The organism is Streptomyces sp. NPDC002619 (assembly GCF_042889305.1).
Lineage (GTDB): Bacteria > Actinomycetota > Actinomycetes > Streptomycetales > Streptomycetaceae > Streptomyces.
Map to the genome: position 1 here is coordinate 1 of NZ_JBIAQV010000026.1, position 107,379 is coordinate 107,379.

The 107,379-nt window shown below is 70.9% G+C and carries 96 protein-coding genes and 3 pseudogenes; 47 read left to right on the forward strand and 52 right to left on the reverse strand.

Annotated features, from left to right (window positions below; all coding sequences use genetic code 11):
* From ACFYXB_RS30815 to ACFYXB_RS30835, 5 genes and pseudogenes are all read left to right on the forward strand, one after another.
* A partial coding sequence (locus ACFYXB_RS30815; protein WP_389587870.1) for a sensor histidine kinase occupies positions 1-213 on the forward strand: 213 nt, incomplete at its 5' end.
* A gap of 924 nt (positions 214-1,137) precedes the next feature.
* On the forward strand, positions 1,138-2,031 hold the full coding sequence (locus ACFYXB_RS30820; protein ID WP_389587872.1) for a hypothetical protein: 894 nt from the start codon (positions 1,138-1,140) through the stop codon (positions 2,029-2,031).
* 710 nt (positions 2,032-2,741) lie between these two features.
* Complete coding sequence (locus tag ACFYXB_RS30825; protein WP_389587874.1) at positions 2,742-2,993, forward strand: hypothetical protein; 252 nt, start codon at positions 2,742-2,744, stop codon at positions 2,991-2,993.
* Positions 2,994-3,004: 11 nt separating this feature from the next.
* The gene (locus tag ACFYXB_RS30830) at positions 3,005-4,189 is read left to right on the forward strand and encodes an SPFH domain-containing protein (RefSeq protein WP_351345440.1); all 1,185 of its coding nucleotides are present in this window, start codon (positions 3,005-3,007) and stop codon (positions 4,187-4,189) included.
* 8 nt (positions 4,190-4,197) lie between these two features.
* A pseudogene (locus ACFYXB_RS30835) lies at positions 4,198-4,392 on the forward strand (HoxN/HupN/NixA family nickel/cobalt transporter); the annotation flags it as partial.
* A 4-nt stretch (positions 4,393-4,396) separates the two neighbouring features.
* Here ACFYXB_RS30835 and ACFYXB_RS30840 read toward each other — a convergent pair.
* A pseudogene (locus tag ACFYXB_RS30840) lies at positions 4,397-4,510 on the reverse strand (DUF1775 domain-containing protein); the annotation flags it as partial.
* A gap of 455 nt (positions 4,511-4,965) precedes the next feature.
* On the opposite strand from ACFYXB_RS30840, the gene ACFYXB_RS30845 reads away from it, so the two are divergent.
* Positions 4,966-6,621, forward strand: a complete 1,656-nt coding sequence (locus tag ACFYXB_RS30845; protein ID WP_389587876.1) for a substrate-binding domain-containing protein — start codon at positions 4,966-4,968, stop codon at positions 6,619-6,621.
* A 79-nt stretch (positions 6,622-6,700) separates the two neighbouring features.
* Positions 6,701-7,357: a fatty acid desaturase family protein gene (locus ACFYXB_RS30850; RefSeq protein ID WP_389588031.1), complete on the forward strand. Its 657-nt coding sequence runs from the start codon at positions 6,701-6,703 to the stop codon at positions 7,355-7,357.
* Between the two features lie 7 nt (positions 7,358-7,364).
* Here ACFYXB_RS30850 and ACFYXB_RS30855 read toward each other — a convergent pair whose 3' ends face one another.
* Entirely contained in the window at positions 7,365-8,096 is a 732-nt protein-coding gene (locus ACFYXB_RS30855) for a ferritin-like domain-containing protein (RefSeq protein WP_389587878.1), read from the reverse strand.
* Positions 8,097-8,256: 160 nt separating this feature from the next.
* On the opposite strand from ACFYXB_RS30855, the gene ACFYXB_RS30860 reads away from it, so the two are divergent.
* Complete coding sequence (locus tag ACFYXB_RS30860; protein ID WP_389587880.1) at positions 8,257-8,688, forward strand: SRPBCC family protein; 432 nt, start codon at positions 8,257-8,259, stop codon at positions 8,686-8,688.
* A gap of 232 nt (positions 8,689-8,920) precedes the next feature.
* Positions 8,921-10,633 (forward strand): TROVE domain-containing protein, encoded by a 1,713-nt coding sequence (locus tag ACFYXB_RS30865; protein WP_389587882.1) that lies wholly within the window; start codon positions 8,921-8,923, stop codon positions 10,631-10,633.
* A 16-nt stretch (positions 10,634-10,649) separates the two neighbouring features.
* Here ACFYXB_RS30865 and ACFYXB_RS30870 read toward each other — a convergent pair whose 3' ends face one another.
* The gene (locus ACFYXB_RS30870) at positions 10,650-11,189 is read right to left on the reverse strand and encodes a GNAT family N-acetyltransferase (protein ID WP_389587884.1); all 540 of its coding nucleotides are present in this window, start codon (positions 11,187-11,189) and stop codon (positions 10,650-10,652) included.
* A gap of 174 nt (positions 11,190-11,363) precedes the next feature.
* Here ACFYXB_RS30870 and ACFYXB_RS30875 point away from each other — a divergent pair, with 174 nt between their 5' ends.
* On the forward strand, positions 11,364-12,215 hold the full coding sequence (locus ACFYXB_RS30875; RefSeq protein ID WP_389587886.1) for a slipin family protein: 852 nt from the start codon (positions 11,364-11,366) through the stop codon (positions 12,213-12,215).
* Here ACFYXB_RS30875 and ACFYXB_RS30880 read toward each other — a convergent pair.
* Positions 12,163-13,377, reverse strand: coding sequence for an MFS transporter (locus tag ACFYXB_RS30880; protein WP_389587888.1), 1,215 nt, complete (start codon positions 13,375-13,377; stop codon positions 12,163-12,165). The genes ACFYXB_RS30875 and ACFYXB_RS30880 overlap by 53 nt on opposite strands.
* Before the next feature lie 101 nt (positions 13,378-13,478).
* Here ACFYXB_RS30880 and ACFYXB_RS30885 point away from each other — a divergent pair, with 101 nt between their 5' ends.
* Both ACFYXB_RS30885 and ACFYXB_RS30890 read left to right on the forward strand, forming a co-directional pair.
* Positions 13,479-14,486 carry an ArsR family transcriptional regulator gene (locus ACFYXB_RS30885; RefSeq protein WP_389587890.1) on the forward strand — a complete coding sequence of 336 codons (1,008 nt, stop codon included), beginning with the start codon at positions 13,479-13,481 and terminating at the stop codon, positions 14,484-14,486.
* Positions 14,473-14,979: a glutathione peroxidase gene (locus tag ACFYXB_RS30890; RefSeq protein WP_351345470.1), complete on the forward strand. Its 507-nt coding sequence runs from the start codon at positions 14,473-14,475 to the stop codon at positions 14,977-14,979. The genes ACFYXB_RS30885 and ACFYXB_RS30890 overlap by 14 nt, the downstream gene beginning before the upstream one ends.
* 397 nt (positions 14,980-15,376) lie before the next feature.
* Here ACFYXB_RS30890 and ACFYXB_RS30895 read toward each other — a convergent pair whose 3' ends face one another.
* The 3 genes from ACFYXB_RS30895 to ACFYXB_RS30905 all read right to left on the reverse strand — a co-directional run bounded on the left by ACFYXB_RS30895 (position 15,377) and on the right by ACFYXB_RS30905 (position 17,710).
* A complete protein-coding gene (locus tag ACFYXB_RS30895) occupies positions 15,377-15,568 on the reverse strand; it encodes a DUF397 domain-containing protein (protein WP_351345473.1) in 192 nt (63 codons plus the stop codon).
* 201 nt (positions 15,569-15,769) lie between these two features.
* A complete protein-coding gene (locus tag ACFYXB_RS30900) occupies positions 15,770-16,627 on the reverse strand; it encodes a helix-turn-helix transcriptional regulator (RefSeq protein ID WP_351345476.1) in 858 nt (285 codons plus the stop codon).
* A 327-nt stretch (positions 16,628-16,954) separates the two neighbouring features.
* Positions 16,955-17,710 (reverse strand): GPP34 family phosphoprotein, encoded by a 756-nt coding sequence (locus tag ACFYXB_RS30905; RefSeq protein ID WP_389587893.1) that lies wholly within the window; start codon positions 17,708-17,710, stop codon positions 16,955-16,957.
* Between the two features lie 245 nt (positions 17,711-17,955).
* Between ACFYXB_RS30905 and ACFYXB_RS30910 the strand changes: the two genes are divergently transcribed.
* Positions 17,956-20,856 carry a D-alanyl-D-alanine carboxypeptidase gene (locus tag ACFYXB_RS30910; RefSeq protein WP_389587895.1) on the forward strand — a complete coding sequence of 967 codons (2,901 nt, stop codon included), beginning with the start codon at positions 17,956-17,958 and terminating at the stop codon, positions 20,854-20,856.
* Between the two features lie 196 nt (positions 20,857-21,052).
* Positions 21,053-22,936: an MFS transporter gene (locus ACFYXB_RS30915; protein ID WP_389587897.1), complete on the forward strand. Its 1,884-nt coding sequence runs from the start codon at positions 21,053-21,055 to the stop codon at positions 22,934-22,936.
* Positions 22,937-22,948: 12 nt separating this feature from the next.
* Here ACFYXB_RS30915 and ACFYXB_RS30920 read toward each other — a convergent pair whose 3' ends face one another.
* Complete coding sequence (locus ACFYXB_RS30920) at positions 22,949-23,788, reverse strand: hypothetical protein (RefSeq protein WP_389587898.1); 840 nt, start codon at positions 23,786-23,788, stop codon at positions 22,949-22,951.
* Between the two features lie 80 nt (positions 23,789-23,868).
* On the opposite strand from ACFYXB_RS30920, the gene ACFYXB_RS30925 reads away from it, so the two are divergent.
* Both ACFYXB_RS30925 and ACFYXB_RS30930 read left to right on the forward strand, forming a co-directional pair.
* Positions 23,869-24,657 carry an SDR family oxidoreductase gene (locus ACFYXB_RS30925; RefSeq protein ID WP_389587899.1) on the forward strand — a complete coding sequence of 263 codons (789 nt, stop codon included), beginning with the start codon at positions 23,869-23,871 and terminating at the stop codon, positions 24,655-24,657.
* 170 nt (positions 24,658-24,827) lie between these two features.
* Entirely contained in the window at positions 24,828-26,384 is a 1,557-nt protein-coding gene (locus ACFYXB_RS30930) for a sodium:solute symporter family protein (protein WP_389587901.1), read from the forward strand.
* 13 nt (positions 26,385-26,397) lie between these two features.
* On the opposite strand, the gene ACFYXB_RS30935 is transcribed toward ACFYXB_RS30930, so the two are convergent.
* The 4 genes and pseudogenes from ACFYXB_RS30935 to ACFYXB_RS30950 all read right to left on the reverse strand — a co-directional run bounded on the left by ACFYXB_RS30935 (position 26,398) and on the right by ACFYXB_RS30950 (position 29,147).
* Entirely contained in the window at positions 26,398-27,513 is a 1,116-nt protein-coding gene (locus tag ACFYXB_RS30935) for an ADP-ribosylglycohydrolase family protein (RefSeq protein ID WP_389587903.1), read from the reverse strand.
* Between the two features lie 126 nt (positions 27,514-27,639).
* Positions 27,640-27,900, reverse strand: a complete 261-nt coding sequence (locus ACFYXB_RS30940) for a hypothetical protein (protein ID WP_389587905.1) — start codon at positions 27,898-27,900, stop codon at positions 27,640-27,642.
* Positions 27,897-28,244, reverse strand: coding sequence for a hypothetical protein (locus tag ACFYXB_RS30945; RefSeq protein WP_389587907.1), 348 nt, complete (start codon positions 28,242-28,244; stop codon positions 27,897-27,899). The genes ACFYXB_RS30940 and ACFYXB_RS30945 overlap by 4 nt, the downstream gene beginning before the upstream one ends.
* Before the next feature lie 101 nt (positions 28,245-28,345).
* Positions 28,346-29,147 (reverse strand): annotated as a pseudogene (locus tag ACFYXB_RS30950) (helix-turn-helix domain-containing protein).
* A gap of 420 nt (positions 29,148-29,567) precedes the next feature.
* Between ACFYXB_RS30950 and ACFYXB_RS30955 the strand changes: the two are divergent.
* Entirely contained in the window at positions 29,568-29,765 is a 198-nt protein-coding gene (locus ACFYXB_RS30955; RefSeq protein ID WP_389587909.1) for a hypothetical protein, read from the forward strand.
* Positions 29,766-29,829: 64 nt separating this feature from the next.
* Here the strand turns inward: ACFYXB_RS30955 and ACFYXB_RS30960 are convergent, their stop codons facing one another.
* Positions 29,830-32,361 (reverse strand): tetratricopeptide repeat protein, encoded by a 2,532-nt coding sequence (locus ACFYXB_RS30960; protein ID WP_389587911.1) that lies wholly within the window; start codon positions 32,359-32,361, stop codon positions 29,830-29,832.
* A gap of 51 nt (positions 32,362-32,412) precedes the next feature.
* Between ACFYXB_RS30960 and ACFYXB_RS30965 the strand changes: the two genes are divergently transcribed.
* Entirely contained in the window at positions 32,413-32,946 is a 534-nt protein-coding gene (locus ACFYXB_RS30965; protein WP_389587913.1) for a DUF2165 domain-containing protein, read from the forward strand.
* Here ACFYXB_RS30965 and ACFYXB_RS30970 read toward each other — a convergent pair.
* The 3 genes from ACFYXB_RS30970 to ACFYXB_RS30980 all read right to left on the reverse strand — a co-directional run bounded on the left by ACFYXB_RS30970 (position 32,939) and on the right by ACFYXB_RS30980 (position 37,193).
* On the reverse strand, positions 32,939-33,505 hold the full coding sequence (locus ACFYXB_RS30970; protein ID WP_389587915.1) for a hypothetical protein: 567 nt from the start codon (positions 33,503-33,505) through the stop codon (positions 32,939-32,941). The genes ACFYXB_RS30965 and ACFYXB_RS30970 overlap by 8 nt on opposite strands.
* Before the next feature lie 85 nt (positions 33,506-33,590).
* The gene (locus ACFYXB_RS30975; protein WP_389587917.1) at positions 33,591-36,203 is read right to left on the reverse strand and encodes a bifunctional FO biosynthesis protein CofGH; all 2,613 of its coding nucleotides are present in this window, start codon (positions 36,201-36,203) and stop codon (positions 33,591-33,593) included.
* Positions 36,204-36,347: 144 nt separating this feature from the next.
* Complete coding sequence (locus ACFYXB_RS30980; protein WP_389587919.1) at positions 36,348-37,193, reverse strand: LLM class F420-dependent oxidoreductase; 846 nt, start codon at positions 37,191-37,193, stop codon at positions 36,348-36,350.
* A gap of 153 nt (positions 37,194-37,346) precedes the next feature.
* Here ACFYXB_RS30980 and ACFYXB_RS30985 point away from each other — a divergent pair, with 153 nt between their 5' ends.
* Positions 37,347-38,852 (forward strand): CehA/McbA family metallohydrolase, encoded by a 1,506-nt coding sequence (locus ACFYXB_RS30985; RefSeq protein WP_389587920.1) that lies wholly within the window; start codon positions 37,347-37,349, stop codon positions 38,850-38,852.
* On the opposite strand, the gene ACFYXB_RS30990 is transcribed toward ACFYXB_RS30985, so the two are convergent.
* On the reverse strand, positions 38,821-39,354 hold the full coding sequence (locus ACFYXB_RS30990; RefSeq protein ID WP_389587922.1) for a GNAT family N-acetyltransferase: 534 nt from the start codon (positions 39,352-39,354) through the stop codon (positions 38,821-38,823). The two genes, ACFYXB_RS30985 and ACFYXB_RS30990, sit on opposite strands and share 32 nt — an antisense overlap.
* A gap of 47 nt (positions 39,355-39,401) precedes the next feature.
* On the opposite strand from ACFYXB_RS30990, the gene ACFYXB_RS30995 reads away from it, so the two are divergent.
* Positions 39,402-39,797: a nitroreductase/quinone reductase family protein gene (locus ACFYXB_RS30995; RefSeq protein WP_351345518.1), complete on the forward strand. Its 396-nt coding sequence runs from the start codon at positions 39,402-39,404 to the stop codon at positions 39,795-39,797.
* A gap of 9 nt (positions 39,798-39,806) precedes the next feature.
* On the opposite strand, the gene ACFYXB_RS31000 is transcribed toward ACFYXB_RS30995, so the two are convergent.
* The 7 genes from ACFYXB_RS31000 to ACFYXB_RS31030 all read right to left on the reverse strand — a co-directional run bounded on the left by ACFYXB_RS31000 (position 39,807) and on the right by ACFYXB_RS31030 (position 48,350).
* Positions 39,807-41,261, reverse strand: a complete 1,455-nt coding sequence (locus ACFYXB_RS31000) for an aldehyde dehydrogenase family protein (RefSeq protein WP_389587924.1) — start codon at positions 41,259-41,261, stop codon at positions 39,807-39,809.
* A complete protein-coding gene (locus ACFYXB_RS31005) occupies positions 41,258-42,988 on the reverse strand; it encodes an amidohydrolase family protein (RefSeq protein WP_389587927.1) in 1,731 nt (576 codons plus the stop codon). Before ACFYXB_RS31005 ends, ACFYXB_RS31000 begins: the two co-directional genes overlap by 4 nt.
* Positions 42,989-43,003: 15 nt before the next feature.
* Positions 43,004-44,122, reverse strand: coding sequence for an LLM class flavin-dependent oxidoreductase (locus tag ACFYXB_RS31010; protein ID WP_389587929.1), 1,119 nt, complete (start codon positions 44,120-44,122; stop codon positions 43,004-43,006).
* Between the two features lie 104 nt (positions 44,123-44,226).
* Positions 44,227-44,997, reverse strand: coding sequence for an SDR family NAD(P)-dependent oxidoreductase (locus ACFYXB_RS31015; protein ID WP_389587931.1), 771 nt, complete (start codon positions 44,995-44,997; stop codon positions 44,227-44,229).
* Positions 44,998-45,005: 8 nt separating this feature from the next.
* Complete coding sequence (locus tag ACFYXB_RS31020; protein WP_389587934.1) at positions 45,006-45,947, reverse strand: LLM class F420-dependent oxidoreductase; 942 nt, start codon at positions 45,945-45,947, stop codon at positions 45,006-45,008.
* Positions 45,948-46,019: 72 nt separating this feature from the next.
* Complete coding sequence (locus ACFYXB_RS31025) at positions 46,020-46,973, reverse strand: hypothetical protein (RefSeq protein WP_389587936.1); 954 nt, start codon at positions 46,971-46,973, stop codon at positions 46,020-46,022.
* A 123-nt stretch (positions 46,974-47,096) separates the two neighbouring features.
* Positions 47,097-48,350 (reverse strand): amidohydrolase family protein, encoded by a 1,254-nt coding sequence (locus ACFYXB_RS31030; protein WP_389587938.1) that lies wholly within the window; start codon positions 48,348-48,350, stop codon positions 47,097-47,099.
* A 189-nt stretch (positions 48,351-48,539) separates the two neighbouring features.
* On the opposite strand from ACFYXB_RS31030, the gene ACFYXB_RS31035 reads away from it, so the two are divergent.
* The 3 genes from ACFYXB_RS31035 (at position 48,540) to ACFYXB_RS31045 (ending at position 52,221) form a co-directional block, all read left to right on the forward strand.
* On the forward strand, positions 48,540-51,488 hold the full coding sequence (locus ACFYXB_RS31035) for a BTAD domain-containing putative transcriptional regulator (RefSeq protein ID WP_389587940.1): 2,949 nt from the start codon (positions 48,540-48,542) through the stop codon (positions 51,486-51,488).
* 214 nt (positions 51,489-51,702) lie between these two features.
* Positions 51,703-51,891 carry a hypothetical protein gene (locus ACFYXB_RS31040; protein ID WP_389587943.1) on the forward strand — a complete coding sequence of 63 codons (189 nt, stop codon included), beginning with the start codon at positions 51,703-51,705 and terminating at the stop codon, positions 51,889-51,891.
* Positions 51,892-52,074: 183 nt separating this feature from the next.
* A complete protein-coding gene (locus ACFYXB_RS31045) occupies positions 52,075-52,221 on the forward strand; it encodes a hypothetical protein (RefSeq protein WP_389587945.1) in 147 nt (48 codons plus the stop codon).
* Positions 52,222-52,282: 61 nt separating this feature from the next.
* Here the strand turns inward: ACFYXB_RS31045 and ACFYXB_RS31050 are convergent, their stop codons facing one another.
* The 3 genes from ACFYXB_RS31050 to ACFYXB_RS31060 are packed head-to-tail and all read right to left on the reverse strand — an operon-like array spanning position 52,283 to position 54,627.
* Positions 52,283-52,678 (reverse strand): PIN domain-containing protein, encoded by a 396-nt coding sequence (locus tag ACFYXB_RS31050; protein WP_389587947.1) that lies wholly within the window; start codon positions 52,676-52,678, stop codon positions 52,283-52,285.
* The gene (locus ACFYXB_RS31055) at positions 52,678-52,968 is read right to left on the reverse strand and encodes a hypothetical protein (protein WP_389587949.1); all 291 of its coding nucleotides are present in this window, start codon (positions 52,966-52,968) and stop codon (positions 52,678-52,680) included. The genes ACFYXB_RS31050 and ACFYXB_RS31055 overlap by 1 nt, the downstream gene beginning before the upstream one ends.
* A 51-nt stretch (positions 52,969-53,019) precedes the next feature.
* The gene (locus tag ACFYXB_RS31060) at positions 53,020-54,627 is read right to left on the reverse strand and encodes a FadD3 family acyl-CoA ligase (RefSeq protein WP_389587951.1); all 1,608 of its coding nucleotides are present in this window, start codon (positions 54,625-54,627) and stop codon (positions 53,020-53,022) included.
* A gap of 96 nt (positions 54,628-54,723) precedes the next feature.
* Here ACFYXB_RS31060 and ACFYXB_RS31065 point away from each other — a divergent pair, with 96 nt between their 5' ends.
* From ACFYXB_RS31065 to ACFYXB_RS31075, 3 genes are read left to right on the forward strand one after another with little or no spacing between them, the layout of a single operon-like run.
* On the forward strand, positions 54,724-55,869 hold the full coding sequence (locus tag ACFYXB_RS31065) for a lipid-transfer protein (protein ID WP_389587953.1): 1,146 nt from the start codon (positions 54,724-54,726) through the stop codon (positions 55,867-55,869).
* A gap of 6 nt (positions 55,870-55,875) precedes the next feature.
* Entirely contained in the window at positions 55,876-56,295 is a 420-nt protein-coding gene (locus tag ACFYXB_RS31070) for a Zn-ribbon domain-containing OB-fold protein (RefSeq protein WP_389587955.1), read from the forward strand.
* A complete protein-coding gene (locus tag ACFYXB_RS31075) occupies positions 56,292-57,068 on the forward strand; it encodes an enoyl-CoA hydratase/isomerase family protein (protein ID WP_389587957.1) in 777 nt (258 codons plus the stop codon). The genes ACFYXB_RS31070 and ACFYXB_RS31075 overlap by 4 nt, the downstream gene beginning before the upstream one ends.
* 194 nt (positions 57,069-57,262) lie before the next feature.
* Here ACFYXB_RS31075 and ACFYXB_RS31080 read toward each other — a convergent pair whose 3' ends face one another.
* The gene (locus tag ACFYXB_RS31080) at positions 57,263-59,632 is read right to left on the reverse strand and encodes a PQQ-binding-like beta-propeller repeat protein (RefSeq protein ID WP_389587959.1); all 2,370 of its coding nucleotides are present in this window, start codon (positions 59,630-59,632) and stop codon (positions 57,263-57,265) included.
* A 169-nt stretch (positions 59,633-59,801) separates the two neighbouring features.
* Positions 59,802-60,560, reverse strand: coding sequence for a VOC family protein (locus ACFYXB_RS31085; protein WP_389587961.1), 759 nt, complete (start codon positions 60,558-60,560; stop codon positions 59,802-59,804).
* Positions 60,561-60,682: 122 nt separating this feature from the next.
* On the opposite strand from ACFYXB_RS31085, the gene ACFYXB_RS31090 reads away from it, so the two are divergent.
* Positions 60,683-61,330 (forward strand): TetR family transcriptional regulator, encoded by a 648-nt coding sequence (locus ACFYXB_RS31090; protein ID WP_351345570.1) that lies wholly within the window; start codon positions 60,683-60,685, stop codon positions 61,328-61,330.
* Positions 61,331-61,432: 102 nt separating this feature from the next.
* Here the strand turns inward: ACFYXB_RS31090 and ACFYXB_RS31095 are convergent, their stop codons facing one another.
* Positions 61,433-62,617, reverse strand: a complete 1,185-nt coding sequence (locus ACFYXB_RS31095) for an acyl-CoA dehydrogenase family protein (RefSeq protein WP_389587963.1) — start codon at positions 62,615-62,617, stop codon at positions 61,433-61,435.
* A gap of 36 nt (positions 62,618-62,653) precedes the next feature.
* Here ACFYXB_RS31095 and ACFYXB_RS31100 point away from each other — a divergent pair, with 36 nt between their 5' ends.
* Positions 62,654-63,829, forward strand: a complete 1,176-nt coding sequence (locus tag ACFYXB_RS31100; RefSeq protein ID WP_389587965.1) for an acetyl-CoA acetyltransferase — start codon at positions 62,654-62,656, stop codon at positions 63,827-63,829.
* Positions 63,830-63,871: 42 nt separating this feature from the next.
* On the opposite strand, the gene ACFYXB_RS31105 is transcribed toward ACFYXB_RS31100, so the two are convergent.
* Positions 63,872-64,519 (reverse strand): hypothetical protein, encoded by a 648-nt coding sequence (locus ACFYXB_RS31105; protein ID WP_389587966.1) that lies wholly within the window; start codon positions 64,517-64,519, stop codon positions 63,872-63,874.
* A gap of 93 nt (positions 64,520-64,612) precedes the next feature.
* Between ACFYXB_RS31105 and ACFYXB_RS31110 the strand changes: the two genes are divergently transcribed.
* Positions 64,613-65,281: a pyridoxal 5'-phosphate synthase gene (locus tag ACFYXB_RS31110; protein ID WP_389587968.1), complete on the forward strand. Its 669-nt coding sequence runs from the start codon at positions 64,613-64,615 to the stop codon at positions 65,279-65,281.
* Between the two features lie 34 nt (positions 65,282-65,315).
* On the opposite strand, the gene ACFYXB_RS31115 is transcribed toward ACFYXB_RS31110, so the two are convergent.
* The 3 genes from ACFYXB_RS31115 to ACFYXB_RS31125 are packed head-to-tail and all read right to left on the reverse strand — an operon-like array spanning position 65,316 to position 67,059.
* Positions 65,316-66,194 carry a GNAT family N-acetyltransferase gene (locus tag ACFYXB_RS31115; protein WP_389587970.1) on the reverse strand — a complete coding sequence of 293 codons (879 nt, stop codon included), beginning with the start codon at positions 66,192-66,194 and terminating at the stop codon, positions 65,316-65,318.
* A 14-nt stretch (positions 66,195-66,208) separates the two neighbouring features.
* Positions 66,209-66,610, reverse strand: coding sequence for a Zn-ribbon domain-containing OB-fold protein (locus tag ACFYXB_RS31120; RefSeq protein ID WP_389587972.1), 402 nt, complete (start codon positions 66,608-66,610; stop codon positions 66,209-66,211).
* Positions 66,607-67,059, reverse strand: a complete 453-nt coding sequence (locus ACFYXB_RS31125) for a DoxX family protein (protein ID WP_389587974.1) — start codon at positions 67,057-67,059, stop codon at positions 66,607-66,609. Before ACFYXB_RS31125 ends, ACFYXB_RS31120 begins: the two co-directional genes overlap by 4 nt.
* Before the next feature lie 200 nt (positions 67,060-67,259).
* Between ACFYXB_RS31125 and ACFYXB_RS31130 the strand changes: the two genes are divergently transcribed.
* The 4 genes from ACFYXB_RS31130 (at position 67,260) to ACFYXB_RS31145 (ending at position 72,247) form a co-directional block, all read left to right on the forward strand.
* Positions 67,260-68,450: a flavin-containing monooxygenase gene (locus ACFYXB_RS31130; protein ID WP_389587976.1), complete on the forward strand. Its 1,191-nt coding sequence runs from the start codon at positions 67,260-67,262 to the stop codon at positions 68,448-68,450.
* Between the two features lie 128 nt (positions 68,451-68,578).
* Positions 68,579-70,798, forward strand: coding sequence for an acetate--CoA ligase family protein (locus tag ACFYXB_RS31135; protein WP_389587978.1), 2,220 nt, complete (start codon positions 68,579-68,581; stop codon positions 70,796-70,798).
* A complete protein-coding gene (locus tag ACFYXB_RS31140) occupies positions 70,795-71,592 on the forward strand; it encodes an enoyl-CoA hydratase/isomerase family protein (RefSeq protein ID WP_389587980.1) in 798 nt (265 codons plus the stop codon). Before ACFYXB_RS31135 ends, ACFYXB_RS31140 begins: the two co-directional genes overlap by 4 nt.
* A gap of 58 nt (positions 71,593-71,650) precedes the next feature.
* A complete protein-coding gene (locus ACFYXB_RS31145; RefSeq protein ID WP_389588033.1) occupies positions 71,651-72,247 on the forward strand; it encodes a flavin reductase family protein in 597 nt (198 codons plus the stop codon).
* Here the strand turns inward: ACFYXB_RS31145 and ACFYXB_RS31150 are convergent.
* Complete coding sequence (locus ACFYXB_RS31150; protein ID WP_389587982.1) at positions 72,244-73,563, reverse strand: MFS transporter; 1,320 nt, start codon at positions 73,561-73,563, stop codon at positions 72,244-72,246. The genes ACFYXB_RS31145 and ACFYXB_RS31150 overlap by 4 nt on opposite strands.
* A 71-nt stretch (positions 73,564-73,634) precedes the next feature.
* On the opposite strand from ACFYXB_RS31150, the gene ACFYXB_RS31155 reads away from it, so the two are divergent.
* Positions 73,635-74,672, forward strand: a complete 1,038-nt coding sequence (locus ACFYXB_RS31155) for a GlxA family transcriptional regulator (protein ID WP_389587984.1) — start codon at positions 73,635-73,637, stop codon at positions 74,670-74,672.
* On the opposite strand, the gene ACFYXB_RS31160 is transcribed toward ACFYXB_RS31155, so the two are convergent.
* The 4 genes from ACFYXB_RS31160 to ACFYXB_RS31175 form a co-directional block, all read right to left on the reverse strand.
* The gene (locus ACFYXB_RS31160; protein ID WP_389587986.1) at positions 74,562-75,830 is read right to left on the reverse strand and encodes an MFS transporter; all 1,269 of its coding nucleotides are present in this window, start codon (positions 75,828-75,830) and stop codon (positions 74,562-74,564) included. The genes ACFYXB_RS31155 and ACFYXB_RS31160 overlap by 111 nt on opposite strands.
* A gap of 88 nt (positions 75,831-75,918) precedes the next feature.
* The gene (locus ACFYXB_RS31165) at positions 75,919-76,968 is read right to left on the reverse strand and encodes a Zn-dependent alcohol dehydrogenase (protein WP_389587988.1); all 1,050 of its coding nucleotides are present in this window, start codon (positions 76,966-76,968) and stop codon (positions 75,919-75,921) included.
* Positions 76,968-78,116: an acyl-CoA dehydrogenase family protein gene (locus ACFYXB_RS31170; RefSeq protein WP_389587989.1), complete on the reverse strand. Its 1,149-nt coding sequence runs from the start codon at positions 78,114-78,116 to the stop codon at positions 76,968-76,970. The genes ACFYXB_RS31165 and ACFYXB_RS31170 overlap by 1 nt, the downstream gene beginning before the upstream one ends.
* Before the next feature lie 111 nt (positions 78,117-78,227).
* Positions 78,228-79,142, reverse strand: a complete 915-nt coding sequence (locus ACFYXB_RS31175; protein ID WP_388498224.1) for an SDR family oxidoreductase — start codon at positions 79,140-79,142, stop codon at positions 78,228-78,230.
* Positions 79,143-79,226: 84 nt separating this feature from the next.
* Here ACFYXB_RS31175 and ACFYXB_RS31180 point away from each other — a divergent pair, with 84 nt between their 5' ends.
* Positions 79,227-80,153, forward strand: a complete 927-nt coding sequence (locus ACFYXB_RS31180) for a cyclase family protein (RefSeq protein WP_389587991.1) — start codon at positions 79,227-79,229, stop codon at positions 80,151-80,153.
* 331 nt (positions 80,154-80,484) lie between these two features.
* Here the strand turns inward: ACFYXB_RS31180 and ACFYXB_RS31185 are convergent, their stop codons facing one another.
* The 4 genes from ACFYXB_RS31185 to ACFYXB_RS31200 form a co-directional block, all read right to left on the reverse strand.
* Complete coding sequence (locus tag ACFYXB_RS31185) at positions 80,485-80,949, reverse strand: ATP-binding protein (protein WP_389588035.1); 465 nt, start codon at positions 80,947-80,949, stop codon at positions 80,485-80,487.
* Between the two features lie 553 nt (positions 80,950-81,502).
* A complete protein-coding gene (locus ACFYXB_RS31190; RefSeq protein ID WP_389587993.1) occupies positions 81,503-82,366 on the reverse strand; it encodes an acyl-CoA dehydrogenase family protein in 864 nt (287 codons plus the stop codon).
* 1 nt (position 82,367) lies between these two features.
* Positions 82,368-83,501: an acyl-CoA dehydrogenase family protein gene (locus ACFYXB_RS31195; protein ID WP_389587995.1), complete on the reverse strand. Its 1,134-nt coding sequence runs from the start codon at positions 83,499-83,501 to the stop codon at positions 82,368-82,370.
* The gene (locus ACFYXB_RS31200; RefSeq protein ID WP_389587997.1) at positions 83,501-84,694 is read right to left on the reverse strand and encodes an amidohydrolase family protein; all 1,194 of its coding nucleotides are present in this window, start codon (positions 84,692-84,694) and stop codon (positions 83,501-83,503) included. The genes ACFYXB_RS31195 and ACFYXB_RS31200 overlap by 1 nt, the downstream gene beginning before the upstream one ends.
* A gap of 185 nt (positions 84,695-84,879) precedes the next feature.
* Between ACFYXB_RS31200 and ACFYXB_RS31205 the strand changes: the two genes are divergently transcribed.
* The gene (locus ACFYXB_RS31205; RefSeq protein WP_389587999.1) at positions 84,880-86,388 is read left to right on the forward strand and encodes a class I adenylate-forming enzyme family protein; all 1,509 of its coding nucleotides are present in this window, start codon (positions 84,880-84,882) and stop codon (positions 86,386-86,388) included.
* Here ACFYXB_RS31205 and ACFYXB_RS31210 read toward each other — a convergent pair.
* Entirely contained in the window at positions 86,367-86,879 is a 513-nt protein-coding gene (locus ACFYXB_RS31210) for an EF-hand domain-containing protein (protein ID WP_389588001.1), read from the reverse strand. The two genes, ACFYXB_RS31205 and ACFYXB_RS31210, sit on opposite strands and share 22 nt — an antisense overlap.
* Positions 86,880-87,004: 125 nt before the next feature.
* Positions 87,005-87,385: an STAS domain-containing protein gene (locus ACFYXB_RS31215; protein ID WP_351345638.1), complete on the reverse strand. Its 381-nt coding sequence runs from the start codon at positions 87,383-87,385 to the stop codon at positions 87,005-87,007.
* 354 nt (positions 87,386-87,739) lie between these two features.
* On the opposite strand from ACFYXB_RS31215, the gene ACFYXB_RS31220 reads away from it, so the two are divergent.
* Positions 87,740-88,324, forward strand: a complete 585-nt coding sequence (locus tag ACFYXB_RS31220; RefSeq protein WP_389588003.1) for a sigma-70 family RNA polymerase sigma factor — start codon at positions 87,740-87,742, stop codon at positions 88,322-88,324.
* Positions 88,321-89,733: a zf-HC2 domain-containing protein gene (locus ACFYXB_RS31225; protein ID WP_389588005.1), complete on the forward strand. Its 1,413-nt coding sequence runs from the start codon at positions 88,321-88,323 to the stop codon at positions 89,731-89,733. Before ACFYXB_RS31220 ends, ACFYXB_RS31225 begins: the two co-directional genes overlap by 4 nt.
* A 164-nt stretch (positions 89,734-89,897) precedes the next feature.
* Here the strand turns inward: ACFYXB_RS31225 and purU are convergent, their stop codons facing one another.
* A complete protein-coding gene (purU, locus tag ACFYXB_RS31230; protein ID WP_389588007.1) occupies positions 89,898-90,779 on the reverse strand; it encodes a formyltetrahydrofolate deformylase in 882 nt (293 codons plus the stop codon).
* A 46-nt stretch (positions 90,780-90,825) separates the two neighbouring features.
* A complete protein-coding gene (locus ACFYXB_RS31235; RefSeq protein WP_351345647.1) occupies positions 90,826-91,326 on the reverse strand; it encodes a hypothetical protein in 501 nt (166 codons plus the stop codon).
* A 117-nt stretch (positions 91,327-91,443) separates the two neighbouring features.
* Between ACFYXB_RS31235 and ACFYXB_RS31240 the strand changes: the two genes are divergently transcribed.
* Positions 91,444-92,748: an ABC transporter substrate-binding protein gene (locus tag ACFYXB_RS31240; RefSeq protein WP_389588009.1), complete on the forward strand. Its 1,305-nt coding sequence runs from the start codon at positions 91,444-91,446 to the stop codon at positions 92,746-92,748.
* Between the two features lie 26 nt (positions 92,749-92,774).
* Here the strand turns inward: ACFYXB_RS31240 and ACFYXB_RS31245 are convergent, their stop codons facing one another.
* On the reverse strand, positions 92,775-94,523 hold the full coding sequence (locus ACFYXB_RS31245; protein ID WP_389588011.1) for a hypothetical protein: 1,749 nt from the start codon (positions 94,521-94,523) through the stop codon (positions 92,775-92,777).
* 201 nt (positions 94,524-94,724) lie between these two features.
* Positions 94,725-96,110, reverse strand: a complete 1,386-nt coding sequence (locus ACFYXB_RS31250) for a transcriptional regulator (RefSeq protein ID WP_389588013.1) — start codon at positions 96,108-96,110, stop codon at positions 94,725-94,727.
* A 274-nt stretch (positions 96,111-96,384) separates the two neighbouring features.
* On the opposite strand from ACFYXB_RS31250, the gene ACFYXB_RS31255 reads away from it, so the two are divergent.
* From ACFYXB_RS31255 to ACFYXB_RS31265, 3 genes are read left to right on the forward strand one after another with little or no spacing between them, the layout of a single operon-like run.
* On the forward strand, positions 96,385-97,038 hold the full coding sequence (locus ACFYXB_RS31255) for a bifunctional DNA primase/polymerase (RefSeq protein ID WP_389588015.1): 654 nt from the start codon (positions 96,385-96,387) through the stop codon (positions 97,036-97,038).
* Between the two features lie 37 nt (positions 97,039-97,075).
* Positions 97,076-97,867: an ABC transporter ATP-binding protein gene (locus ACFYXB_RS31260; protein ID WP_389588017.1), complete on the forward strand. Its 792-nt coding sequence runs from the start codon at positions 97,076-97,078 to the stop codon at positions 97,865-97,867.
* 20 nt (positions 97,868-97,887) lie between these two features.
* On the forward strand, positions 97,888-99,474 hold the full coding sequence (locus ACFYXB_RS31265) for a transporter (protein ID WP_389588019.1): 1,587 nt from the start codon (positions 97,888-97,890) through the stop codon (positions 99,472-99,474).
* 132 nt (positions 99,475-99,606) lie between these two features.
* Here ACFYXB_RS31265 and ACFYXB_RS31270 read toward each other — a convergent pair whose 3' ends face one another.
* Positions 99,607-100,707: a citrate synthase 2 gene (locus tag ACFYXB_RS31270; protein WP_389588021.1), complete on the reverse strand. Its 1,101-nt coding sequence runs from the start codon at positions 100,705-100,707 to the stop codon at positions 99,607-99,609.
* 288 nt (positions 100,708-100,995) lie between these two features.
* Here ACFYXB_RS31270 and pdxH point away from each other — a divergent pair, with 288 nt between their 5' ends.
* From pdxH to ACFYXB_RS31285, 3 genes are all read left to right on the forward strand, one after another.
* On the forward strand, positions 100,996-101,631 hold the full coding sequence (gene pdxH / locus ACFYXB_RS31275) for a pyridoxamine 5'-phosphate oxidase (RefSeq protein ID WP_388498380.1): 636 nt from the start codon (positions 100,996-100,998) through the stop codon (positions 101,629-101,631).
* 300 nt (positions 101,632-101,931) lie between these two features.
* A complete protein-coding gene (locus ACFYXB_RS31280) occupies positions 101,932-102,381 on the forward strand; it encodes a GNAT family N-acetyltransferase (RefSeq protein WP_389588023.1) in 450 nt (149 codons plus the stop codon).
* Positions 102,382-102,516: 135 nt separating this feature from the next.
* Entirely contained in the window at positions 102,517-103,986 is a 1,470-nt protein-coding gene (locus ACFYXB_RS31285; protein ID WP_389588025.1) for a PAS domain-containing protein, read from the forward strand.
* A 62-nt stretch (positions 103,987-104,048) separates the two neighbouring features.
* On the opposite strand, the gene ACFYXB_RS31290 is transcribed toward ACFYXB_RS31285, so the two are convergent.
* Together ACFYXB_RS31290 and ACFYXB_RS31295 are read right to left on the reverse strand one after the other, a co-directional pair.
* Positions 104,049-104,804, reverse strand: coding sequence for an SIS domain-containing protein (locus ACFYXB_RS31290; RefSeq protein ID WP_389588027.1), 756 nt, complete (start codon positions 104,802-104,804; stop codon positions 104,049-104,051).
* Positions 104,805-104,908: 104 nt separating this feature from the next.
* On the reverse strand, positions 104,909-105,079 hold the full coding sequence (locus ACFYXB_RS31295) for a hypothetical protein (RefSeq protein WP_388498254.1): 171 nt from the start codon (positions 105,077-105,079) through the stop codon (positions 104,909-104,911).
* Positions 105,080-105,254: 175 nt separating this feature from the next.
* Between ACFYXB_RS31295 and ACFYXB_RS31300 the strand changes: the two genes are divergently transcribed.
* Both ACFYXB_RS31300 and ACFYXB_RS31305 read left to right on the forward strand, forming a co-directional pair.
* A complete protein-coding gene (locus ACFYXB_RS31300) occupies positions 105,255-105,947 on the forward strand; it encodes a metal-dependent transcriptional regulator (protein ID WP_351345686.1) in 693 nt (230 codons plus the stop codon).
* A 474-nt stretch (positions 105,948-106,421) separates the two neighbouring features.
* Positions 106,422-107,288, forward strand: coding sequence for an alpha/beta fold hydrolase (locus ACFYXB_RS31305; protein ID WP_389588029.1), 867 nt, complete (start codon positions 106,422-106,424; stop codon positions 107,286-107,288).
* Positions 107,289-107,379 lie beyond the last annotated feature (91 nt).

Consider the following 107,379-nt stretch of genomic DNA (forward strand, 5'->3'; position numbering starts at 1 on the left):
TTCGTCTTCGACCGCTTCTACCGTTCACCGGCCGCGCGATCCCTGCCGGGTTCCGGGCTCGGACTTGCGATCGTCCGGCAGATCGCCGAGACGCACGGCGGCGGCGTGGCCGCCGAACCGCTGCCGCAGGGCGTACGACTGCGGCTGTGGCTGCCACCGGTGAGCCTGGCGGCGGAGCAGCTGGACGGGCCGACAGCCCCGCAGGCAGGTTGACAGCGCGTACACGATCCGTACCTCAGCGTTCGCATTTTCTTCACCCGGCCCACCGCAGGTCAGCCCCTGGCTCACACAGCTTGTCGGCATGCCCTCCGGAGCCGTGTGCGCAGGTTCGAATCCTGCCGGGGGCACCCTCTCTGAGGTGCCTAAAGACCCCGTCACCAGCGGAAACGCTGAGGCCGGGGTCTTCGTATATGCAGCCGTACGCAGCGCTGGGCGGCCCTATGCCGGGGTCTGTGGAGTATCCCCTTCAAGGCCCTTCGCCTCTCACCTCCCTATGACAGTGGGCGGCACTTTCTTCGTCGCCGTTGCCGGCGCCGGGGGGTTGCGTCGTAGACGACGGGAGCAGGACCGATGCGATGGAGCCGATTGCTGTACAGCAGCGAAGTACAGCAACCGGTACGACCGCAGCCGACCATCACGGCACGTACGCGGCTGACTGGCCGGCCCAGCAAGCCTCAGCGAGCGCCGCGCCCGTAGTTCGCATCGAGGGGCTCCGTGCCCGCTGCGTGCCCGTTCCGAGGGGACGAAGCGGGGAACGACGGGCCAGCCTGCGCTCTGTCCCAGGTCGGAGTCTCGGCAGGTCGGCCAAGACCCGCATACGGCGTCTTCCGAACTGGGGCTCTAGCGGTCGCCTGTCGGCATCCTTGCCGCGGTTCGGGTACGGCGAGCCCCACCGCCGCGCGAGCGGCCTGACACGCCGCCACAGTCGCCGAGAGTACCGGCCGACACCCGCGCCCAGCCAGCACGTGCTTCACCTGTCGGGCGCCCCTCAACCATCGCCCTCTCGGGTGGATCAGCACGGTCAAGCGGGAGCGAGCGCCCTTGGTGGGGACCTATGGCCTCGCGGGCGAGGTCTGCGGTCCGCCACAAGGGAGTCGACGGACCGGTGCCTGATGAGGGGCGAGGATGGCAGCTTCAGTGAGCAAGGTTGCCGTGAGCAAGTTGCCGCTGGTCGGCGCAATGTTCTGGGCGACCAAGATCGTGGCCACAACGCTGGGCGAGTCGGCATCGAACTTCGTCACGATGGCGCCATTGAATCTCGGCTACGCCGTCGGCGCGATCATCTTTCTGGTGGCCTTCGTGCTCACCCTGGTGATGCAGCTCAAGGCCGACCGCTTCCGCCCGATGGTGTTCTGGTCGGTCATTCTGACCACGAGCATCGTGGGCACCTCGATGTCCGACTACATCAACCGCACCGCTGGGCTCGGTTACGCCGGCGGCTCGATTCTGCTGACCAGCCTGCTGGCGATCGTGCTGATCGGGTGGCGGATGACCGGACAGACCATGGATGTGGAGCGGATCGCCACGACGGAGGGCGAGGTCTTGTACTGGACCGCGACACTGGTGTCCAACACGCTGGGCACCTCCAGTGGTGACTTCCTTTCCGGCGGTCTGGGTCTCGGCTTCCGCGACAGCTCTCTGTTGCTGTCCGGGGCCATGCTCGTGATCCTCGCCGCGCACTATCTGACCCCGATCTCGGGCACGGTGCTGTTCTGGGTGGCCTACGTGTTGACCCGCCCTCTGGGTGCGGTGGCGGAGAACGCGGTGGAAAAGCCCGTCGCGCAGGGCGGACTCGGAGTAGGAACCACGATCACCTCATCCGCTCTGCTCGCCGTCCTGGCAATTCTGGTGGGCTGGCAGATGCTCACCGATCGCCAACAAACCCACACGGCGGATACCGTCCTCGCATCCGATAGCCACTATCACCAGCCCGCTGGTCAATCAACAGAAACTTCTGCGGATGACGACGCGGGCAAACCCGCCGACACGCCACGCGCACCAGAAGGAAGGCGACCGGGCCGATCATTCTGAGCTGAGTGGGGGCTGAGGCTGTCAACAGGAGGACTTCAGTCGAGGCGTTGTTCCTCGCCGTCGGGGCCACTAGGCCCAAAGCCCCATCCGAGTCGGTTGCGGTGGCTGTGCAGCAGCGGAGTACAGCAACCACCGCAACCACAGGTGGCCACCAACGGCTGTCGATGACCGCACGACCAGTGCCCTGGACCGGATTGGCGTTCAGGTCGTGCGCGTGGTCGTAGTCCTGGACTCGCACAGCGGTCTACGGGCCGTACCACTCTGATCTCGTTCGGCGTCCCGCCAGGCGGGCGCGAGCATCGGATCCGCCGGGCTCATCAGGCGGCGCTGGAGCGGCGTGAGGGCAATGCGCGGCAGGTCGCAGCGGGTCGTTGGACCGACGTGAAAGTCTTGTATTAAGCCCAAGGGCTGGCTGGGGAGGTGTCTTCTGGATCAGATCGGCTGACAGGAACGGTGCCCGATCAGCCGCCCCCGGCGAGGGCGATGGGGGTGCCCCCGAGCGAGCGCGCTCGCGCGGGGGGAGTCGACGGGTGACGACAATGCGCAGATGCGCGTGCCAGCCCAACGACGCCGGCATTGTCCATAAAACACCCCTATCCAGCGCCCGTCCGTCCCGGCGGCGCGGGCCGAGTTCTCCTGCCCGTTGGGTCTCCGGCCTGACTGGGTCTATCGTCGGAATTCCGGGGCCAGGACGAGGAGGACGGCCGGTGATGCCGCAGGACGAGGCCGTGATCGGCTGCACGGGGAAGGTACTCATCGGAACTCGCGGATCCGCGGGCCCCGGCGAGGTCCTGGTGCGAGTCAGAGGCGGCTCCGAGACCTTCCTCGCCTGGTCGGAGGATCCCCTGCCCACAGGCGCGACGGTGCTCGTGATCGAATCGCGTGGATGCCGCGAGGTCGGCGTCATCGAGTGGGTGGATCCATTGGACGCGCTCGGCGGCTATCCCGCCGGCGCCGGCTGAGGAGTACAAGCATGTTCGGATACCGCGTTCCCGCTCCCGACGAGGCGATGCTGATCTCAGGGGGCCGGCGGGGACTGGGGGGCGCGCCGTTCCGAGTGGTGACGGGGCACGGCAAGTTCGTGGTCCCGATCTTCCGTAAGACCCGTTTCCTCACGCTGTCGATGTGCGAGGCCGAGGTCACCGAGACCTGTGTGACCAGGCAGGGCATCGCCCTGCACGTCCGCGCCGTCATCGCCTTCAAGGTCGGCAACGACCACGAGAGCATAATCAACGCGGGCCAGCGGTTCCTCTCCGACCAGGACCAGATGTCGGTGCTGACCGGCCGGATCTTCGCCGGCCACCTGCGGGCCATCATCGGCTCGATGACGGTCGAGGAGATCGTCACCGAGCGGCAGAAGCTTGCCGCGGAGGTCCTGGACACCTCCAAGACCGAGATGGCGAAGATCGGCCTGATCGTGGACTCGCTGCAGATCCAGTCGATCGACGACGGCGACACCGGCTACATCGACGCGATGTCCGCGCCGCACAAGGCTGCCATCCAGCGGCAGGCCCAGATCGCCCAGGCGCAGGCCACCCAGGCCGCGGTCGAGGCGGAGCAGGCGGCGGCCCGCAAGCAGGCCGAGTACGCCCGGCAGACCGCGGTGGTCAAGGCCGAGTACTCGGCCGAGGTGGACCGCGCCCAGGCCCAGGCCGCCCAGGCCGGACCGCTGGCGCAGGCGCACGCCCAGCAGGAGGTGCTCGACGCCCAGACGGAGCTGGCCCAGCGCCAGGCGAAGCTGCGCCAGCAGCAGTTGGTGGCCGAGGTCGTGAAGCCCGCCGAGGCCGAGGCCGAGCGGGTCAGGATCCTCGCCGCCGCCGAGGCGCAGCGAATGAAGATCCAGGCGGAGGCGGCGGCCTCGTACGACCGGGTCGCGCTCGACCGGATGCTGATCGACCAGCTCCCGCAGATCGTGAAGGAGGCCGCCGGCGGCCTCGCCGGCGCCAATGTCAACGTCCTCAACGGCGCGGACGGTCTCGGCGAGATCGCCGCCGGCCTGGTGTCCCAGGGCCTGACGATCCTCGACTCGGTCCGGCAGAACCTGAACGGCCAGGAGTCCGACGGCCGCCGCCCCGAGGAGAGCAAGGGCAACGACCTGCTCCAGTTGCACTCGAGCAAGGAGAGGAACTCGAACGACGGTCCGGTGGACGTTGACTAAGGCTGTCCGAACCGGTCGGCGTCCTGCACGACAAGCTCGACCTGAGCGATGACGTCACCGGCTGGATCGCGGGCCTGAACCTGGACAGCGTCGGTTACGTCATCGTCTGCCTGTTCGTGGTCGTCTGGGCCGTGGCCGTCGCCTACCGGCGCCTGGCCAAGGTCGAGGAGCGCTGGAACGCCCGCACCGCAGACACCGGCTGATCGGCTCCTCGATCCAGCGGACGGTCTTGCCGTCGGAGTAGGTCTGCAGCGCCTTGAGGGTCAGCTGGTCGGTGTCGTCGGGCAGCTGACCGAAGGCGACGTTGAAGTCCCCGTAGTGGTCGGCACGAGCACGGGCAGCGAGAGCAACGCGGTGACGACCAGCCGGTCCCGGCCCTCGTACGAGGCGGTCTCCCCCGGTCGTTCGGGTTGGGACTCGCGTTCGGGCCGCGGCGGCTCGGGCAGTTCCGCCGTGTACCCGGCGCGCTCGACGGCCGCGACGACGGCGACACGCCACGCCATCGGACATGACCGCGGGGTGGGTGGGGGCTGTGTGTCGCTGTCGGCCCGGTGTTGGTGCGTTCGCTGTTCGTCCTTCACCTTTCCGTCGTTCCCGGTTGCAGCGAGACGCGGATCCTTGCGCGATGCGGTCGAGGCCCAGGGGGTGGGTCCTCGATCGCGGTGCGGGCACGGGCACCGTGCTTCATGACGAGGGGGCTCACGATGGCGCGATTGCACGGGCCAGCAGTACGGCATCGGCGCTGGTCCAGGGGCGCCGTTGCCACGGCAACCGCGGTGTTTCTCGTCGCTCTCAACGGTGCGTCACCCGCCCACGCAGCCGCCGGCACGCCGATTGCGGGAGCCGGTTCGACGTGGGCGCAGAACCCGATCGAGCTGTGGAGAGCCGGTGCCCAGGTGTTCGGCTACGGCGTGGTCAACTACAACGGGACGGGCTCGATCGACGGGCGGAACCAGTTCCGGGGCGGCACGGTGGACTTCGCGGTCTCGGAGCTGCCGTACGGCCTGACCGAAGGCGGGGTCACCGACCCGCCGCCCACCCGACCCTTCGCCTATGTCCCGGTCGTAGCAGGTGGTATCGCCTTCCACTACAACCTGCGGGCCAATGGCAAGCGCATCACGAACCTGAGGCTGTCGAGCGCGACCGTGGCCGGGATCTTCACCAGGACCATCACCCGGTGGGACGATCCGGCGATCAGGGCGGACAACCCGGGGACCCAGCTGCCGAACCTCGCGATCACTCCGGTCGTCCGTTCCGACGTCAGCGCCACCACGGACGGGCTGACCCGCTGGCTGTCCACCGAGCAGCCGACGGTGTGGAGCGCCTACTGCTCGGCGGCCGGGCGCGGCACCGGATGTGGGGCGACCACGCTCTTCCCCACGGTCCCGGGGGACGTGGTCCTGGCGGGCTCGAACGGCGTGACCGGCTACGTCGCGCAGGCCGGGAACAACGGCGCGATCACCTACGCCGAGTCGAGCTATGCGCTCACAAGGAACACCTCGACGGCCAAACTGCTGAACCGCGCGGGATACTACACAGCTCCCACCGCCGGCGCCGTGGCGATCGGGCTCTCCACGGCCCCGTCCGACCCGTCCGGCATCGCCGGTCTGGGCGCCGCCTACACCAATCCGGATCCGCGGACCTACCCACTTCCGATCGTCAGCCATCTGATCGTCCCGACAACGACGGACAGCAGATTCACCACGACGAAGGGACAGACGCTCAGCTCATTCGCCTCCTATGCGCTGTGCCACCAGGATTCGGCATCGGGCCTGGGAAACGCACCACTGCCACCCAATCTGGTCCAGAGCGGCCTCGACACGAAGTCCCGCATTCCTGGTTCCTCGCTCAGTGAGGTCGACACGTCGGCCTGCGTCGCCTCGTCCGCCACTGCGCTCCAGCACGTTCCGCAGCCCCAGGCGTGCGACCGGGTGGGCAGCCAGTCGTGCGACAGCGACGCCCCGGGCGGCCGGACAGAGTCGATCACGACAACCCTCGAGCCCGGGGCGCTGGCGATCTCCATTGCGGACAGCCCGCAGGTTGTGCTGCCCAGTCCGGTGCTCGACTCTTCGGGCACGTATCTCCACACCTCGGGTCAGATGACTCCCATCACCGTCACCGACACCCGCCCCGGGAATATCGCATGGTCGGCCTCCGGCCAGATCGGCGACTTCACGGGCCCAGCCGGCAGCACCATCGACGCAAGCAGTCTGACCTGGACCCCTGCCGTCGTCGATCACGGCAACGTCCAGACCGTCACGGCCGGTTCCCCGGTCGTCCCCGGCGACGGCAGTGGGTTGAAGGACCCCCGGACACTGGCCACCGGGATCGGCCCCGGCAGCGCGGTTGTCGGGGCCGGGCTCGACCTCGACGCCCCGACCTCCACGACGCCCGGTACCTATACCGCGGTCCTGACGCTGACCGTCATCTGACGGGAATCGTCACACCGCCGTCGGACGAACGCCTGAAGCGGGTGTCGCAGAATCCTGCCGGGGGCACAGCGCGTTACCGCTGACCCCAGTTTGGCGGTCCCGCCCGTGGTGTCGGACGAGGCTCGGCCGCGCGGTGGCACGCCATCAGGGGACGCTGTTCTTCGTCATGCTGCCGCTGAGCACGCTGAAGCTGCACGTGGACGCGATCACGGCGGTGTTCGGCAGGACAACGCCCTTACTGCGCCGGGCTGTTGAGGCGCCGTTGCTCGCCCTGCGGCTCGCGGGGTTCGCGGGAGGGGCCTTCGTGGTGCTGCCGCCGCAGAAGGCACTGCCGTACCTCGCGGTCGAACTGGCCGTCTCCGGCTTCTACCTCAGGGCCTGCTTCGCGCCGAACCACATCGGGATGCCGATGGCCGGCGCCGACACGTCGCTCGACTTTCTGCGCCGGCAGGTGCTGATGTCCCGCAACGTCCGCGGGGGGCGGTGGACGGACCTCGCCATGGGCGGACTCGGCCTCCAGATCGAACACCACCTCTTCCCCGCCATGCCCGGCCCCAGCCTCCGTCTCGCGGCACCCCTGGTCCGTGACTTCTGCGACCGCCACGGGGTGCCGTACGCCCAGACGGGACTCCTCTCGGCGTACGGCAGCGTGGTACGTCACCTCAACCACGTCGGTTTCCGGGGCAGCCCTCGCTTCGTCTGCCCCGTCGTGACCGCCCTGCGTCCCGGGTGGTGAAGTCTGGTCAGGCCGGGCGCGTCCAGGCGTCCGGGCTGGGCTTCAGGATCGCGGCGACGGCCGTGCGGGACGAGGTCATGACGTCGGCCACGAAGCGCAGGCGCCCCACGCCGAGCCCGCGCAGTGCCCGCCCGTGGTCCGCCGTGACAACCAACGAGACCGTGAGCAGAAGGAGTTGCCAGCCGACCAGTACCGGGCGGCGTGTGAGGCGGGGCAGTTCGGCCAGGGAGGCGTGCAGGCGCTCGCAGTGGAAGGGGACGTGGCGCTGCTCGTCGAGCAGGATCCGGCCCGCCACGTCCGAGGTGAGCGCGTCGTCGGTGCCGTCGCGCAGGGCGCGGTAGTAACGCAGCGCCACCACTTCCGCGATCATCAGCACGAGCAGTTCCAGGCGCAGTCCCATGAGGCGCCGTAGCCGTACGAAGACCGTGTCGCTCCAGTGGCCGGACAGTGTCGGCATACCGCCGGCGGCCAGCAGAAGGGCGAGCAGACGGGCGTGGTTCTGTTCCTCGGCGACGAAGAGCCGGACCGCCTGCGCGTAGTCGGCGTCGCCGGCCTCGTCCGCCTTGCCGATCAGATTGGCACCGTCACCGTCCTCGCCGACCTGGAAGCGCTGCACACTGGCCCACACCGCCGGATGCAGCACCGCTCCCCGCCCCCAGTCCGGGTCACCCTGAGCCTGTCTGCGCTCGCGCTCGTCCTCGAACCGCCGTGTCCACTTGGCGAATCCAGTCGTATGCACCCGGTTCCCCTCTCCCCGGCACGGCCGTCGTGCCCTGGTGGGGAACGACGCCTGCGGGCACCGAAGCGTTCCCTCCACCGCCGTCCGGCGCGGGAGCGGCACTGCGGGCGCACACTGGAAGCAGTAGGGCTGTGTCATGTGCCGCGCGTGGAGGTGAGCCATGAGCACTCTCGAAGAGCATGTCGATGTCGGTGTTCCGATCGACCGGGCCTGGGAGGGCCTGCATCAGGTGGAGGACTGTCCGCGGTTCGTGGAGGGGGTGCGTGGCGCCCGTACGGACGCCGGAGGGCGGGCGCGGATCGATGTCGAGGCCGGGGGTCGGGCCAGGGAGTTCGAGGCCGAGGTGGCCGACCGTGGTGGGGAGCGGGTGATGGAGTGGCGCACCAAGGGCGCCCCCGAGCTGTCCGGCTCCTTCTCGCTGCTGCCGATCGACACCGGCCACACCCGGGTCCAGGCACGCCTCGAGTACGACCCCGACTCGGTCCGGGAGACCTTCGGCGGGCCCAAGGGGTTCGCCCAGGCCGGCGCGATCGAGCGGCTCGTCCGCAGCGATCTGCAGCACTTCAAGGAGTATGTGGAAGAGAAGGGGTGAACCGGCGCGCGATAAATCGGGTGCGGGTGTGCGGCGGGGCGGGTAGTTTCTCCTGCGCGCCTTCCGATGCGCCGCGCCCCGGTTACTTCCTTTCGACCACACACCGGTGCCCACTTCGATCTCGGAAGGCGTTCGTCTCCGTTCCGTGTGCGCCAAGTTGCGCTGCTCGCGCGCGTCGCCATGACGACCCGCGCGCCCTCTCCCGTCCGCCACCCGCCAGGGGGACCTCTGCATGACCCAGTTCAACCGTCAGCGGGCCAAGGCCGAAGCCAGGACCGAGATCCAGGCCGAGATACCGGGCTTGACCGCAGGCGGAGCGACTTCCTCGCTCTCCATCCACGGACAGTGGACCGTCCGGACCAGCTTCCGCACGGTCACCTCGCGGGCCCAGGGATCGGTGTCCCACCGCCTCAACCACGAGGGCGGTGCCGGGTACGTCCGGGAGCCGAAGTCCGAGCTGTTCCTGCTGGCCGTCGCCAACATGGTGGGACAGCACAGCTTCTACGAAGGCGCCGGGTCCCGCGACGCACGGTACGCGGACCTGGTGCGCCAACTCGCCGTCAGCGAACCGGAGTGGACGCTCGGCCTGCTGCGCTGGCTGCGTGCCGAGGCCCATATGCGCACGGCGTCGGTGGTGGGCGCGGCCGAGTTCGTCCGGGGGCGGCGGGATGCCGGTCTCGTCGGCTTCTCCCGGCAGGCCGTGGACGCCGTGCTCCAACGGCCCGACGAACCGGGTGAGTTGCTCGCCTATTGGACCGCACGGTACGGACGCGCCCTGCCGCAGCCACTCAAGCGCGGGATCTCCGACGCGGTACGGCGGCTCTACACCAACCGCGCGCTGCTCAAGTACGACACAGCGTCGCGGGGCTTCCGGTTCGGTGACGTACTCGAACTCACCCATCCCGCCCCCGCTCCCGAACGGCCCTGGCAGGGCGAGCTGTTCCGGTACGCGCTGAACCGGCGCCGGCGACCCGAGCGTGCCGTACCGCCCGCCTCCGATGCGCTGCTCACCGCGCACCACGCGCTCATGGCCGTGCCGGTCGAGGAGCGGTACGCGCTGGTCACCGGGGCGGACGGGGCCGAGCGGCTGGCCGCGGCCGGGATGACGTGGGAGGCGCTGGCGGGATGGCTGCAGGGGCCGCTGGACGCCGCGGTGTGGGAGGCCGTGATCCCCTCGATGGGGCCGATGGCACTGGTGCGTAACCTGCGCAACTTCGACCTCGCCGGGGTCGGCGACGAGGCGGCCGCCGACGTCGCGCGGCGGATCTCCGACCCCGTGGAGGTGCGCCGCTCGCGGCAGTTCCCCTTCCGGTATCTCGCCGCGCACCGCAACGCGCCGTCGCCGCGCTGGGAGGAGGCCCTCGAAGCGGCCCTCGGGCACTCCCTGGCCAACGTGCCCGCGCTGCCCGGCAGGACGCTGATCCTGGTGGACCGGTCGGGTTCGATGTTCGACCTGCCCAGCGCGCGGACTCGGCTCAACCGGGCAGACTCCGCAGCCATCTTCGGCACCGCGCTGGCGCTGCGGGGCGAGCGGGCCGACCTCGTCGAGTTCGGCAGCACCAGCCGGACGATCGCGCCGGAGCCGGGCGAGTCCGTGCTGCGGACGCTGCGCCGGTTCCACGACCTCGGGGGTACGGACACGGCGGGTGCGGTGACCCGGCGCTACGACGGGCACGACCGGGTGGTCGTCGTCACCGACGAGCAGGCGTTCCGGACACCGCGGGTGGACCCGCTCGCCGCCGTGCCCGAGCACGTGCCGGTCTACACGTGGAACCTGGCCGGTTACGCGCTGGGCCACACCGCGCCCGGGCCGCTCCGGTACACCTTCGGAGGGCTCAGCGATGCCGCGTTCCGGCTGATCCCGCTGGTGGAGTCGGGGCGTACGGCGGGGTGGCCGTGGGAGACGGAGACCCACGGCTCCGCCTTCCCCGCCGATGACCGCTGAGCACTCCCGGCGCCGCTCAGCTCACCTGCCCGGCCCATTCGTCCGCGAGCAGACCCAGCACCACCACGTCCATGAAGCTGCCGTACACCCACGCCGTGCGTCGCAGCGTGCCCTCGGCCGTGAAGCCCGTCTTCCTCGCCGCCGCGATCATGGGGGCGTTGTCGGCGAGGGTTTCCACCTGGAGGCGTTGCAGGCCGCGTACCGCGAAGCCGTACTCGCACAGGACGCGGACGACGTCCGCGCCGAGGCCGCGGCCGCGGAACGCGGAGAGCAGGGAGATGCCGAGGTGGGCCGACCTGTTGTGGGTGTCGACGCCCCACAGCAGGGCCGCGCCGGCCAGTGCCTGGGTTTCGAGTTCCACCACCGAGAAGGGCGCCACCTGCTCCGACGGCTCGGTCACCGCGAAGGGCGAGTGCGGTGAGCCGGCGGAAATCGGCTGCCAGGGGCGGGAGTCGGTGCGGGTACGGCCCGCCACGTCGTCGTGGAACGCGGCGTGCAGCGCCGGGACGTCCACCTCGTGCCGGGCCCGCAGCCCGATCTTCTCGCCACGTATCACCCGCCATGGCTATCGCACCGCGTCGCGGCGGGCAACCGGATTCCGCGCGGCCCCCTGCCCACGCCGTACGCGACCGGCCTTTCTTTACGCACTCCTGACGTCGCACCCCGCATCCGCGAGCCGCCGCCCGGTGTCATCACCGGTGTCACTGGTCCCGTCGGAGAATGGAGTGCCATGGAGGGCACCGTCGTCGCAGTCGTACTCGTGGCCGTGCTGGCCCTGATCGTGCTGCGCAGTGGGATGAAGGTGGTCAACCAGGTCGAGCGCGGAGTCGTGTTCCGCTGGGGCAAGGCGCTGCCGGCGTACCGGCACCCGGGCATCACCTTCCTGATCCCGTTCGCCGACCGGATGCGGAAGGTGAACGTGCAGGTGGTGACCATGCCGGTGCCGACCCAGGAGGGCATCACCAGGGACAACGTCTCCGTCAAGGTCGACGCCGTCGTCTACTTCCGGGTGACCGACCCGGTGCGGGCCGCCATCGAGGTCCAGGACTACGTCTTCGCCGTAGGGCAGGTCGCCCAGTCCTCCCTGCGGTCCATCATCGGCAAGAGCGACCTCGACGACCTGCTCACGGACCGGGAGCGGCTGCACGAGGGGCTGGCGCTGATGATCGACAGCCCGGCCACCGAGTGGGGCATCCACATCGACCGCGTCGAGATCAAGGACGTACAGCTGCCGGAGTCCCTGAAGCGGTCCATGTCGCGTCAGGCCGAGGCGGAGCGGGAGCGACGGGCGCGGGTCATCACCGCGGACGGCGAGTTCCAGGCCGCGCAGCAGCTGGCCAACGCCTCACGGATCATGTCCGACACCCCGGAGGCCATGCAGCTGCGTCTGCTGCAGACCGTCGTGGAGGTCGCCGCCGAAAAGAACTCCACGCTCGTGATGCCCTTCCCGGTGGAGCTGCTGCGCTACTTCGACCGGGCGGCCAAGAAGATCGACGCGGGCCCGGCGGCGACCGACGGGAAGGGCTCCCTCAGGGTGCCGGCACCGACAGAGGCTCCGGAGTCGGGCGACGACCGGCCGTAGCCAGGGCCAGCGTCACCGCGAGGGACGCGACCGCCATCACCGTCATCGCCGTGGCGGGTGAGGTGAGCTGGGCCACCGAACCCGCCAGCGCGGCGCTCACGCCCTGCATCGTCAGCATGCCGGCCGAGTGCAACCCGAGGGCGTGACCGCTGAGTTCGTCCGGGATCAGGGACATCAGCCGTTCCTGCTGGACCAGGCTCGCGCCGAAGCCGACCGAGGCGAGGGTCGCGCAGACCGCGGCGACCGGGACCGCCGGGTGCAGGGCGAAGAGCAGATACGGCGCGGCCAGCAGCACCAGCAGCGGAGTCGCCAGCCGCCCCCGCACCTCGCCCGGCACCAGCCGGCCGACGGTCAGGTCCCCGGCCAGCATGCCGAACGCCCCGCAGGCGAACAGCGTGCCCGCGTCGTGGGGGGCGTACGACACGTAGAGGGACTCGCAGCCGACGACCAGCCCGTTGGGGATCCACAGGCCCAGGTAGGTGAGGCGGCGCGGGCGCGCGGACCACAGGACGGCGTTGGTGCGCCAGGTCGCCGCGACCGAGGGACGCCCGGCGGCCCTCGGCGGGCGGACGCTGAGGCCGAGGCGCGCGACGAGGGCCGCCGCGAGATACAGCACGGTCGCCAGGAGCAGCGCGGTACGCGGGGACAGCACGGCCACCAGGACGCCGCCCACCGCGAAGCCGATGACCTGCATGACCCCGGAGAGCATGTTGAACACCGAACGCCCCAGCAGATAGCCGTCCTTGGCGAGAATCTCGGTCAGCAGGCCCCAGCGAACCCCGCCGCCGAGGGACGCGACCAGACCGAGGACGAGGACGACGGCGAAGATCCCGGCGACCGGCAGTCCGGGCAGCGCCAGGACTGCCGTACCGGCCGCGAAGGCCAGGGAGATCCCGGCCAGCGTGGACCTCGGGGGCAGCCGGTCGGCGCCCGACATGAAGAACGTCGCGCCCAGCATCTGGGCGAGCGACGGGCCGAACATGCTCACCGCGGACAGCAGCGGCGACTCGGTCGCCCGGTACACGAGCGTGCCGAGGGCCAGTGCACTCACGGTCCCGGCGGCGGTCTGGGCGGCGGAGGCGAGGAAGAGCGGGGTGAATTCGGGGGTGCGGAAGAGGGCTTGATAGCTGCTGTTTCGGGGTCTGCTCGGGTCGCTGGCCATGCGTGGAGTCTCGAGCGGGTCCGGTGGCGGTGGTTATTGTTTCGCCAGGACGCGAAACGTCGTACGCGACGGGACCACAAGGGGACGACGGGGAGGAACCCTTGGGCTGGTGGCAGGTCAATGCCGACACGCTCGCCCGCAGCCGGTTCGTGCTCTCGCCGCTCGCCGAGACGTTCGCGAGCCTGAAGCTGCTGCACGCGGGCGTGGGCGCGCATCCCGGGGAGACGGCCTGGCTGCACGCCCACCTGCCCGCCTACCGCGCCCGTCTGGCGGCCGACCCGGTCACGGCCCTCCTGGTGCGCTCCGGGCTCGGCAGGGCGTGGATAGCCGACTTCCTCACGCCCACGCCCCGGGACGGGGAGACCTTCGCCGAGGGCGTGGCCCGGATCCGGTCGGCACACCCCGCCGCCGCGCGCGACCATCTGCGCCTGTCCCTCGAGGGCCCGCTCCCCGTCGACCTCGACCGCGACGACCTGCCCGCCCGCGCCGCCGCGCTCCTGGAGTACGTGTGGCACGAGACCGTACGGCCGTACTGGCCCCGGCGCCGCCGCGTCCTGGAGGCGGACGTGGTCGCGCGGACCGCGCAGGTGAGCCGGGGCGGCTGGGCGGCCGCGCTCGACGCGCTCGCGCCGGGACGCACCCGCTGGCTGGGGGAGAACCGGCTCCAGGTGAACCGGCACGAGTACCCGCCCCGAGAGATCTCCGGCGCCGAGCTGGTGTTCGTGCCGGTGACACCGCAGTGCGGGTGGGTGTCCTGGGAGGAACCGGACCGGTACGCCGTCATCTACGCCTGCGCCGGGGCGCTGACCGGCGCCCGCGACAGGGCGGTGCCGGCGAGCCTGGGGGCGCTGCTCGGGGACGCGCGGGCCGGGGTGCTCGTGCTCCTCGGCTCCCCCATGAGCACGAGCCAGGTGACCGCGGTGACCGGGCAGGGGCTGGGATCGGTCGGCCGGCATCTGAAGGTGCTGCGGGAGGCGGGGCTGGTGGAGCGGCACCGCGCGGGCCGTTCGGTGCTGTACTCGCGCACGGCGGCGGGTGAGGTCCTGGTGAAGGCCGGGGAGCCGCCCCGACACCCGCTGGAGCTAGCATCCGCTCATGACGACTACTGACCACAACGGTTCTGTCCTCGACGTCGAGATCGGTGCCCTGCAGGGCGGCCCCGCGGATCTGCCGCAGTACGCGGGCAAGGCCGTGCTCATCGTGAACGTGGCCTCCAAGTGCGGCCTCACCCCGCAGTACACGGGCCTCGAGCGCCTGCACGAGCAGTACGCGGCCCAGGGCTTCACGGTCCTCGGAGTGCCCTGCAACCAGTTCATGGGGCAGGAGCCCGGCAGCGCCGAGGAGATCGCCGAGTTCTGCTCCGCGACGTACGGCGTGACCTTCCCGCTGACCGAGAAGGTCGAGGTGAACGGGGAGGACCGGCACGCGCTGTACGAGCGCCTGGTCGGCTTCGCCGACGCCGAGGGGCACACCGGCGACATCCGCTGGAACTTCGAGAAGTTCCTGATCGGCCGCGACGGCACGGTCCTCGCCCGCTTCTCGCCGCGCACGGAGCCGGACGCGGCGGAGGTCGTGTCGGCGGTGGAGAGCGCCCTCGCCTGACCCTGCCGTTCCCTGCCGTCTGACTTTGCCCCTGGGGCAGGGGTGAGCGTTCTCGTCACCGGGCGGCAGGCGCCCGGTAAGGGCCCACCAAGGTCCACTGTCCCCACGCGTCGGCCGCGAGTGAGCCGTAGGGGCGCGCCGGCGTCGAGGGGGCTGGGGGTCCCCCCGGCTCGAGCGAGCCGAGAGCCAGGGGGAGCGCGGAGGCCCGAAGGGTCGAGCACGATCGCCGTCTCGACACCGGCTGAAAGCGCCCCGAAGGCGAACGAGCCAAAAAAATGGGAGGCGGAAACCCGGGCCCCCTCGGCAAGGACGGCGAGCTGGTCGAGAGGGCTCCGGGGTGGTGCTGTTGAGTTGTGTCGCGGGAGGTCGGTGTGGGCGAGGGTCAGGGATGCCCCCCTTACGCCTTGACCGATGCCACGAAGGTGTTCCACGCGGCTGCGGGGAACGCCAGGATCGGACCCTCGGGGACCTTGGAGTCGCGTACGGCGAGGTCCGCGGTCGCGGGCGACCTGACCTCCACGCACGCCCCGTTCCCGGCGGAATAGGAGGACTTCGTCCACGTCTCCGTGGCGCCCTGAAGCAGTGCCATGTCCACTCCTGTTGCGAGTTGCTGTAGTGCGATTCACGCCAACCCTGTTGACCGATTGGCGTGATCGACGCTACTCGGCAACATCCCCTTCCGGAGCGGTCGTTCACTCTTGTGGATGGCATATTCCAGAGGAGACTTACGCCGCGACGATACGACGGTGTACGATCCGGCGCCGCGCCCGGCGAAGGTCTTACCGGGCTCTCAGCGGGCGTACTCCTTTGCCACGTCTGCGATGAATTGCCGGGATTGCTCCACGTTCAGGGACTGCGCCCGCAGGTGCTCGTACATCACCGCGTACTTCTGGACGTCGTGCGCCTTCTCCAGGTACAGGTCGCTGGTGACGCCCTCGAGGTAGACCACGCTCGAGTCGGCCGCGTCCGCGAACTCCAGGATCGCGTACTGCCCGTTGAGCCCCGGATGCGCGCCCACCTCGAACGGCAGCACCTGCACGGTGACATGGGGCAGCTGCGACATCTCGATCAGATGCTCCAGCTGCTCTCGCATCACCAGCTTGCTGCCCACGACGCGACGCAGCGCCGCCTCGTCCAGCACCACCCACAGCCGAACCGGGTTGTGGTCCGCGGTGATACGTTCCTGTCGGCGCAGGCGCACCTGGACGCGCTTGTCGATGTCGCCCGTCGAGGTCTCCGGCAACGCCCCCTGCACCAGGGCCTCCGCGTACGCCCGGGTCTGCAACAGCCCGGTGACGAGCTGGGGTTCGTACACGCGCAGCGACTCGGCGTCCGTCTCCAGGCCGATGTACACGCTGTACGGGATGTCGCCGAAGGCATGCCACCAGCCCTGCTGCCGCGAGTCCCGGGCCATCTCCATCAGCGACTCGACGACCCGCTGGTCCTCGACCTCGTACACCCCGCACAGGTCGCGCACATCGCGCTGACTGATGCTCCTGCGGCCGTTCTCCAGACGGCTGATCTTCGACTGCGACACGAGCAGCCGTTCCGCCACCTCTTCGGCCGTCATGCCCTTGAGTTCGCGGAGCCGGCGCAGCTCCTGGCCCAGCCGGCGCCGCCGGACGGTGGGATTGACATTGGACACCACGGGACGTGCACCTCCGGCTGCCTGCCTGGTCTAAACACTTTGCGTATCTGCTGTTGAGCAGACTGCCACCAAGGTCCTTACTACCGCTGAGGAATGGTGGATATGCGGCGCGTACGCGTCAGTTCGGGCACATACGGCCGAGCGGGGTGGTGAGACGTGGTCTCACCACCCCGCTCGAACCAGCGGCTCCCGTACCGGGTCTTGGGGACTGACGGTGCGGCGGTGCGGTTGTGCGGTGTTGCCCGGTGCGAAGGTGCCCGGAGCGGTTGCTGCGGTTACTGCGCTTGCTGTGTCGGATCGCTGCGCGCGGCGCCGTGGGACTGCGGCTCAGTGGGCCACGGCGCGCGCCATCGGTCCGTGACGCGACTGCATCGGTACGCCGCGGGCGGGTTCCGCCGTCTGCCGGACGCCCGGTCCGGCCGGGCGGCCGGCCGAGGCCGGACCGCGGCGCGGCTGTGCCGCCACGCCGTTCTGGACGTCCATCACGGCGTGCGCGACGAGACCGCCCATCGGGTCATGCCTGATCAGATCCCGCAGCCGGGACCGGGACGAGCGTCCCTCGTTCCCGGGATACAGGTGCTTGCCGAGGCCGACCGCGTGCGCCAGGGCGGCGAGCGCCGCGGTCCGCGGGTCCGGCGGTACGCCGGTGCGGATCGCGGAATCCAGTCGGGCTCGGATCTCCCGGCTGATCGCGTTGTCCGTCGCCTGATAGCGAGTGGTCGGCAGCACCCCGCACATCTGACCGGCCACGGCATGCACCATGCCGCACCGCTCCAGATGCGTGAGGTAGGTCTGGCGCAGCCCCAGCCGGGGCCCGCCGATCCAGTGGACGGCACGCACGGGAGCGCCACGCCTTCGCAGCAACTCCAACGCGCAGTCCAATGTCGGATCTCCAGTCGGCCGTGGGGCTACCACGGCGATACGATCCCCGTCTGGGGCTATCCGTCCGGCCAGCGCCAGCTCCACTAGCTGTGCTCCGGCCAGACCGAGGTCGAGCGACTGCGGCTGCGCAGTGGTACCCGTGGCCGGGTCCAATGCCAGCAGCAGAAGCTCCTCCGGAAGTGTTCTGCGGCTCCTGCCCATCCATGCCTCCCCGCGTGGATGAATGACAGGGTGACCCCTCTCACAATGGTCTGTCGAGGGTGCGTGACCGCTTCGAGAGGGAACCGGTAGGTATGTCGTTCTCGTCTACCGCATGGGGCAAGCCCGCACACAGGACACTGGTGCATGGTTCGGACAGCGTCGGGGAGGCGTTGTGCGGGCGGCGTTGAGGGTTGGCGGTCAGTTCGGCAGCCGCGCGGAGGACGTGCGGCACATAGGAGGCATCGGTGGCGGGCGAGTCCCCCGACAGGTCGAAGCAGCGCGAGTCGTCGGCAGAACCGACGCCGGGGGGTGGGAACCCGGTTCCCGAGGCGCGCGACCCGCGCCTCGCGGTGGCCCGAGCCGACGTGGACACCACGACGAAGGTCCTCTCGACCCGGGCCCTGCCCCCGGAGGAACTTCCGACCCCGGATGACGCCCGCTTGCGCGCGGCGGTGGCGGCGTGGGTCAGGTCGGGCTCCGGGGAGCCCAGGCCGACGGCGGAGGAGCCGGGGGTGGCGGTTCGGAAGGCGTCGGCGGCCGAGGACACCGCGGAGGCCGAGACCGCCGCCGAGACCGAGGGTGCGGCGGACGCCGACGGCATCGCGGAGACCGAGGGTGCCGCAAGGACCGAGGGTGCCGCTGAGATCGACGGCGAGCCCGAAGACGTGACGGGAGACGACTCGGAGGCCGAGGGCACGGCTGACGCCGAGTCCGAGGCCGAGGGCACGTCGGGAGACGACTCCGAGCGCGAGGGCACGGCTGACGCCGAGTCCGAGGCCGAGGGCACGGCCGGTGACGACTCCGAGCGCGAGAACACGGCCGGTGACGACTCCGAGCGCGAGAACACGGCCGACACCGAGCCCAAGGCCGAAGACACGTCGGGAGACGACTCCGAGCGCGAGGGCACGGCTGACGCCGAGTCCGAGGCCGAGGGCACGGCCGGTGACGACTCGGACGGCGAGAACACGGCTGACGCCGAGTCCAGGGCCGAGGGCACGTCGGGAGACGACTCCGAGCGCGAGAACACGGCCGACACCGAGTCCAGGGCCGAGGGTGCGGCTGGTGACGACTCGGACGGCGAGAACACGGCTGACGCCGAGTCCGAGGCCGAGGGCACGGCCGGTGCGGCGGCCGACGAGACGGGCGACGCCCCTGGGACGGACGACGACCCGGACGAGCCTGCGGCGACTTCCGCCGAGGCCGAGATGGCCGGTGACGCCGAGGCGGACAAGGCACCGGAGGCGTCTTCCGACGAGCAGCCCGAGCCGGAGCAGGAGGCAACGCCCAAGGCGGACACGGCCCCCGGCGCGGACAAGCCAACAGAGCCGAAGTCCGGCGCCAAGTCCGTCCCGGCCACGGACACTGACCCCGCGTCGGACACCGAGACCGACGCGGACACGGACACCGAAGCAGCGGCAGCCGCTGCCCCGAAGGCGGACGAGAGGCCGAAGGCCGACGCGGACCGGAAGACCGACGCAGGCGCGAAGACCGACGCCCGCCCGGATGCCCACACGCCCGCGGACGCCGACGGCGAGGACGCCCCTCAGTGGCCACCCGCAGTCGACGACGAGAGCCGCACGGGTGGTGCGGGTGGGAGCGAGTCGTCCGAAGGCGAAGCCGAGGACGCCGCCGACGACGACCCGCAGGGCCCCGTCGATCACCCCACCGCCGTTTTCAAGGCCCCCCGGCCGCAGGTCGACCAGCCGACGACCACCCTGAAAATCGGCGGCGGCGCAAAACCCGCCAACACCGCCAACGCGCCGCAGGCAGACCGCACAAGCAAGTTCGTAGCCCTCAAGCCCCTCGACGCCACCACCACCTTCCCCCAGGTCGGCCCCGAGCGCACCACCCAGCAACCGCTCCCCCCGAAGCCCCCATTGGACCTCCTGGCGGAGCTGACGAACACGCCCCCGCCTCCGCAGACGCCCATCCGTACGCTCGTCCGTCGGGTCAAGATCTGGACCCCGCTGGTCGCCCTACTGGCGATCATCTTTGCGGTCGTACAGACTGTCCGCCCGGTCCCCCAGCCCGCCCTCGACCTCACCGCGCAGGACAGCTACACCTTCGACGGCGGCAAGGTCGACATCCCGTGGCCGTCGCAGGGCCAGGCCGCGCTCGACGTGCAGGGCATCGGTTCCTTCGGCTCGAACGGCGACCAGAAGCCCGTGCCGATCGCGAGTGTCGCGAAGGTCATGACGGCGTACATCATCCTGCGCGACCACCCGCTCAAGAGTGGCGCGGACGGCCCGAAGATCAAGATCGACCAGGTCGCCCAGGACCAGTCCCGCGCCGGCCAGGAGTCCACCGTCGACGTCACCGCCGGTGACTCGATCACCCAGCGCGAGGCATTGGAGAGCATCCTCATCGCCTCCGCCAACAACGTGGCCCGGCTGCTCGCCCGCTGGGACGCGGGATCCGAGAAGGCGTTCGTGGCGAAGATGAACGCCACCGCCAAGGACCTCGGGATGACGAACACGACGTACACCGACCCCTCCGGGCTGACGAACTCCACCGTCAGCACGGCCGTGGACCAGGTGAAACTGGCCAAGGCCGCGATGGAGAAGCCCGCCTTCCGTGAGGTCGCGGCGATGATGTCGTACGACGACTACAAGGGCGTCAACCACTCCAACTGGAACCAGCTGGTCGGCCACAACGACGTCGTCGGCATCAAGACCGGCACCACCACCTCGGCCCTCGGCAACCTCGTCTTCGCGGCGAAGAAGGAGGTCGGCGGCGAGACCCGCACCATCGTCGGCGCCGTCCTGCGCCAGACCGCGGGCGGCCCGGAGAACACCATCCTCAGCGCGGCCCTGTACGGCGGGGACCAGCTGATCCGCGCCGCGCAGGGCGCCCTGCGCTCGGCGACGATCATCAAGAAGGGCGCCGTCGTCGGCTATGTGGACGACGGTCTCGGCGGCCGTACCCCGGTCGTGGCCGCCAAGGACGTCACCGCGGCCGGCTGGGCGGGCCTGAAGGTGAAGCTGTCCTTCACCTCCGACGCCGTACCGCACACCGCGAAGGCCGGCACCAAGGTGGGCACGCTCACCGTGGGTGATGGTTCGGGCGGCGCGGTGGCGGTTCCCGTGGCCCTGCAGAAGGACCTCGTGGAACCGGGCTTCACGGACAAGTTGACCCGTCTCGGCTGACCCACAGCACACGATCCGTCCCCGCACCCCGCCGACGGAGCCCCACCCGGGAGCTCTGCGGCGGGGTGCGTGCTAGCGTCACGAAACGGGGCAGGTCGCCGGTCGCAGGACACGGCCGCCAACTGGACGGGAAGCGGCCGGGAACACCGAGGAAAGCGGCCGAGAACAGCAGACGGGACACGGGGAGTGCCTTCAGGTGGCCACAGCGGAGCCGACACGCGCCGACGACGCCGATCCGGGCCCGGGAACCGGCCCGCGAATACGCATGCCCGCGCCCGACACGGACAGTCACGACACCCCGCCCGACCGCGCCGCTGAAAACACCGCGGCCGGCGTACGGTCCCGGCTGCTCGCCGCCGCCGAACCCCTACGCCGGCGGCTGCTGACGCATCCCGCCCTGTTCATGGCCGCGCTCGCCGGTGTGCTGCACGTCATCTGGTTCTTCACGTTCGCGAACAGTGGCGGAGACCTCGCGGCACAGGACGCCTGGGCCGAGTTCGTCGGCCGCCACCCGGACTCGGCGTACAACCTCGCCTGGTACGGCGGTATGCACCCGGTGTCGTACAGCGTGGTCTCGCCGTATCTGATGTCGGTCCTCGGTGTCCGTACGACGATGATGGTCGCCGGCACCGTGTCGGCGGGCCTGCTGACGCTGATCCTGGTCCGCAGCCGGTCGGTCCGGAACCCGCTGTGGGCCGCGCTCGCCGGCGTCTTCGCGCTGGTCTGCAACGCGCTGTCGGGCCGGGTGACCTTCGGTCTGGGCACGATGTTCGCGCTCGGCTCGGTGGCGGCGGTGTTCTGCTGGCCGTACCGCTGGCGGTTCAAACGGTGGGCGAAGGCGCTGGTCGCCGCGCCGCTCGCCGCGCTCGCCACGATGGCGTCGCCGGTCGCGGGCCTGTTCGTGGGCCTGGTCGCCGTGGCGCTGTTCCTGCAGAAGCGCCGGCCGGGCGCCTGGGCGCTGGGCCTCGCGCCGACGGCGGTCGTCGCGGTGGCGGCCTGGCTGTTCCCGTTCTCCGGCACCCAGCCGATGACGATCGGCTCGGTGATCCTGCCGCTGCTGTACGGCCTGTTCTGTCTCTTCCTCGTCCCCAAGGAGTGGGCGACGGTCCGGCTGACGGCCGGGGTCTACAGTCTCGCGGTCGTCCTGGTGTGGCTCGTCAGCTCGCAGATCGGGTCGAACATCTCGCGGTTGCCCATGCTGTTCGCGGGGGTCGCGCTGATCGCGGCGCTGCCGTTCGCGGTGCCGCGCTCGCGCAAGTGGTACGCGATCGTGGTGGCGTTCCTCGGATTCGCCGGCTGGATCGGCTTCAAGTCGGTCGACGACATCGTGCACACGACCCCGGCCGCGTCCTGGGCGCGCGAACTCGCGCCGCTCGTGAACCAGTTGCAGCAGGTCGGCGCCGAGAAGGGCCGCGTCGAGGTGGTCCCGGCCCGCTCCCACCGCGAGGCCTCCGCGCTCGCGCCGTACGTCAACCTGGCCCGCGGCTGGAACCGCCAGGCCGACATGGAGCGCAACCCGCTCTTCTACGACGACACCCTCAACTCGGCGAACTACCACGAGTGGCTCCAGCGCTGGGCCATCCACTTCGTCGTCCTGCCCAAGGACGAGCCGGACGGCGACGGCGGCGAGCGGGAGCGGACACTCCTCCAGCGCGGGATGCCGTATCTGAAACAGATCTGGGGCGACGCGAACTGGCAGCTGTTCCGGGTGACGGACGCGGTGCCGCTCGCCGAGCCGGACGCGGTGGTGGACCGTGCGGAGCAGGGCGAGCTGACGATCGAGGTCCACAAGGCGGGCCGGATCCTGATCCGCATCCCGTACTCGCCGTGGCTGAGCATCGTCGACGCGGAGGGCAAGAGCCTGAAGCCGCCGCAGGAGACGCAGGCCTCCAAGCACCGTCCCGAGGGCATGCCGAAGACGTACGCCAACGTCAACGGCTGTCTGATGGAGACGGAGGAGGACGCGAAGGGCGACAAGTGGACCATGCTGGTCGCGCCGAAGGCGGGCACCTACCGGTTGGCGTCGCCGTATCAGCTGCCTCGCGGAACACCCTGCCCGGATGCGCTCAAGGCCCCCTGACGCCCCTGATCCTCAGCGGAGCCGGTCCACATAGCGATCCGTCCCCGGCACCGTGGGAACGAACGGCGCCACCAGTTCCACCCGTCCCAGCCCCGACTCCGTCACCTGCTCGTCGAGGCCCGTGAAGTGGTGTTGCCAGCACTCGCGGGGGTCCGTCTCCAGGAACCACAGCAGGGTGAGCCGGGTGTCGACGCCCTCGACCTGCTTGACGTACGTCATGCGGTCGCCGGGGAGTGGGGTGGGCCGGAAGACGGTGACCAGGGCCGTCGGGGAGCCGGCCAGCCGCTTCGGGAGATGGCGGGCGCGCAGCCACTCCAGGAGCTCGGCGCGCTGCTCGGGCGACTCGGCGTCGACGACCTCCAGCACCAGGCCCGTGTACGGGTGGTCGAGGGCGTGGAAGTCGCGCGGGCCCGCGGCGCCGTCGCGATAGACCGTCGCCTCGTGGTCCTGGAAGGCCGTGAAGACGTGGGTGCGGTCCTGATGGACGCGGGCGTCACGGTTGAGGCGCTTGTTGATGGCGACGGTCCACCGCATGTGGTCGGCGTAGCGGCCGTCGGTGATCCAGTACGTCGAGAGATAGCAGCCGGCGGTGACCGGCTGGGCTATCGCCGACTTCTCGGGGTAGCGCAGGAGTTGCAGGTCCCGGGTGGCGACCCAGCGACGGCCGGCGTACATCCAGGGCATGGCCATCGCGCCGGCGTAGTAGTGGTCGTCCTCGTACCAGCGGTTGTAGGCGTACTCGTGGCCGGGGTGCGGCTCGACCATGGTGATCAGGGCGTGGCCGGGACGGACGCCGTACGGGCCGACGGCGGCCAGTTCGGCGTACCGCTCGCTGTGGGTCTCCTCGCTCATGCCGTTCCCCTTCCTTCCTCCGCCGGTCGCCCATACTCTGACGCTCCGTCAGACAATGCGCCAGAGGCCAGGAGGAGTCCATGTCAGTGCTCTCCGGCAGGACCGTCGTCGTCTCGGGAGTCGGCGCCGGACTCGGCCATCAGGTCGCGGCGGCGGTCGTACGGGACGGGGGCAACGCCGTGCTCGGCGCGCGCACCGAGGCGAACCTCGCGAAGAGCACGGCCGAGATCGATCCCGGCGGGGCGCACACGGCGTACCGGGCGACGGACATCACCGACGAGGGGCAGTGCGCGGCGCTGGCCGAGCTGGGGCGCGAGCGGTTCGGGCGGATCGATGCCGTGGTGCATGTGGCGGCCTGGGACTCCTACTTCGGCGGTCTCGAGGACGCCGACTTCGCGACCTGGCAGTCGGTGCTCGACGTCAACCTGTTGGGGACGCTGCGGATGACGCGGGCCTGTCTGCCGGCACTGAAGGCGGGCGGCGGCGGTTCGGTGGTGATCGTGGGGACGCAGTCGGCCGTTGCCGCGCCCTCGCAGGTCAAGCAGGCGGCGTACGCGGCCTCGAAGGGGGCGCTGACCAGCGCGATGTACTCGCTGGCGCGGGAGCTCGGGCCGTACCGCATACGGGTCAACACGGTGCTGCCGGGCTGGATGTGGGGGCCGCCGGTGCAGGCGTACGTGCAATTCACGGCGCACACGGAAGGGGTGCCGGAGGAAGAGGTGCTGGGTCGGCTGACGGAACGGATGGCACTGCCGGAGCTGGCGACGGACGGGGACGTGGCGGACGCGGTGGTGTTCCTCGCGTCGGACCGGGCACGCGCCATCACGGGGCAGTCCCTGCTGGTCAACGCGGGGGAGCTGATGCGCTAGAGCCTGATCCCCGGATGGCGAACTGTTCACATCCATAAACCCAGGTCATCAAGTCGAACATTTTTACCTGCTCTTGACTTACCTCTTTCTTGCCGTCCGTACACCTCCGAAACCAGAGTTCACATGCCTGACCCTGCCTGACCCTGGCGGCGAACCCTGGAGGGGGAGACATGAATGGTCTCGACTGGGCCGTGCTCATCGGCTACTTCGGTGTGATGGTCGCCATCGGCGTCTGGTCGCACAAGCGCGTGGACAACGTCAGCGACTTCTTCACAGCCGGCGGCAAGATGCCCTGGTGGCTGTCCGGCATCTCGCACCACATGTCGGGCTACAGCGCGGTGATGTTCACCGGGTACGCGGGCATCGCCTACACCTATGGCGTCACATCCTTCGTCACCTGGTCGTTCCCGATCGCGCTCGGCATCGCCGTCGGGTCGAAGCTGTTCGCGCCGCGCATCAACCGGCTGCGCTCCCGGCTCCATGTGGCCTCCCCGCTCGAGTACTTGAAGAACCGCTACAACCTCTCCACACAGCAGGCGCTCGCCTGGTCCGGCATGCTGCTGAAGATCGTCGACGTGGCCGCCAAGTGGGCAGCGATCGCGACCCTGTTGTCGGTGTTCACGGGCGTCTCGCTGAACCAGGGCATCCTCATCACCGGTGCGATCACCGCGGTGTACTGCACCATCGGCGGCCTGTGGGCGGACGCGCTGACCGAACTCGGCCAGTTCGTCATCCAGTTGCTGGCCGGAATCTCGATGTTCATCGCGGTCGTACTGAAGCTGAACGACAAGCACATCGGCTTCCTCGGCGCCTGGGACGAGCCCGCGCTGCACGGCCACGGCAAGCCGCTGGTCGGCCCCTACGGCACGGTGTTCCTGCTCGCGTTCCTGTTCATCAAGCTGTTCGAGTACAACGGCGGCATGCTGAACCAGGCCCAGCGCTACATGGCGACGGCCAACGCCCACGAGGCGACGCGCTCGGCGCGGCTGTCGGCGGCGCTGTGGCTGGTCTGGCCGGTGATCCTCTTCTTCCCGATGTGGATGTCGCCGCTGCTGGTACACGCGCAGAAGCCGGACGGCTCCGACTCCTACGCCCTGATGACCGAACAACTGCTGCCGCACGGCCTGTTGGGCCTGGTCATCGTCGGCTTCTTCTCGCACACCATGGCCATGTGCTCCTCCGACGCCAACGCCATCGCGGCCGTCTTCACGCGGGACGTGGCGCCGGTGCTGTCGCAGCGGGCGCGGGGCTGGGGCGAGCGGTCGGGTCTGATCGCGGCGCGGGTGACCACGGTCGTCTTCCTCGGCCTGTCCATGGCGGTGGCGACGCAGGTCAACTCGCCCACGTTCAAGGACATCATCACCGTCGTCATCAAGTGGGTCGCCGGTCTGATGGGCCCGATCGCGATCCCGATGATGCTGGGTCTGCTGCGTCCGTTCCGCAAGTCCGGGCCGACGGCCGCACTCACCAGCTGGGCCGCGGGCCTGCTGGCCTTCTGGCTGGTCAACTACCCGATCAACTGGAGCGTCGAGGGCGGCGTCCCGCTCCAGTACCAGGTCTCCGTACCGCTGGCGGTCTCCCTGATCCTCTACATCCTCATCGGCTACGTGAAGCCGGAGGACACCCCGGAGCGGGACGCGCTGATCGAGCGGATCAACACGGACGGCGACAGCGGGGCGGCGGCCGCGGTACCGGCTCCGGCGGGCGCGTCGGCGCAGGAGGCGTAGCCGGTACCCCCACTCACGACCGCGGGTACCGGGCCAGCCACCCCGGTGCCGACCCGGCGGGTCCGTGCAGCGCGGGTCCCTGGGTCATCTCCATCGCGAAGTCGTCGGCCAGTTCCAGGATCGTGGGGCGGCCCTCCAGCTCGGCCAACCAGGCCGGCGGGAGGGCCGTTTCGCCGTGCAGCGCACCGAGCAGACCGCCGGTCAGAGCCCCGGCCGCCCCGGACGGCCCGCCCTGGTTCACCGCCAGGCACAGCCCCTGCCGTACGTCCTGCCCCACCAGCGCGCAGTACACGGCGACCGCGAGCAGACCGTCCGCCGTCCCCTGCCCCGCGAGTTCCTCGACCCGCGCCGGCGAGGGCATCCCCTGCCGTACGGCGCCCAGCGCGTGCTGAAGCGCGTCCGAAACGGGCTGGTGGCCGGGCCAGACGGCGAGCAGGGCGAGCGTACGCTGCACGGCACCGTCGAGCCCCTCGCCGCGGGCCAGCGCGTGCACGATCACGGCGTACGCCCCCGCCGACAGGTAGCCCGTGGAGTGCCCGTGGGTCTGCGCCGCGCACTCCACGGCGAGCTGTGCCACCAGCTGCGGCTCCCACCCCACCAGCAACCCGAAGGGAGCCGACCGGGCCACGGCCTCCGGGCCCGCCTCACCGGGATTCTTCGGCGCCTCGAGCGTGCCCATGCCGCCGTCCCCGAAGCCGAGCAGCAGCGCGCGGGACGGATCACGCCGCGCGTACAGCCACTCCTCCCGGGCCAGCCAGCCGTCCTCCTTGCGGCGCTCGTCCGGCCCCCAGTCGCGCTGGGTGGCCGCCCATCTCAGATACGCCCGGTGCAGATCGGTCGGCGGATGCCAGGCGCCGGTGTCGCGCCGCACCTGGGCCCGGATCAGCCCGTCCACGGTGAACAGCGTGAGCTGGGTGTGATGGGTGATCGCACCGCGCCTCCCGTACCCGTCGGACAGATCGGTGACGCCCTCCGCGCCGTACGCGCCCCGGATCTCCTCCACCGCAAGCTCGTCGGCCGGAGAGCCCAGCGCATCCCCGACGGCCACCCCGAGCAGGGTGCCGCGCACCCGACTACGGAAGTCCTGCTGCTCGGCACGCCCCCAGACGGCCCCGGACGTCGCACCCACCAGGACCTCCCTCACGGCACCCTCCGCAACAGTCGACAGCTCAGCACTGTAATCGACAAGGAACGGTCGGCTCAGGGGGCGGATCGGACAGCGAGATGGGGACAAACGCTCGGTCGACGCCGGATTTCAGCCATACCAGGTGACATTGCAGACATACACGCACTCATGCCGCGGGACAGCCAGAAAGCTGATGAATCCGCGCCCGCCGAGGATGTCGAACTCACGTAGCCCACCCTCCCGGTCGAAAGGCCTACCGACCGAGACGGAGTCATGGCCGAGCGCGGCCAGCTCGGTGGCGAGCCGTTCCACTTCCGCCACCACGCCCGGCGGCAGGCCCTCGGTGATGTACTCGGCGCTCGGGTTGTAGTCCCAGGACCAGTCGGTCACAGTCCTGCCTCTGCCTCCGCCGCCTCCCGGATGGCACGGATCTCGGTGATGGCTCCGGAGGGGTCGGCTTCTCCGAGGTCCACGAGCCGCTCCAGTGCGCGCAGTCGCTCCGCTCGCGCGGGGTGGCGTTCGATCGCGACGAACACCGCCCAAGAGTGAACGAACGCTCGCAGCGGTGCCAGGCTCTGGGTCTGCTGGGCGTTGGTCGTGGCCTCGAAGAGGTGCTGCGTGAGCGCCGGAAGCCTGCTGGGCGCGATCCGCGCGACAGCGTTCCGCAACGCGTCCGGAGTCAGCTCGGGCATGGGGATCAGCGGTCCGTACGGGCCGTCGCTCTGAGCGCTCACGGTGACCTCCGGTGCTGGTGTTTCGCTCCTCGTACCGTACCGGCGCCGAACTCCGCGTGCTGGCGTGACAGCGGCGATCGCGTGCCGCACTCCAGGCATGGCTACGCCACCCTCCGCTCGGATGTCCGGCAGTCGTGGCACCGCCCCGGTTCCGGAGCCCGGAACGCGCGGTCGCAGCCGTCGCAGGTCTGGAACGGGACACGGCGCAGGGGTTTCGCCGGGGGCGGGGCAGCGGGGAGTGGTGGGGGAAGGAGCGCGGTAAGGCTGGTGCAGGAAAGCTGCCGGCTGCCGGATCGGGTCCTCGGGCAGGCCGCTGGTCAGGGTGCGTCGTACGGCCGTGAGGGGCACGCCTCGCTCCAGCCACGCGTTGACGACGGGTGCCAGACGCGCCACGTCCCGTTCGGTGAGCAGCAGGCGAGAGTCATGCGCACGCAGCCCGGACAGCAGGTCGGCGGCAATGCGATGCGGCGGCGGATCGGTGGGAGACGGGTCAGCCTTCCGAGCCGGGCGCTGCGGTTCGGTGGCCCGTACTGCTGCGGTGGCCAGAGCACGTCGCGGCTTGTTGTACGAGATCGTCCGGGTCGTCACTCGGCCCGATTGAAGACGCTCCCTGGCACGCGTGAGATACCCGTGTTCTTCCAACTCCCGCAGCGCGGCGGCGATCCGGATCTCACCCTCGGGGAACTTCGCCGCCAGCGCCTTGATCCCTACGAGGGTTCCTGCGGGCAGCGACTGGATGTGCGTCGCCAGGCCGATCGCCGTCAGGGACAACTCGGGGTGCTGGGCGAGGTGGTTGCCGACCACGGTGAAGTTGTCGTGGTGGGGTTCGTTGACATGAATGACGCCGGAGCCGGAATGACCGGCCTGGGGGCGTGCATGCGCGTTACGCTTCTGTTCAGTCATCGGGAAGGGGCCTTTTCCTTCTTCGGTGATCAGGCCCTCGCACTGGGATGGCAGTCCCGGCGAGGGCCGATGCATGTATCGGGTTGTCGAGCCCGACGCTGCACCACAACCACCGCGCCACGCCAGCCGAGTTGGTGATGTTCACTCCGGAGAGTGATGCGCAGGGGCGGCAGGGGAGGGTTTGGTTCTTTCCCCGGTTCTTTGGTCTTTGACGTCGCGTCCCACCGGGTCACGTGTCTCCGCGTCCCGGTGACGGCTCCGACCTGGCTGTTCCCCCGCGTCGCAGCTCCGCCCACCGGGTCCGGGAGACCCGGGACCCGGGCACCGTGAGTTTCCGACTACGGTCACCCAGCGTGGCGGTCTGTCCCTACCCTGAGCCGTAACGCCCCAGACACGAAGCGTGACTTGAGGAGGGAACGCATGGAGGAAGAGGAGTCCCAGGCCGTACTCAAAGCGGTCGGGCGGCAGATCAAGATGTGGCGCGAAGCCGCAGGGATGACGCAGGAGGCGGTCCTCCAGGACCCGACATGGCTGCTGCCGGCGGCCGCCTGCCTCGTGTTCGGGGTACGCCCCACCGGGAGCCCCGGCGGCCAATGGCCGCGACCGACCTGTCCGTGACCCGTCGATCGGCGTGCGTTGCCCAACCCTGGGCAACGCACGCCACGGCAGTCACGGACGAGCCTCAGTCGGCCGGATCGCGGAGCGCTTCACGTACCCACGGGATCTCCAGCCCGGGGTCGAGTCGCTGAGCCCGTTCGACGTCGGTCGACGCGCTGGTGCGTGAACCGAGTTCGAGATGAATCACGGCCCGCTGCCAGAGCGCCCAGGCGTATTCCGGGCTGAGTTCGAGCGCGCGGTCCAGGTCGGCGAGAGCCTCCGTCGGCCGGCCCATTCGGCTGTGGCAGACACCACGGCTCGCGTACACCGAGGCGTACTGGCTGTCGAGGGCGACGGCCCGGTCGTAATCCGCGAGCGCGGCTTCGTGACGGCCGACACCGGCGAGTGCGTCTCCCCGCTCGCAGAGCACCCAGGGCACATCGGGGGCGAGCTCCACCGCTCGATCCAGATCAGCCAGCCGCCGCTCCTGTTCGCCGCGCGACCGCCAGACGCGTGCCCTGCGCGCCAGGGCCCACACATATCCCGGATCCAGTTCGAGGGCCCGGTCCAGATCGGACACCGCCGCGTCGAGGTGGTCCAGTCGGTGCCGAGTGGCTCCTCGGACGGCCCATGCCGCCGCTCTCGTCGGATCCAGCTCGATGGCTCTGTCCAGATCCCGTACGGCCGATACGCAGTCCCCGGTCACCCGGAGGTAGTCGCCACGGACGGTAAGGATCCGTGCGTTGCCCGGATCCAGGCGGGCGGCCTCGGCGAGGTCGGCGACGGCGGCGCCGTAGTCGCCCTGGTGTCCCCGCGCGATCGCCCTGCCCTCGTATGCCAGAGCCGAATCCGGATCGAGCTCGATCGCCCGGTCGAACTGGATCTGCGCCGCGGCGTGCTCCCCGTGACCGCCCAACTCCGTTCCCCGCCGTCTGTACGCCTTGGCCCGACCCCGCGCGTCGAGGCCCCCCTTCGTCAGCAGCACGGCCGAGGCTTCGAGAACCCCGCCCCGGCCCAGCGCCTCCGTCAACTCGTTCCCCCAGGCCGCGACACCCTCCGCGTCCGCGTCCTCACCCGCCTGCACCAGCGCCTGTGCCCACCGCCGGGCCACCACCTCGCCTTCACCGCACGCGTCGACGAAATCCCGCAGCACGCTCGCGAGAGCGGTCCGAGGGCGCGCGCACAGCACGTGGTACGACTCGGCCAGCCGCAGCTCGCGCCACGCCTCGTCCCTCCACCACTCGTCCGGAGTCCGATCAGCCTCCGCTTCCGCACCCCACCGCCCGAACGCCTCCGCGAGCCGCGCATGCCGTTCGCGCCAGCCCCGCGGCGAGCGTGACCGCTGCAGGCGGAGCATCGGAGCGCGTACGACGTCGTGGTACTGCACCCGCTCCCCGCGCTCGCTCACGAACGGCATGCCGCGCAGCCATGCGAAGAGCCCGTCGACCTCCTCCTCGGCGCAGTCCACGGCCGCCCGGAACACGTCCTCGTCGAGTTGCCGTGGCAGCGCGCCGGCCAGGGCGGCCGCCCGCCGCACCGGATCCTGCTCCCACTTCAGGAACCGGTCGACGGCTGTGGCACTCGGGTCCACCACCACGTCCGGACCGTCGGGGCGCGTCTCGGCGAGCGTGGAGACCAGGACCGGGAGTCCGCCGCTCAGCCTCAGTACCTCGGCGACCACCGGCTCGTCCCGCAGACCCCGGTCAGCCAGCAGTCCCCGCGCCTCCGCCTCCGTGAACGGCCCCAGCGGTACGTCCGTGACGAAGTCAGCGAAGCCTCCCCAGCGGGCGGTGTCGAAGGGGCGTTGTCCGGCGGTGACCACGACGACCGTGGCGGGCAGGGCGCCGTACCGGTCCGTCGTCATGAGGGCGTGCAGCCAGGCGTCGAGGTACGGTCCCGTCCTCTCGTACGTGTCGAAGAACAGGACGATCCACGGCACCGCCCTGGCGACATCCGCCAGTTCGGCCAGCAGCACCGGCGCCAGCACCTGCTCCGGCGACAGCACCAACTGCACGTCCTCCTGGCTGCGGAAACGCGCGCTGAGTCCGGCGCGCAACCGGTCGACGCCCTGGGCGAGTTGGGCGGGGTCCACGGCTCCGGCGAAGGCGCCGACCACCGGCACCATCGCCGCCCCGCTCAGCCCGGCGCGTGCCGCCGCCATGCTCCCCGACGACGGCCCCTCCGGCTCCGGTGCGCCGAGCGCCGCTGTCTCCGCCTCGTACCGCCGCTCCCGGTGCGCCGTGAGCAGCCGCTCCAGGTCCTTGAACCGGTGTCCCTGAGCGGCGAACCGTCGCCCGATCGCCGCCAACGCCTCCGGCACGCTCCCGGCGCTCTCGTCGACGTACGCCGTCAGCGCCCCGCGCTCCCGCGCGATCTGCTCCAACTCCCGTACCAGGAAGGTCTTCCCGACCCCCGCGTTGCCGTGCACATGGAACAGGAACCGGTGCCGTTCGTCCTCCGGCGGCAGGTCGAGGTTGGTCCGGAACGCCGCCCGCTCCTCGTTGCGCCCCACGAATCCGGCCCGCCTGCGCTGCCGGATCAGCTCCTGCATCGACGGCCGTGCCTGCGCCATCCGTACGTCCCCCGTCCCCTCGTCCCGGAAGTCCGCCGGTCTCATTCTGGCTCAATGCAGACGGGAGGGTTCCGGTGCACTGGGAAAGTGACGGTCATGTCCACCACACGCGCCCTCAGCCTCAGCGCCACCCTCCTCACCGCGACCGTCGCCCTCTACCTCGCGCTGGTGGCCTTCGGGAACATCACCGACTTCGGTACCAACCAGCAGTTCGTCCGCCATGTGCTAGCCATGGACACGACGTTCAAGGACGACGATCTGATGTGGCGGGCGATCACGAACCACGCCGTCCAGGACGCGGTGTACGTCGCCGTCATCGCGTGGGAGACCGTCGCGGCCGTCGTCCTGGGCTACGGAACCTGGCTCTGGGCCCGCCGCGACCATCACGCCGCCCGCCGCTTCTCCACCTACGGCCTGCTCATGGTCATGCTGCTCTTCGGCGCCGGGTTCATCGCGATCGGCGGCGAGTGGTTCTCGATGTGGCAGTCCCAGGACTGGAACGGGCTGGAGGCGGCCACCCGGATCTTCCTGCTCAGCGGGGTCGTGCTGCTGGTCGTCCAGCTGCCGTTCCGGGAGGCGGAGACCACCGAGAAGGAAACGGGCAAAGAGAACAAAGCTGCCGCTATTTGACGACCGTGACCTTCGTCCCCGCAGTACCGAAGGACCACACCGCCGCGCCGTCCGCCGCGTGCATGCGTATGCCGCCCGTCTGCACGCCCGCGGCAGGCGGCGGTGAGGAGCCGTCCACCGCGTTGGAGAAAGCGACGTTGGCGCCCGGCGCGGTGGCGAAGTACACGATGTGCTCGATCTTCACGCCGTCGGAGCCGGTGATCGGGCCCGGGGTGCGCTTGGAGACGGTGTAGCGGCCGGCGGCCGGGCTCACCGTGCCCGGCCACACCCCGAACGTCCGCGTCGCCTTGTCGCTCGCGTCGACCAGCCACACCCGCTTCTGGCCGAGGGAGTAGACCACCCGGCGGCCCGCGCCCGACGCGTCCGGCACTGCCGGGGCCGCGGACGGCTTCGGCTTGGGGGACGGGTGCGTGCTCGCCGGTGCCGAGGCGCTCGGCCGGGCCGTCGCCGCGGTCGGGTGCGGCCCGTTGTCCGCCTGTACGGCGAGGACGACGACGGCCGCCGTCGCACCCGCCGTCAGACCGGTGACCCAGGCCCACGAGGGCAGTCGGGCAGGCATGGGTACGTATCCCCTCAGTCTCCAGCCCTCGACATCCGAGGGTCGGGTCATCGTACTGCGGTCGCCCGACCCTCCTACGAGTCCCTCAGTCCAGCACCGGCAGCAGCTCCGGCAGGTGTCCGTCCGAGGCCTGAGCCGCCCGCTGCCGCTCCTGGGACACCTCGCCGTACAGCGTCGTGCGCGGCTTCGCCGGGCGGCCCGCCGCCTCCGCGACGGCCACCAGATCCCGCACCGACTTGTACGAGCCGTACGACGAACCCGCCATGCGCGAGATCGTCTCCTCCATGAGCGTGCCGCCCAGGTCGTTCGCGCCGGAGCGGAGCATCTCCGCCGCACCCTCCGCGCCCAGTTTCACCCAGCTTGTCTGGATATTGGGGATCCATGGGTGCAGGAGCAGCCTCGCCATCGCGGTCACCGCCCTGTTGTCCCGAATCGTCGGCCCGGGGCGCGCGATGCCCGCCAAATACACCGGCGCGTTCGTGTGGATGAAGGGCAGCGTGACGAACTCCGTGAAGCCGCCCGTCCGCTGCTGGATGCCGGCCAGGGTGCGCAGATGCCCCAGCCAGTGGCGGGGCTGGTCCACGTGGCCGTACATCATCGTCGAGCTCGACCGGATGCCCAGCTCGTGCGCGGTCGTGATCACCTCGATCCAGGTCGCCGTGGGCAGCTTGCCCTTCGTGAGCACCCAGCGGACCTCGTCGTCGAGGATCTCCGCCGCCGTGCCCGGGATCGAGTCGAGCCCGGCCTCCTTGGCGGCCGTCAGCCACTCGCGGATCGACAGGCCGGTGCGGGTCGCGCCGTTCACCACCTCCATGGGCGAAAAGGCGTGGACGTGCATCCCGGGTACGCGCTCCTTCACCGCCTTCGCGATGTCGAAGTACGCCGTTCCCGGCAGGTCGGGGTGGATCCCGCCCTGCATGCAGACCTCCACCGCACCCACGTCCCAGGCCTGCTGGGCGCGATCGGCGACCTGGTCCAGGGAGAGGGTGTAGGCGTCGGCGTCCGTACGGCGCTGGGCGAAGGCGCAGAAGCGGCAGCCGGTGTAGCAGACGTTGGTGAAGTTGATGTTCCGCGTGACGATGTACGTCACGTCGTCGCCCACCGCGGCCTTCCGCACGTCGTCCGCGATCCGCGTCAGCGCGTCCAGCGCCGGGCCGTCCGCGTGCAGGAGGGCCAGCGCCTCGGCGTCCGTGAGACGGGTGGGGTCGTCGGCGGCCGTCGCCAGCGCCGCCCGTACGTCCGTGTCGATCCGCTCCGGCGCCATCCCTGGGGCGGCCGCCTCGCGCAGGGCGCCCCAGTCGCCGTACACCTCGTCGAAGTCGTCGCGCCGGTCGGACGTGCGGCCCTCGGTGTCGATCGACACGTGCAGATCCGTACGACCGGAGGACTGGAACGCCTCCTCCGGTTCCTGCCACGGGTGGCCCTCCACGACGGCGTCCGCCCGTGCCAGGCCCGTCTCCGGGTCCGCCAGCGCCCGCACGTGCGGCAGCAGCCGCGGGTCCAGCCAGGGCTCGCCGCGTGTCACGAACTCGGGGTACACACACAGGCGTTCACGCAGCTCGAAGCCTGCCGCCGCCGACCTCTCGGCCAGCTTCTCGATCTGCGGCCAGGGGCGTTCGGGGTTGACGTGGTCGATCGTGAGCGGGCTGACCCCGCCCCAGTCGTCGATACCGGCGCCGATCAGCCGCTCGTACTCTCCCCCAGACTCCGTCTGGGAGGTGCCCCCATCGACCAGGTTCGGCGGGGCCTGGAGACAGGCGGCCGGGCCCATGATGTGCCGGGCCACCGCCACCGTGGCGACCAGCTCGTCCAGCTCCGCGTCGGGCATACCGCGCATCGCCGTGTCCGGCTTGGCGCGGAAGTTCTGGATGATCAGTTCCTGGATGCCGTGGTAGGCGCGGGAGATCTTGCGGAGCGCGAACAGGGATTCCGCGCGTTCCTCGTACGTCTCGCCGATGCCGATCAGGAGTCCGGAGGTGAAGGGGACCGACGAGCGGCCCGCGTCCTCCAACACCCGCAGCCGTACGGCGGGTTCCTTGTCCGGGGAGCCGTAGTGCGGGCCGCCGGGCTCGGACCAGAGCCTTTCGGCGGTCGTCTCCAGCATCATGCCCATCGACGGGGCCACCGGCTTGAGGCGCTGGAAGTCGGTCCACGACATCACGCCGGGGTTCAGATGCGGAAGCAGCCCGGTCTCCTCCAGGATCCGGATGGAGATGGCGCGGACGTACGCGATGGTGTCGTCGTAGCCGTGCGCGTCGAGCCATTCGCGCGCTTCCGGCCAGCGGTCCTCGGGCTTGTCGCCGAGGGTGATGAGGGCTTCCTTGCAGCCGAGCGCGGCGCCGCGGCGGGCCACGTCCAGCACCTCGTCCGGCGACATGAACATGCCGTGCCCGGCGCGGCGCAGCTTGCCGGGGACGGTGACGAAGGTGCAGTAGTGGCACTTGTCCCGGCACAGCCGGGTGAGGGGGATGAAGACGCTCTTCGAGTACGTGATGACACCGGGGCGCCCGGCCGCCTCCAGGCCCGCGTCCCGCACCCGGGCGGCGGACGCGGCGAGGTCGTCGAGGGCCTCGCCGCGCGCCTGGAGCAGCACCGCCGCCTCGGTGACGTCGAGGGCGACGCCGTCCCGGGCGCGTTTGAGGGCGCGACGCATGGAGTTCTCGGTCGGGCCGGTTCCGGAGGTCGCGGAAGTCGTCATTCTTTGAGCATACGTAGGGCTCCGCCGGTTCAGCGGGGACGGGCGAAGAGCTCGGGGCGTCCGGTGAGTTGCCGGGTGCGGGCATCGTTGTGGCTGGTCGCGCAGTTCCCCGCGCCCCTTGGGTCGGCTGCACCGGCCCCTCGGCTACACGTACTCGGCGTACTCGTCGAGGACCCGCAGCACCTCCGTCTCGTCGGCCGGAGGCAGTTGCAGCACTACCTCCTCGATGCCCAACTCGGCGTAGTGCTCGAGCTTTCCGGGCGTGGGCAGGACGGCGTACGGCACCACCTGGAGGGCGGCCGGGTCGCGTCCTGCGTCGGCCCACACGGAGCGCAGCACGGGCAGCGACTCGCTCAGCCCGCGTCCGCCGATCGGCAGCCAGCCGTCGGCGTACTCGGCGATGTGCGCGAACAGCTTGGGTCCGGCGGCCCCGCCGACGAGGGTGCGCGGTCCGACGACCGGACCGCGCGGCTTCTGCGTCGGCTTGGGGTGGGCGTGGCTGGCCCGGACGCTCCCGAACTCCCCGTCGTAGGCGGTGGGTTCCTCCGCCCACAGGGCGCGCATGAGCGCCATACGATCCCGCCCCAGTTCCCGCCGCGTGCGCCACTTAACGCCGTGGTCGGCGGCCTCCTCCACGTTCCAGCCGAAGCCGAGCCCGAGGGTGAACCGCCCGCCGGACAGATGGTCGAGCGTAGCGATCTGCTTGCCGAGGCCGATCGGGTCGTGCTGGGCGATCAGCGTGATGCCGGTGCCGAGGCCGAGCCGCTCGGTCACGGCCGCGGCCTGCCCGAGCGCGACGAAGGGGTCGAGCGTACGACCGTACTCGCGCGGCAGTTCGCCACCTGCCGGGTACGGGGTGGTCCGCTCGACGGGGATATGGGTGTGCTCGGGCAGATACAGCCCGGCGAAGCCGCGCTGCTCCAGCTCACGGGCGAGCCGGACCGGCGCGAGGGTCTCGTCGGTGAGGAAGATCGTGACGGCGATTCGCATGGACCATCTGTACCCGGACGGACCCCAGATGTCCATACCGACCGGTCGGCATCACAAAAGTCATCGCCCGCATCTCGCGTCCATGACATACCGTCCGCCGCCGATTTCCTTCCCTTTCTCGGGAGTTCACCCCCGCCCCCCACAGTGACCGCCATGGGTGAGGACAAGAAGGGCTTCGGCAGACGCGCTTTGTTCGTGACGGGTGCCGCCGCCGCGCTTACGTTGGGAAGCGTGAGCTTCGCAGCGGCGGACGGCCAGAACGAGGAGACCCGGACAGTGAGCGGCACTTTGCCGCCCGGCTCCCCCGACTTCGTCTATGTACCGGTGGATATCCCCTCCGGCGTACGGGAGATCAAGGTCTCCTACACCTACGAGAGGCCGTCCGTACCGGCCGGCACCGCGGGCAACGCCCTCGACATCGGCCTCTTCGACCAGCACGGCACCGAGCTGGGCGGCCGGGGCTTCCGGGGCTGGTCGGGCGGCGCCCGCACGGAGTTCTTCGTCCGTGCCGACGACGCCACGCCCGGCTACCTCCCCGGCCCGGTCGGCGCGGGCACCTGGTACATCGCCCTCGGCCCCTACACGGTGGCGCCGCAGGGACTGACGTACGAGATCACCATCACGCTGACGTACGGCGAAGCCGGCGAGACCGCCCGCCCGGTCTACCCGCCGCAGCGTGCGAAGGGCCGTGGCCGCGCCTGGTACCGGGGCGACTGCCATCTGCACTCCTGGTACTCCGACGGCCGCCGCACCCCCGCCGAGATCGCGGCGCTGGCGCGGGCGGCGGGCCTCGACTTCATCAACACGTCCGAGCACAACACGCACAGCGCGCACGCCCACTGGGCCGACGAGGCGGGCGACGACCTGCTGATCATGCTGGGCGAGGAGGTGACCACGCGGAACGGCCACGTGGTCGCCCTCGGCACGGACCCCGGCACCTTCATCGACTGGCGCTACCGGGCCCGCGACAACCGCTTCGGCCGGTTCGCCCGGGAGATCCGCCGCTCCGGCGGCCTGGTCGTCCCGGCCCACCCGCACGCCACCTGCGTCGGCTGCGGCTGGAAGTTCGGCTTCGGCGAGGCGGACGCGGTCGAGGTGTGGAACGGCCCCTACACGCCGGACGACGAGGTGACCCTCGCGGAGTGGGACAACCAGCTCGTCGCGTCGGTACGGGAGGGCAGGGACTGGCTCCCGGCGATGGGCAACAGCGACGCGCACCGCGACCCGGACGTGGTCGGCCTGCCCCAGACCGTCGTCCTGGCCGAGGACCTGACCCGCGAGGCCATCCAGGACGGCATCCGCGCGGGCCGCTCCTACGTCGCCGAGTCCAAGAACGTCTCCCTGACCTTCACGGCGACGGGAGGCCGGGCCCGGCAGGCCGGAATCGGCGAGCGCCTCGACGTGGACGCCGACACCCCGGTGACGATCCGCCTGGAGGCCTCGGGCGCCCCGCGCTGCGCGGTGAACTTCGTCACGGACCAGGGCGTCCTCAAGACGAGCGGCCCCCTGCCGGTGACGGGCTCGGGTGTCGTGGAGTGGCAGACGACCCCGTCGTACGCGGCGTACGTACGGGCCGAGCTCCGCCACGAGACGGCGCTGTGCCCGCTGCCGGGCGCGCTGGCGGCCTTTACGAACCCGATCTTCCTGGGCCGTCGCTGACGTCGAGCACCCACTTCTCCTCCCCGTCGTCCCGCACCTCGCCGCTGGGCACGAGCCCGGCGGCGGTGGCGACGGCGGCGGAGGCGAGGTGGGCGGGGTGAATGTGGGCGACGACGGTCGTCATGGGGTGCCGGCCGAGCCAGTCGACGAGCGCCCGCGCGGCTTCGGAGGCGATGCCTCGCCCCTGCCAGGGAGTGCCGACGACCCAGGCGACCTCGGCGACCGTGCCCGGACCGACGGTGGCCTGGACGGTACCGGTGAGCCGGCCCTCGTCGCGGACGCGCACAACCCAGTTGAGCCAGGAGACACCGGGTTCGGGGGCCCCGGCGGTAATGCGCCGATAGCGCGCCGCCAGCTGCTCCAAGGTGTCCGGAGCGCCGCCGATGAAGGCGTGCAGGCCGGGGTCGGAGAGCACCCCGGCCATCTCCTCGGCGTGCTCGACACGGAGGGGGACGAGATCCAGCCGCGGGGTACGGATGTCTTCAGCACGGATGACGCTCACGGCCGTACTGTCGCATCAACCGCTCACACCCGGGAGGCCCTGCCGCCATGTCCCGCTACACCACCCTCAAGCACCGGGCCGTCACGACCTTCCAACGCAACGTCGGCAACCCGGTGCTGCGCCGGCTCCCCCTCCAGACGGTCCTGGAGACGACAGGCCGCAAGTCCGGCCTGCCCAGGCCCACCCCGGTGGGCGGCCGGCGCATCGGCGACTCCTTCTGGCTGGTCTCGGAGTTCGGCACGAAGTCCCAGTACGTCCGCAACATCCAGGCCGATCCGGCGGTCCGCGTCCGCATCAGGGGCCACTGGCACACGGGCACGGCCCACCTCCTGCCCGAGGACGACGCCGTGGCCCGGCTGCGCAGCCTGCCCCGGATGAACAGCACGGCGGTGTGGGCGCTGGGCACGAATCTGCTGACGGTGCGGGTGGACCTGACGGACTGAGGGGGCAGCTCACCCGGGCCAGACGATCGCCTGCACCTCGCTGTACGCGTGCAGGGCGTACGACCCGACGTCCCGGCCCACCCCGCTCCTCTTGAACCCCCCGAACGGCGCCTCCATGTTGCGGCCGACCGTGTTCACGCCGACCCCACCCGCCCGCAGCCGCCGGGCCACGCGGAACGCCCTCGCCACATCCCCCGACCAGACGTAGTCGATGAGGCCGTAGTCGGAGTCGTTGGCGAGGGTCACGCCCTCCTCCTCGTCCTCGAAGGGGATCACCGACACCACAGGCCCGAAGATCTCCTCGCGGGCGACCCGCATGTCGTTCGTGCAGTCGGCCAGGAGAGTCGGGGCGACATGGAACCCCCGCTCCAGGGGCGGACGTTCGCCGCCCGTGACGACCGTCGCGCCTTCCTTCCGCCCGAGTTCGACATACGACTCGACCCGTTCCCGGTGCGCCGCCGAGATCACCGGGCCGACCACCGTGTCCGGTTCCTTCGGGTCGCCGACCTTCAACCGGCGTGCATACGCGGCAAGTTCCTCGACGAACCGGCCGTACACCGTCCTCTGCACCAGCACCCGTGTGGGCGCCGTACAGATCTGCCCGCTGTAGAAGGAGAACGTCGTCCCGATCCCGGCCACCGCCGAGCGGATGTCCGCGTCGTCGAGGACGACCGCCGCGCCCTTCCCGCCCAGCTCCATCAACTGCCGCTTCATCCCCCGTCCGCACACCTCGGCGATGCGCTGCCCGACCGCCGTGGAGCCGGTGAAGCTCACCATGTCGACGTCCGGTGAGTCGACGGCCGCCTCGCCCACCTCCACCGTGCGCCCGGAAACCACGTTCACCACCCCGCCCGGCACCCCGGCCGCCTCCAGCGCCTCCGCCATCCGGTACACCGACAGCGGATCCTGCGGGGCCGGCTTCACGACGACCGTGTTGCCCATGGCCAGCGCCGGGGCGACCTTTCCCGCCGGGTTCGCCCATGGGTTGTTGTACGACGTGATGCAGGTGACGACCCCGACGGGCTGGCGTATGGCGAGCGCGCCCATCACGCCCGCCTTCCCCATCGGGCCTGCGTCGTTGATCTGCGGCGGGATCGCCCACTCGGCCAGTTCCACGCGCGCGTACCGGCGGAACCGGGCCGCCGCCACCCCCACCTGCATCCCGCGCGCCGTCCCGGTCGTGGCACCCGTCTCGGCCCGGGCCAGTTCTGCGTACGGGACGAGGTGACCGCGGATGATGTCGGCCGCCCGGCCCAGCACCGCCGCCCGTTCCTCGGGCGAGGTCCGAGACCACGGCCCTTCGAAGGCCTCGCGCGCCGCGGCACAGGCGGCGCGCACCTGATCCGGCGAGGCCTCCGGCGCCAGGCCCACGGTCCCCTCGGTCGCCGGGTCCACGACCTCGTAGTGGCCGCGGTCCGGCTCGACCCACCGCCCGCCGATGAACAAGCGCTGCCCGTCCGTCACCTGGTACTCACCGTCCTGGTGTCCCGCCCGGACCGCAGCACCTTCCCCGGTACGGCCCCGCTCACCACGTCGTCCCGGATCGCCTCGACCCCGTTGACCCACACGGCCCGCACACCGATCGCCCGGGAGTCCAGCCGTGGGCTGTCACCCGGCAGGTCGTGCACCAGGGTGGCCTGGCCCGCGTCGATCCGCTCCGGGTCGAAGAGCACGAGGTCCGCATGCCAGCCCTCCCGTATCCGGCCCCGCTCGCGTAGCCCGAACAGCCGCGCCGGATCGTCCGTCAGCATCTTCACCGCCTGCTCCAGCCCGACCAGCCGACGCCCGCGCAGACAGTCGCCGAGGAAGCGGGTCGTGTACGGCGCCCCGCACATCCGGTCCAGATGCGCCCCCGCGTCGGACCCGCCGAGCAGCACGTCCTCGTGCTGCCAGGTGTCCGCCCGGAGCGCCCAGGAATCCGGGTCGTTGTCGGTCGGCATGGGCCACAGGACCGTACGCAGCTCGTCGGCCGTGCAGATTTCCACCAGACAGGCGAAGGGGTCGATCCCCCGCTCGGCCGCGATGTCGCGGACCACCCGGCCGGTCAGCCCGGCGTTCGCCTCGCTGTACGTGTCGCCGATGACGTATCGCCCGAAGTTGGCCAGCCGCCGGAAGACACCGGCTTCCTTGGACCGGGCGCGGCCCAGCATCTCGGTGCGCACGTCGGGGTCGCCGAGTTTCGCCATCCGCTCGGGGACGGGGAGCCCGAGGATCGGCCCCCACCCGGGGATGAGGTTCAGCGCGCAGAAGGTACCGAGCGACATGTTCATCGGTGTGAGGATCGGCATGGTCAGCGCCACCACCCGGCCGCCGGCCTTGCGCGCCCGCTCGCTCGCCGACAACTGGCGCGGGACCCGCTCCGGTTCGGCTGCGTCGACGGTGAGGACGTTCCAGTTCAGGGGCCGTCCGGCCGCCGCGCTCATCTCGACGAACAGATCGATCTCGGCGTCGCTGAACTGGTCCAGACACCCGGCCACGATCGCCTCGATCTGCGTCCCCTCGTGCTCACCGACGGCCCGGGAGAGGGCCAGGAGTTCGGCGGGCAGCGCGTGCCGGGAGGCGACGGGTTTGCCGTCACCGTCCGAGTGGGTGCTGGACTGGGTGGTGGAGAACCCCCAGGCCCCCGCGTCCATGGCCTCGTGGAACAGCCTCAGCATCTGCGCAAGGTGCTCTTCGGTCGGCTGCCCACCGACCGCGTCCGTCCCCATCACATACCGCCGCAGCGCGCAATGCCCCACCATGAACCCCGCGTTGACGGCGATCCGCCCGTCGAGGGCGTCCAGATACTCCCCGAAGGAGTTCCAGCTCCAGGGCGCCCCCTCCTCCAACGCGACCAGCGACATCCCCTCGACCCTGGACATCATGCGCCGCGTGTAGTCGGCGTCCTCGGGCCGGTCGGGATGGAGCGGCGCCAGGGTGAACCCACAGTTCCCGGCGGCGACCGTGGTCACCCCGTGGTTGAGGGAGGGCGTGGCGTACGGGTCCCAGAAGAGCTGGGCGTCGTAGTGGGTGTGGGGGTCGACGAAGCCGGGGGCGAGGACGAGACCGGAGGCGTCCTCGCTGGTACGGGCCTCTTCGGTGACCGCACCGACGACGGCGATACGACCGTCTCGTATGCCGACGTCGGCGGTGAAGGCAGGCGCACCGGTCCCGTCGACGACGGTCGCACCCTTGACCAGATGGTCGAGCATGATGCCCGTACCCCCTTACACGGCCTGCCGGAACCGCGAAGTCCGGTGAACGGGATCCGTATCGATCTTCGGAATCACGTGCTCCCCGATCAGCCGGATCGTCTGCAGCGTCTCCTCCTTCGGCACCCCCACCGGCAGCCCGAAGCTCAACTGGTCCGCTCCGGCCTGCTCCCACCGTTTGCACTGCCGCAGTACCTCGTCCGGATCGCCGCAGATCAACAGCTCCTCCTCGACGAGGAGTTCGACGAACTCAGGCGTGTACTCGGGCAGCGTCTCCGGCCACACCGGGAACCCCTCGGGCCGCGGGAACGTGTCGTGGTACCGGAACACCAGCGAGGGCAGATAGTGCAGCCCACCGGCGGCGGCGATCCGTATCGCCTCGTCGTGCGTCGGCGCGCAGATCGCCGTCGTCGTCACCATCACGTTGTCGTTGACGAACGCCCCGACCGGCTCGGCGTTCACGATCGCCGTCTTGTACTGCTCCAGCACCCACTCCATGTCGGAGACCTTCTGGATGCTGAAGCCCAGCACGCCGAGCCCCTTCCTCGCGGCCATGGCGTACGACGGCGGCGACCCGGCGGCGTACCACATCGCGGGGTGCGCCTTGCCGTACGGCTTCGGGAGCACCTTCCTCGGCGGCAGCTGCCAGTGCTTGCCCTGGAAGCCGGCGTACTCCTCCTGGAGCCACATCTTCGGGAACTCGGCGACGGTCTCTTCCCAGATCTCCTTGGTGTAGTTCATGTCGGTGATGCCGGGCAGGAAGCCGAGGATCTCGTGCGACCCGGCGCCGCGCCCGCTGCCGAACTCGAAGCGGTTGCCGGAGAGGTGGTCGAGCATGGCGACCTTCTCGGCCACCTTCACCGGGTGGTTGACCTGGGCGAGGGGGTTGAAGATCCCGGAACCGAGGTGGATCCGCTCGGTCGCGTGGGCGAGGTAGCCGAGGAAGACGTCGTTGGCGGAGAGGTGCGAGTACTCGTCCAGGAAGTGGTGCTCGGACGCCCAGGCGTACTTGAAGCCGGACCTGTCCGCCTGGATGACGTACTCGGTCTCCTCCATCAGCGCCTTGTGCTCGGCGAGCGGGTCGGTCTCGGCACGCTTGCCCACGTATCCCTGTACAAAGAGCCCGAATTCCAAGGAGGTTCACCGTCCCCAGTCAGAATGTTTCTGACACATCGTCAGATTCACTGTGCCGCCGACTGTCGCACCGCCCGCATGGACCGTCAATAGCTGACGGATGGTCAGATGGCGGAGACCCCCGCCAGCCAGCCCCCGTCGATCACGAACGGCTGCCCGGTGATGTAGGACGAGTCCTCGCAGCTGAGGAAGAGCGCCAGCCGGGCCACCTCCTCGGGCCGGCCGATCCGCCCGAGCGGCACGAGCTTGCGGTACAGCGCGTCCAGGGCCCGGCTCATCTCCGCCGGATCCGCGTCCGGGTCGAGGCGGGCCGGGTTGGACATCGCCGTGTCGATGGCACCCGGGCAGATGGCGTTGACCCGTATCCCACGGGCCGCCAGCTCCAGCGCGGCGACCCGGGTGAGCCCGAGGATCGCGTGCTTGGTCGCGGCGTACGTGCCCACGGCCGCCATACCGGTCAGCGCGGTGTACGAGGCGGTGTTGACGATCGTGCCCCCGCCGGTCAGCTCGGGCGCGACGGTCTTCATGCCGAGGAAGCAACCGACCTGGTTGACCTGGACGACCTGCATGAACTCGTCGAGGGGCGTGTCCACGAGCGCGTTGAAACGCAGGATGCCCGCGTTGTTGACGAGCCCGTCGATCCGGCCGTACACCTTCTTGGCGGCGGCGACGGCGCGCTGCCAGTCGTCCTCCCTCCCCACATCCAGGTGGACGTACTGCGCGCCGATCTCCTTGGCCAGCGCCTCCCCCTCCTCGTCCAGCACGTCGGCCACGACGACCCGCGCACCTTCCTCGACGAAGAGCCGCGCCTCCTGTTCACCCTGCCCGCGCGCCGCACCGGTGACGATGACGACGCGTCCGTCCAGCTTGGCCATGTCTCTCCTCAGTCCAGGTGCGGGGCGACCTCCGCCCCGAACGCGGTGATCTGGTCGGTGAGTTCGGTACGGCTCCGGCAGCGGAACCGCACCTGGATCTGGTCCACGCCCATCGCCCGGTAGGCCCGAAGGGACTCGGCAAGGGCCTGCGGCGCCCCGCTGATCGTGCGCCGCCCCACGTTCCACCCCGGCTCGCCCACGTACAGCGGCTCGGTGATGGCGCCCACGGTGACCGGGTCCTCGATGCCGGCCTCGGCGCGGATGCGCTTCAGCTCGGCGATCTGTGCGGGGAGCCGGTCCCGTGGGTCCCCCTGCGGCAGCCAGCCGTCTCCCTTGAGGGCGGCCCGGCGTACGGCGGCTGGCGAGGAGCCGCCGACCCACAGGGGGACCTTGGGTTGAGCCGGCCGGGGCAACTGGCCCAGCCCCTCGAATTCGTACAGCTTGCCGTGGTGCACCGGGAATTCATCGGCTCCCAGGGCCGCACGCAGGGCATCGATGGTCTCGTCGAGGACGGACCCGCGCCGCTCGAAGTCGACGCCCAGCACCTCGAACTCCTCCCGCACATGCCCGGCGCCCACCCCGAGGATCAGTCGCCCGCCGGAGAGATGGTCGAGCGTGGCGTACTGCTTGGCGGTCAGGAGCGGATGCCTGAGCCCGACGACGGCGACATGACTGAGCAGACGGGTGCGCTCGGTGACGGCGGCGAGGTGGGCGAGGGTGGCGACGGGGTCGTACCAGACCGTACTCATGGCGGCGGCGAGGCGGCGCGGGACGGCGACGTGGTCGCAGCTCGCGATGTAGTCGAACCCGGCGCTCTCGGCGGCGCGGGCGACGGCGACGAGGTCCTGCGGACCCGCGCCGGACTCCCAGGCCTCGGCGTAGATCGTGCTCTGGGACTGGATCGGGAGCTGTATCCCGTAGGCCAGTGTCCCGTCAGTTCGCACACGCATGAACCGCACCCTTCTGTTCTGACGGACCGTCAGCCATCGTGCTGGCTGACGGTCCGTCAGGCAAGGGTGGGGTCAGGAGCGATACGGGTTGCGCAGATAGGTCAGGCTCAGATTGCCCGTGTTGCCGAAGTACTGGGAGACCAGGTACGCGGGATCGGTCGCGATCACGCCCGCCTGGAGGTCGCTGCCGTCGTTGGTGTCGTCCCAGGCCCAGGGGGCGTGCGCGGCGTTGTCCTCGCCGTTGTCGCCGCGGAACGCGCCCCACGAGGCGTACGTCTCGCTGTTGTTGCGCCGGCCCCAGAGGCTGTCGGCGGTGGTGAGGTCGGTGAGTCCGTAGCGCGCGCCCTGGTCGTTCCCGCCCGTCGGCACCGAGCCCGCGCCGCGGCTCGGCGCGTACACGATGCCGTCGCCGCCGGGGAAGGCGCTGCCGTCCCAGGCGTAGGCGCCGTGTCCACGGGCCTCCTGGAAGCTCGTCGGGTGCGGAGCGCCGTCGTAGGTCTGCATGATCACGGTGCCGTCGATGTTCTCGCGGCCGTCGGTGAAGGGGCTGCCGGGCGGGGTGTACGAGTAGAAGTTGTCGTGCGCGAGCGTCACCACGGCCTGCAGGGTGCCGTACTCGCTGCCGTCCTTGCGGACGACCTCCAGCTGACCCTCCATGTCGTTCTCGTGCGAGAAGACGTTCAGCGGGTAGTCCTTCCAGTCCCGCGGGTGGAAGAAGGCGTACGTGATGTACCAGTGCGTCTCCGTCTCGGCCACCGAGTAGTACACGGTGCCGGTGAGGCGCGCGACGTTGGCGTCGAGGTCTTCCCAGTTGTTGACGGTGCTCCAGTCGCCGTCGTAGTTCACCGGCGCGAGGTAATCGGCGGTGTAGTACTTCGACGAGGTGTCCTGGTGGTGCAGGGGCGCCCAGCGATAGGCGAGGTCGGCGTCGGCGGGGGCGGCCTGTGCGGGCGGGGCGGACAGCAGCGCGGTGGCGCCGATGAACGCGGCCGACAGGACAGCGAGGGCGGGTCTCCAACGGGGCACGGCGATCCTCCGGTAGGGGGAGCTCACAGGTAATGTGCGAGGTCGGTGAACTCCCCCATCGTGCGGACCCGTTGACCACACCGCTGCCGCCGTTGACGAGTGTTCAACGGGGCGCGCGATTGTTCATCTGGGCGCCGTACCGGGCCACAGTCCGCCTTCCGTGAGCCCGAGCAACTCGATCGCGTTGCCCCGTACGATCCGCTCGACGACATTCGCCGCCAGATGCCCCATCTGCGCCTCGCCGACCTCGCGGGACTTCGGCCAGGTGGAGTCGGAGTGCGGGTAGTCGGTCTCGTAGAGGACGTTCCCGACCCCGATGGAGTCGAGGTTGCGCAGCCCGAAGGCGTCGTCGAAGAAACAGCCGTAGACGTGCTCGGCGAACAGCTCGGACGGCGGCCGGTGCACCTTGTCGGCGACGCCGCCCCACCCGCGGTTCTCCTCCCACACCACGTCGGCGCGCTCGAGGATGTAGGGAATCCACCCGATCTGCCCCTCGGCGTACATCACCTTGAGGTTCGGGAAGCGCTCGAACTTGCCGCTCAGCAGCCAGTCCACCATCGAGAAGCAGCAGTTGGCGAAGGTGATCGTCGACCCGACTGCGGGCGGGGCGTCCGCGGAGGTGGAGGGCATACGGCTGCTGGAGCCGATGTGCATGGCGACGACCGTGCCGGTCTCGTCGCAGGCGGCAAGGAAGGGGTCCCAGTCGTCGGTGTGGACGGAGGGGAGCCCGAGGTGCGGGGGTATCTCGGAGAAGGCGACGGCCCGGACCCCGCGGGCGGCGTTGCGCCGGACTTCGGCGGCGGCGAGGTCGGCGTCCCACAGGGGTATGAGGGTGAGGGGTATGAGCCGGCCGTGCGCCTGCTCCCCGCACCACTCCTCCACCATCCAGTCGTTGTAGGCGCGGACGCAGAGGAGAGCCAGCTCGCGGTCCTTGGCCTCGGTGAAGGTCTGCCCGCAGAAGCGGGGAAAGGTGGGGAAGCAGAGGGCGGACCGGACGTGGTTGACGTCCATGTCGTCGAGCCGCTGCGGGACGTCGTACGAGCCCGGCCGCATCTGTTCGTATGTGATGACTTCGAGCCTGATCTCGTCCCTGCTGTATCCGACGGCGGTGTCGAGGCGGGTGAGGGGCCGGTGCAGGTCCTCGTAGACCCACCAGTCGCCGAGGGGACCCTCGTCGCCCTGTTTGCCCATGACGGGCTTGAAACGGCCGCCCAGGAAGGACATTTCCTTCAGGGGCGCGCGGACGATACGTGGCCCGGTGTCCAGGTATTTCTTCGGAAGGCGGTCCTGCCAGACGTTCGCCGGCTCAACGGTGTGGTCGTCGACGGAGATGATCTCGGGGAATGCGATCGACGTGGTGGCGGTGTGGGTGTCCATGGCGTTCACGGTAGCGCCGATCTGACGGTCCGTCAGCTATGGCTTGTAGGCGCCATGGTGCGAAGAGGGTGTGAGGACCGTGTGGACTCCCGTGAGCCGCCCTGTGATCGGCATCTCTCACGGCTGACGCAAGTGCCCGGAACAAGGCAAACTGACGTAGTTGTTCGGGATGCCTAGGGGGACGAACGCATGGACGGTGGAGCGCGAGTGCCGGAGCAGCGGCGTTCCGATTCCGTCGCGGAGTCGGAGACGCTACGGTTCGGCGTGCTCGGTCCCGTGCGCGCCTGGCGCGGCGAGGAAGTACTCAACACCGGCTCCCCCCAGCAACGCGCGCTGCTCGCGGCCCTGCTGCTGCGCGAGGGCAGGACGGCGACCGCGGCGGAACTGATCGACGCGCTCTGGGGCTCGGAACCGCCGTCGCAGGCACTGGCGGCGCTGCGGACGTACGCGTCCCGGCTGCGGAAGGTGCTGGACCCCGGGGTCCTGGTCAGCGAGTCGGGCGGTTACGCGGTACGGGGGCTGCGGAACGGGGCCCTCGACCTTGCGGTGGCGCAGGAGTTCGCGGCGGAGGCGGAGAAGGCGCGGAACGCCGGGGACTTGTGTCATGCACGGGACGTACTGAACTGGGCGCTGGGCCTGTGGGACGGCGAACCGCTGGCCGGCGTACCGGGGCCGTACGCGGATGCGCAACGGGTCCGCCTGGAGGAATGGCGACTCCAACTCGTCGAATCCCGCCTGGACATGGACCTGGAACAGGGCTGCCACGCCGAGGCGGTCTCGGAACTGACGGCGCTGACGGCGGCGCACCCGCTTCGGGAGCGGTTGCGGGAGCTGCTGATGCTGGCGCTGTACCGCTCGGGCCGCCAGGCCGAGGCGTTGGCGGTGTACGCGGACACGCGGCGCCTGCTGGCGGAGGAGCTGGGGGTCGACCCGCGGCAGGGACTACGAGAGCTCCAGCAACGCATACTCCAGGCGGACCCGGCCCTCGCGGAACCGGCGGCACCGGCTTCGGAACCGGCGGTGGTCCCGGTCCGTCCGGCGCAACTCCCCGCCACGGTCCCCGACTTCACGGGCCGCGCCGCCTGCGTCACCGAGCTGAGCGAGGTGCTGGCATCGGCGGAGGGCCGGGTGATGGCGGTGTCGGCGCTGGCGGGGATCGGGGGCGTGGGCAAGACGACGCTGGCGGTGCACGTGGCGCATCAGGCGCGGGGTGCGTTCCCGGACGGCCAGTTGTACGTCGACCTCCAGGGCGCGGGCCCGCGCGCGGCGGAACCGGAAACGGTCCTGGGCTCCTTCCTGCGTGCACTGGGCACGGCGGACTCGGCGATCCCGGACTCTTTGGAGGAACGGTCGGCGCTGTACCGCTCGGTCCTGGACGGCCGTCGGGTGCTCGTGTTGCTGGACAACGCGAAGGATGCGGCCCAGGTACGTCCCCTGCTGCCCGGCACGGAAGGCTGCGCGGCGCTGGTGACGTCCCGGGTGCGGATGGTCGACCTCGCCGGGGCGCACCTGGTCGACCTGGACGTGATGTCCCCGGACGAGGCGCTGTCCCTGTTCACGAAGATCGTGGGCGAGGAACGGGTGGCGTCGGAACGGGAGGCGGCGCTGGATGTGGTGGCGGCGTGCGGCTTCCTGCCGTTGGCGATCCGCATAGCGGCGTCCCGCCTGGCTGCGCGGCGTACGTGGACGGTGTCGGTACTGGCGGCGAAGCTCGCGGACGAACGGCGCCGGCTTGATGAGCTGCAGGCCGGGGACTTGGCTGTGAAGGCCACGTTCGAGCTGGGGTACGGGCAACTGGAGCCGGCGCAGGCGCGTGCGTTCCGGTTGCTGGGCCTGGCGGACGGCCCGGACATCTCGCTGGCGGCAGCTGCGGCTTTGCTGGATTTGGGGGTCGAGGAGACCGAGGACCTGTTGGAGTCCTTGGTGGACACGTCGCTGCTGGAGTCTGCGGCGCCTGGGCGGTATCGGTTCCATGACCTGGTGCGGTTGTATGCGCGGGCTTGTGCGGAGAGGGATGAGTGGCCGCCTAGCGAGCGGGGGGCGGCCATGTCTCGGTTGCTGGATTTCTATCTGGCCACGACAGCCAGCGTGTACGCGATCGAACGCCCCGGCGACCGACTCGTGGACGACCTGGAACCCACCGAGTACCCGGGACTGCGGTTCTCGGGAGGGACCGCGGCTCTGGACTGGCTGTACACCGAGGCGGCACCGCTGCTGGCGTGCGTGCGGCAGTCGGCGGGATCGGAGCAGCTGCGGCGGGGAGTGGATCTGCTATGGGCGGCGAAGGATCTGACGGAGTCCGGGGCCAACTCGCACCAGTACGAGACGACTGCTCGGGCGATGTGCGAGGCGACTCGCGCCGCGGGGGACGGGAGAGCTGAGGGAAGGGCGCGCACCGTCCTCACGGATGTTCTTCTGGTGTCTGGGCGCATTCAGCAGGCCGAGGAGGAAGCCCGGGTTGCCATGGAGCTGGCGAAGGCGGAGCGGGATGCCACAGCCGTCAGTTGGGTGGCCAACAATCGGGGGCTCATCTGTCTGCATCAGGGCCGGTTCGCGGACGGCAGGATCCTCTTCGGTCAGGCCATCGAGGGCTTCCGAGCGGCGGCCAACCGACCGGGGGAGGCGTCTGCCCTGTCGAACCTGTCCCGCGCGCACCTGGGCGCAGGCAACGTCACCGAGGCGGTCGAGATCGCCAAGCACGGCTTGGATGTGTACGTCGAGATGGGCCGAACCATGCGCCTCGGCAACGGGCACTTCGCCGTGGGCGTCGCCCTGACCAAGGCGGGACGACACCGGGAGGCGCTCAGTCAGTTCTCGGAGGCCCAGGGCATCTTCAGCGATCACCGGCAACGGTTGTGGGAAGGGGCGACCAACTTCCGGATCGCCGAGGTACACATGGCTGCCCAGCGACCCGCTCAGGCGGCTCAACACGCAGAACAGGCTCTTGCCTTGGGGTGCATCGGCGGCGATCGGATGCGGGGCAACGTTCTCACGCTCCTCGGCCACGCTCTCTCGTCCCTGGGGCAGGTGGACCGGGCGAGGGCATGTTGGCGCGAGGCACTCAACCTCTACGAGCAGAGCGGAGCCCAGGAGGCCAACGAGGTGCGCGTCCTGCTCATCTCGGGAGCGGCAGCGTAGCCCCGACTGGCTGCATGGCGGGCTGGCAGGCGTTCAGCATTCGTTTATCTCAGCACGGCACTCTCATACCCGTCAGACCATCGCGTCGGGGGGCAGATGGTCTGGCCAGGAGCCAGACCGGTTAATGTGCGGCTCCGAACGCCCGTCCGGCAACCCACGGGGGAGTTCCGGGCGGGCGTTCCTCACTCGTCACCACAGCAGAGGACGCAAGGCCATGAGCGACAAGAAGAAGGACGCGGAAGCCACTCCGCTCGACAACCACATGCCGAGCGAGCCGACGGTGGCGGACGAGACCGTCACCACGCTCGACAACCACATGCCGGCACCGCCCGCCGACGCCATCACGACGATGGACAACCACATGCCGGCCCCGCCCGCCCTGGACCTGGACGGCGGCAAGTAAGCCTTCATCCCGACGGGGATCGGCCGCGGCGGCGCGGAGGGGAGCCGCCGCGGCCGAAGTCTGTCCAGAGCGGGTTTCAGGTCAACCTCTGGCGTGAAGCGTTCGAATCGCTCGAACAATCCCCCCGTCGTGACACTGACGTCACTCGACGTCCGGAGATCCTTCTCTTCGACAGGAGTCGAGGTGACCCGCACCAAGAAGATCCTCGCCACCATCGCCCTGGTGCTCGGCGCCACGGCGGCCGCGACGAGCCCGGCGCTCGCCGAGAACCACGCCGGTGTTACGCCGCAGGGCAATGTCGTGGCCCCGCTGGACAACCACGCGCCGTGACCCAGCCTCCCGTCGGCTGACCGGGGCCGGGCACAGCGCCTGGCCCCGTGCCGCGCCCGCCTCACACCCCCCGCACGACCACCCGCCCGCCACACAGCTTCCCCAGATCGTCCTCGTCGGAAGTGAAGAGCACCACGCCCCCCGCCTGCCGCCTCGCGATCACTGCGAGCGCGGCGTCGATCGCGTACCTGTGGCCGTGCAACCCGGTGTCCTGCAGGAGAGCGATCGCGGCATCGGCCACCTCCCGTGTCACGGGCTCCACCACGACACGCGACATCGCCCACGCCCAGGCCGTCCGATTCACCTGCCCGTGGTACGCCTCGATCAGCGTCATGGAACTGGTCACCACGCGGATGCCGGAGCGGTGGGCCTCAGCGAGTCGCGCGGCCATCTTGCGCTCCCGCAGCGCAGCCCGGGACAGGGCCTCGCAGTCCAGAACGTAGGTCCCGACACTCATCAGCCGGCCATCGGAAGGTCTGAGCCCCCGGCGCCCGGTGCCGCCGCCCCGCGCTCGACAAAGTGACGATCGAGTTCCCGCCGCTCGGCCTCGGCCGCCGCCATCTCCTCCTCCGTCAGCGGCCCGCCCTCCTCCTGCATCCAGGCCACCAGCTCGCCCAGCCGGTCCTGCTCCCGCTGATGCTCTATGGCCCGCGTGACATAAGCACTGAACCCGCCCGGCCCGACGTCCCGCCGGATCTCCTCAGCGAGCTCCTCCGGCAGCGTCACGGTGTATTTCTTGGTTGCCATACCACTCACCATACCCACCCGGACGGGGTTCGTCCTGCGACAGCAAACGCCTCACCGTCCAGCCCGCAACTCCCCCTTCACCACCTTCCCGCTCGCGTTCCGAGGCAGTTCCCCCACGAACTCCACCAGCCGCGGCACCTTGTAGTTCGCCATCTCGCGGCGGGCCCAGGCGATCAGGTCGGCCGATGTCGTCAGGGCACCCGCCCTCCGGACCACATATGCCCTGCCCACCTCCCCCAGCCGGGCATCCGGCACCCCGATCACCGCCACGTCCGCCACATCCGGGTGCAGGCCAAGCAGTTGCTCTATCTCCGCCGGGTACGCGTTGAAGCCGCCGACTATGAACATGTCCTTCAGGCGGTCCGTGATCCTCAGATTGCCGGCCTCGTCCAGTACGCCCACGTCCCCCGTGCGCAGCCAGCCGTCCGAGGTCATCACCGCCGCTGTCGCCGGCTCGTCCTCGTAGTAGCCCCGCATGACATTGAAGCCCCGTACCAGTACCTCCCCGGGCTCACCCACCCCCACCGGCGCCCCGTTCGCATCGGTCACCTTCACCTCCGTGCCAGGGATCGCGCGGCCCGAGGTCGAGGCGATCACCGGGGCGGGGTCGTCGCGGCGGCACATCGTCACGATGCCGCTCGCCTCCGAGAGGCCGTACGCCGTCAGGACCGTGCCGACACCCAGCTCGCCCCGCAGGCGTTCCACCAGGCGCAACGGCACCACCGCCGCGCCCGTCACCACCAGCCGCAGCGCCGAGAGGTCATGGGCATCGCGGGCCGGGTGGTCCAGGAGGGACTGGTGGAGCGTCGGTGGGCCCGGCAGCACCGACACCCGTTCAGCCGCGATGTTCGCCAGCGCCGTGTCCACGTTGAACACCGGCTGCGGGATCATCGTCGCGCCCCGCATCAGGCACGCGATCACCCCGGCCTTGTAGCCGAAGGTGTGGAAGAAGGGGTTCACGATCAGGTAGCGGTCCGATGCGCGCAGGCCCGCCAGGTCCGCCCAGGTCTCGTACGCCCTCAGCGTCTGCCCGTGCGTGATCATCGCACCCTTCGGGCGGCCCGTCGTCCCCGAGGTGAAGATGATGTCCGACAGGCAGGTGGTGTCCAACTCGGCTGATCTGGCACGGACTTCCGTCTCCCCCGCCCCCTCCCCTCCCGCCAGGAAGTCCTTCCACGTCGAGAAGTCCGGCGGTGCGTCCTCCGAGAGCACGACCACCTGTTCCAGGTCCGGGAGGCCGGGCAGGGGGACCGATCCTCCGCGCCCCTCCCCCGCCGCCCGCCGCAGCGACGCCACATACGACGTGCCCAGGAACGTCCCCGTCACGAACAACAGCCGCGCCCCGCTGCGCCGCAGTACATCAGCCGCTTCCGCCCCCTTGAAGCGCGTGTTCAGCGGGACCAGTACTCCTCCTGCCGACACCGCCCCCAGCGCCGCGACCATCCAGTCCAGGGAGTTGGGCGCCCACACAGCTACCCGGTCACCCACCCCCACGTTGGCGGCGATGCAGGCCGCCGCCGCGCGTTCCACCCGGGCGCCCAGTTCGGCGTACGAGATACGGGTACGGCCGTCGACCACCGCCTCGGTGTCCGCGTACCGTTCCGCGGCCCACCGCACCAGGTCCGGAATGCTGCTCCACTTCGTCGTCTCGTTTCGCACGACCAGCCTCCCCATACATAGCTGACTGTCCGTCAGATTAGCTGTAACCTGACGAACTGTCAGCAAGCCCCACAGCCTGTGGAGGTACGTGCAGCGATGCCCCTCAAGGACGCCACCGCCATCGTCGGCATCGGGCAGACGCCTTTCGCCAGGCATCTCGACCAGGACGAGAAGACCCTCGCCTGTCGTGCCGTCCTCGCCGCTCTCGACGACGCCGGGATCGACCCGGGTGAGGTCGACGCCCTCGCCTCCTACACCATGGAGGAGACGGAGGAAGTCGAGCTCGCCAAGGCGCTCGGCCTCGGTGATCTCACCTTCTTCAGCAAGGTCGGTTATGGAGGCGGGGGTTCGTGTGCCACCGTCGCCCACCTCGCCTCCGCCATCGCCGCCGGGCAGGCCACGGTGGGCGTCGCCTGGCGGTCGCGGAAGAGGGGGAGTGGGCCGCGGCCCTGGACCAATACCGCTGTGCAGCTGCCCACTCCGGCCCAGTGGACCCGCCCCTTCGGCCTCCTCCGGCCCGTCGACGAGATCGCCATGCTCGCCCGGCGGTACATGCACGAGTACGGCGCCACCCGGGACCACCTCTTCAACGTCGCCCTCGCCTGCCGCAACCGGGCCAACCAGAACCCGGCGGCCGTGATGTACGAACGGCCCCTCACCCGCGAGATGTACATGACCTCCCGCTGGATCAGCGAGCCCCTCTGCCTCTTCGACAACTGCCTCGAGACGGACGGGGCGTTGGCCGTTGTCGTCGTGTCCCGCGAGCGGGCGCGGGACTGCCGCCGCCCGCCCGTCTACGTCCACTCCGCCGCCCAAGGGCTGCCCGCCCAGCACCACGGCATGGTCAACTACTGGAACGACGACCCCCTCACCGGCCCCGCCTGGACCGCCGCCCGGCATCTGTGGAAGCACTCCGACCTCACGCCGGACGACGTCGACGTGGCGCAGATCTATGACGCCTTCACGCCCCTGATACCGCTGTCGCTCGAGGGTTACGGCTTCTGCGCGCGCGGCGAGGGCGGGGCCTTCACCGAGGGCGGGGCGCTGGAGATCGGTGGGCGGCTGCCGCTCAACACCGGGGGCGGTGGGCTCTCCGAGGCGTACGTCCATGGCTTCAACCTCATCACCGAGGGCGTGAAGCAGTTGCGCGGCACCAGCACCGCCCAGATTCCCGGGGCGGCCACCTGCCTCGTCACCGCCGGTGAGGGAGTCCCCACATCCGCGCTGCTGCTGAGGAGTTGAGCGCCAATGCTGACCCCTGTCCTCGACTCCGACGGCGCCCCCTTCTGGGAGTACGCCGCCCTCGGCGAGCTGCGCGTCCAGGCCTGCGCCGACTGCGGCGAACCCCGCTTCCCGCCCCGGCCGTGCTGCCCGCACTGCCGTTCCTTCGAGAGCGAGTGGCGTGCCACCTCCGGGCGCGGGCGCGTCTGGTCGTACGTCGTCCCACACCCCCCGCTCCTGCCGGACTACGCCGCGCAGGCGCCGTACAACGTGATCGTCGTCGAACTCGACGACCTGCCCCGGATACGCCTCGTCGGGAACCTGGTCAGCGAGTCGGGGGCGCCGCTCGACTCCGTGCCGGTGGAGCGGATCCGGATCGGGGCCGGGGTCCAGTTCGTGTACGACGCCGGCAGCGGACTGCCCCGGTGGATCCTGGAGCGGCCGTGAGCACCGTGCGTGTGAGCTCCGACAAGGACACCGGCGTCGCGGTCGTCACCCTCGACCGGCCCGCGCGGCTCAACGCCATCGACCTCACCATGGCCGCCGAACTCGCCGACGTATGGCGTGCGTTGCGGTTCGACGACGCCGTACGGGCCGTCGTGCTGACCGGCGCCGGTGAGCGGGCGTTCTGCACGGGGATCGACCGGGATGCCACCGTGCCGCAGCCCTCTTCGCCGTACATGCAGGACGATCCGCTGCTCGGGGTCGGGCCGAAGGCCAACGACCTGTGGAAGCCGGTCGTCGCGGCCGTCGCCGGGATGGCGTGCGGGGGTGCCTTCTATCTGCTCGGGGAGTGCGAGTTCCTCGTCGCCGACAACACGGCCACCTTCTTCGATCCGCACACCACCTACGGCATGGTCAGCGCGTACGAGTCGGTGCTGATGGCGCAGCGGATGCCGTACGGGGAGGCCGCGCGGATGATGCTCATGGGAACCGCCGAGCGGATCTCCGCGCGACGGGCCTTCGACATCGGGCTCGTCTCCGAACTGACCGAGCCTGGCGGGGCGTTGGCCGCCGCCGCCGTCTGTGCCGAGGTCATCGCCGGGTACCCGGTCGAGGGTGTGCAGGGCACCGTGCGCGCCCTCTGGTCGGCCAAGCAGGTGGCCCGGAGCCAGGGCTTCGCCCAGGCCCCGCACCTCATCGCGCTCGGCAACCTGCCCGCCGATCGCCAGGCGGAGCTGTTCGCCGCGCGACGGTCGGGGGAGTTCCGGACGCGGTGAGCCCATCAGTGGGGTGAGCAGTGCTGCATGGCGACCACCGCCTACCCGGCGTAGCGTCTGCCGTGAGAGCGGTGAACAGGGCTGCTCCCCGCTGTGGCGGCCGCCGTCCGGGACCCCTTCCGTGCGCCCGGTACGACGGCCGTCCCCGGCATCGGCCAAGAGGTGCGCCCGGTACGGCCGTCCCCGCGCGCGCATCACGACGTGCGCGCCGTACCCGTGCCCTTCTCCGCGTCCAGGGCGTAGACGCACCGGTCCTTGCTGCACGCGTACACCACGCCGTCCCTGACGACCGGTGCGCCGGTGATCTCGCCGCCCGTCGCCAGCTTCCAGCGCAGTCGGCCGTCGTCGGCCTTCAGCGTGTACAGCAGGTGGTCCGTCGAGCCGAAGTGGATGCGCCCCTCGGCGACCGTGGGGGTGCCGACGATGTCGCCGCCCGCCTGGAAGCGCCACTTGGGCGTGCCCGTGACGGCGTCCAGGGTGTACAGGCCCTTGCCGCTGCCCACGTGGACGTGGCCCGCGGCGACCAGCACCGGCTCTATGGAGGCGCGGGCCTCGGTGGCGATGCGCCAGCGGTCGCGGCCGTCGGTGGCGTCGAGGGCGTAGACGGTGCCGAGGTAGTCGGCGAGGTAGATGCCGCCGCCGGTCACCGCGGGGCCCGGTGCGAAGGTCGGCGGGGAGAGGAAGACCGCCGGGGCCTCGAAGTGCCAGCGCACCATGCCGGTCGTCGCGTCGACGGCGAGGACACGGGTGCCGGCGGAGACGTAGACGTAGCCGTCGGGGGCGTGGGTGAGGCGGACCGGGACGCCGCCGCAGGAGGCCGCGTCGCCGATGGGGTACGCCCAGCGCTCCTCGCCGGTGCGGGCGTCGAGGGCGCGGAGGCGAGCGTCCTGCCAGACGTAGACGGTGCCGTCGTGGACGGCGGGTCCGGCCTCGGGGGACTCGAAGTCGGTCTGACAGCCGGAGATCTCCCACAGCTTCTGCCCGCCGGCGGCCTCCCAGGCCTGGACGCCGCCGCCACGGGTGCCGGTGACGACCGTGCCCCGGTCGGCCTTCAGCGAATACACCCACGCGTCGGTGGACAGCCGCCACAGGTCGCCGCCCTCGCGGGCGTCCAGGGCGAAGAGGGTGGGGCCGTCGGAGGCGTGGATACGGCCGTCCGCGACCGCCATCGACCAGGCCACGTCCCGCGTCTTGAAGCGGCGGCGGCCGGTGGCGACGTCGAGGGCGTGCACCTCGAAGGAGGTGACGTAGACGAGGTCGCCGTCGACGGAGGGGGTGCCCCACACGTCGTTGGACATGCGGAAGCGCCAGGGACGCCAGCCGGCGGCCGACTCCGGGGGCGCGGGCGGCGCGACCTGCGGTACGGCGGGGTCGGCGCCGTTGACGCCGGGGCGCGGGCGGGACCAGTGGGCGACGAGGCCCGCCTCCGGAGGGGGTGCCTTGACGGCGGCGGCGCGGGCGTCGGCGACGCGCGGTCCGGGGCCGATCGGCACCTGGGCGCCGGCCAGCCGGACCGGTCCGGTGTCGGGCGCACCCACGGGCACAGGGCCGACCGGCACAGGACCCACGGGCACGGGCGCCGGCGCGGTCGGGACCACGGGGTCGTACGCGGGCGGCGGGGGTACGGCCGCGCGGCCACCGCTCACCGGGGCCGGTCTGGGCGCCGGACGGCCGCCGCGCCGGGACTCGATCAGACCGACCGCCTTCTCGGGCAGCCACGCGGACGCCGTACCGCTGTCGTCGGAGCCGGAGCCGAAGAGGTGCGGGGCGAGCTGGGCCTGGAGGTCGGCGGGGTTGGGGCGGGCCGTGGCCTCCATCTGCATGCAGGACTCGATGAGCGGGCGCAGCTCGTCCGGCAGGCCCGCCAGGTCGGGGCCCTCGCGCAGCAGCATGAAGACCGTCTCGACCGGGTTGGCGCCGTGGAAGGGCGGGTGTCCGGTGGCGGCGAAGACCAGCATCGAGCCGAGCGAGAAGACGTCGCTCGCGCCGGTCACGCTGCGCGAGTCCTTGGCCTGCTCCGGGGACATATAGGCCGGGGTGCCGACGGCGACGTTCGTCATCGTCAAACGAGTGTTCGAAACGCCGGATGCGATACCGAAGTCGATGACCCGGGGGCCGTCCTCGACGACGAGCACGTTCGACGGCTTCAGGTCTCTGTGCACCAGCCCGGCGCCGTGGATGGACTGGAGCGCCTCGGCCACGCCCGCCGCGAGCCAGCGCACCGCCTGGGCCGGGAGCGGCCCGCAGTCGTTCACTATCTCCTCGAGGGAGGGCGCGGGGACGTACGCGGTGGCCAGCCACGGCACGGCGGCACGCGGGTCGGCGTCGACGACGGCCGCCGTGTAGAAGCCGGAGACCGCGCGGGCCGCCTCCACCTCGCGCGTGAAGCGGACACGGAACAGCTGGTCCTCGGCGAGCTCGGTCCGGACCGTCTTGATCGCCACGCGCCGCCCGGACGCCGAGCGCGCGAGATAGACCAGCCCCATGCCGCCGGCACCCAGCCGTCCCAGCACCTCGAACGGCCCGATCCGCCGCGGATCGTGCTGCGTCAGCTGATCCACCACTTGCCTGCCACCTCCCCGTACGAGCCGCGTCCACCCACATATGTACGCGACCCAGTGCAGCGTCTCACCACCGCACCGCCGTGGCGGCACGCAACCCCGATTCTTCCTGTCCGAAGACCAGGTTGCGAACCCGGCGACATCATGGGTGTCTCATGACAAGTAAGACATTTCAACGTTGGAGCAGCGCGAAGGACGCCCCCTGATTGTCGGTGACGACCGCCACACGCCCGTACGACGTCTCGAAGGCGGGCGCCTGCACCCGGCCACCAAGGCCCAGCACCGCCTCAGCGGCTTCCCCGACGTCACCGACGCGGAAATGGACGAGGAAGTGCGGCGGCATCTCGGCCGGGAAGACGTCGGAGACGGGCGCGCGGCCGAAGTCGGGCTCGGCGCCGGTGCCGAACAGGGCGTCGTGGAAGAGACCGCCGTAGAAGGTGTTGGCCGCCTCGGTGTCCCGCGCGTACAGCTCCACCCAGGCGAAGGTGCCCACCTCGTGGCGCCGCCCGAACCCCGGATGACTCCCGGCCTGCCACAGCCCGAAGACGGCGCCCTCCGGGTCGGCGGCGAGCGCGAACGTGCCCTGCCCGCCGACCGGCAGCGGCACCATCACCACCTGGCCACCGGCCGCGAGGATCCGCCGGCACAGGGCCTGGGCGTCCGGCGTCGCGAAGTACACCGTCCACACCGTGGGCATGCGCCCGTCGGTCTTGTGCGAGAGCGCGGCGACGGGCGAGCCGTCCCGGTACGCCCACACCGAGGAGTCGTAGGCGTCCTCGAAGGTCCACCCGAAGAGCTCACCGTAGAACCGCCGGCCCGCGGCCACGTCGGGAAGCTGCGCGTCGACCCAGCAGGGGATGCCTTCTCCGTACGTCGCGCCAGACTCCCCTTCGTTCGCCTCTTCGTTCCCGGATGCCCTGTTTTCGGCCATGCCGCCAAAGTAACCGTGCAGCGCGCACCCCGCAGACCGGGCGCACCACTCCCCATACACCCATGCACCCCATTTGCAGTCGGCCGAATCGCGCTCCGATCACCCCTCGGTAAGCTGACGGCATGACAGGACAAGTGCGTACCGTCGACGGCCGCGTGGCCGGCCGACGTGGGCAGGCGACCCGGCAGAAGCTGCTCGACTGCCTCAGCGAGATGCTCAGCTCCTCCCCCTACCGGGACGTCAAGGTCATCGATGTCGCCCGGAAGGCGGGTACTTCGCCCGCGACCTTCTACCAGTATTTCCCGGACGTCGAAGGTGCCGTCCTGGAGATCGCCGAGGAAATGGCCGCCGAGGGCGCCGGGTTGACCGAACTGGTCGCCGGCCGTTCCTGGGCCGGCAAGTCCGGCTGGCAGACCGCGCAGGAACTCGTGGACGGATTCCTTGAGTTCTGGCGCAAGCACGACGCGATCCTGCGCGTCGTCGACCTCGGTGCCGCCGAAGGGGACAAACGGTTCTACAAGATCCGTATGAAGATCCTCAACTCGGTGAACAACTCCCTGTCCGACTCCATCGCCGAGTTGCAGGCCAAGGGCAGGGTCGACAAGGACGTGAACCCGGCGGCTGTCGCGGGCTCGCTGGTGGCGATGCTGGCCGCGGTGGCCGGGCACCAGAAGGGCTTCCAGAGCTGGGGCGTCAAACAGGCCGAACTCAAGCCGAACCTGGCCCTGTTGGTGCACCTGGGCGTGACCGGAAAGAAGCCGACGAAGTAGCCCCGGCCCTCTTACGAGTTCCCAAGTCCTGTCTGACAGGCGGTGGTTCACCAACGTGGACTGCCGCCTGTCGTGCGTGCGGGGCCCTTGTCGTGCGTACGGTCAGACGGCCACCTCGCCGGCCTCGAACAGCCGCGCCGCGTCCGCCGCCCGCGCCCGCAACCGATGCACCGGCCCGAACAGCAGCTCGTCCCCCGCGGCCCGCTTGAAGTACAGATGGGCCTCGTGCTCCCAGGTGAACCCGATCCCGCCGTGCAGCTGGATCCCCTCACCGGCGGCCGTCCGCAGCGCCTCCAGCGCCTGTGCGAGCGCGAGAGGGCCCACCCGCTCCCCGTGCACGGTCGCCCAGGCCGCGTAGTACGCCGCCGACCGAGCGGCCTGCACCTGCACATACACATCGGCCAGCCGGTGCTTCACGGCCTGGAAGGACCCGATCGCCCGCCCGAACTGCTCACGCTGCACGACGTACTCCACGGTCCGCTCCAGAGCCCGCCCGGCGGCCCCGACGGCCTCGGCGGCGAGCACGGTGGCGACGGTGTCTCCGAGGGCGGAGAGGGTGGGGAGGATGTCTCGATCGTCCGCGCCCAGCAACTCGGCTTCGACATCCCGGAGTTGGATACGCCCCTGGGGCCGGGTGGCGTCGAGGGCGGTCTGCCGGGTCCGTACGACCCCTGCCGCGTCCCCGGCCACGAGGAAGAGCAGCGTGCGTGACCGCGCGAACCCCCCGACATGGGCGGCGACGACGAGCAGCCCGGCGCTGTGCCCGTCCAGCACCTGGGCGACTTCTCCGTACAAGCGCCACCCGCGCCCGGTCTGCCGCGCCTGAACGCCTCCCGCCCGGCCTCCACCCGCCCAGTCACCACCATTTCCCCCGGTCAGGGCGAGGACGGCGGCCAGGGCGGTGCCGGGCACGGCGAGGGTGGCGGTGAGCGCGCCGGCGGCGAGGCGGGGCAGGAGACGGGAGCGCTGGGCGTCGGTGCCGAGGGCGAGGACCAGGGGCGCGGCGAGGACGCAGGTGGCGAGCAGGGGGGAGGGTGCGAGGGCACGCCCCGTCTCCTCGCAGGCAAGGGCGAGTTCGGTCACCGAGCAGCCGACACCGCCGTACGCCTCCGGGAGGGAGAGCCCGGGCAGGCCGAGCTGATCGGCGAGGGCGGTCCACAGGACGGGATCGTGGCCCTCCGGACTGTCGAGGGCGGTACGCAGCTCCTCCGGGCCGCAGCGTTTGTGGAGCAGTTCGCGCAGGGTGCGGCGGATCTCGTCCTGCTCGGCGGTGAGACGACTGTCCATGGCTCTGCCCTCCACATCTGATGTACCGTCAGATTTATGTCACAAGTCAACGCAGGCCGGAAGGTGGCGGCGGTCGGAGTGGCTCTCTCCGACTGCGGCCGCGTGGACGACACGACCCCGTACGCCCTGCACGCCCAGGCGGCCCGCCGGGCCCTGGCGGACGCCGGCCTCGACCGCTCCGTGGTGGACGGCTTCGCCTCGGCGGGCCTGGGAACCCTGGCCCCGGTGGAGGTGGCGGAGTACCTGGGCCTGCGACCCACCTGGGTCGACTCCACGTCCGTGGGCGGCTCGACCTGGGAGGTCATGGCGGCGCACGCGGCGGACGCGATAGCGGCGGGGCACGCGAATGCGGTGCTGCTGGCGTACGGCTCGACGGCACGGGCGGATGTGAAGGCGGGCCGGCGGACGGGGAACCTCTCCTTCGGCGCCGGCGGGCCCTTGCAGTTCGAGGTCCCGTACGGCCACACGCTGATCGCCAAGTACGCGATGGCGGCGCGGCGGCACATGATCGAGTTCGGGACGACGATCGAGCAGTTGGCGGAGGTCGCGGTGCAGGCCCGGTCCAACGCGGCCCTGAACCCGGACGCGATGTTCCGCGACCCGATCACGGTGGACGACGTCCTCTCCGGCCCGATGATCGCCGACCCCTTCACCAAGCTGCACTGCTGCATCCGCTCGGACGGCGGGGCGGCGGTGCTGCTGGCCGGGGAGGACGTCGTACGAGACTGCCGTACGGCGCCCGTCTGGATCCTCGGCACCGGGGAGCATGTCTCGCACGCGGCGATGTCGGAGTGGCCGGACTTCACGGTGTCACCGGCGGCAGTGAGCGGCCGGCTGGCGTTCGAGCGGGCCGGGGTGAGTCCCGAGGAGATCGACTTCGCGGAGATCTACGACGCGTTCACGTACATGACGCTGGTGACGCTGGAGGACCTGGGGTTCTGCGGGAAGGGGGAGGGGGGCGCGTTCGTGGAGAAGGGACGGCTGCTGGTGCGGGGAGGGGGGCTGCCGGTGAACACGGACGGGGGTGGACTGTCGGCCCAACACCCCGGTATGCGGGGGCTGTTCCTGCTGGTGGAGGCGGTACGGCAGCTTCGGGGGGAGAGTGGGGAGCGGCAAGTACGGGTGGGGGGTGGCGAGTTGCCCCGGCTCGGAGTGGCGTCCGGAACCGGGGGGTGGTTCTGCTCCTCGGGGACGGTGGTGTTGGGGCGTTAGGGGTTGGCGAACGGCTGGGCGAAAAGGCTGTTCCAGGGACGGTCACCGCGTCCGCCTGCTCGGCGTGAACGGTCCGGTCTCGGGGGCCACGCATGCGTCGACGATGGTCTCCTCGCCGGCCGCCGAGCCATCCATGCAGAGCCGGCCGCCCTTGACGCGCAGGTCGAGGAAGAACCGCGTGGTCGCGCCGGACTGCTTGAGGCCGTGGATGCGTTCGTCAATGTAGCCGAGGTCGTTCAGGGTCTTTTGGACCTGGTCGGGTGTGGGATCGGCCAGGCCCAAGAGCGCCTGGGTGATGCGCTCCTCGTGAAGGGTGCTCGCACACCAATCGGCAGCATCCAATTCCAGTTCCACTGCCCGCGTGGGGGCGCGTGGCCCCTCCAGAGCGTCGGTCGCGGGATCGTCGGTCGGCAGCGGTTCCTTCGACGGGGCGTCCGACGGGCATGATCGCGCAACCTTGTTCAGCATCGCGGTGAAAGCGGCCTGTTGATCCGAATCGGACGGCGCCTCGGTGCGCTCGGCGCTGACGGCGTCGGCGGGCTTGCCGTGCGATCCGGCGGCACTTGTCGTCTCGGTGCCGCAGGCGGTAAGTGCCAGAGCGGCGAGTGCCGTTACCGCGAGGGCGAGCCTCCAGCGGCGCGGGGAGCGGGCAACCGTGCTGGTCAGGTCAGGGATTCGTGTCATGCGCACAGCCTCGGGCCAAGCCCCCCGCTGCACATGAGTACGTGTACTCAACTGCGCAGCTTGCGCCCCAGTGCGGGGCGCCGGAGCCATACTCGGCTCATGGCAGCAACGGATCTTGACGAGCTCCTGAGGTCACTGCGGGTGTGGGCGCCGGGGGCGACGGAGCTACGGCCCTTCGACCCGGCGTCGGCACCGGAGGAGCCGCTTCCCCTGTTCACGAGGTGGTTCGCGGAGGCGGTGGCGGCGGGGCAGCCGGAGCCGCACACGATGTCGCTGGCGACGACGGACGAGGAGGGCCGGGCGGACGTACGGATCGTGATGCTGCACGGGGCGGACGAGGAGGGCTGGTCGTTCGCGACGCACGCGACGAGCAGGAAGGGGCGCGAGCTGAGTGCGCACCCGTACGCGGCGCTGGGGTTCTACTGGCCGGTGCTGGGCCGCCAGGTGCGGGTGCGGGGGCCGGTGACGTCGGCGCCGTCGGAGGAGAGCCAGGCGGACCTGCACGCGCGGTCGACGGGGGCGTTGGCGGCGGCGCTGACGGGGCGGCAGAGCGAAGTGCTGGGGTCGGTGGAGGAGTTGAGGCGGGAGTCGGAGGCGGCGTGGGAGAGGGCCCGGGAGAACCCGACGACGCCGTCCCCGACGTGGACCTTGTACCGACTGGCACCGGAGGAGGTGGAGTTCTTCCAGGGGGACGCGGATCGCAGGCACGTGCGCGTGCTGTACCAGAGGGGGGAGAAAGGCTGGCGCCGCGAGCTGCTGTGGCCGTGAGCCGGAAGGTCACCGTGAGCCGCCGGCTTCTTCCTCAGTGTCGTGCTTCCACGCCCCCGAAGTCGTACACCGTGAAGTCCGCAACGCCCCGGTACCCGATCCGCTGGTACAGGCCGTTGCTCGTCGGGTTGGCGAGGTCCGTGAAGAGGAGTACCTCGTGCGTCCCGGCATTCAGTGCCCTCCGGCTCACCTCCGCAGTGACCGCTCCCGCGTAGCCCCTGCCGCGCAGGTCCGCCGGGGTGTAGACCGCGGCCACCCTGACCTGGCCCCCGACGCGCGTGGTCAGGCTCGCCATCGCCGTCGGGGTGCCGTCGGGGGTCTCCCAGAGCGTGATGCCGTCGTGGGCCAGGCGGGCGTCGGTCCACTCGGCGGGGGACAGCAGGCCCGGCTGCCCTACGGCCGTGCAGAACTCCTCGATCCAGCGCATCACCAGGTCTCGGTCCCGGTCCTCGGCCAGCCGTGACCGCCCCTCGGGTGCCGGCTCGGGGATCACCAACTCGCCCAGGCAATAAAGCCGTTGGCGCTGGTGGACGCTCACCGGCTCCCCCGCCGACCGCTCCCACGCCGTCGCGAACGCCGCCGCCGTGTCACGTTCCCCCGAGACCCCGAGGAGCTGGTGGCCGAGTCCGAGAAGGCGCGTCGCCAGCGCTTCCGCCTCCTCCGGCCTCAGCCCCGTGACGTTCAGCGGGTGCGGCGGGGTGTGGAAGAAGGTCGCCCGGACGTTGCCGTCATCCTCCCTGAGCAGGCCGAAGAGGGGCGCCTCCGTGCCGTAGATGTGCAGTCCTCGGGTGCGGAGCGCGTCGGTCACCGTCAGGGGGACCGTGTGCAGGGCCGGGCGGGAGTGCAGGAAATCGCCCGCTCGGGAGAGGAAGTCGTCCAGGTCTTCGGTGAGGTGCCAGTCATCGGGGCGCATGCCTCATCGTCGGCTCAGCTCACCGGTCGGAACAACGGAATTCCCTCGCGGCCCTCCCGAAAGCACACCTCCAGCTCCATACCCGGCCGTATCCGGGACGCCTCGCAGTCCACCAGTTCGGTCATCATCCGCGGACCCTCGGCCAGGTCGACCACCGCCGCCACGTACGATGTGCGCTCCGGGAAGGGCGGGAGGTCGTTCCGGTGGACGATCGACCATGTGTAGAGGCTCGCCCGGCCGCTCGCCCGCTCCCAGCTCACGTCCTCGCTCCAGCAGTGCGGGCAGAACTCCCGCGGGTAGTGGTGCGCCCGGCCGCACGTCCCGCAGCGCCGCACGAGCAGTCGGCCCTCCGCCGCCGCGTCCCAGTAGGGCGTGGTGAAGGCGTCCGGCTCCGGGACGTCGAACCGTCCCGTCATCCGAACCACCCCAACACCTCGTCCACCGACCACGTCTGCCACGCCATCCCGAACAGTCCCACCACCGAGATCAGCGCCATCATCGAGTTCTGACCCTGTTCCGCCCAGTCGTGGATCATGAGCGTGAAGTAGAGGAGGTTCAGCAGCAGGCCTCCGACCAGGGCGACGGGGGTGAGGAAACCCAGGATCAGGCCGAGCCCCAGGGCCAACTCCGCGTAGACCACGACGTACGCCATCAACCTCGGCCGGGGTTCGACCACCTTGGCGAAGCCCGAACGGACCGGCCCCCACCGGTGTTTCGCCGCCACGTCCGCCGCCCATGCGATGCCGGTCCCCCGCTCGAACCACGCCTTCTTGTCCTTGTGCCGCCAGCTCTCCAGCCACCACAGCCCGAGGCCTATGCGCAGTACGGCCAGCCACTCCGCACCGGTGAGCCAGATCGTGTCCATGGACTCTCCCCGCACCGCTCGTCATATCTGACGGTACGTCAGTTCAGCGGACGCGAGGCGGTCGCGCAAGACCGGAGGAGCACAGCCGAGTGCCCTACGTCACAAATCCCACTCACTCCTCCTACATGCGTGATCAATCCGCAACCAATTCCGGTCTTGACCGAGACCCATCAACCGGGCGCGTGATTACGCTCGCGCTCATGGCCGACTCCACTCTGTCCACGAATCCCACCGACCGTCCCGTATACGTCATCGGCGCCGGGCCGGGCGGCCTCGCCGTCGCGTACGCGCTGCGGGCTCGCGGCATACGAGCCGTGGTCCTGGAGAAGGCCGAGGACGTGGGTTCCTCCTGGCGGCGCCACTACGACCGGCTCCATCTGCACACCACCCGCCGTCTGTCCGGCCTGCCCGGGCTGCCGATGCCGCGCCGGTTCGGGCGGTGGGTGTCGCGGGACGACGTGGTGCGGTACCTGGAGAAGTACGCCGAGTTCCATGAGCTGGAGATCGTCACCGGCGTCGAGGTGACGCGCGTCGACCGCTCGGCCGACGGTGCCGGCTGGCTGCTGCGCGCCTCCGGCGGACGCGAGCTGACCGGTGCCGCCGTGGTCGTCGCCACCGGGTTCAACCACACTCCGCGCATCCCGGAGTGGGCCGGGCGCGACACGTACACCGGCGAGTTCCTGCACGCCGGTGACTACCGGAACGCCACGCCCTTCGCCGGCCGGGACGTCCTCGTCGCCGGTGTCGGCAACACCGGTGCGGAGATCGCCGTGGACCTGGTGGAAGGGGGCGCCTCGCGCGTACGGCTGTCCGTGCGCACCGCCCCGCACATCGTGCGGCGGTCGACCGCCGGGTGGGCCGCGCAGTACACGGGTGTCCTGGTACGGCGGCTGCCCGTCGGCCTCGTCGACCGGCTCGCCCGGCCGATGTCGAAGCTCAGCGTGCCCGACCTGGCCGAGCACGGGCTGCCGCGCCCCGACACCGGGCTGTACAGCCGGGTCAAGGACGGAGCCATCCCCGTGCAGGACGTCGGTCTCATCGATGCCGTGCGCAAGGGGCGTGTCGAGGTCGTGGCCGCCGTCGACTCGTTCGAGGACGGGAAGGTCGTCCTCGCCGACGGCAGCCGCGTCTCGCCCGACGCCGTGATCGCCGCCACCGGGTACGTCCGTGCACTGGACGGCCTCGTCGGCCACCTCGGCGTGCTCGACGGGCGCGGCAGACCGGTCGCCCACGGCGCCCGCACCCCGGCGGACGCCCCCGGCCTGTACTTCACCGGCTTCACCAACCCCATCAGCGGCATGTTCCGCGAGCTGGCGATCGACGCGGAGAAGATCGCGAAGGCGGTCACGCGGGGCGCGGCGGGGCGGATATCCCAGCTTCCCGTGCAGTAGGCGAGGGGTTCTGCCTGTTCGGCGACTTTGCCTGCAGACCCGTTCCTGACACAGCGTCAGTTCAGTAATCTGAGAAATACCTGACGCTGCGTCAGTTCACGTGCTGTCACACAGGAGCGGGCGGACCGATGCTTGGATCAACCCACGGCACCCTCACCACCGACTCCCGCCGGGCCCGGGCTATCGCCTGCGGCGAGCAGCGCCCCGGGCCCGCCGTACACGATCAGGTGGACGACACCGACGTCAGCGGGCGCCCGCTGTACGCCGCCGTACCTGATCTGGACCGGTTCTTCCGGCCCGAGTCCGTCGCCGTGGTCGGCGCCTCGGACGCCGAGGGACGGCCCAACACCGGTATCACCCGGCAGCTCCTGTCCTGGGCCGAGCGGGTGGGGGCGCGGGTCCATCCGGTGCATCCCACCCGGCCGTCGGTCTTCGGGATCCCCTGCTCGCCCTCCGTCGCCGAGCTGCCCGAGCAGGTCGACCTCGCTGTGCTGCTGGTCGCGGACCCGCTGCCGGTGGTCGGGGAACTCGCCGAGGCCAAGGTCAGGTTCGCCGTCGCCTTCGCCTCCGGGTTCGCGGAGACCGGTGAGGCCGGGGCCGCCGTACAGGACCAACTGGCCGCCGCCGCACGGAAGGCCGGGCTGCGGCTGCTCGGGCCGAACACCAACCTCAACGCCTTCGAGCGGTTCCGGGACGACCTGGAGGGGCCGGCGATCGCGCTCATCACCCAGTCCGGGCACCAGGGTCGGCCCGTGTTCGCCCTCCAGGAGCTGGGCATCCGCCTCTCGCACTGGGCGCCGACAGGCAACGAGGCCGACCTGGAGACCGCCGACTTCATCTCCTGGTTCGCCGAACGGCCCGAGGTCGGCGCCATCGCCTGCTACGTCGAGGGGTTGAAGGACGGCCGCTCCTTCCTGCTCGCCGCCGACCGCGCCGCCCGCCGCAAGGTGCCGGTCGTCGCGGTGAAGGTCGGGCGCACCGAGGCCGGCGCCCGCACCGCCGTCTCGCACACCGGCAAGCTGACCGGCGCGGACGACGTGGTCGACGCGGCGATGCGGCAGTACGGCGTGATCCGCGTCGACGGTCTCGACGAACTCCAGGACACCGCCGCCCTGTTGGCGCGGGCGCGGGCTCCCCGGGCCGAGGGCGTCGTCGTCTACTCGATCTCGGGCGGCACGGGCGCGCACGTTGCCGACCTGGCCGCCGAGGCCGGGCTCCAGCTGCCCGCCCTGTCGTCGACCAAGCAGGCCGAGCTGCACCAGTGGATACCCGAGTACCTGAGCGTGGCCAACCCCGTCGACAACGGTGGCCATCCGGTCGGGGACGCGCGCGGACGGAAGATCATCGACGCGATCCTCGCCGACCCTGCGGTCGGCGTGCTGATCTGCCCGATCACCGGGCCCTTCCCGCCGCTCAGCGACCGGCTCGTGCGGGACCTGGTGGAGGCGGCGGAGACCACGGACAAGCTGGTGTGCGTGGTGTGGGGGTCGCCGGTCGGCACCGAGCCGGCGTACCGCGACGTACTGCTCGGCTCCTCCCGTGTGGCCACCTTCCGGACCGTCGGCAACTGCCTCACCGCCGTCCGCGCCTACCTGGGCCACCACCGCTTCGTCCGTGATTACCACTCCCCCTTCGACGAGGCCCCGCGCACTCTCTCGCCCTCCTTCCGCAAGGCAGCGGCGCTGATGCGGTCCGGGCAGCAACTGAGCGAGCACGCGGCGAAGCAGCTCCTGCGCGCGTACGGCATCCGGGTGCCGCGCGAGCAACTGGTGACCAGCGCGGCAGGCGCCGTGCGCGCGGCGGCACAGGTCGGCTATCCGGTGGTGATGAAGGCGTCCGGCGCGCAGATCGCCCACAAGACCGAGCTGGGCCTGGTGAAGATCGGGCTCACGTCGGCCAGCCAAGTGCGGGACGCCTACCGCGAGTTGACCGACATCGCCCGCTACGAGGGCGTCTCGCTGGACGGTGTCCTGGTGTGCCAGATGATCGAGCGGGGCGTGGAGATGGTCGTCGGGGTCACCCACGACGAGCTGTTCGGGCCGACGGTGACCGTGGGGCTGGGCGGGGTGCTCGTCGAGGTCCTGCGGGACGCGGCCGTGCGCGTGCCGCCGTTCGGCGAGGAGCAGGCCCGGGACATGCTCGCCGAACTGCGCGGCCGGGCCCTGTTGGATGGGGTCCGGGGCCGGCCGCCCGCCGACCTCGATGCGCTCGTCGAGGTCGTCCTGCGGGTGCAGCGCATGGCCCTGGAGCTGGGCGACGACCTCGCGGAACTGGACATCAACCCGCTGGTGGTACTGGACCGGGGGCAGGGCGCGGTGGCGCTGGACGCGTTGGTGGTGTGCCGATGACGGGCGAGGAGACAGGGGTACGGCACGAGGTGCGCGACCATGTCTCGTACCTCACCCTCGATCGGCCCGAGGCGCTGGGCGCCCTCACGCCCGAGATGCGCGAACGGATCATCCGGCTCCTGGCGGCGGCGACCTCCGACCCCGACGTGCGGGCCGTGGTCCTCACGGGGACTGGGCGCGGTTTCTGCGCGGGCGCGGATCTGCGGGGCGGTGCCGGCACCGGTGAGCGGGTGGCCGGTGACGTCGCCCGCATGCTCCGGGTCGGCGCCCAGCGGCTGACCGCCGCCGTCCTGGACTGCGAGAAACCGGTGATCGCGGCCGTGAACGGTACGGCGGCCGGGCTCGGCGCGCATCTCGCGCTCGCCTGTGACCTCGTGCTCGCCGCCGAATCGGCCCGGTTCATCGAGGTGTTCGTACGGCGCGGGCTCGTGCCGGACGGCGGCGGCGCCTATCTGCTGCCGCGGCTGATCGGCCCGCAGCGCGCCAAGGAGCTGATGTTCTTCGGCGACGCGCTCTCGGCGCCGGACGCGGAACGGCTCGGGCTGGTCAACCGGGTCGTATCGGACGGGGAGTTGGCCAAGACGGCCGGGGAGTGGGCGGCACGGCTCGCGGCGGGGCCCACGCGCGCGCTCGCCCTGACCAAGCAGCTCGTGAACGCCTCCCTCGAAAGCGACCGGGCCACGGCGTTCGCCGCGGAGGCCGCCGCCCAGGAGATCAACATGATGACGGCGGACGCACGGGAGGGCCTCCAGGCCTTCGTGGAGCGCAGGAGCCCCGAGTTCGGGGGACGGTGAGAAGGGTTGCCGTCTGAGCTTCCCACCTGACGCGCCGTCAGCTTCAATGGGCAGCGTGATGGGACATGCAGGGGCGGCCGCCGCAGCCGTTCGTTACCTCAGGTCGGAACACCGGTCCCCCGGGGTCGAGCCGCTTCCGCGCCCCGAGTTGCGGTGCGTCCGGGACGATGAGCGGGCGCCGGTGGAGCAGGCCGAGTTCCGGCGTGTGCTGGGGAGCTTCGCCACCGGCGTGACCGTGGTGACGGCACCCGCCTCCGACGGCGAGGACGGTCCCGCCGGGTTCGCGTGCCAGTCCTTCTCCTCCCTCTCCCTCGACCCGCCCCTCGTCGTGTTCCTGGTGGGCCGTACGTCGACGACGTGGCCGCGCATCGCCCGCGCGGGCGTCTTCTGCGTCAACGTCCTGGAGGCCGGGCAGGGGGAGCTGTGCCGTGCCTTCGCGGTGCGGGGCGCGGACAAGTTCGCAGGCGTCGAGTACGACGAGGCACCCGTCTCCGGTTCCCCGCGCCTGACCGGCACGCTCGCGTGGATCGACTGCACCGTCCACGCGGTGCACACCGGCGGCGACCATCTGATCGTCGTGGGACGGGTGGACGCCCTGGGGACGGCCGACACCGATGCGGCTCCCCTGCTGTTCCACAAGGGGCGCTTCCTCTAAGCCGCGACCGGCACCGGGGCCGGGACCGCCGGCCGTCGCCGGATGACGAGCGCCATCAGGGCCGCCGCCGCGCACAGGGTGCCGGAGGCGTACCAGACCATGTCGTACGAGCCGAAGACGTCCCGGGTGACACCGCCGAGGAAGGCGACGAGGGCCGCGCCGACCTGGTGGGAGGCCAGGACCCAGCCGAAGACGATGGCGCTGTCCTCGCCGTAGTGCTCCCGGCACAGGGCCAGGGTGGGCGGGACCGTGGCGACCCAGTCGAGGCCGTAGAAGACGATGAAGAAGATCATCGGGGGGTGGACCGACGGCGCGAGCAGCATCGGGAGGAACAGGAGCGAGATGCCGCGCAGGGCGTAGTACATGGCGAGCAGGCGGCGCGGTTCGAAGCGGTCGGTGAACCAGCCGGAGGCGATCGTGCCGACCACGTCGAACACGCCGATGACCGCGAGCAGCGAGGCCGCCGCCGTGATGGGCATGCCGTGGTCGTGGGCCGCGGGCACGAAGTGGGTCTGGATCAGGCCGTTGGTGGAGGCGCCGCAGATCGCGAAGGTGCCGGCGAGCAGCCAGAAGGGGCCGGTGCGGACGGCGGAGGACAGCACCCTGAGGGTGCGGCGGGCGGCGCCGGTGACCGGGGCCGGCTTGGGCACGAACTCCTTGGCGCCGTACGGCTTCAGGCCCACGTCTGCCGGGTGGTCGCGCAGCAGCAGCCAGACGAAGGGGACGACAGCGAGGGCGGCCAGGGCGACCGTGACGGCTGCCGGGCGCCAGTCGTACGTCTCGACCATCCAGGACAGCAGCGGCAGGAAGATCAGCTGGCCGGAGGCGGACCCGGCGGTGAGGATGCCGCTGACCAGGCCGCGGCACGCGGTGAACCAGCGGTTGGTGACCGTCGCGGCGAAGGCGAGCGCCATGGAGCCGGAGCCGAGGCCGACCAGCAGGCCCCAGCACAGGAGCAGCTGCCAGGCCGCCGTCATCCACACCGTCAGGCCCGAGCCGACCGCGATCACGGTGAGCGCGACCGCCACCACCCGGCGGATACCGAAGCGGTCCATCAGCGCGGCGGCGAACGGGGCAGTGAGCCCGTACAGCGCGAGGTTGATGGAGACGGCGGCGCCGATCGTGCCGCGCGACCAGCCGAAGTCCTGGTGCAGCGGGTCGATGAGGAGGCCGGGCAGCGAGCGGAAGGCGGCCGCGCCGATGATCGTGACGAAAGTGACGGCGGCCACGAACCACGCGCGGTGCACCGACGGGCGGCGGGATCGGGAGGGCTTCGGCTGCTCTGCGGCGGCTGTGGCTTCGCTTGTCTGAGTCACGTCATAGAGCTTCCGATACGGTTTCCCCTTCATCGAGTGGCCCGAAGGACAGCATTCGTTAGGATCGGGCCATGAGCAGTGAGCCGGAGTTCCGCCCGCACCGCGTCGTCGTCCTCGCCCTGGACGGGCTGCTGCCCTTCGAGTTGGGCATCCCGCACCGGATCTTCGGCCGCCCCAAGGACGAGCGGGGGCGGCACCTGTACGAGGTCGTCACGTGCTCGGTCCGGCCGCCGGGCCCGGTCGAGACGGACGCCGACTTCTCCATCCACGTCGCACACGGCCCCGAGGCGCTGGCCACCGCCGACACGGTCGTCATCCCGGCTTCGTACGAACTGGGCCCGGTCTTCGAGGAGGGCACCCTGACGGACGAACTGGCCGCTGCCCTGGCCCGCATCCGCCCCGGCACCCGGCTCGCCTCCATCTGCACCGGTGTGTACGTCCTCGCCGCCGCCGGTCATCTCGACGGCCGCCCGGCGACCACGCACTGGGCCGACGCCGACCACTTCCAGCGGATGTTCCCGCGGATCAAGGTGGACGCCGATGTCCTGTTCATCGACGACGGCGACGTGCTGACCTCCGCGGGGGTCGCCGCCGGGATCGACCTGTGCCTGCACATCGTGCGCCGCGACCACGGCACCGCGGTCGCCAACGAGGTGGCCCGCCGCACCGTCGTACCGCCGCACCGCGACGGCGGTCAGGCGCAGTACATCCACCGCCCGGTGCCGGACCCGCAGATGGCCACCACGACCGCCGCCCGTGCCTGGGCGCTGGGCCGGCTGCGAGAGCCGATCCAGCTGCGCGACCTGGCCGAGCAGGAGGCCATGTCGGTGCGCACCTTCACCCGCCGCTTCCGCGAGGAGGTCGGCGTCAGCCCCGGCCAGTGGCTCACCCAGCAGCGCGTCGAACGCGCCCGGCATCTGCTGGAGTCCACCGACCTGTCCGTCGACCAGGTGGCCCGGGACGCGGGCTTCGGCGCGGCCCAGTCGATGCGCCAGCACCTACAGACGGCGCTCGGCGTCACTCCCACCGCCTACCGCCGGACCTTCCGGGCCGGAGGCAACGGAGTCAACGGTGTCGAGGACCACGAGCGGGTCGCCGGCCCGCGCTGAGCGGTCGATACGGCGCTCGCCCCACCAGCCGACCGCCGTGAGCGTCAGGGTCAGCGCGACCCCCGCGAGGATCGCCGTGGACGGTGCGGCCACCTGGAGCAGGGCACCGGCGAGGGAGCCCGTGCCCGCGTAACCGGCGCCTACAGCCGCGTACATGACCGAGTAACCGGCGGCCAGCGCGCCCGACGGCAGGGCCTCGCGCAGGGAGAGGTTACGGGTGAGCATCGCACCCGCCTGGAGCAGCCCCGCCAGTGCCAGCGCGACCGCGATGCCGGGCGCTCCGGGTATCAGTGCGACCAGGGCCACCGCCGCGGCCATCCCGCAGATCAGTACCGCGCTGCGGGTGCGCAGCAGCCCCGGCCAGGACCGGGCGCCGTACACGAACGCGCCGACGGCGGAGGCCACCGACATCGCGGTGAGCAGCGGTCCGGCCCAGCCGACGCCTATGCCGCGCTGTTCGAGCAGGGCGGGCAGGACGAGTTCGGCGAGGGCCAGCAGGGACAGGCTCGCGGCGCCGGTCACGTACACCGGCCAGGCGCGGGCGAGGATGCGGAACTTCGACGTGCCGTCCTGTTCCGGCTCGCCGGCCGCCCAGCCCTCGGGCAGGAACCACAGGCCCGCGACCGCCGCGGCCATCAGCGCGGCCTCCAGCAGGAGCGGGACGCGCGGGGCGACCCCGAGGGCGAGGCCGGTGACGGCGGCCGGGGAGACGGCCCAGACGGCGAACGTGAGCATCGACTCGGCGGACAGCGCCTGCGCCGCCGCGCGCTCCGGGACCAGGGAGGTGAGCAGGGTGCGCAGCCCGCCGGGCGCCGCGGCGGGGGCGGCTCCGGCGAGGAAGGCGAAGGCGCCGAGTATGACGGGGTGCGCGCCGGGGAACGCGCCGAGTCCTGCGAAGCCGACGGCTCCACCGGCGAGTCCGGCGGCCAGTTGGGGCCGGGCCCGCTCGGCCCTGAGACGCATACCGAGCACCGGCGCGCCGACGATCTCGCCGATCACATAGGCGGCGGCGAGGGCGGCGCCCAGGGAGTAACCGCCGGAGCGTTCACGGACCAGGAAGACCAGGGCCAGCGGGGCCATGGCGACCGGCATCCGGGCACCAATGGCGACGCAGGCCCAGGTCAGGACCTGTTTGGAGGCGACTTCGCGGTAGCTCATGCGACGACCGTAGGGGGCGGCATCGACAACGGGCGACGGAATTCCCCCGGCCTGTGGACAACTTCATCAACCCGCGAGGCCCGCGCCCTCAAAAGGTGAGCACCCCGCGGGCGACCCGCCCCGCCTCCGCGTCCGCCCGCGCCTTCTCGAAGTCCTCCACCGGATAGGTCGCGGTGACCAACTCGTCGAGCAGCAACCGCCCTTGACGGTACAGCTCGGCGTACAGGGCGATGTCGCGCTGGGGGCGCGAGGAGCCGTAGCGGCAGCCGAGGATCGACTTGTCCAGGTACATGGAGGAGACCAGGAAGGACGCCTCGGCCGTGGCCGGCGGGACCCCGAGCAGGATCGCCTGGCCGTGCCGGTCGAGGAGGTCGATCGCCTGACGGATCAGCTCGACGCGGCCGACGCACTCGAAGGCGTGGTCGACGCCGGTCGGTAGCAGCTCGCGCACCCCCTCGGTCGAGGTCAGGAAGTCGGTCGCGCCGAACTGCCGGGCCACCGTCTCCTTCGCCGGGTTGGCGTCCACGGCCACGATCCGCAGCGCGCCCGCGATGCGCGCGCCCTGGATGACGTTCAGCCCGATCCCGCCGGTGCCGATGACCAGCACGCTGTCCCCCCGGTCCACACGGGCCCGGTTGAGGACCGCACCCACTCCGGTCAGGACCCCGCACCCGATCAGCGCGGCCGACGGCAGCGGGATGTCCTTCGGGATGCGGACCGCCTGCACCGCCTTGACGACCGTACGTTCCGCGAAGGCCGAGTTGGAGGCGAACTGGTGTACCAGCCCGGCGCCGCGCGTGAACGGCTTCCCCGGCCGGCCGATCGCCTGACGGCACATCGTCGGGCGGCCCCGGTCGCACTCCGGGCACGTGCCGCAGTTCGCGAGCGTGGACAGGGCCACGTGGTCGCCGGGCGCGACATGCGTGACACCCGCGCCGACCGCCTCCACCACCCCGGCGCCCTCGTGGCCCAGCACGACCGGCACCGGGAAGGGGATGGTCCCGTCCACCACCGACAGATCGCTGTGGCACAGCCCGGCCGCCGAGACCGCGACCAGCACCTCACCCGGCCCCGGATCCCGTACCTGCAGGTCGTCCACGACCCGCACCTGCTTGCCGTCGAACACCACACCGCGCATCACACGACCCCCTTCGGCTCCTTCGGCAGACCGAGCACCCGCTCGGCGATGATCGTGCGCTGCACCTGATCCGAGCCGCCGTAGATGGTGTCGGCCCGGGAGAAGAGGAACAGATGCTGGTCCGCGTCGAGTTCGTACGGCGCCGACGGCGACCAGTCGGCCGGCCCCACCCCCGCCGCCGCACCACGCACCCGCACGGCCAGCTCACCCAGCCGCTGATGCCAGCCGGCCCAGAGCAGCTTGGCCGCGCTCGGGGCACCCGCGTCGCCCGAACCCCCCAGCGTGCGCAGGGCGTTCCAGCGCATGACCCGCAACTCGGCCCACTGCCGCACGAGGCTGTCCCGTACGACGGGATCGTCGGCCGCACCCGTCTCGACGGCGGTCCGCACGACGCGCTCCAACTCCCGTGCGAATCCGATCTGCTGGGCGAGCGTGGACACACCCCGCTCGAAGCCGAGCAGACTCATGGCCACCCGCCAGCCCTCCCCCGCGCGACCGACGACATGCTCGGCACGCGCGTGTGCACCGTCGAAGAAGACCTCGTTGAAGTCACTCGTGCCGGTCAACTGCCGGATGGGCCGCACCTCGATGCGCCCCGGCTGGTCCATGGGCACGAGCAGAAAACTCAGCCCGTGATGCCGACGCGACTCCGGTTCGGTACGCGCCAGCACGAAGCACCAGTCGGCCTCGTGGGCGAGCGAGGTCCAGATCTTCTGGCCGGTGACGCGGTAGTGCGCCCCCTCACGGACCGCCGCCGTACGCACTCCGGCCAGATCCGACCCGGCGCCGGGTTCGCTGTAGCCCTGACACCAGAGCTCGTCACCGGCCGCGATGGGCGGCAGAAAACGGCACTTCTGGTCTGCCGTGCCGTGGCCGATGAGGGTGGGCGCGAGGAGGTTCTCCCCGATGTGCCCGGAGCGCGGGGGCGCCCCGGACCGCGCGTACTCCTCGGCCCAGGCGACCTGTTGAGTGAGGGTGGTGGTGCGATTGCCGTAACCGCCCTCGGGCCAACCGATCCCGATCCAGCCGGCGGCGCCGAGGGCACGTTCCCAGGTACGACGGTCCCGAGTGCGCCCAACGTTGCCCGCAAGCCAGTCACGGGCTTCGACGCGGAACGCCTCGTCTTCCACGGTGAACCCGAAGTCCATTGGGGCCTCCTTTGTAATCACCGGCTCACTGCCACGCCCCGAAAGGGGCGCGGGGAACTGTGCGACAAGCCACAACGGACCCGCAGCCGCGACACAACACATCCCCCCGAGCTATTGGGCGTTCGGCCGAAACCCCTGCCGCGCCGCACTTTCCATCGCCGAAAGCTGGGACAGCATCGGCATCGGATCCACCCCCACCGACCCCGGCAAAAACTCAGCGATCCGCTCCGGAGTCCAGGACCCCTCCGCATACGCCGCGCGAAGCTCCCGCGGCTGCGCCCACACGGCGAGTTTCGGTCCGGCGATCGTGTAGACCTGCCCGGTAACCCCCTGTTCCCGCGCCCGATCGGACAGCAGATAGACCACCAGCGCGGCAACGTCCTCCGGCTCCCCGATCTCCGACAGCTCCACAGGAACGCCCGCCGACATCCGCGTACGAGCCACAGGGGCCACCGCATTCGCGGTCACGCCGTACTTATGCAGACCGAGCGCCGCGCTGCGGACCAGCGAGATGATCCCGCCCTTTGCCGCGCTGTAGTTGGCCTGGGACACCGAACCCTGGTGGTTTCCGCTGGTGAAACCGATGAGGGTGCCGTACTTCTGCCGACGCATGACGGCCGAGGCGGCCCGGAACACGGTGAACGTGCCCTTGAGATGGGTGGCGAGGACCGGGTCCCACTCGTCCTCGGACATGTTGAACAGCATCCGCTCGCGCAGGATCCCGGCGACGCAGACGACCCCGTCGAGGCGCCCGTACGCCGCGAGAGCCGTGTCCACGACCCGCTGCCCGCCCGCCATGGTGGAGATGTCGTCGGCGACCGCGACGGCTTCCCCGCCGGCCGCCTCGATCTCCTTGACGACGGCGTCGGCGACCTCGCTGCTCGGCGAGGTGCCGTCCGTCGAGACGCCGTAGTCGTTGACGACGACCCGCGCTCCCTCGGCCGCCGCCGCCAGCGCGACCGCCCGGCCGATGCCCCGCCCCGCGCCGGTCACGGCGACGGTCTTGCCTGTCAAGAAGTTCCCCACGCCCGGCCCCTTCCCGCGGTTTCTGACGGACCGTTAGATTTTAAGGCGCGTCAGTCAGCCGGAGACAAGCCCCGGGAGGCCCCGATGTCATTGCCGGACGAGTTCCACGACATCGCCAAGCACGTGAACAACTGGGGACGTTGGGGGACGGACGACGAGATCGGCACCCTGAACCTCATCACCGACGAAGTGGTGCGCGAGGCCGCCGCCACAGTCCGCACCGGGCGCCGCGTCCCGCTCGCCCTCCCCCTGCGGCAGGACGGCGTGCAGACCGGGATGATCCCGGGACGGGTCAATCCGCTGCACGCGATGGTGCAGATCAACCAGGAGCTGTTCGGGCCGGGAACGGTGGCGTGCAGCGACGACGCCGTGACCATGGGGCTGCAGGCCGGCACCCACTGGGACGCGCTGCCCCATGTCTCGCACTCCGGGAAGCTCTACAACGGCCGGCCCGCCCACACCGTCACCGCGCACGGCGGCGCCGAGTTCGCCGGCATCGACAAGGCGCGGCACATCGTCTCGCGCGGGGTGCTGCTCGACGTGGCACGCGCGCGTGGCGTGGACCGGCTGGCGGGCGGCCACGCGGTCACGCCGGAGGACCTGGAGGCGGCCGAGGAACTCGCCGGTACGCGCGTGCGTGCCGGTGACGTGGTGCTCGTACGGACCGGGCAGGTGCAGGTGTATCTGGCCGGGGACAGGCAGGGGTACGGCTATCCGTCGCCGGGGCTGTCGGTGCGTACGCCGGAGTGGTTCCACGCGCGCGATGTCGCGGCCGTCGCGAACGACACACTCACATTTGAGATCTTTCCGCCCGAGATCGAGAATCTGTGGCTGCCCGTGCATGCCCTCGACCTGGTGGAGATGGGGATGCTGCAGGGCCAGAACTGGAATCTCGAAGAGTTGTCCACAGCCTGTGGAGAAGAGAACCGGTACGCGTTCCTGCTGTCGGCGATGCCGGAGCCGTTCGTCGGGGCGACGGGGACGCCGGTCGCGCCGGTGGCCGTCCTCTGAATCCCGGTCGGCCGCGCTGCAATCCCGGTTGGCGGCGCATGTCCGCCCGCCCCGAGCACGGCCCGGTGCGCCGCCATCCGGCTCGACCCACACTCGACGAGAGCCTCCGTCACCAAGACCCTCGCCGTCCCCTCACGGCGAATCGCTGACCACCAGAGTGATCACACGATCACGCGACGTCAACACCCGTACGGCAATTTGTGATTTACGCCCCATTTCGAGCGGGTGCGCACAGAGGCACGACCCGGCGCACCGCCGACCACGCGACCAGCGGCGTCGGAAATTTCTGCGCCCGTGCCACCACGTTGCCCATCCCGTGCCACCGCGGCGCCTATACGGCCTCGAACGCCAGCCCCTCGTACACCGGGAGCCCTCCCGCGAACGCCGCTGTCGCGGCTTGCCGGGGCTCCTCGCAGCGGTCCAGTTCGCACCAGATGCGCTTGCCCGCGCCCTCGGGGGTCCAGCCCCAGCGGTCGGCGAGTCCATCGACCAGGGCGAGACCGCGCCCGCCGGTCGCGTCGCCGTCCACGCACCGCGGCACCGGGGCGCGGGTGCTGGTGTCGGCCACCTCCAGGCGCACGGTGGCCGCCTCCTCCGCCGTGCCGGGCAGACACAGCCGCAGCACGGCCGGACAGCCGGTGTGCACCACGGCGTTCGTGACCAGCTCGGAGACCAGCAGAATGAGCGTCTCGGCCAGCGGCTCGTCGGCCGCTATTCCGGACCCGGCGATCCGCGAGCGGGCCCATCTCCTCGCCCGCCCCACCTCCGCGGGGTCGGGTCGGATCTCCAGCTGCACTTGAAGCACCTGCACCGCTCACACCATCCGAACCGGCGGACACATGAACCCGTGTCGCGGGAACGCCGCGACGAGGGTCACGACGGGCACCACGACGAGGGCCACGATCGAAGCCATTTTCTGCATGGCCAGAACAAGGACCAGAGCAAGGGTCACGGAATGTGATTCCCTTACGAGCCAGCATGGTTGACGTACAGTCACCCCAACAAGCGCTTCGGGCATATTCCAGCGCGAAGCAGTACGCGTGCGGCATACTGTGCGACGCTCGCGGCGGGGAGTCGAACATGCGTGGGCGAAAGCCCTGGCCGCCGCGCGAGCAGCGGCGCGCACCGCCGGATGCGGAGCCGCCCCTGGGGCGCGTCCGGCATGGCTCGTTCTCGGAACCACTCGCATCCCACAGAAGGTACCGGAGCGGACACCTGACTCCAGGACGTGACGAGTCACGCGTTGGACACAACCCGGTATCAACGCTCCGTGATTCCGGTATGCCACGTTCCGTGACATCCTCGACGGACTTCTCGCCGATCCCGCAGCCCAGAGGGCGTTCGGCGCCTCAGGCGACCAGATCGGCGGCGAGCGCTTCCTCACTCTCCGTGCTGCCTCCGACACGTTGGGCGCGTACCCACGCCCGTTTGAGCAGCAGATGCACCTCTGATTCCCAGGTGAAGCCCATGCCGCCGTGTATTTGGAGGCAGTCGCGGGCGCCGCGCACGGCCGCCTCGTCGGCGAGCAGCCGGGCCGCGGCGATGTCCATCGGGTCGCCGGTGACGGCCGCCGCGTAGACCGCGGCACGGGCCGTCTCGGCACGCACCAGCAGCTCCGCGCACAGGTGTTTGACCGCCTGGAATGCCCCGACGGGCGATCCGAACTGCTCGCGCGTCCGGGCGTGTTGCACGGCCAGCTCGCACGCGCGTGTGGCGGTGCCGAGCTGTTCGGCGGCGGTGAGGAGTACGGCCACACCGTCTCGCACACCCGGATCGGGCACCCGGTGCAGCGGCGTCAGCGGGTCCACCGAGCGCAGCCGTACGGCCCCGGAGGCGTCCCCGAGCACGACGTCGGCCTCCGCCAGCCACTCCACCAGCCCGCCGTCGACGGCCGCGACGACCGTCTCTCCGGTGGCCGCTCCGGGCACGGTCCCGGCCGCGAGGTGGGTGGCCAGCAGAGGGCCGGGCAGCAGGGCGCGGCCGGCCTCCTCGAAGGCCAACACGGTCTCCGGCAGGCCGAGTCCGACCCCGCCGTCCGCCTCGGGCAGCCGCAGGGCGAAGAAACCCGCCGCGCCCAGCTCCCGCCACAGCGCCCGGTCCAGACCGGGTGCCGCGACGGCCGCCCGTAGCGCGTCGGCGTCGAAGCGCCGGGCCAGCAGCTGCCGTACGCCGTCCCGCAACGCGCGCTGGTCGTCGGTCAGTTGGAACCGCACGTCACCGTCCCTTCGGCAGGCCGAGGATCCGTTCGGCCACGATGTTGCGCTGGATCTGCGAGGTGCCGGCGGCGATGGTGTACGACAGGGAGGAGAGCCGGTCGAGGACCCACGGCCGGTCGAGGTCGAGGCACGCGCTGCCGAGGACGTCCGCCGCCGCGTCGTACAGCTCCTGACGGGCGTGCGAATACCTCAGTTTGAAAACCGAACCCCCCACGCCGGGCACGCCGCCAGTGGCCTCCGCCTCGCTCACGTTCCACTGCGTCAGCCGCCACAGCGCGCGGAACTCGGCGTTCAGCGCGCCGAGCCGCCGCCGTAGCGCCGGGTCGTCCCAGCGGCCGTTCTCCCGGGCCGCGCGGGCCAGTTCGCCCAGGACGCGACGGCAGGCGACGACCTCGCCGACAAACGCCGTACCGCGTTCGAAGGACAGCGTCACCATGGTCACGCGCCAGCCGTCGTTCTCCGCGCCGACCCGGTTGGTGACCGGCACCCGCACCTCGTCCAGGAACACCTCGGCGAACTCCGCCGACCCGGCGAGCGTACGCAGCGGCCGTACGGTGATGCCCGGGGCGTTCATGGGCATGGCCAGCCAGGTGATGCCCCGGTGCTTGGGCGCCGCGGGGTCGGTGCGCACCAACAGCTCGCACCAGTCGGCGACTTCGGCGTGCGAGGTCCAGATCTTGGACCCGCTCACCACATAGCCGTCGCCGTCCCGCCACGCGCGCGTGCGCAGCGACGCGAGGTCGGAGCCGGCGTCCGGTTCGCTGAAGCCCTGGCACCACACCGCGTCGCCGCGCAGGATCGGCGGCAGCCAGCGCGCCCGCTGCTCGGCCGTGCCCTCGGCGGCGATCGTCGGCCCGGCGTGCAGCAGCCCGACGAACCCCGCGCCGACATAGGGCGCACCCGCCCGTTCCGTCTCCTCCAGGAAGATCAGCCGCATGGTGGGAGAGGCGTCCCAGTGGACGTCGGCGTACCCGGCGTCGTACAGCGTCCGCTGCCAGCCGAGGTCGTAGGCGCGGCGGCCCGGCCAGTCGTCCGGGGAAGGCTTCGGGGGCAGGCCGGGCAGCACCTTCGCCAGCCATTCCCGCAGCCGCGCCCGGAAGTCCTCCTCCTCGGGCGTGTACGTGAGATCCATCAGCGGTCGAGGTCCAGCCCGAGCATGCGGATCGCGTTGCCGCGCATCAGCTTGTAGACCGTCTCGTCGTCGAGGCTCTTCACATGGTCGAGGGCGACCTCCTTGGTGTGCGGGAAGGTCGAGTCGACGTGCGGGTAGTCGGTCTCGAAGGTGGCGTTGTCACGGCCGACGACGTCCAGGGACGCCACCCCGTGCTTGTCGCGGAAGAAGCAGCAGAAGATCTGCCGGTAGTAGTACGTCGACGGCGGGTCCGGGATCAGGTCCCTGACCCCGCCCCAGGCGCGGTGCTCCTCCCAGACGTCGTCGGCGCGTTCCAGGGCGTACGGGATCCAGCCCATCTGCCCTTCGGAGTAGGCGAGTTTGAGCGTCGGGAAGCGCACCAGCACACCGCTGAACAGGAAGTCCATCATCGAGGCCATGGCGTTGTTGAAGCTGAGCGAGGCCTGGACGGCGGGCGGCGCGTCCGGGGAGGCGGCCGGCATCTGCGAGGACGAGCCGATGTGCATGTTGACGACCGTCCCGGTCTCCTGGCACACCGCGAAGAACGGGTCCCAGTACCCGGAGTGGATGGAGGGCAGCCCCAGGTGGGTGGGGATCTCGGAGAAGGTCACCGCCCGCACCCCGCGCGCGGCGTTGCGGCGGATCTCGGCGACGGCCAGCTCCACGTCCCACAGCGGGATCAGGCACAGCGGGATGAGCCGCCCGCCGCTGTCGCCGCACCACTCCTCCACCATCCAGTCGTTGTAGGCGCGCACGCAGGCCAGCGCGACCTCCTTGTCGTGCGCCTCGGCGAAGGTCTGGCCGCAGAAGCGCGGGAAGGTCGGGAAGCAGAGGGACGCCTCGACGTGGTTGAGGTCCATGTCCTTCAGCCGCTCGACGGGGTCCCAGCAGCCCGGCCGCATCTGTTCCCTGGTGATGCCCTCCAGGGTCATGTCGTCGCGGTCGAAGCCGACGGCGGCGATGTTGCGTTTGTACGGGAACTTGAGGTCCTCGTAGATCCACCAGTCGGTGGGCGGACCGTCCGGGTCCATGGTGATCTGGTACTTGCCGCCCACGTAGGCGAGTTCACCGATCCCAGCGGTCAGCGGCCGCGGGCCGCGGTCGCGGTACTTCGCAGGGAGCCAGGTCTCGAAGAGATGCGCCGGCTCGATGACGTGGTCGTCGACGCTGATGATGCGGGGCAGTTCGGCCATGGGGTCCCCTCCGCCGGGCGCAGCCGAAATCTGACGGATCCGTCGATGTCTGACGGACTCGCGATATCTGATGGACCGTCAGATTCACTTCACCGAGCAGGCTAGTCCCGCCCCTCTGGACCGACAAGGCATGCGGCCCTACGCTCCTGCCACGATCTGACTGTCCGTCAGCTTTGGGGGCCGCCGTGAACGCCACCGCACACGAACTGAGCACGTCCCGCACCCTCTGGGACCTGGTCGCCCGCCGCGCCGAACTCACCCCCGACCGCCCGGTGTTCCTCCAGGACGACCGGTCCCTGACCTTCGGCGAGCTGCGCGACCGGGCCGAGCGGGTGGCGGCGGGCCTGTACGGCATGGGCGTACGCACCGGCACGGTCGTCGCCTGGCAGCTGCCCACCCGCATCGAGACGGCCGTGCTCTCCTTCGCGCTGGCCCGGCTGGGCGCCGTACAGTCGCCGGTCATCCCCTTCTACCGGGACCGGGAGGTCGGCTTCGCGCTGCGCGAGTCGAAGGCGGAGTTCTTCGCCGTGCCGGGGGTGTGGCGGGGGTACGACCACACGGAGCTGGCGCGGCGGCTGGGTGCGAAGGGGGTCTTCGAGGCGTACGACCGGCTGCCCGAAGGCGATCCCGGGGTGCTCCCCGCGCCGCCCGCCGACGGCACCTCCGTGCGCTGGATCTACTGGACCTCGGGGACCACCTCCGACCCCAAGGGCGTGCTGCACACGGACCGTTCGCTGATCGCGGGCGGGTCGTGTCTCGCGCACGCGCTGCGGCTGTCGGCCGACGACGTGGGCTCGATGGCGTTCCCCTACGCCCATATCGCCGGGCCCGACTACACGGTGATGCTGCTGCTGTACGGCTTCCCGGCGGTGATGTTCGAGCAGTTCGCCCTGCCGGACGCGCTGGACGGGTACCGCAGGCACGGGGTGACGGTGGCGGGCGGGTCGACGGCGTTCTACTCGATGTTCCTCGCCGAGCAGCGCAAGCAGCCCGGCGAGAGGGTGATCCCGACGCTGCGGCTGCTCGCCGGCGGCGGGGCGCCGAAGCCGCCGGAGGTCTATCACGCCGTCGTGCGCGAGATGGGCGTGCAGCTCACCCACGGGTACGGCATGACCGAGGTGCCGATGATCACGATGGGGGCGCCGGACGACACCGTGGAGAACCTCGCGACGACGGAGGGGCGGCCGCCGGAGGGGATGGAGGTACGGATCGTCGGCGGGGAGGTGCGGCTGCGCGGGGAGGCCGTCTGCCAGGGGTATCTGGACCCGGCGCAGACCGCCGAGGCCTTCGACGAGGAGGGCTTTCTGCGCACCGGCGACCTGGGCTTCTTGACCGGAAGCGGGCATCTGGTGCTCACCGGACGCCTCAAGGACGTGATCATCCGCAAGGGCGAGAACATCTCCGCGAAGGAGATCGAGGACCTGCTGCACCGGCATCCGGACGTCGGGGACGTGGCGGTGGTCGGGCTGCCGGACGCAGAGCGCGGGGAGCGGGTGTGCGCCGTGGTGGAGCGGTCGCCGGGGGCCGGGGAGCCGACCCTGGAGGCGGTGACGGCGTATCTGCGCGCGGAAGGGCTGTCGGTGCACAAGCTGCCGGAGCAGCTGGAGGTGGTGGACGCCCTTCCGCGGGGCGACACGCTGCGGAAGGTGCTCAAGTACAAGCTGCGCGAGCGCTACTCGGGGACCGTGAAGTAGCGGGCGAACGCGGGCACGATCTCCGCCTCTCCGACCTTGCCGTCGGCGTTGATGTCGAGTGCGACGGCGACCGTTTCGGCGATGTCCTCCCGGACGCCGAGGATGTGCAGCACTCGCACGGTGTCCTCGACCGTGACCGCGCCGTCGCCGTCGGTGTCCGCGACGGCCAGGGCGGCGTGCAGGAAGGGGCGGGCGATCTCCGCGAACCGGTCGGGGTTGTCGCGCAGCCGCTTCACCGCGCCGCCCACGAACTCGTCACGGGTGATGCGCTGGTCGCCGTCCCGGTCCGCTATCCCCGCCATGCCCTGCCAGAACGCCTCGGCGCCTGCGTACAGCGCCTGCCCCTTGTCGGAGCGGGCCGCCGTGGAGAACTCGGCGAGCAGCGCCTTGGCGGCCGAGTTGAAGTCCTCCCGGTCGATGTAGCCGTTGCCATCCTGGTCGAAGGTGTCGAACCGGGCCGCGATCCTGCGCCCGTACTCGGTGGTGACCATGTCTCTTCGGGCCGCCTTACGTCACGTGGGGGTACATCTCGCACGGAGCGTACGACGCCCGGGCCGATCGTGGAGTCGGGAAACGACGGTTGTGCCAAGACCGGGGGAATTCCGGGACAACAGCGTCACGCAGACAGGGGGCCGGCCTCGTCGTCGGTCGCCGATTCGACGTCGGGGTGGACGTCGAAGAGGCGGCGCACGCCGAGGGCACCGAGGACCCGGTTGACGTGCGAGCCGTCGTCCGTTCCCCGGGCAGGCAGGATGAGCCGTAGTCGTCCCTGGCAGGAGCGGATCAGCCGGCGGGCGGCTATCAGCACGCCGACGCCGCTGGAGTCGCAGAAGAACACGTCGGCGAGGTCGACGACGAGACTGTGGTGGCCGTCGGCCACCACGTCGTGCACCCGCTGGCGCAGCACGGGCGAGGTCACCAGGTCCAGCTCGCCCGACACCTGGAGCACGGCCCAGTCGCCGTGCTCGGCTTCGGTCACCTTGAACGCCACCACCACGCCTTTCGCTCGCCGGAAGTTCCCGGATGCGTGAACCGTCCGGAAACGGAAGTAATTCCTACGCTTCCATGCAGCGCGGCTGCCCACGGGCCGTTCCCGCAAACACGGCAACAGAAACGGAATTCGAACAGAAGAGGCTTGTTTTAGTCGACTTCGATCCTGTTCGATCAGATGTGGATTGGGCATGGGCCAGGTCTGCGCCAGGTCTGTGAAGGTCCATTACCACCTGCGGCCCGGCAGGGGACGCACAAAACAACAATGGGGCGTGCCCTGTCGGACGTGCCGACTACATTCGAGGAGACGGTGGATACACGCTGGACACGGGCATGGGCATGTACGTCGGGAGGGGGCCGTATGGCGAAGAAGGACGCACCGCCCCGCTGGGACCGCAAGATGCAGCAGCGGCTCGCACGCGGAGAGGCGGCGGCCCTCGGCGAGCTCTACGACCGGTTCGCCTCCCTCGTGCACGGCCTGGCCCACCGCGTCCTCGACGACGAGCGCGCTGCCGACGCGATCACTCGTGAGGTCTTCACCCACGTCTGGGAGCACCCCGACGCCTACGACCCCAGGCAGGGCCCCCTGCGCTCCTGGATCGCCGCGCTCACGCACCGGCTCGCCGTGCAGCGGCTGCGCGCCACCGAGACCGCCGCGCTCACCCGCGGCGAGGAGGGCTGCGCCGAGGCCGCCGCTCAGGAACTGGAGCTGAAGGTGCGGCACGCCTCGATCGCCGCCCGCGCCGACTACATCGTTCACTCGATGCCGACCCCGCTGCGCCGCGCCCTGGAGCTGGCCTACTTCCAGCGCCGCGACTACCGCCAGACCGCCGCCGACCTGGACGTCACCGAGGACGAGGCCCGCCGCCGACTCCGCCTGGGCCTCCAGCTCCTGTCCACCGCCCACGACACCGGGACACCACCGGGGTACGGGGGTGCGGTGTGACCGGGAAGGGAGGGTACGGCGCGCATGACGACCATGAGGACTACGACGGTCAGTACGGCGAGGGCCGGGACGATCCGGACGACGTGGAAGGCGCGTCGGGCCAGGACGAGCCGGGCGCCCGCGACTCCAGGACTCCGGAACAAACTCCGGAACAGGGGGAACGCGGTGACACGGAGGGTGTGGCCGGACGTGGGCCGGAATCCCGTCGGGCGCCGCGCATACCGGTGCCACGGGTCTCCGTCGAGGACAGCGGGCTGCCGTTGCCCGAGCTGGACGACGTGACGCCCGCCCCGCCGGCGCTGCCGCACGGTGTGCTGCGGTCGCTGCTCGGTGCCTGGGCGCTGGCCGCCTGCTCGGCCGCGGAGACGGCTGCCGTCGAGGAGCACCTCGGCGAGTGCGGCACCTGCGCCGACGAGGCGCTGCGGCTGCGCGACGCCGTCGGCCTGCTGCACCAGCCCGAGAACCTCGACCTGGACCCGGGCCTGCGCACCCGCGTCCTGGCGAGCGCCCTGGAGCGCAGACCCCCGGGCATCCCGGTGCCCGAGTGGGCGGTGCCGTACGACGCGGAGACCGCGCGGCTCGACGCACTGCTCCAGGACATAGGGGATGCCGAGTGGCACGCGCCGGTACGGCTGCGCTGGTTCAAGGCCGACGCGCCGACGAGCCGCCGTACGACCGTCGCCGGGGTGATCGCCCACCTGCTGTCGGTCGACGGACTGGTCGCGGTGGCGCTGGGCCTGGACGACCCGCTGCCCGAGGCCACCGTGCGGGACGCCACGGGTCCGGCCGAGCGCACCGAGGCATACTGGCGCGCCTCGCACTTCCCGCCCACGCGCGCCGTGCGGCTGCCATGGCGTGAGCAGAGCCACAACGTCGTACGGACCGTGTCCTTCACGGGCGGCGGCGCCGGGAAACTCGGGGTGCCGTACGGCGACTTCGAACTGCCGCTGCACGACGCGATGCTGGACCGGGCCTTCGAGTGCTGGGTGCACGCCGAGGACATCGCGGACGCGGTGGACTATCCGTACGAGCCGCCCTCGCCGCGCCATCTGCACAGCATGATCGACCTGGCGGCCCGGATGCTCCCGGCCGCGCTGGCGTCCCGCCGCCGGGACGGGTTGGCTCCGCCGGGCCTCACCCCGCATCTCGTTCCGGCCGGCGCGCCCGGCCGGAGCCTGCGGCTCGAGATCGAGGGCATGGGCGGGGGCCAGTGGTTCATCCCGCTCGACTCCCCGGGCGCAACGGCCTCCGCCGACGACGAGGTGGCCCATGTCGCCCTGGACGGCGTGGAGTTCTGCCGCCTGGCCGCCGGCCACGTGTCTCCCGCGGAGGCTGCGGCGGGGCAGGTGGGGGACCGTGCCGCGATCAGGGAGGTGCTGTTCGCTGCGGCTTCGTTGAGCCGGATGTAGGGGTGGGCGAGGGTTCGTTGGCGGCCGCGGCCCGTCCGGGGCTGGTCGCGCAGTTCCCCGCGCCCCTTAAGTAGGTTCAGCGGACGTACCCAAGGGGCGCGGGGAACTGCGCGAACGGCCCCCACGCGCCCGCGGCCGCCAACGAACCGGACGTCCCCGAGCTCCTAGGCGAACACGACCGTCCGTCGCCCATTGAGCAGAATCCTCCGCTCCGCGTGCCACTTCACTGCACGGGCCAGCGCCTGGCACTCCACGTCCCGCCCGATCGCAACCAGTTGGTCCGGCGTCACGTCGTGGCCGACTCGTTCGACCTCCTGCTCGATGATCGGGCCCTCATCGAGGTCGGCCGTCACATAGTGCGCGGTGGCGCCGATCAGCTTGACGCCACGGGCGTGCGCCTGGTGGTACGGCTTGGCGCCCTTGAAGCTCGGCAGGAAGGAGTGGTGGATGTTGATGATCCGGCCGCTGAGCTGCTTGCACAGGTCGTCGGAGAGGACCTGCATATAGCGGGCCAGGACGACGAGCTCGACGTTCTCCTCGCGGACGATCTCGAGCAGCCGCACCTCGGCCTGCGCCTTGGTGTCCTTCGTCACCGGGATGTGGTGGAAGGGGATGTGGTACGACTCCACCAGCTCCGCGAATTCGGTGTGGTTGGAGACCACGCCCGCGATCTCGACCGGCAGCGCGCCGATGCGGGCCCGGAAGAGGAGGTCGTTGAGGCAGTGGCCGAACTTGCTGACCATCAGGACGATGCGCATCTTCTCGTCGGCCCGGTTGATCTGCCAGTCCATCTGGAAGGAGTCACCGATCGCCGCGAAGCTCGCCCGCAGCTTGTCCACGGTCACCGGAGACTCCGCCGAGAAGTGGACGCGCATGAAGAACAGTCCCGTGTCGTGGTCGCCGAACTGCTGACTGTCCTCGATGTTGCAACCGGTCATGAACAGGTAGCTCGACACGGCGTGCACGATGCCCGTCCTGTCGGGGCAGGTGACGTTGAGGACGTACTGGTCGGCCGGGCGCGCGCCGGGGGCGGACTGCTCGTTCATGCAGGACAGGGTCCCATATCGACCCTGTCCCGCGGGGCACCGTCCGCTACGCGGACCGCGTCATGATGCGCAGCACCTCGAGCGTCCGCGGCGGCGCGTCCGGGTCGTCGCCGTCGCTCGTCGACATGCGCACGTGCGCGTCGCGCGCCGCCCGCACCGCCTCCGGCCAGGCGTGGTGCTCGAGGTAGGCCTGCACGGGGGCGTCGGGACCGACCTGGTGCATGATCCGCAGCACCCGCAGCACGGCGGTGTCGACGAGTGCCGCCTCCTGCGAGTCCCGGAAGATCGTGCCGACGTATTTCTCGGCGGACCAGTTGTCCAGCCAGGTGTCCTCGACGAGCCGGTACACGGCGTCGGTGACGTCGCCGTACCCGTCGACGCCTGCCAGCCAGACGTCCCTCTGGAACACCGGATCGGAGAGCATGTGCAGCGCGGAGCGCACATTGCTGCGCCAGCGCCACCACGGCATGTCGTTCTGTGGCATGTCGCCCATGGTGGAGGAGCGATGGCCGCGACGGGAAGAGTTCTCCGAACCTTGCACGGTCATCGATCGTACGTTCTTCATCTCAGGCATCTCACCGGCCCCCGCAATTCACCTGTGCGTCACCCATCGTTGACCAAGGGTCACTCGCCGGTTAGCAGTGTGGCGGAATCGTGCTTGTTCATGACCGGCAGGCGACATAACCGCAGCACCTTCCTCCCCCTTCTCACCAGGCCCACCAGAACGACCGCGCTGACCGCGGGCGCACTCGTGGCCTGTGCGTCGCTCACCGCCGGCTGTGGGGTCATCCCCGGCACCGCCGCAGGGGACGGCCCGATCAAGGTGATGACCTGGGCGCCCCAGAAGACGAACTCCACCAACAAGCCGGGCATGCCGGCCATGGCCAGCGCCTACGTCAAGTGGATCAACAACCACGGCGGTATCAACGGCCGCAAGCTCGAGCTCCTGACCTGCAACGACCACAACGACAGCGTGGACGCGGCCAAGTGCGCCCGGCGCGCGGTGAACGAGGACGTCGTCGCGGTCGTCGGCTCCTACAGCCAGTTCGGCGACTCGTACTTCGCCCCGCTGGAGGGCGCGGGCATCCCGTACATAGGCGGCTACGGCGTGACGAACGGGGAGTTCACCAGCTCCATGTCGTACCCGGTCAACGGCGGTCAGCCCACCCTCCTGGCCGGTCTCGGCAAGGCGCTCGCTGGAAGCTGCGGCCCCGTCACCCTCGTCCGCCCGGACAGCATCGCCGGTGACGAACTGCCCGCGCTGCTCGACTCGGGCCTGGAGACCGGCGGGCACGAGGCGGCCGGCGACCAGCTCGCGGCGGAGGACGCCACCGAGTACAGCAAGCAGTCCGAGCTTGCGCTGCAGGACGCATCCCGGGACCCGCTGAAGAGGGGGTGTGTGGTGCCGGCACTCGGCGAACGCACGGACATCTTCATGGACTCCTTCCGGCGCGCCCGCGACGACTACCCGTCGGTGCGCACCGCCACCGTGCTGGGCAGCGTCGACCAGACAGTGATCAACTCGACGGGCGGCGCGAGCGGGCCCTACGAGGGGGCGTACATCACGGGCTGGTACCCGGTGGCATCCGACTCCCGCTGGGGTCCGATGAAGAAGGTCATCAACAAGGAGGCCTTCGGCGACAACCGCATCGACCCCGCGGACGCCGGAGTCCAGACCACATGGATCGCCTACACCGTCCTGAAAGCGGTCCTGGACAAGATCGGCGACGGTGAGGTGACCGGGCGCAGCGTGCGGCAGACCCTCAACGACGGCTTCAAGGTCAACACGGGCGGCCTCACGCCGACCCTGGAGTGGCCCTACCAGGGCAAGCTCGCCTCGGTCGGCTTCCCCCGGCTGGTCAACGCCGACGTGACGCTCCAGGTCGTCAAGGGCGGCCAGCTCGTGTCGGCGAAGAAGGGCGGGATCGTGGACGTGACGAAGACCCTGGAGAACACGAAGATCGACTAAGTCGGCGGGGCTCACCCCGGCGCCCCTCACAGCTGGGTGGGCTGGCGCTGAGTGAGTCCGTACGTCTTCGCGATCGCGTTCCACATGCCGGCCGCCTTGGCCTTCTCACTGCTGGCGGTGTAGCTCGCCTTGTCGCCCGCCAGGGTCTGGCCGGTGCCGCGGGCCTGGCCCTTGCGGCAGCCGTGACGGCCGGCTGCCTGGTCGGCCCACGCCGCGTAATGGCTGTCGGCCGACGCGGACGCCTGCCACGCCTTGGTGAGGGCGGCGGTCAGCGCGGCGTTGTTCGGCAGCTTGTCCACGGACAGCTGCGACAGTCGCGTGACCAGGCCGTTGCGCTGCTTGGCCGCGGCGCGCAGGTCGGCGGCGGCGCCCGGCAGGTTCTTGCAGGACTTCACGTCGGCCACCGACTTGATCACCGTGGCGCGGCTGCTGCCGCTGTCGGCGAGCAGCTTGTCGAGCGCGACGGCCTGCTGCTTGGCCGCGTCGGCGGCCGGGGAGCCCGACTGGTCAGTGGCGGGCGCCGAGGCGGCGACGTTCTTGCTGTTGTCCTTCTTCCCGTCGCCCCCGCCACCGCTGAGCAGAGCACCGGCACCGATGCCGAGGACGACGATGCCGACGCCGACGGCGGCGATCACCGGCATCCGAGAGCCCGTGCGCCCGCGTCCCCCGCCGTCTCCGCCCTGCGCGCCGCGTCGGCCACCGCCGGGCCCGGGCGGGGCGTACGACGGCTGCGGTCCGCCCTGGTAGGGGCTCTGCGGCTGCTCGAAGCGCGGCATCTGCTGGGTCGACGCGGCCGGGCTCTCGGCGGCGGACGTTTCGCGGAAGAGGTTGTCGAACTCGGCGGGCGGCTGCCGCTCCCCGCCGTACGCTCCGGGCACCGGGGCCATGTACTGCGTGGCCTCGGCATCGGAGTTCGGCACGGCGGCCTGCGGCATCTGCCCCAGGAACCGGGTCTCCTCACCCGAGACCTCGGGCGGCAGCGCACCCGGACCCACCGGGGCTATGTACTGGGTCGCGCCCTCGTCGACGTGAGCGGCCGCGACGGGCGGAATGTACTGGGTGGCGCCTTCGTCCGCGGCGACCGACGGGAGGTACGTGGTCGCGTTGTCGACGGCCGGGGGCAGCGGGCCGCCGGGCGGCAGTGCGGCACCGTGCGCGGCGGGCGGCAGGGCCGCGCCGGCGTCGGACGTGTACACGCCCGTGGCCGGGGCGGCGTACCCCTCGGTGGCGGGCGGCAGGGGCGCGGCGTGCGACTGGCCGCCCTGTGCGTACGGCTGCTGGTGCGCGTCGGCGCCACCGGGAGCGGCGTGAGTTCCGTGGCCGTACGTGGAGTGGCCCGCATCGGCGTCGTGGCCGTACGACTGCTGTCCGGCGTGCGCCCCCTGGCCGTAGGGCGACTGAACGGCGTCCGCCGGCGTGCCGTACGACCCGTTGTGCGGGGCCCGGTCGTCGTACGACGCCTGGGCGCCCTCGGGGGGCAGCGCGCCCGGGGTGCTCTGCGCGTGCCAGGCGGCGTGCTGCTCCGGGGCGCCCCACTGGTCCCCGGGCGCCGGGGGCCAGCCCTGGTCGGACTGGGAGGTCTGCTGCTCGGGGCCGGGGCCCCACGGCCTGCCCCAGGCCTGGCCGCCGGTCGGGGCCGCGGCCGGAGGCTGCGCCGCCGGCGCGACCGGCTGCGGGGCGGGTCCGCCCGTCATACCCGGCAGCAGGGGCTCGCCGCCGTCGGAGGGCAGCACGATGCCTTCGCGCGCGGGCTCGCCCTGTCCACTCTGCGTCACCGGGACTCCTACGAATGGGGGACCTTCGGAATCATCGGCTCACGCTACCGGGTCCCCCGAGCCGGGTGCCACGCAGCACTGGGCGCGATCTTCTTCCCTGTGACAGCAGTAACAAACGCGCCCCGGGATGCGCTGTTTATGTCACCTCCCGCACGCCGGCGACTCGTTTCCCGCACGTTCACCCATCCACCAAGCCTCTGTTCATGCCGCCTGCTGCAGCTCCAGACGCGCCCCGAACTCACGCACCACCGGCTCGTCCCGGTACGGCTCCAGCCGCTGCTGGAAGTCGTCCAGGTACTCGGCGCCGCGGTTGGAGCGGATCTTCTCCAGCAGATCCACCGCCTTCAGACCGGTGTGGCAGGCCTGTTCGATCTCCCGCTGCTGCACCTGGGCTGTGGCGAGAAGCACATAACCGATGGCCCGCCTGCGCGCCCGGGACTCGGGGTGGCCCGCCAGCGACTGCTCGGCGGCCCGTGCCGCCGCCTCGGCCTGTCCCAGGTCACGGTGGCAGTGCGCCAACTCGTCGGCCAGATAGGCCTCGTCGAAGTGCGCGATCCACACCGGGTCGTCCCCGGAGGCCGCGTCGGCACCCTCCATGGCCGTGATCGCCCGCCCGGACGCCACCTCCGCCGCGCGCGCGTCCCCGAGCAGGGCGTGCCCGCGCGCCTCGGCCGCGAAGAACATCGCCTCCGCACGCGGCGTCACCCGCCCGCGCGCCCCCTCCTGCGCCGCCCGCGCCAACTGCGCGATCTCCCGCGGGTTTCCGAGCTCCGCGGCGAGATGGCTCATGGACGCGGCGAGCACATAGCCGCCGTACCCGCGGTCGCCCGCCGCCTGCGCGAGGCGCAGCGACTGGATGTAGTAGCGCTGGGCGAGGCCGGGTTGGCCGGTGTCGACGGCCATGTACCCGGCGAGTTCGGTCAGTCGGGCCACCGCGGCGAACAGGTCGCGGCCCACCGCCTCCCGGTAGGACCCGGCGAGCAGCCCGGAGACCACGCTGTTGAGGTAGTGCACGACGACCGGGCGCACATGCCCGCTGCCGTACTGGTGGTCGAGATCGGTCAGCGCCTGGGTCATCGCACGCACGGCCGCCACGTCGGACTGCCCCACCCGCGGCCCCGCCTGGCGCGCCACCTGCGCGTCCGGCGACGAGATCAGCCAGTCGCGGCTGGGCTCGACCAGCGCGGACGCGGCGACGGACGAGCCGGACAGGAAGTCCCGCCGGCCCACGTCACTGCGCCACAGCTCGCAGACCTGCTCGATGGCCCCCAGTACCGTCGGCGAGAACTGGAGACCCACGCCCGAGGCGAGGTTCTTGCCGTTGGCCATCCCGATCTCGTCGATCGTGACCGTACGGCCGAGCTTGCGGCCCAGTGCCTCGGCGATGATCGCCGGTGCGCGGCCCCGCGGTTGCTGGCCGCGCAGCCAGCGGGCCACGGACGTCTTGTCGTAGCGCAGGTCGAGTCCGTGCTCGGCGCCGCACATGTTGACGCGGCGGGCGAGCCCGGCGTTCGAGCACCCCGCCTCCTGGATGAGCGCCTGCAGCCGTTCGTTCGGCTGCCGCGCGACGAGAGGCCTTGCGGCCATGAGCGCTACCCCCTGCGAATCCCTGATGCGAACTGATCCGGCTCTGAAGATCCTTGAAGATCAATGCCCCGCTGCCGGGACGACAATGCGGGACATGTGAGGATTGCCGGGGTAAGGGCTGATGCCGACCCCCTCCCTGGCTACCCAGGTCACGCCCCGCTTCCTCCCGCGCGCCCCCACATGTGCACCCATGCGCCCCAATTGCGGAATCGATGCTCCTCCCCCGCGCGCGCTGCCCCCGTAACTCCAGGTGGGTGCGGGAGTTGAGTGGAGCGTGGAAGAGACGATCGCGGGCACCGAAGCCGCTCAGATCCCGAAGCAGCGCGGGGATTCCCTGCTCGAGACCGCCGTTCGCTATGCCGCGGAGCGGCACTGGGACGTGTTCCCCGGCACCTGGCTGGAAGCCGTCGAAGGCCGGCACCGCTGCTCGTGCGGCGACGCCCGGTGCGTCGCCCCGGGCGCGCATCCGGCGCGCGCGGACTGGCCGGCGCTGGCGACCGGCAGCGCGACCGTCACGCGGCGGATGTGGCAGAAGCAGCCCACGGCTTCGATCCTGCTGCCCACGGGGCGTACGTTCGACGCGCTGTCCGTCCCGGAGAGCGCCGGGTTCCTGGCCCTGGCCCGCATGGAGCGGATGGAGCTGACGCTGGGGCCGGTGACGCTCACCCCGGACCGGCGGATGCACTTCTTCGTGCTGCCGGGCGCGTCCGTGAAGGTTCCTGATCTGGTGCGGGGTCTTGGCTGGTCCCAGGGTTCGCTCGACCTGGTGGCGCTCGGCGAGGGCAATTACGTGGCGGCGCCGCCGACTCGCTACGGCTCCAGCGGCGCGGTCCAGTGGGCCTGCCGGCCGACCCCGGCGAACCGGTGGCTGCCCGATGCGGAGGAGTTGATTTCGCCGCTCGCGTATGCGTGCGGGCGGGATCGGTAACCGCTCGGGCCCGGCTGCCCCGCCGTAGGGTTCTCGCATGACGGAACATGCGGGAGTCGGTACGGCCGCCGTTCGGGTGCGGGGGCTCTGGAAGCGGTTCGGGCAGCAGGTTGCTGTTGCCGGGGTCGATCTTGAGCTGCCCGCCGGGAAGTTCATCGGGCTCGTCGGGCCCAACGGGGCCGGGAAGACCACCACGCTCTCCATGGTGACCGGGCTGCTGCGGCCCGATCAGGGGTCCGTCGAGGTCGTGGGGCACGACGTGTGGCGGGACCCGGTCGCGGTCAAGGCCCGCATCGGCGTCCTGCCCGAGGGCCTGCGCCTGTTCGAGCGGCTGTCGGGACGCGAACTGCTCGGCTACTCGGGGCGGTTGCGCGGACTGCCGGGAGGCGAGGTGGACAAGCGGGCCACCCAGCTGCTGGAGGTACTCGACCTGGCCGGGGCCCGGCACAAGCTCGTCGTCGACTACTCGACCGGCATGCGCAAGAAGATCGGGCTCGCGGCCGCACTCCTCCACAACCCCGAAGTCCTCTTCCTGGACGAGCCGTTCGAGGGCGTCGACCCGGTCTCCGCGCAGACCATCCGGGGTGTCCTCGAGCGGTACACGGCGTCGGGCGCCACGGTCGTCTTCTCCTCCCACGTCATGGAACTCGTCGAGTCCCTGTGCGACTGGGTGGCCGTGATGGCGGCGGGCCGCATCCGCGCGACCGGCCCGCTGTCCGACGTGCGCGGGGCGCACACCACACTTCAGGGGGCGTTCCTGGAACTCGTGGGCGCACAGGGGCGCGACGCCGGTTCGAACCTGGACTGGCTGGGCGGCGGGGCCCGATGACGAGCGCCACGGCGAGCACCATGACGAGCGTCACCTCCACCGTCGTACGACTGAAACTGTCGCTGCTGCGCAACGGGCTGCGGCAGTCCGGCGGCCGGCGGGCCGCGTTCGTCGCCTCGGCCGTCATCGCGCTCCTGTTCGCCGCGCTGCAGCTGCTCGGCCTGATCTCCCTGCGCGGGCACGCCCACGTCGACGCCGTCGCCGTCATCGGCACGTCCGTGCTGGCGCTCGGCTGGGCGGTGATGCCGCTGTTCTTCCCGGGCGGCGACGAGACCCTCGACCCGACCCGCCTCGTCATGCTGCCGCTGCAGCCACGGTCTCTGGTACGGGCCCTGCTGGCGGCCTCGCTCGTCGGCATCGGTCCGCTGTTCACGCTGCTCCTGCTGCTCGGCTGCGTCGTATCGGTCGCGCACGGAGCGGCGGCCTACGCCACCGCCGTCGTCGCGCTCTTCCTCGCCCTGCTGGTCTGCGTGGCGCTCGCGCGGGCCGTCGCCGCGGCCAACGTACGGCTGCTGACCAGCCGCAAGGGCCGTGACCTGGCCGTGCTCAGCGGCCTGGTCATCGCGATCGGGGCACAGCTGGTCAACTTCGGCGCCCAGCGCCTCGGTTCGGCCGGGCTCGGGCAGCTCACCCCGGTCGCGGACGTGCTGCGCTGGGTGCCGCCCGCGTCGGCGGTGGGCGCCGTGCACTCGGTGAGCGAGGGTTCGTACGGCCTGGCCGCCGCCCAACTGCTGCTCAGCACCGTCGCGTTGGGGCTGCTGGTCGTGGTGTGGGCGCGCAGCCTGACCCGGCTGATGACCGCGCCGGACGGCTCGACGCTCCAGGCCGCCGACGCCGGCGCCCGCGAACGCTCCTCGACCGGACTCGCCCGACTGCTGCCCGCGGGACGCACGGGCACGGTCATGGAACGCTCCCTGCGCTACATCTGGCGCGACCCGAAGACCAAGGCCGCCTGGGTGACCTCGCTCGCCATCGGTCTGATCGTGCCGGTGTTCAACGCGTTGCAGGGCACGGGATCCATCTACTTCGCGTGCTTCGCCTCCGGGATGCTCGGCATCCAGATGTACAACCAGTTCGGGCAGGACACGTCGGCGTTCTGGATCGTCGCCATGACGATTTCCTCCGGTCGGGACGCGTACGTCGAGCTGCGCGGCCGGGCGCTGGCACTCCTGCTGATCACCCTGCCGTACGCCACGCTCGTGACCGTCCTGACGACGGCCATGCTCGGCGACTGGCCCCGGCTCCCCGAGGTTCTCGGCCTGTCCTTCGCCCTGCTCGGCGCGATGCTCGCGACGGGCGCGTGGACCTCGGCCCGCTTCCCCTACTCCATCCCGCAGGAGGGCTACAAGAACGTGGCCCCCGGCCAGGCGGGCCTCGCCTGGATCGCGATCTTCGGCGGCATGGTCGCGGCGGCCCTCCTCTGCGCCCCAGTCATCGTGCTCACGATCACCCTGAACCTGATCGCGAACGGCAACGAGTGGACCTGGCTGCTCCTACCGGCAGGCGCGGCCTACGGCACGACGATCACCTGGCTGGGCCTGCACCTGGCAGCCCCCCGCACCGCGGCCCACCTCCCGGAGATCCTCACGGCGGTGAGCAAGGGCTAGGGGGACCTTTTCAATGCCGGGCCAGGAGAGCGCGCCCATAGGGGCGCGGGGCTGTATCGATGTGCGGCTCCGCCGCGTGGGCGCGAGCAACCACAACGCACCCGAAGCCACCCGCGCCCCCAAGGCGCCACCTCAGTGGGCAATGTCCTCGTACCCAGAAACCTCCTGAGGACTACGCACCCCGGGCCCCACATACCGCGCTGAAGGCCGCACCAAGCGACCCGTTCGCTTCTGCTCAAGAATGTGCGCCGACCACCCCGCCGTACGCGCACACGTGAACATCGACGTGAACATGTGCGCCGGAACCTCCGCGAAGTCCAGCATGATCGCCGCCCAGAACTCCACGTTCGTGGCCAGCACCCGGTCGGGCCGGCGGTTGTGCAACTCCTCCAGCGCCGCCTTCTCCAACGCCTCCGCGATCTCGAACCGCGGAGCGCCCAGCTCACGCGCCGTACGCCGCAGGACCCGCGCCCGCGGGTCCTCGGCCCGGTAGACCCGGTGCCCGAAGCCCATCAGCCGCTCGCCCCGGTCGAGGGCCTGCTTGACGTACGCCTCCGCGTCGCCCGTGCGCTCGATCTCCTCGATCATCCCGAGAACCCGGGAGGGCGCGCCGCCGTGCAGCGGACCGGACATGGCCCCGACGGCGCCGGACAGCGCGGCCGCGACATCCGCACCGGTCGAAGCGATCACCCGGGCGGTGAAGGTGGAGGCGTTCATGCCGTGCTCGGCGGCGGACGTCCAGTAGGCGTCCACGGCCGCGACGTGCTTCGGGTCCGGCTCGCCGCGCCAGCGGATCATGAACCGCTCCACGACCGAGTTCGCCTTGTCGATCTCCCGCTGCGGCACCATCGGCAGGCCCTGCCCGCGCGCGGACTGGGCGACGTACGACAGCGCCATGACGGCCGCCCTCGCCAGGTCGTCCCGGGCCTGCTGCTCGTCGATGTCGAGGAGCGGTTTCAGGCCCCACACCGGGGCGAGCATGGCGAGCGCGGACTGTACATCCACCCGAATGTCACCGGAGTGGACGGGGATCGGGAACGGCTCGGCCGGCGGCAGACCGGGATTGAAGGCGCCGTCGACGAGCAGCCCCCACACGTTCCCGAACGAGACGTGACCGACGAGATCCTCGATGTCGACGCCCCGATACCGCAGCGCCCCGCCCTCCTTGTCCGGTTCGGCGATCTCCGTCTCGAACGCGACGACTCCTTCGAGCCCGGGTACGAAGTCGGACATCAGGCGGCTCCTAATGATGAGTGCGGCGAAATGCCAGGACGCGGATGCAGGCCCGCCGCGATTCCACGGTCACTCTCAGGACTCGCGGTCCACGACGGTCACCCCGGTGATGCCCCGATCGGCCGGTCGTCACCCCAACCGGAAGGGCATCAGCACCATATCTCCGAGTGTCACCTTTGGGGAGGGCATGCGGCACTCAGTGCCAGACACAGCCGTACGCGCAAGCTGTCACGCATACGGCAAGATGACCGCGTGACCGACCTTGACCCCATCCTCGATCCCGCCTCCATGCGCAAGCACTACCGAGTCGAGGGCGTCGACGAGTCCGACCTGGCCGCCCACCCCATGGACCAGTTCAGGCGCTGGTTCGAACAGGCCGCGCTGGCCGCCGCGCACGGCACGATCTACGAACCGAACGCGATGGTCGTCTCCACGGCGGACGCCGAGGGCCGCCCCAGCTCCCGCACGGTCCTCATGAAGCACTACGACGAACAAGGCTTCGTCTTCTACACGAACTACGAGTCCCGCAAGGCCCGCGAGCTGGCGGAAAACCCGTACGTCTCCCTCGTCTTCCCCTGGCACCCCATCGCCCGCCAGATCGTCGTCACCGGCACCGCCCGCCGCACCGGCCGCGACGAGACCGCCGCCTACTTCCGTACCCGACCGCACGGCTCCCAGCTCGGCGCCTGGGCCAGCACACAGTCCACGGTGACCACCCGCGCCGAGTTGGACGCCCACTACGCCGAACTGAGTGCGCGCTACCCCGAGGGCGAACAGGTCCCGGTGCCACCGCACTGGGGGGGCTTCCGTATCGCCCCCCAGACGGTCGAGTTCTGGCAGGGCCGCGAGAACCGCCTCCACGACCGGCTGCGGTACGTCGCGGAGCCGGACGGCACGTGGCGGGTGGAACGCCTCAGCCCGTGAGGCCGTACGCCTGAACGCAGACGACCCGCGAGCTCGGGTCCCTCCGCCTGACGACGGAGAAGCCGGCCGGACGTACCGGCGAGCTCGCGGGTCGGGTGACTGCTTGGGATTGGGCCGGCTGCACGCGTACCTCACGTGCTGGTCCGGCACCGCACTCGGTGTGGTGACGGGCCGCTAGCCCGCAGCCACCTCACGCGTCCGGTTTTCATACATCTGCCGAACCACCTCCCTTCTCGTGTGCACCACACACTAAGAACCGCTCGGCCCCCGTTCAAGCCCTTTTTTTCGTAGGCTGCTGCCGTGACTGATCTTCGGTTGGCCGTGGTGGACGGCGACGCCGTGCTCGAGCAGTGGCGGCACGTCCACAACGTGATCGTGCCGCCCGCCGCGATGTCCCTCGACGAGGCGCGGGAGCGACGGGAGCGGTACCGGCTGGAGAACGCCTACGTCGGGGACGTCCTCGTCGGGTGCTCCACCGTGCGGCCGCCGCAGGAGGCGGGTGGGGCGGTCACCGTGATCGTGCGGGTGCTGCCCGAGTTCCGGCGGCGGGGATACGGCACCGAACTGTACGAGCACTGTCTCGCCCACGCGCGCGTGCTCGGTGCCGGTGTGGTCGAGACGTGTGTGCTTGCGGCGAACGAGGACGGGCTGAGGTTCGCTGGGCGGCGTGGGTTTGTCGAGGTCGAGCGGTATGTGCTGGACGGGGAGAACGATCTTTGGGTCGATCTCAGGCTCGCGTCCGGGGCGTAGAGCATGGCGGCTCAGTACAACGATTCCTTCAATCTTGCGGGAACCAAGTGTGTGCTGTGTCACGTTCGAGTTGAATGAAGGGCAGTGAGCCAACCTTCGCGCCATACACGCGGACGCAGCCTGCAGGGGGTCCAGGTGAGTGCTTCCCGGCGTAGTGGGACCACCGACGAGCTCGGGCCGGACGAGCCCGAGCGGGCCGGCGGGTCGGGCTCGGCCGGTCCGGAGGAGGCCGGCGGCTCCGATCTGCTCGCCGCGCTGCTGGACGGCATGGACGCCGCCCTGTGCGCCTTCGACGCGGACGGCGTCGTCACCCACTGGAACCGGGAGGCCGAGCGGATCCTGGGCTGGACCGCGGCCGAGGCCGTGGGGCGGCACGGGTTCGCCGGGTGGGCCGTACGGAGTGCGGACGCGCAGGAGGTCGAGGCGCGGCTGCTGTCCGTCATGCATGCCCCGGGACGGCAGGTGCATGAGTTCGCGCTGGTCACGAAGGACGGCGGGCGCGTCCTCGTACGGACCCAGTCCGCCGCCGTGCGCGGCCCGGACGGGAAGCCCGCGGGTGTGTACTGCGCCTTCAGCGAGGTGCACGCGCAGATCGATCTGGAGCGGTCCATCGCGCTGAGCGAGGCGCTGTTCGAGGACGCCTCGTGGGGCGTCGTGCTCGTCGACGCCGATCTGCGGCCCGCCGTGGTCAACGCGCACGCGGCGCGGGCGCTCGGCACCGGCCGTACGTCAGTGCTGGGGCGGCCGCTCGGCGAGCTGCTCGCCCAGGGGGTCGAGGAGCTGGAGGGCGCGCTCACGCATGTCCTGGCCGAGGGTGCGCCGCCCGCGCCCGCCGAGATGTGGGTGAGCGTGCGCACGCCGGAGGGCGACAAGCGGCGCTGCTGGCGGAGCGGGTTCCTGCGGCTGGCCTCGCCGCTCGCCGAGGAACCGGTGCCGCTCGGCGTCGGCTGGCTGTTCCAGGACGTGACCGAGGCCAAGCAGGGGGAGCAGGAGGCGGCGCTGCTGCGGTTCCGGGCGAATCAGTTGCACCGGGCGGCGCGGGCCGCGGCCGAGTGCGAGGACCCTGCGGAGGCGGCCACCGTGCATCTGGACTTCGCGCTCGCCGGCTTCGCCGACCATGCGTTGATCGACCGGGTGGCGGGCGGGTTCCTGGCCGATGGTGCGGTGGGGGCGGTGCGGCTGGTACGGATAGCCGAGACGCCTTCCGGGGCACCGGGGCCCAGTCTGCTCACCGGGGCGGCCGGGCTGCCCGTCCGGTACGAGGAGGGCCATCCCGCGCTGCAGTGCGTCGAGCGGGCCGGGATGGTGCGGGCGGACGCCGGTTCGGTCTCATCCGAGCGCGCCCGTTCGTGGGCGCTGGCCCGCCAGTGGCCCGGCGACTCGGCGCACGCCCTGTGCGCGGTGCTGCGCAGCCGGGGCCGCACGCTGGGCGTCGTGACGTTCCTGCGGGGTGCGGGGCGCAGCCGTTTCGAGCGGTCCGATGCGACGTACGCCGAGGACGTGGCCGTACGGATCGCGGCGGCGTTGGATCTGGCGGGCGAGGCAGGCGAGGCAGGCGAGGCAGGCGAGGCAGGCGAGGCAGGCGAGGCAGGCGAGGCACGGTAGCGGCTTCGGTCGCAGCGGCACCCCGCGAGCGCAGGCCGGCGAGCCCACCCCCGCCCACCCAGTCAGCGCCGGTAGAAGATCCGGTCCCGGTACTCGTCCATGATGCGGCCGTTCCATTCGTGGCCGCCGTCGACGTTGCCCGAGCGCAGGAGCGGGGGCTCGATGCCGCGGTCGGCGAGGGTGGCGGCCGTGGTGGCCATGACCGCCTGGAGGAGCGCCGTGGTCACGACCGTGGACGCGGGGGCGAAGGGGGCCGGGATGGTGTCGAGGGTGAGTTCCGCGTCGCCGATCGCGATCTTCGAGTCGAGGACGATGTCGCAGTGGTCCTTGAGGTACGACCCCGAGACATGCCGGGACTTCGTCTCCGAGGCGTACGCCACCGAGGTCACGCCGATGACCTTGACGCCGAGGGCGCGGGCGTTGAGGGCCATCTCCACGGGCAGGGCGTTGCGCCCGGACAGCGAGATGATCACGAGGACGTCGCCGGCCCGGAGCGGTGAGGTGTCCAGGACGGCGGCGGCGAGTCCGTCGACCCGTTCGAGGGCGGACCCGAGGGTGGCCGGGATGACGTCGACGCCGACGACACCCGGGACGGCGAGCAGGTTCATCAGGGCGAGACCGCCGGCGCGGTAGACGATGTCCTGGGCGGCGAGCGAGGAGTGCCCGGCGCCGAAGGCGAACAGCCGCCCGCCCGCCGCCACGGTGTCGGCGAGGAGTGTGCCGGCCGCCGTGATGGCCTCGGACTCCTCGTCGCGCGCCCGTTGCAGCAGCCCGATCGCGGCGTCGAAGAACTGGTCGGCCGGCGTCCCGTCGCTCATGCGGTTCCCCCTTCGCGGTCTGTGTCGCGGATCACCGTGCGGTCTGGACCAGTGCGCTGTCAATACGGGGTGCGGGGCGTCGGCCTCCCGACGGGGCCAGGGCCTCAGTGGCCGGTCACGTCGCCGCGCCGACCGTTGATCGCGGCGGCGAGCGCGAGGAGCGCCTCGACCTCGGCCATCGCGATCCGCTGGGTCTCGCTCAGCCGTCCCTTCGAGCCCTCCGCCGATTCCAGGTGCTCTCTGGCCCTGGCGGCGTGCGTGGCGTAGTCCGCCATGAGATCCCCCTTGCGTGTGATCGCCCGACCGGTGGCCGGGCGCGGCGGGCGGCATCGTAACCCCGTGGTTTCTACGGCGCGGCACGGTTGTCGGTGGTATCCGGCAGAATTGAAGCCAGGGCCAGCGCACGCGCCGAAGCGGCCAGCTTCCGGCAGAGCTAATCGAGGGGCACGTATGTCCGGACTGATCGACACCACGGAGATGTATCTCCGCACCATCCTCGAGCTCGAAGAGGAAGGCGTGGTCCCCATGCGCGCCCGCATCGCCGAGCGGCTGGACCAGAGCGGGCCGACTGTGAGCCAGACGGTGGCGCGAATGGAGCGCGACGGGCTCGTGTCGGTGGCGACCGACCGGCATCTGGAGCTGACCGACGAGGGCCGCCGCCTGGCCACGCGCGTGATGCGCAAGCACCGGCTGGCGGAGTGTCTCCTCGTCGACGTGATCGGCCTGGAGTGGGAGCAGGTGCACGCGGAGGCGTGCCGCTGGGAGCACGTGATGAGCGAGGCGGTGGAGCGCCGGGTGCTGGAGCTGCTGCGGCATCCGACCGAGTCGCCGTACGGCAACCCGATCCCGGGCCTGGAGGAGCTGGGCGAGAAGGACGGCGCGGACCCGTTCCTCGATGAGGGCATGGTGTCGCTGGCCGATCTCGACCCGGGCGGCGACGGCAAGACGGTCGTGGTGCGCCGGATCGGCGAGCCCATCCAGACGGACGCGCAGCTCATGTACACGCTGCGCCGGGCGGGTGTGCAGCCCGGTTCGGTCGTGAGCGTGACGGAGTCGGCGGGCGGTGTGCTCGTCGGGAGCGGCGGCGAGGCGGCCGAGCTGGAGGCGGACATCGCCTCCCACGTGTTCGTCGCCAAGCGTTGACTTTCGCGACTGTCGTATTCAACTCCCGGGACTCCAGGGGCAGTTGGGTTCGCCGTAGGGCGCGTCCGATCCAAGATCCAGTGCGCCGAATCGCAGCGCACGGGCGTTTCCCGTGTCAGGCTGTCGCGAGAGGCATATGACCTGAGGGGGGCGGGGAGAATGTGCCGCAGACATGTGGATGGCCCCGGCGCCTTATGGCGCCGGGGCCTGTCCTCCCCTGTGCTGACCCGGAGCCCCGAGCTCTCAGGGTCGTCCCCCTCGGACCGTTTTCCCCGAGCGGTCCGCCTCCCGCGTAAGAACTCCCCTCGGTGGCGGCGATCATTCCTGGCGTCGGGTCACACGAACGAGGGGTGTTGGCCACGGAAAGAGTATTTTCGAATAAGGGTTCGATAATCTGGGGTCGGATCAACGGCACGCAGGAGCACGACGGCAGGACAGCGGTACGGTCCGAGCGGAGCTAGGGGGGTGCCGGCCATGGCACGGCGCATCGACGTGAGGGGAGCGGGCGGCGTGAGCCTCGCCGCCTGGGAGTTCGCTGACCCTCCCAAGACGGACCCGGAGAAGGATCCCGGGGTGCTGTTACTGCACGGCCTCATGGGCCGCGCCTCGCACTGGGCGCCCACCGCCCGCTGGCTCTCCGGGCGCTACCGCGCGATCGCCCTCGACCAGCGCGGCCACGGCCAGAGCGACAAGCCCCCGCAGGCCGCCTACACCCGTGAGGCCTACATCGGGGACGCCGAGGCCGCCCTCGAACAGCTCGGCCTCGCCCCGGCCGTCCTCATCGGCCACGCCATGGGAGCGCTCACCGCCTGGCAGCTCGCCGCGGCCCGCCCCGACCTGGTGCGCGGCCTGGTCATCAGCGACATGCGGGCCTCCGCCCTCGGCGCGGCCTCGCAGCGCGAGTGGGCCGACTGGTTCAAGGCCTGGCCCGTCCCCTTCGCCACGCTCGGCGACGTACGCAAGTGGTTCGGCGAGGACGACCCCTGGGTGGAGCGCCCGAACCAGGCGCGCGGCGAGTTCTACGCCGAGGTGATGCACGAGTCCCCCGACGGCTGGCGCCCCGTCTTCGAGCCGGAGCAGATGCTCAAGTCCCGCGAGACATGGGTGTTCGACGCGCACTGGGAAGAACTCGCGCAGGTGCAGTGCCCGGCGCTCGTCGTGCGAGGGCTGGACGGGGAGCTGGGGCGGGCGGAGGCGCAGGAGATGGTGCGGGTGCTGCCGCGTGGGCAGTATGCCGAGGTGGTCGACGCCGGGCATCTGGTCCACTACGACCAGCCGGGAGCCTGGCAGGCGGTTGTCGAGCCGTTTCTTGACGGGCTGGGGAGCGACTTGTTCGCCTAGAAGACTGCTGAAAATCTTGCTGGGGCGCTGTCCGGCCGGGAGGCCGGGCGGCCCCTTTCGCTATGCGGTGGCCGGGGCGAGGCGCCAGGTG

Excerpts from the sequence above, each read along its gene's own strand:
- ACFYXB_RS30825 (WP_389587874.1), top strand. The coding sequence starts at position 2,742 with ATGCCGCAGGACGAGGCCGTGATCGGCTGCACGGGGAAGGTACTCATC.
- ACFYXB_RS30830 (WP_351345440.1), top strand. The coding sequence starts at position 3,005 with ATGTTCGGATACCGCGTTCCCGCTCCCGACGAGGCGATGCTGATCTCA.
- ACFYXB_RS30860 (WP_389587880.1), top strand. The coding sequence starts at position 8,257 with ATGAGCACTCTCGAAGAGCATGTCGATGTCGGTGTTCCGATCGACCGG.
- ACFYXB_RS30865 (WP_389587882.1), top strand. The coding sequence starts at position 8,921 with ATGACCCAGTTCAACCGTCAGCGGGCCAAGGCCGAAGCCAGGACCGAG.
- ACFYXB_RS30875 (WP_389587886.1), top strand. The coding sequence starts at position 11,364 with ATGGAGGGCACCGTCGTCGCAGTCGTACTCGTGGCCGTGCTGGCCCTG.
- ACFYXB_RS30880 (WP_389587888.1), bottom strand. The coding sequence starts at position 13,377 with ATGGCCAGCGACCCGAGCAGACCCCGAAACAGCAGCTATCAAGCCCTC.
- ACFYXB_RS30890 (WP_351345470.1), top strand. The coding sequence starts at position 14,473 with ATGACGACTACTGACCACAACGGTTCTGTCCTCGACGTCGAGATCGGT.
- ACFYXB_RS30895 (WP_351345473.1), bottom strand. The coding sequence starts at position 15,568 with ATGGCACTGCTTCAGGGCGCCACGGAGACGTGGACGAAGTCCTCCTAT.
- ACFYXB_RS30905 (WP_389587893.1), bottom strand. The coding sequence starts at position 17,710 with ATGGGCAGGAGCCGCAGAACACTTCCGGAGGAGCTTCTGCTGCTGGCA.
- ACFYXB_RS30920 (WP_389587898.1), bottom strand. The coding sequence starts at position 23,788 with ATGAGCGAGGAGACCCACAGCGAGCGGTACGCCGAACTGGCCGCCGTC.
- ACFYXB_RS30925 (WP_389587899.1), top strand. The coding sequence starts at position 23,869 with ATGTCAGTGCTCTCCGGCAGGACCGTCGTCGTCTCGGGAGTCGGCGCC.
- ACFYXB_RS30930 (WP_389587901.1), top strand. The coding sequence starts at position 24,828 with ATGAATGGTCTCGACTGGGCCGTGCTCATCGGCTACTTCGGTGTGATG.
- ACFYXB_RS30955 (WP_389587909.1), top strand. The coding sequence starts at position 29,568 with ATGGAGGAAGAGGAGTCCCAGGCCGTACTCAAAGCGGTCGGGCGGCAG.
- ACFYXB_RS30960 (WP_389587911.1), bottom strand. The coding sequence starts at position 32,361 with ATGAGACCGGCGGACTTCCGGGACGAGGGGACGGGGGACGTACGGATG.
- ACFYXB_RS30965 (WP_389587913.1), top strand. The coding sequence starts at position 32,413 with ATGTCCACCACACGCGCCCTCAGCCTCAGCGCCACCCTCCTCACCGCG.
- ACFYXB_RS30970 (WP_389587915.1), bottom strand. The coding sequence starts at position 33,505 with ATGCCTGCCCGACTGCCCTCGTGGGCCTGGGTCACCGGTCTGACGGCG.
- ACFYXB_RS30975 (WP_389587917.1), bottom strand. The coding sequence starts at position 36,203 with ATGACGACTTCCGCGACCTCCGGAACCGGCCCGACCGAGAACTCCATG.
- ACFYXB_RS30980 (WP_389587919.1), bottom strand. The coding sequence starts at position 37,193 with ATGCGAATCGCCGTCACGATCTTCCTCACCGACGAGACCCTCGCGCCG.
- ACFYXB_RS30985 (WP_389587920.1), top strand. The coding sequence starts at position 37,347 with ATGGGTGAGGACAAGAAGGGCTTCGGCAGACGCGCTTTGTTCGTGACG.
- ACFYXB_RS30995 (WP_351345518.1), top strand. The coding sequence starts at position 39,402 with ATGTCCCGCTACACCACCCTCAAGCACCGGGCCGTCACGACCTTCCAA.
- ACFYXB_RS31005 (WP_389587927.1), bottom strand. The coding sequence starts at position 42,988 with ATGCTCGACCATCTGGTCAAGGGTGCGACCGTCGTCGACGGGACCGGT.
- ACFYXB_RS31015 (WP_389587931.1), bottom strand. The coding sequence starts at position 44,997 with ATGGCCAAGCTGGACGGACGCGTCGTCATCGTCACCGGTGCGGCGCGC.
- ACFYXB_RS31020 (WP_389587934.1), bottom strand. The coding sequence starts at position 45,947 with ATGCGTGTGCGAACTGACGGGACACTGGCCTACGGGATACAGCTCCCG.
- ACFYXB_RS31030 (WP_389587938.1), bottom strand. The coding sequence starts at position 48,350 with ATGGACACCCACACCGCCACCACGTCGATCGCATTCCCCGAGATCATC.
- ACFYXB_RS31035 (WP_389587940.1), top strand. The coding sequence starts at position 48,540 with ATGGACGGTGGAGCGCGAGTGCCGGAGCAGCGGCGTTCCGATTCCGTC.
- ACFYXB_RS31040 (WP_389587943.1), top strand. The coding sequence starts at position 51,703 with ATGAGCGACAAGAAGAAGGACGCGGAAGCCACTCCGCTCGACAACCAC.
- ACFYXB_RS31050 (WP_389587947.1), bottom strand. The coding sequence starts at position 52,678 with ATGAGTGTCGGGACCTACGTTCTGGACTGCGAGGCCCTGTCCCGGGCT.
- ACFYXB_RS31055 (WP_389587949.1), bottom strand. The coding sequence starts at position 52,968 with ATGGCAACCAAGAAATACACCGTGACGCTGCCGGAGGAGCTCGCTGAG.
- ACFYXB_RS31065 (WP_389587953.1), top strand. The coding sequence starts at position 54,724 with ATGCCCCTCAAGGACGCCACCGCCATCGTCGGCATCGGGCAGACGCCT.
- ACFYXB_RS31070 (WP_389587955.1), top strand. The coding sequence starts at position 55,876 with ATGCTGACCCCTGTCCTCGACTCCGACGGCGCCCCCTTCTGGGAGTAC.
- ACFYXB_RS31085 (WP_389587961.1), bottom strand. The coding sequence starts at position 60,560 with ATGGCCGAAAACAGGGCATCCGGGAACGAAGAGGCGAACGAAGGGGAG.
- ACFYXB_RS31090 (WP_351345570.1), top strand. The coding sequence starts at position 60,683 with ATGACAGGACAAGTGCGTACCGTCGACGGCCGCGTGGCCGGCCGACGT.
- ACFYXB_RS31095 (WP_389587963.1), bottom strand. The coding sequence starts at position 62,617 with ATGGACAGTCGTCTCACCGCCGAGCAGGACGAGATCCGCCGCACCCTG.
- ACFYXB_RS31100 (WP_389587965.1), top strand. The coding sequence starts at position 62,654 with ATGTCACAAGTCAACGCAGGCCGGAAGGTGGCGGCGGTCGGAGTGGCT.
- ACFYXB_RS31110 (WP_389587968.1), top strand. The coding sequence starts at position 64,613 with ATGGCAGCAACGGATCTTGACGAGCTCCTGAGGTCACTGCGGGTGTGG.
- ACFYXB_RS31115 (WP_389587970.1), bottom strand. The coding sequence starts at position 66,194 with ATGCGCCCCGATGACTGGCACCTCACCGAAGACCTGGACGACTTCCTC.
- ACFYXB_RS31120 (WP_389587972.1), bottom strand. The coding sequence starts at position 66,610 with ATGACGGGACGGTTCGACGTCCCGGAGCCGGACGCCTTCACCACGCCC.
- ACFYXB_RS31125 (WP_389587974.1), bottom strand. The coding sequence starts at position 67,059 with ATGGACACGATCTGGCTCACCGGTGCGGAGTGGCTGGCCGTACTGCGC.
- ACFYXB_RS31130 (WP_389587976.1), top strand. The coding sequence starts at position 67,260 with ATGGCCGACTCCACTCTGTCCACGAATCCCACCGACCGTCCCGTATAC.
- ACFYXB_RS31135 (WP_389587978.1), top strand. The coding sequence starts at position 68,579 with ATGCTTGGATCAACCCACGGCACCCTCACCACCGACTCCCGCCGGGCC.
- ACFYXB_RS31140 (WP_389587980.1), top strand. The coding sequence starts at position 70,795 with ATGACGGGCGAGGAGACAGGGGTACGGCACGAGGTGCGCGACCATGTC.
- ACFYXB_RS31145 (WP_389588033.1), top strand. The coding sequence starts at position 71,651 with ATGGGACATGCAGGGGCGGCCGCCGCAGCCGTTCGTTACCTCAGGTCG.
- ACFYXB_RS31155 (WP_389587984.1), top strand. The coding sequence starts at position 73,635 with ATGAGCAGTGAGCCGGAGTTCCGCCCGCACCGCGTCGTCGTCCTCGCC.
- ACFYXB_RS31160 (WP_389587986.1), bottom strand. The coding sequence starts at position 75,830 with ATGAGCTACCGCGAAGTCGCCTCCAAACAGGTCCTGACCTGGGCCTGC.
- ACFYXB_RS31165 (WP_389587988.1), bottom strand. The coding sequence starts at position 76,968 with ATGCGCGGTGTGGTGTTCGACGGCAAGCAGGTGCGGGTCGTGGACGAC.
- ACFYXB_RS31170 (WP_389587989.1), bottom strand. The coding sequence starts at position 78,116 with ATGGACTTCGGGTTCACCGTGGAAGACGAGGCGTTCCGCGTCGAAGCC.
- ACFYXB_RS31180 (WP_389587991.1), top strand. The coding sequence starts at position 79,227 with ATGTCATTGCCGGACGAGTTCCACGACATCGCCAAGCACGTGAACAAC.
- ACFYXB_RS31195 (WP_389587995.1), bottom strand. The coding sequence starts at position 83,501 with ATGGATCTCACGTACACGCCCGAGGAGGAGGACTTCCGGGCGCGGCTG.
- ACFYXB_RS31200 (WP_389587997.1), bottom strand. The coding sequence starts at position 84,694 with ATGGCCGAACTGCCCCGCATCATCAGCGTCGACGACCACGTCATCGAG.
- ACFYXB_RS31210 (WP_389588001.1), bottom strand. The coding sequence starts at position 86,879 with ATGGTCACCACCGAGTACGGGCGCAGGATCGCGGCCCGGTTCGACACC.
- ACFYXB_RS31220 (WP_389588003.1), top strand. The coding sequence starts at position 87,740 with ATGGCGAAGAAGGACGCACCGCCCCGCTGGGACCGCAAGATGCAGCAG.
- purU (WP_389588007.1), bottom strand. The coding sequence starts at position 90,779 with ATGAACGAGCAGTCCGCCCCCGGCGCGCGCCCGGCCGACCAGTACGTC.
- ACFYXB_RS31235 (WP_351345647.1), bottom strand. The coding sequence starts at position 91,326 with ATGACCGTGCAAGGTTCGGAGAACTCTTCCCGTCGCGGCCATCGCTCC.
- ACFYXB_RS31240 (WP_389588009.1), top strand. The coding sequence starts at position 91,444 with ATGACCGGCAGGCGACATAACCGCAGCACCTTCCTCCCCCTTCTCACC.
- ACFYXB_RS31250 (WP_389588013.1), bottom strand. The coding sequence starts at position 96,110 with ATGGCCGCAAGGCCTCTCGTCGCGCGGCAGCCGAACGAACGGCTGCAG.
- ACFYXB_RS31260 (WP_389588017.1), top strand. The coding sequence starts at position 97,076 with ATGACGGAACATGCGGGAGTCGGTACGGCCGCCGTTCGGGTGCGGGGG.
- ACFYXB_RS31265 (WP_389588019.1), top strand. The coding sequence starts at position 97,888 with ATGACGAGCGTCACCTCCACCGTCGTACGACTGAAACTGTCGCTGCTG.
- ACFYXB_RS31270 (WP_389588021.1), bottom strand. The coding sequence starts at position 100,707 with ATGTCCGACTTCGTACCCGGGCTCGAAGGAGTCGTCGCGTTCGAGACG.
- pdxH (WP_388498380.1), top strand. The coding sequence starts at position 100,996 with ATGCGCAAGCACTACCGAGTCGAGGGCGTCGACGAGTCCGACCTGGCC.
- ACFYXB_RS31290 (WP_389588027.1), bottom strand. The coding sequence starts at position 104,804 with ATGAGCGACGGGACGCCGGCCGACCAGTTCTTCGACGCCGCGATCGGG.
- ACFYXB_RS31295 (WP_388498254.1), bottom strand. The coding sequence starts at position 105,079 with ATGGCGGACTACGCCACGCACGCCGCCAGGGCCAGAGAGCACCTGGAA.
- ACFYXB_RS31300 (WP_351345686.1), top strand. The coding sequence starts at position 105,255 with ATGTCCGGACTGATCGACACCACGGAGATGTATCTCCGCACCATCCTC.
- ACFYXB_RS31305 (WP_389588029.1), top strand. The coding sequence starts at position 106,422 with ATGGCACGGCGCATCGACGTGAGGGGAGCGGGCGGCGTGAGCCTCGCC.